This window comes from Streptomyces sp. NPDC104814, assembly GCF_055583185.1.
Genome location: NZ_JBVJOL010000006.1, coordinates 278767 through 394109, shown reverse-complemented (window position 1 = coordinate 394109; position 115343 = coordinate 278767). Strand labels below are relative to the sequence as shown.

Below are 115343 nucleotides of genomic sequence, written 5' to 3'. Positions count from 1 at the left end.
GCTCGACGGCGTCCAGCGTCTCGGTCAGCGAGCCGATCTGGTTGACCTTCACCAGCAGGGCGTTGGCGGCGCCCTCCTCGATACCGCGGGCCAGGCGCTCGGGGTTGGTGACGAACAGGTCGTCACCGACGAGCTGGACCTTGTCGCCGAGCTTGTCGGTGATGGTCTTCCAGCCGGCCCAGTCGTCCTCGAACAGCGGGTCCTCGATGGAGACCAGCGGGTAGGCGTCGACCAGCTCGGCGTAGTACTCGGTCATCTCGGCGGCCGAGCGGTTCTTGCCCTCGAAGACGTAGGAGCCGTCCTTGTAGAACTCGGACGCGGCCACGTCGAGGGCGAGCGCGATCTGCTCGCCGGGGGTGTAGCCGGCCTCCTTGATCGCCTCGAGGATGAGGTCGAGGGCCTCGCGGTTGGAGCCGAGGTTCGGGGCGAAGCCGCCCTCGTCGCCGAGGCCGGTGGCCAGGCCCTTGGACTTCAGGACCTTCTTCAGGGTGTGATAGACCTCGGCGCCCCAGCGCAGCGCCTCGGAGAAGGACTCCGCGCCGATCGGCGCGATCATGAACTCCTGGATGTCCACGTTGGAGTCGGCGTGCGAGCCGCCGTTCAGGATGTTCATCATCGGCACCGGCAGCAGGTGCGCGTTCGGGCCGCCCAGGTAGCGGAACAGCGGCAGGTCGCTGGCCTCGGAGGCGGCGTGGGCGACGGCGAGCGAGACGCCGAGGATGGCGTTGGCGCCGAGGGAGCCCTTGTTGTCGGTGGCGTCCAGGTCGAACATGGCCTGGTCGATCAGGCGCTGCTCGGTGGCGTCGTAGCCGACCAGCTCCGGGCCGATCTGCTCGATGACGGCCAGCACGGCCTTCTCGACACCCTTGCCCTGGTAACGGCTGGAGTCGCCGTCACGCAGCTCGATGGCCTCGAAGGCGCCCGTCGAGGCGCCGGACGGGACGGCGGCACGCCCGGTGCTGCCGTCGTCGAGGCCGACCTCGACCTCGACCGTGGGGTTGCCTCGGGAGTCCAGGATTTCCCGGGCTACGACGACGTCGATGGACGGCACGAGCATCTCCTTCGTGGATGTGACGCTGAAAGTGCGGGGCTGGTGAGCCTTGCGACTAGAGCCTAACCGCCCCGGGGCCATCGGCCAGCCGACCGCCCGGCCCGTGGACAGACAGACCGTACCCATTGTTCACCGTCGGAACAAAGGGGGGTGGCGTTCCGGCTGAACACCTGGCGAACCACCGGCACGGAAACCGGCACAGAAAAACCCCGCCCCGGTGCGTACGGGGGGAGACGCACCGGGGCGGGGAGCCCGTGGGGACGGGGAGCGGCCCTTGGCCGGCCGGCCGGCTGCTTACTTCAGGTGCAGCTGCTGGCCCGGGAAGATCAGGTCGGCGTCGTCGACGATGTCCTTGTTCAGGTCGAACAGCTTCTTCCAGCCGCCGGCGACGTGGTGCTTCCCGGCGATGGAGCTGAGGGTGTCGCCGGTGACGACCTTGTACTCGCCGTCACCCTTCTTGACCTTCTTGCCGGTCGGGGTGGTGACGGTCTTGGTGCTCTGCTTCTTCGGCGTCTGCGCCGGGCGCTCGCTGGAGCGGGAGGCGCTCTGCTGCTCGGTGGAGCGCGTCGTGGTGGTGCCCTGCGAGGAGCTGGAAGAGCTGGAAGAGCTGGAGGAGCTCGACGAGCCGCCGCCGTTGTTCGGGGTGTTCGACAGGCCCGTGCCGCAGACCGGCCAGGCGCCCTTGCCCTGGGAGGCGAGGACCTTCTCGGCGACGGCGATCTGCTGGGACTTGCTGGCCTGGTTGGCCTGCGGGGCGTAGGCGGTGCCGCCGTACGCGGCCCAGGTGGAGGCGGAGAACTGCAGGCCACCGTAGTAACCGTTGCCGGTGTTGATGGACCAGTTGCCACCGGACTCGCACTGGGCGACCGCGTCCCACTCGGAGGTGGTGGCGGCGGAGGCGTTGCCGGCCGCCATCAGCGGGGCGGCGACGGCCGCACCGGTGACACCGGCGAGCGCGATGACGCGGGTGGTCTTGGACGGACGACGGTGCTTGCCCTTGCCGGAAAACAGCATGGTGGATCCCCTCACCGACGCCTGCGAGGTGAGCTGTCGGGTTCGGGCCGGTTGAGTTGCCCGGCCACCCCTCCCCTGGGAGGCGTGGCTTCACCCCTAGCCGCTCCGGCTCAACTGCCCGGCGCGGCACTTACCTTGGGTCCCCCGCTCCTGCCTGCGGCGCGTAGAGCGACGACTGTTCCCGTGCGGCCGCTGGCAGGATTCGGCGTTGCGGCCGGCCGGGGCTCGCGGTGGCGAGCGGTCATGACCGTAGACAGGCGATCGGGCGAATTTCAAAGACGATCACGGCTTCTGAGACTCATCCCACACTTTCACCAAAGCGGACATCAGTCCCAAAACGGGGCGTCAACTCCCGCTACTTTTCGCCCGTTTCGCCACCGACAAGCAGTGTCTGACCGGGCACGATGTGGCCCGGGTCGGCGCCGATGGCGTCCCGGTTCTCCGCGTACAGCGCGCGCCACCCGCCCTCGACGTGAAGGGAGTCGGCGATGGACGTCAGGCTGTCCCCGCCGAGCACCGTGTAGCGCGAGGCGTGCCGGCCCGGGGCGGACGCGGCGCTCGCCGCGGCCGCGCTCTCCTCGGCGCCGGCGCCGCGGTGGCGGCCGCCGCCGTCGAGCGCGCCGGTGTCGACGAGCTCCGAATCCCCGACGATCCGGCGCAGGTTGTCCGGATCGTCGCTGTTTGCGTCATCCGCGGAGGCGCTGCCGGACGGCTGCGCGGTGCCGGGACCGGATGTTCCGGGCGTACCGGACGCAGCCGCGCCGCCCGTGGAGGGCGTGGCGGACGACGGACCGTCAGAGGGTCGCGCAGGAGTGCCCGCGGGGGGCGTTCCGGCCGGCGCGCCGGAGGGCGTACCGGAGGAGTCGGGCAAGCCGGGCGAGTCCACCGAACCGGAGGTTCCGGATGTTCCGGAGGTACCGGTGGATCCGGTGGATCCGGAGGTACCGGCCGAACCGGAGGTGCCGGGCGCACCGGTGGAACCGGTCGAGCCGGAGGAGCCCGTACCGGAGCCGGCGCCGGTGGACGCCGAGCCGCTGCCCGCGGTGTCGCCCGCCACGCCCGTGTCGACGTCCGGTGCGGACGTGTCGGCGGACAGGCCCGAGGTCAGCCCGCACACCGTCCAGTGGCCGACGCCCTGGTCGGCGAGGACCTTCTCGGCGACCGCTATCTGCTGCGAACGGCTGGCGAGGTCGGGCCGGGCCGCGTACTCCAGGCCGCCGTGCCCCTCCCAGTCCTCCTGTGACAGGTGCAGGCCGCCGTAGAGCCCGATCCCGGGGTTGTCGCTCCAGCGGCCCCCGCTCTCGCACTCGGCCACCTTGTCCCACGTCGCGCCGTCGGCCGCGTGGGCGCTCGCGGCGCCGAGCAGCGGGAGGGCGATGGCGGAGCCGGTCACTCCGGCCGTGACGAGGAGGGCCGGAGCCTGACGGGGGCGACGGTGTCGACCGTTCCCGGAGAGCATGCGGTGACCTTTCGCGAGACAGCACTGACCGGCGCGGCGCCTTGAGGCACCGGCGTCGCGCTGACGAGTGAACGTATCGGCAGACGATCGCCAGTCACAAGTTCATGCCGCGCAGATCACGTGAAGATCACATAGTTGAAGATGTGTCAGTTTTCTGTGCGGGAGCGGGCGTGAACGTCACGGGCAACTGGCGCAGCCCCCGCATGATGAGGCCCCCGCGCCAGCGCAGATCGGCCGGTTCGGCCCCCAGTCGGAGGTCGGGCAGCCGGGTGAGCAGGGTGGCGAGGGCGGCCTGGCCCTCCAGACGGGCCAGCGGGGCGCCCAGGCAGTAGTGGATGCCGTGGCCGTAGCCGAGGTGCTGGTTGTCACGGCGGGCGAGGTCCAGCAGATCCGGCTCGGGGAAACGCTCCGGATCGCGGTCGGCGGCCGCCAGGACGACGAGGACGGGATCGCCGGGAGCGATGTCCTGCCCGCCCACGCTCAGCGGCTCGGTGGCGAACCGCCAGGTCGCCAGCTCCACCGGGCCGTCGTAGCGCAGCAGTTCCTCCACGCCCGTCTCCAGCAGCGCCCGTTCGCCCCGGGCCAGGGAGTCCTGCAGCAGGTGCCGCTGCTCGGGGTGCGTGAGCAGGGCGTAGGTGCCGTTGCCGATGAGGTTGACGGTGGTCTCGAAGCCGGCGAACAGCAGGATGAACGCCATCGCCGCGGCCTCGTTCTCGGTGAGGTGCTCACCGTGGTCGGAGGCGCGGATCAGTCCGGAGATGAGGTCCTCGCCGGGAACGGGCTCGGCGGGCAGCGCCTGCCGCTTCCTGTGGATCAGCTCGGCGAGGTACCCGCGCATCTTCTTCACCGACCGGGCGACCCCGCCCCTGGGCCCTCCGCCGTGCCGGATCATCATCCCGGCCCAGTCCCGGAAGTCGTCCTGGTCCTCGCGGGGTACGCCGAGCAGGTCGCAGATGGCGTAGATGGGCAGCGGGAAGGCGAACTCGTGGATGAGGTCGGCGGAGCCCCGCTCGGCGAATCCGTCGATGAGGTGGTCGGTCAGCTCCTGCACACGCGGCGCGAACTCGGCGACCCGGCGGGGCGTGAACGCCTTGCTGACCAGGCGGCGCAGCCGGGTGTGGTCCGGCGGGTCGATGTTCAGCAGATGCGTCATCAGCTCCGCCTTGCGCTCCCCGGGGATGCCGGTCTTGCCCTTGGCGTGCGCCGGCTCGTCGTGGTGCGCCGGGTTCTTGCTCAGGCGCTGGTCGGCGAGGGCCTGCCGGGCGTCGGCGTACCGGGTGACCAGCCAGGCCTCCACCCCGCTGGGCAGCCGGGTGCGGTGCACCGGCGCGTGCTCGCGCAGCCAGGCGTACGCGGGGTAGGGGTCGGCGGCGAACTCCCAGGTGAAGAGTTCGGGGGCGTCGTCGGGGCGGAGCTGCTCGGTCACTCTCCGACCGTATCCGGATCCGGGTGGGCCTCCGCGTCGCGGTGGCCGGCCGCCGCCGCGGGGAGGGCGTCACCGCTGACGCCCTCCGCCTCGCGGATCGCGTCGCGGTAGGCGCGGGCCGCCGCGCGCAGCGACGTCTCCGGGTCGACGCCGTCCGCCTCGGCGCGCGCGGCGAGCGCCAGCAGCTGGTAACCGATGCCGTCGCCCTGCGGCAGCGCCGCGTCCAGGCCGGCGGTGCGGGCGCGCGAGGCGAGCTTGGCCGCGAGGGACAGCGCGGGCTGGTGCAGCGGGATGCCCTCCGTGACGGACGTACGCCGCTTCTCCTGCGCCTTGGTGCGCAGCCAGTGCTCCTTGACCTCCTCGGGGGTGGTGGCGACGGCGTCCCCGAAGACGTGCGGGTGGCGGTGGATGAGCTTGGCGACGATGCCGCCGGCCACGTCGTCGACGGAGAAGGGGGCCTCGGGGTCCTCCTCGGCGATACGGGCGTGGAAGACCACCTGGAGCAGGACGTCGCCCAGCTCCTCGCGCAGTTCGTCGCGGTCGCCGTCCTCGATGGCCTCGACCAGCTCGTACGCCTCCTCCATGGCGTACTTCGCCAGGCCCTCGTGGGTCTGGCGTGAGGACCACGGGCAGGCGACGCGGATGCGGTCCATGACCTGGACGAGGTCGAGCAGACGGGCGCCGGGCAGGTCGTAGGAGGCGGGCAGCAGCTCCAGGTCCGGCATCGTGACGCGGCCGGAGCCGGCGAGCCTGGCCAGCCCGTCGGTCAGCGCGGGCTCCCCCTCACCGGTCGCCACCACCACGACCGTGCGGCCGCCGGCGCAGGCCTCGAGCAGCTCGTCGGCGCCCGGGGCGGCCACCTCGACGACGACGCCCGCCTCGCGCAGGTACGGCAGCTGGGGGTGGTGGCCGTCCGCGCACAGCACCCGGTCGGCCTCCCGCACCGCCTGCCAGGCGGGCCAGGACAGCAGACCGGGCGCCACGCGGTGGCTGGTGGTGAGCAGGACGATACGGCCGGGAGCGGCGGAGTCTTCGAGGCGCGGTGCGTTCACGCTTCGAACGTACCGCGCGCCGGGAGACGGCTCCGCTCGTTGTCCACAGGGCGGGGCCGCAGTGTGATGATCTGCCCGCCGGTGGGCCGTTACGTCGGCTGCTGCGACGCCGCCGTGTCACGCACCCAGGGGGTCTTCGAGTCCACCCGGCCGACCTTCTGGGCGTCCCAGGTGCCGTAGCGCGGGTTGAGGTCGACGCCCAGCTCGCGCGACGCCGTGGACAGGGCCTTCCAGAACGCCGGCTGGTTGGTGTCGGTGCCCAGCTTCGCGGCGAGCTTCTGGGCCTCGACCTGCAGACGCAGGTTGTCGTCGACGCGCTGCGGCGGGATGCCGTACTCGCGCAGCCAGGTCGTCTCCAGCGCCTTCGCCCCGCCGAGCTGCTGCTCCACGCCCGTGCGCAGCTGCTGCACGTCATGGCGCGTGACGGCGACGCCCGCGTCCTGCGCGGCACGGTGCAGCACCTGGTCCAGGACCATGCTGTGCAGCGTCTGCCGGGTCAGGTTGCCGGACCCGGACACCACACGGGCGTAGTTCGCCTCGTCGCCCGCCGCCGCGCGCTGCGCCGCGCGGACCTCGTTCACCCGGTCCTGGAGCTGGGAGACCGTGATCTTCTGGCCGCCGACGACGGCCGCCGCGCCCGGATGCGCGTCGCTTCCGCAGGCGGTGAGCAGGGGGGCCGCCGCGGCGATCGCGGCGGACAGCAGGAGCGCGGTGCGACGGCGGCGGTGCAAGGGAACCTCCCGAGGAGATTGTGCGACGGTGCACAAAGTCTTGCGGTGATCGATGGTAGGCAGTGGGGCTGCTGAGGCCAACCCATTCGACCAACGATTCAGCGTCACTTCCGGCACCGCCGCGCGCACTCCCGGGGCGAAGACGGTCAGCCGACGATGGCCACCGGCGCGTCCCACGCGTCACGGTCCACGGTGAGCGTGTAGCCGCCCCGGGTCTCCTTGCTGTTCACCAGGTACTGGTGACCGCGACTGTGGTCGGTGAACTGCGTCGCGCCCCACGGCCAGTCAGCGGTGGTGGTCTCCTTCTTGTCCCACAGCGCGTACCAGAGGTTGCCCGGCAGGTCCGTCTTGTTGGCGGCCGTGGCGATCGCCTTGGCGCTGGAGCTGCTGAAGCCGTAGAAACCGGCCCGGTAGGTCTTGGCCCGCAGCCCCTTCGTGAACGCGCGCACGTACGTCAGCACGGCGTCGTTGCACGACTTGTTCGTGATGTCGTACGGCTCCATGTCGAGGTAGATCGCGCTGCCCGCCTTCATGCCGAGCGCGGCGGCCTTGGCCACGGCGTCGCCCGCGTCGCTCGCACCCAGGGAGGCGGCCGTGGCGGCGGTCAGCCTCTCGGGGTTGCGGCTGGTCTGGCAGGGCGGCTGGGCGCCGACGTAGAGCGGGATGAGCTTCCAGCCCTGGGAGCTGACCGACTTCACCCAGGACGCGGTGAGGTTGGGCTGGTTGCAGCCGCGGTTCTTGCCGCCGATGTAGACGGCGGCGCCGCCGTAGTAGCCGTCGGCGCGCCAGGCCTTCATCGCGCTGAGCGAGGGCGCGGTGCAGGTGTCGAACGCCCGGCCGGTGTAGGTCTTCTGCGCGGGCCAGGCGGTGGCCGCCATGGACTGCTGGGCGGCTATGCCGCCCCCGGCGACGACGGCGGCGCCCGCCACCGTCCACGAGATGTATCTGCGCTTCTTGGACTGACGATGGCTGGACACGGCTGATCCCACCCCTTCGATGTACGTGACCGCTCGGTGTCCGCGACACCCACGAGCGGCTCGTACGTTAGCCCGTGCCGCCGCTAGCCCCGCACCTGCCCCAGCCATTGCAGAGTGCGGCGCACGTCCGCGGCCAGCGGATGCCCGGGGCCGTGCAGCCGCTCCACGTCGTGCAGCAGGCGCAGCAGCGCCTCGTGTGCGGCCGGCCGGTCGCCGAGGGCGAGCAGCAGATGGCCGATGCGGCGGCGCAGCTCATGGGCGAGCGCGGGGTCGCCGGAGACGTACTGGTTCTCGTAGTACGGCAGCAGCGCCCGGTACTCGGCGAGCGCGGCCGCCGGTTCGCCGAGCTGCTCCAGGCACTGGGCGGCGTCGTAGCGGAAGCGCAGGGACTGCGGGTCGGACGCGCCGGCCTCGGCGGCGCGTTCGTCGGCCAGGCGGCGCAGTTCGGGCAGGGCGCGCCGGTACTGGCCGTCGTCCATGAGCGTGGCGGCGTACTGCTTGCGCAGGGTCCGCACGACCGGCGAATGCTCGCCGTGCTCCCCGGCGGCCACGGGCAGGATCGCGCCGAGGATGTCGACGGCCTGCGTGATGCGGCCCTGCCCGAGCAGGCGCTTGACCTCGTCGACGGCCGCTGCCACATCGGGTTTCCCGGCGGCGGGCGGATCGGCGGCGGGGGCCGGCTGGGGCGCGGGGATGCGGGCACGGTCCGGCCAGGGGGCGTGCGGGCGCAGGAAGGGGCGCGTGGGGTCCAGCGGCGCTCCGCTCGGGACGCCGCGCCCGGGCAGCAGCGGCACCAGCTGCTCGTACACCTCCTGCGCGGAGGCGGGCCGGTGGAGCGGGTCCTTGGCGAGCAGCCGCAGCACCAGCGCCTCCAGCGCCTCCGGGACCTCGGGGCGGAAGCGGCGCACCGGAACCGGAGGCTCGTACAGGTGGCGGTGCAGCACGCCGAGCGCGGTCGAACCGGCGAACGGGACGTTCCCGCTGAGCAGTTCGTGCAGCAGCACACCGAGCGCGTACAGGTCGGTGTACGGGCCGACCGCGCCGCCCATCGCCTGCTCCGGGGCCATGTAGGCGGGCGAGCCGATGGGGGAGCCGGTGTGGGTCAGGCGCGTGGTGTCGCTGTCCATCACGGAGGCCACGCCCAGGTCGAGCACGGTGACCGTGCCGTCCTGCTTGACCATCACATTGCGCGGCTTGAGGTCGCGGTGGACGATCGGCACCGCGTGCACGGCGCTCAGCACGGCGCACAGCTGCGCGGCCACGGCGACCGCCCACGGCCACGGGTACGGGTCGTGCTCGGCGAGGTGGTCGGAGAGGTCGGCGCCGTCCACGTACTGCATGACGAGGAACAGCTCCTCGCCCTCGCTGCCCGCGTCGTGCACGGTCACCAGGCCCGGGTGGTCGACCTGCGCGGTCACCCGGCACTCGCGCAGGAACCGGCGGCGCAGCTCGTCGGCCTCCTGCCCGGCCACCTTGTCGGGGCGCAGCAGCTTCACCGCCACACGCCGGTCGAGCCTGCGGTCGTAGGCCGTCCACACCTGGCCCATGCCGCCCTGGCCGAGGAGAGCGGCCAGTTCGTAACGCCCGGCGATCATCCGCCCCGTCGTCACGGTCACCTTCCGCCCTCGCCGTGGCCGTCACCGCGCCGCAGGTAGTCGCTGAGTTCGTCGAGCTCGGCGCGCACCTGGTCGATCCGGGCGGGTGCGGGACGCTGTGGGGGCGGCGGCGTGGGGGTGGGGGTGGGGAGGGGCACGGCGGGCGTCTGCGGGAGCGTGGCCGCGTACGGCGACGGGGGCTGCGGGTAGCCGTAGGTCACGGCCGGCGCCGGGGTCACGGGGTAGCCGGCGGGGTGCGGGCGGTGGTGACGTATGTCGGCGTACAGGTAGTAGCCGGCGCAGGCCGCCATGTTCAGCAGCAGGATGATCATGCCGGTCGTGCCCTTGGGCGTGCTGAAGTCGTCCGTGTGATCGGTGGCGAACAGGCTGAAGCAGACGATCAGTACGGCCACGGATGCCCCGAAGACCCACCAGTCGACCCGCTTGCGGGTCACGATCGCCGCACGCAGCGGCGCCACCCACGCGAGGAATCCGATACTGAGGACCGCCACCGCCACGAAGATCACGCGCAGCAGGACCAGCACCCCGGTCGAGGGTCGGCGGGACGGGGGCGGCGGGTAGCCGTGGCCCTGCATGGCTGCTCCTGAAGGCCTGATGGGGACGAACGTAGTACCGGGTCCGAGCGTATAGGCCGACACGGACGACACGTCACGGGTTGTACCGAACCGTTGTCACACTGATCACTTCGCCCCGCCCCGAGGAGGCGGGGACGGGGCGCGCGTGGGTCAGTCGGGTGCGACCGTGCCGTCCGTCAGCCCGTCGTACATGCCGCGCACGAGCTGTTCGCCGAGCCGGCTCGCGTGCCTGAGCGCCCGCTCGAACTCCTCCAGGGCGCGGAACCGCTCGCCGTAGTGCCGCTGTTCCTCCAGCGGCAGCCGGGGCAGTTGCAGGCGGCGCACGTCGAGCCGGGTGGCGGTGGAGGCGTAGCTGCTGGCCTGACGGTTGTTGGCGGTGCCGCGCAGGAAGCCGGCGAGGAACCACGGGTCGAGCGCCTGCCGGTCGGGGCGCAGCAGGACGAGGTTGCGGCCGAGGGCGGCGCCCTGGGTCTCCTCGTCGATGACACGCGCCACCGCGCCGCCGCCGACCACCGGCAGCACCACGTCGCCCGGCTCCGTCAGCACCGCCTCCTCGTCGCTCTCCGGCAAGGAGCCCGACGGCGCCGTCCCGGCCAGCACGTCGTGGTCGGTGAGGACCCGGACGCGCGTGGGCCCGCCGCTGCCGCCGGTGCGCATCTCCAGGGCGCCGCCGCGGGCGAGTTCCCCGACGGTGGTCAGCGGCCAGCGCGCCCGCCGGGGCGCGTCGACGGGCGCGGGCGTGAGCTCCGCGGTCAGGCGCAGCGTGTCGCCGAGGCGTTCGCGTACCGCGGTGAGCGCCCCCGCTCCGTCGGCCGGTGCCGCGGGCGGCAGATGGCGGGCGGGCGCCAGGTCCACGTCGTCGTCGAGGAGGTCGATGACGGGCAGGGAGCGGGCCAGACCAGGCCGTTCCTCCAGGCTGCCCGTGCGGTCGAAGGCGGACCAGGCGTCCAGCACCGCCTCGCGCACGGCCTGCCAGTCGGAGCCGCCGCGCCCCTCCCCCGCGAACTGCCCGGCGTCGGCGAGGAGCACCTCGGGCTGCGCGACCGCGGCTACGGGCCGGCGCAGCAGCCACAGATGCAGCGGGATGTTGTACGGCGGTGCCGCGCCCACCGGCAGGGCGATCACGGCCCGCAGCGCGCCGCGCCGCAGCAGGTCGGCGCGGATACGGCGGCCGGAGCGGCGGGAGGCGGCGGCGGGCGGCATCAGCAGCACCGCGGTGCCGCCGTCGCGCAGCCGGGCCAGCGCGTGCTGCACCCAGGCCAGCTCGGACTCGGCGCGGGCCGGGAAGCCGTACTCCCAGCGCGGGTCGTAGGCCAGTTCGTCGTGGCCCCAGTTGCGTTCGTTGAACGGCGGGTGGCACAGCACCGCGTCGGCGCGCACGTCGGGGTGGGCGTCGGCGCGCAGGGTGTCGCCGGCGGCGGCGCGCACCGCTGCCGGGGAGTGCAGGGCGAGCCGGAGCGCGGTGAGCGCGGCCAGCTCGGGCGCGCCGTCCTGGGCGTACAGCTCCTGCCCGGGGCGCGGCGCGACGGCGCGCAGCAGGGCGCCGGTGCCGCAGGCCGGGTCGAGGACGGTGCGCGCGCCGCCGGCCAGGTCGGCCATGAGGCCGGCCAGTTCGGCGGGGGTGAGCGTGTACTGGCGCGGGTTGGCGTCGAGGTGCCGGCCGAGCAGGAACTCGAAGGTCTGCCGGGCGCCGAGTTCGGCGGCGAGTTCCGCGGCGCCGCGCAACAGGGGCACGGAGGGCAGCAGTTGGGGGCCGGTGGGGGCGCGCACCGCGGGTGCGGGGCCGTCCGCTCCCGTGAAGCGCGGGGTGAGGACCTGCTCCAGGGCGGGCGGCAGCATCGCGGCCAGGCGTTCGTCGGTACCGGCACTGATGTCCAGCCAGACGGTGGGCCGGTCGTGGATCAGGAGCAGGGCGCAGCCGGCGTGGGTCAGGGCGGTGACGGGGCCCTCGGGGTGACCGGCGAGCTGCTGCCAGACGCGTTCGCGCAGCGGGACCTCGGCGAGCTTGCCCTGGCGGCGCAGCCAGCCCTCGACCTCGGCGAGCGCGAAGGACGGGCTGGTCTCGGTGCCGCCGACGGGCTTGGGGAAGTCGGCGTGCCGGCGGCGCCAGTTGCTGACGGCGGCGCGGCCGACGCCGGCCAGGCGCGCGATGCCGGCGGCGGTCACCTCGGTGGCGTTGTCGGCGGCGTGGCCCGCCGCCGCGCCGGGCGCCCCGCCACGGATGCCCGCCGCGGTGCGCGCTCCGGCACGGCCGGCCGCCCCGGTCGTCTCGTCGTCTGCCGCCTTGTCCCGCACCGGCCGCGCTCCCCTCGTCCGCGCGGCGCGACCGCCCCGTACGGCCACGCCTGTGAGGCCGAGGATACCGACGAATGCAAGATCCGACCCTTAACAGCCGTGTATCCAACACTTGCTGTGAACCGTGTTGACTCGGTTCACAGCGCATGCTCTTATTGACCCAGCGAACGAAGGGCCGCCTCGCCAGGGGCGGTTCACACCGTCCGAGGGGGGACACAGTCATGGGCACGAAGGCCAAGGTCGCGCTGGGCGCCGTCGTGGGGATCGTCGTCATCGGAGCCGTGTCGGCGAACGCCGGCGGCGACGGCGGCGACTCCGACAGCAAGGACAAGGGGTCGTCGGCCTCCGCCGGGCCGAGCGCGGGGGGCAAGGGCTCCGGCGCGCAGAAGCCCGGCGCCGAGGCGGCCGAGGAGAAGAAGGCCGCGTTCGACGGGGACGGCGAGTTCCGGGTCGGCTCCGACATCAAGCCCGGCACCTACCGCACCAGCGGCAACGGCGACGGCATGTGCTACTGGGAGCGGGCCAAGGACGCCTCCGGCGAGACCGACGCGATCCTGGCCAACGACAACGTCACCGGCACCAGCTATGTGACGATCAAGCCCGGCGACAAGCTGTTCAAGTCCACCGGCTGCCATGACTGGGAGGCCGTCGACGCGAAGGCCACGGGCACGCCCGCCACCGCCATGAAGGGCGACGGCGGCATGTTCAAGGTCGGCGCCGACATCGCCCCCGGAACCTACCGTTCCACCGGCAACACCGACGACTCCTGCTACTGGGAGCGAACCAAGGACGCCGGCCACTCCATCGAGTCGATCATCGCGAACAACAACGTGACCGGCTCGGCCGTGGTGACCATCGGCGCCTCGGACGCCTACTTCAAGACCACCGGCTGCAAGGACTGGAAGAAGACCGGCTGATCGGTCCCGGTCCGCAGCCCCTCCGGCCGCAGTCCCGCACCCCCCACCCGGGCCCGGTCCACACCCGGCGGGCCCGGTATCCACACCCGGCGGGCCCCGCCCGCACTCACACCGTCTCCACCAAGGAACCCCCATGCGTCGCACCGCTCTCGCCGCCACCACCCTCTGCCTGGTCACCGCGACCGCCGCGGCCCTGACCGGCTGCCAGTCCGGCCAGGACACGGCCGACGGCAAGCCGGCCGCCGCCTCCGGCGCCCCGGCGAAGGCCCAGGACCCGAACGCCGGCCTGCTGACGGGCACCCAGCTCAAGCAGGCCCTGGCCCCGGCCTCGGTCTTCCCGGCCGGGCTGGCCCCGGTCGCCGACGGGGCGGCGGACAGCGGCAACGGCTTCCTCGCGCCGAGCAGCCGCAGCACGGCCAAGGCGGACTGCACCAAGCTGGAGAACACGGCCTGGCTGGACGTCACCGGCTACAAGGGCGGCGTGTCGTTCGCGCAGGACGACTACGCCAACCAGGACCGCAGCGAGGAGATGACGCAGGAGATCGACGCCTTCCAGGGCACGACCGCGCAGGCCGTGATGGAGCGGATCCGCGGTGTGGCGGCCGAGTGCGCCACGTTCACCGACACCGCCCAGCACGTCAAGGTACGGGTCAGGGGCAAGTCCACCGCCGGGCTCGGCGACGAGGCGTACACGCTCACGCTCACCAGCGCCACCTGGGAGAACGGCACCACGCTGGTCGCCACCCGGGTCGGCAAGTCGGTCGTCACCGTGATGTCCACCGCCGGCTCCGGCAACGGCGCGGCGTCGGCGAAGAAGCTGACCACGCACCTGGTGGAGTCGCTGCGCAAGGCCGGCGCGACCTCCTGAGCGACGGCCCGAGGGGGGTCGAGGGGCGCAGGTGTCACCTGCGCCCCTCAGTCGCACTGACGCAGCATCATCTGCTTGTCGGCGGCGGTGACGGGCAGGGCGTACTTGAGCGACACCTGCGCGAAGCGCACCACGTAGGCGCAGCGGATCGCCTTGTCCGGCGGCAGCCAGGTCGCCGGGCCGGAGTCGCTCTTGGCGCCATTGGTGGGCCCGTCCACCGGGACGAGATTGAGCGGGTCGTTGGCGATGGCCTCCCGCTTGTCCTTGGCCCAGCGCGAGGCACCCATCTGCCAGTCGTACGACAGCGGCATGACGTGGTCGATCTGCACCGTGGTCGCACGGGACTTGGTCCACGCGATGGTCTTGCCGGTGTAGGGGTCGTGCAGCGTCATCGAGACGACCACGCAGTTCGAGCCCTTGCGGAAGCGGACGTCCTGACCGTCGCGCTTGAGCAGGTCGTTGCGGGTGTCGCAGCCGTTGCGCGCGAAGGGCACGTCACCCGGCACCGAGTCCATCCAGGCGTAGCCGAACTTGTCCCGCTCGTACCCGGTCTTCGGGCCGCGCCCCTTGGTGGCCACCTTCTGGATGAGCGCCCGGGCCTCGGCGCGGCCGGACGCGTCGGTGACGGGCGCCAGCCCGGGTTTCGTCCCGTCGGGGTTGTCCAGCGGACCGACCGCGTGCCCGTCGCCCGCGGACCGCTCCGGTCCCGGTGACCCCGGCGTCTGCTGTGTACAGCCGGTGATGCCCAGCACCAGCACGGCGGCGACCGCCGCCCCGCCCCTCGCACACCTCACGGTGCGTCCCTCCCCTTGCTCGACCGGTTCCGCCCCGCACCCGCGAGTCTTCCCGTACATGCCCTGTGTACACACCGTAACCGCACAGAGGTTCAGACCAGATCGCCTCTTACTTGGGCATTCCACGCATCCCGGGCGTATCGTCGAAAGGGAGTTCTCACCGGAAGGAGCTTCCGCATGGGCCTCTTGGACAGGTTCCGCCAGAACAAGCAGGCACAGGACAAGGCCGGCCAGATGTCCGACGCCGGCGAGAAAATGGCCAACGACAAGACTGGCGGCAAGTACGAGGACCAGGTCGACGCGGCGCAGCGCCAGGCGGAGCAGCGCCTCGGCATGGACCGCGACCGCCCCGACCAGCAGTAGGCCCCCGCCCGAGGCCGAAGCCGCCCACGGACCCCTGTCCGCCGGGCGGCTTCGCCCGTTGCCGGGCCGCGGTGCGCGGCCGGCTCACGGACGCGCCGCGTCAGGCCACCGGCGGGCTGATCCGGCCACTGACCCGAGCGCGGCTCCTGCTCAGGAGTCCAGCACCGACGTCAGGAACTCGCCCACCCACGCCAGCAGTTCGCGGCCGACCAGCGGCTTGCCGCCGACCCGGGCCGTCTTCGGCCGCGGGACCAGCACCTGGTGTGTGGCCGGCTTGATGACGCTGCCCGGGTAGAGCCGCTTCAGGCGCAGCTCCTGCGACTCGCGCAACTCCACCGGTGCGAAACGGATGTTCGTGCCCTGGAGCACGACCTCGCCGACCCCGCAGGCTCGCGCGAGCATCCGCAGACCGGCGACCAGCAGCAGGTTCTCCACCGGCTCGGGCAGCTTGCCGTAGCGGTCGGTGAGCTCCTCGCGGACGTGCCGGATGTCCTCCTCGCTGTTGGCGGAGGCGATCGACCGGTAGGCCTGCAGGCGCAGCCGCTCGCCGGGCGCGTAGTCGTGCGGGACGTGCGCGTCGACCGGCAGCTCGATCTTGACCTCCAGCGGCGCCTCCTCCTCGATCTCGCCCGTCTCCAGCTGCCTGCGGTAGTCCGCGACCGCCTCGCCCACCATGCGCACGTACAGGTCGAAGCCGACGCCCGCGATGTGCCCGGACTGCTCGCCGCCGAGCAGGTTGCCCGCGCCGCGGATCTCCAGGTCCTTCATCGCCACGTACATGCCCGCGCCCATCTCGGTGTGCTGGGCGATGGTCGCGAGCCGCTCGTGCGCGGTCTCCGTCAGCGGCTTCTCCGGCGGGTAGAGGAAGTACGCGTACCCTCGCTCCCGGCCACGCCCGACGCGGCCGCGCAGCTGGTGCAGCTGGGACAGGCCGAAGGTGTCGCCGCGCTCCACGATCAGCGTGTTGGCGTTGGCGATGTCGATACCGGACTCGACGATCGTCGTGGAGACCAGCACGTCGAACTTCTTCTCCCAGAAGTCGACGACGACCTGCTCCAGCGCCGCCTCCGACATCTGCCCGTGCGCGGTCGCGATCCGCGCCTCGGGCACGATCTCCCGCAGGCGGGCCGCGGCCCGGTCGATGGACTCCACCCGGTTGTGGATGTAGAAGACCTGGCCCTCGCGCAGCAGTTCACGCCGGATCGCCGCGCCGATCTGCTTCTCCTCGTACGGCCCGACGAAGGTGAGCACCGGGTGCCGCTCCTCCGGCGGTGTGGTGATCGTCGACATCTCGCGGATGCCGGTGACCGCCATCTCCAGGGTGCGCGGGATCGGGGTCGCGGACATCGTCAGCACGTCGACGTTCGCGCGCAGCTTCTTCAGCTGTTCCTTGTGCTCGACGCCGAAGCGCTGCTCCTCGTCGACGATGACCAGCCCGAGGTCCTTGAACTTGGTCTCGGAGGAGAACAGCCGGTGCGTGCCGATGACGATGTCCACCGAGCCCTCCTTCAGGCCCTCCAGGGTCGCCTTGGCCTCGGTGTCGGTCTGGAAGCGGGAGAGCGCCCGTACGTTCACCGGGAACTGCGCGTACCGCTCGGAGAACGTCCCGAAGTGCTGCTGCACCAGCAGGGTCGTCGGTACGAGGACGGCGACCTGCTTGCCGTCCTGCACCGCCTTGAACGCGGCCCGCACCGCGATCTCGGTCTTGCCGTAGCCGACGTCGCCGCAGATCAGGCGGTCCATGGGGACCGTCTTCTCCATGTCCTCCTTGACCTCGGCGATCGTGGTGAGCTGGTCCGGGGTCTCCGCGTAGGGGAAGGCGTCCTCCAGCTCGCGCTGCCAGGGCGTGTCGGAGCCGAAGGCGTGCCCCGGGGCGGCCATACGGGCGCTGTACAGCTTGATCAGGTCGGCGGCGATCTCCTTGACCGCCTTCTTCGCGCGCGCCTTGGTCTTCGTCCAGTCGGCGCCGCCCAGGCGGTGCAGCGTGGGTGCCTCGCCGCCGACGTACTTGGTGATCTGCTCCAGCTGGTCGGTGGGGATGTACAGCCGGTCGCCGGGCTGGCCGCGCTTGGCCGGGGCGTACTCCACGACCAGGTACTCGCGGGTGGCGCCCTGCACCGTGCGCTGCACCATCTCGATGTAGCGGCCGACGCCGTGCTGCTCGTGGACGATGTAGTCGCCCGCCTCCAGGGTGAGCGGGTCGATGGTCTTGCGGCGCCGCGCGGGCATCCGGGCGCCGTCCTTGCCGGCCGCCTTCTGCCCGGTCAGGTCGGTCTCGGTGAGCACGGCCAGCTTCAGGCCGGCGTCGACGAAACCGTTCTCGATGGAGCCGCACGCCACGTGCACCAGCGACGGGGACAGCTCGCCGAGGTCGGCGTCGAGACGGGCGGCGATGCCCTCACCGCCGAGCACCTCGGCCGTACGGGCGGCCGGGCCGTGGCCCTCGGTGACGTACACCGTGCGCCAGCCGTCGGCGAGCCAGCCCTTGGTGTCGGCGAGCGCCCGCGCGGTGTCGCCGCGGTAGGCCTCGGGGGCGTGCATGCCGAGCTTGAGGGTGGTGGCGTCCAGCTCGTCGTCGGCGGCGAACGGCGACACCGACCACCACATCATGTCCAGCTCGCGGGCCCGGTCCCGGACGTCCGCGATGGACCACAGGGAGGCCGCGCCGACGTCGATGGGCGCCTCACCTCCCGCCCGTCGCCCGCCACCACCCTCAGCCGAGCGGGCTTCGCCCGCGCGCCACGATCCGGCGGTGGCGGCCCAGGACGCCTGCAGGAACTCCTGGCTGGTCGCCACAAGGTCCGCGGCGCGGGTGCGCACCCGCTCGGGGTCGCAGACCACGGCCATCGAGCCCTTGGGCAGCACGTCGAGCAGCAGCTCCATGTCGTCGACGAGGACCGGGGCGAGCGACTCCATGCCCTCCACCGCGATGCCCTCGGCGATCTTGCCGAGCAGTTCGCCGAGTTCCGGGTGGTCCTCGGCGAGGGCACGCGCACGGGCCCGGACGTCCTCGGTGAGCAGCAGCTCACGGCAGGGCGGCGCCCACAGGCCGTGCTCGGCGACCTCCAGGGAGCGCTGGTCGGCGACCTTGAAGTAGCGGATCTCCTCGATGTCGTCGCCCCAGAACTCCACCCGCAGGGGGTGTTCCTCGGTGGGCGGGAAGACGTCGAGGATGCCGCCGCGCACGGCGAACTCGCCGCGCTTCTCCACCAGCTCCACGCGCGCGTACGCCGCCGCCGCGAGCGCCGCCACGACGTCGTTCAGGTCGGCGCTCTCACCGCTGCGCAGGGCCACCGGCTCCAGGTCGCCGAGGCCCTTGACCTGCGGTTGCAGCACCGAGCGCACGGGGGCGACGACGACGGAGACCGGGCCGGTCTCGGGGTCGTCGGGACGGGGGTGGGCGAGGCGACGCAGGACCGCGAGGCGGCGGCCGACGGTGTCGCTGCGCGGGCTGAGCCGCTCGTGCGGGAGGGTCTCCCAGGAGGGGTACTCCACGACGCCCTCGGACGGCAGCAGGGAGCGCAGCGCGGCCGCCAGGTCCTCCGCCTCCCGTCCGGTCGCGGTCACCGCGAGGACCGGGCGGGACGCCTCCCGGGCGAGGGCGGCGATCGTGAAGGGGCGGGCGGCCGGGGGGCCCACCAGGTCGACGTGCAGGCGGTTGCCGTCGGTGGCCGCCGAGATCGCTTCCGCGAGGGCGGGGTCCTTGACGACGGCGTCGAGCAGACCGTGCAGGCTCATGGAGGGGGCTTTCCGTCCTGGGGTGGGCAACGCAAGCAGCCCGGCGCGGTGAGCGGCCGGGGGTGTCCAGCGTACGACTTGCCCGCACGGAACGCCGGGGGCTGTGGACGACGCCGGGGACCGATGAGGCGACCGGCGGCACCGCAAAAGATCCTTGGGCTTCGCGGCGCCGGGGTACGGACCGCACCGGAACTCCCCGAGTTCCCGACGTCCGGACGTGCGCCGGCGCCGGGAAGCCCCTCAAGGCTTTCCGGCGCCGGTGGGTGCCCCCGTGACCCCCGTTCACGGTGGCCGTCGGGGTCAGTCCGTCGCGATGGCGTTCAGGACGTTCATGCGGCCTGCCCGGAAGGCCGGGATCAGGGCGGCGAACAGGCCCACGAAGGCCGAGCCGACGAAGACCGCGGTGATCGTCGGCCAGGGGATCTCCAGGACCTTCAGACCCTCCAGGGCGAGCAGCTTCTGGGCCGTCGCGCCCCAGCCCATGCCCAGCCCGAGGCCGAGCAGCGCGCCGAAGAGGGCGATCACCACCGACTCCAGGCGGATCATCCGCCGCAGCTGGCGGCGCGAGAGGCCGATGGCCCGCATCAGGCCGATCTCCCGGGTCCGCTCGACCACCGACAGGGCCAGGGTGTTCACGACACCCAGGACCGCGACCACGATCGCCAGGGCCAGCAGGCCGTAGATCATGTTGAGCAGCTGCCCGATCTGGTCCTTCAGCGCCTGCTTGTAGTCGGTCTGGTCGCGCACGGTGTACTGCGGGTAGTCGTGCAGCGCCGACTTCAGCGCGGTGTAGGCGGTGCTCTGCCTGCCGTCCTCGGCGGTGGCGAAGAGCAGCATGTCCAGCGGCATCTTCTCGGCCGGCACGTACCTGGACACCGTCGCGATCGACGCGTACATCGCTCCCTTGTCGATCACCACGTCGTCGCTGGTGATGGCGCGGACGGTGAGCCGGGCCGTCCTGCCGTCGCGGAAGGCGACCGTGACCGTGGAGCCCAGCTTGACGCCGTGGTCCTTGGCGAAGCCCTCGAAGACGGACATGGAGTCGGGCCGGTAGGCGTCCTGGAGGCGGCCGGCGACCGTCTTGGTGCGCACGTCCTGCGCATAGGTCGGGTCGGCGGCGTTGATGCTCTCCTTCTTCGTGGTGACGCCGTCGGGCGTGGTCAGCGTGGCGTCGAGGACCTTGTACTCGGTGACCCGCTCCAGACCCGGCACTGCCTTCGCCGCCTTGACGGCCTGCGCGGTGATCCGCTGCCCGCTGTCGGACTGGACGATGAAGTCCGTGCCGACGGTCTTGTCGAGTTCGTCCGTCGCGGAGGCCACCATGGAGGAGCCGACCACCGACAGGCAGGCGACCAGCGCGAGGCCGATCATCAGCGCGGCGCCGGTCGCGCCGGTGCGCCGGGGGTTGCGCAGCGCGTTGCGCTCGGCCATCCGCCCCACCGGCCCGAACACCCGCAGCAGCACCGCGCCGAGGACGCGCACCACACCGCCGGCCAGCAGCGGGCCGACGACCACGAACCCGATCAGGCTCAGCACCACGCCGAGCCCCAGCCACAGCGAACCCTCGCTCGCCCGGTCCGCGCGGGCGGCGACGTACAGGCTCGCCCCGCCCGCAGCGGTCAGGACGACCCCGAGCGCACCGCGCACCAGGCCGGCCTTGGCGTCGGCGGGCGTGCCCGCGTCGCGCAGCGCGGCCATGGGCGAGATCTTCCCCGCGCGCCGGGCCGGCAGATAGGCGGCCAGGACCGTCACGACCACGCCGAGCACCAGGCCGGCCACCGGAGTGGTCCAGGCGACGGTGAGGTCGTCCGTGGACAGGTGCATGCCCATGCGGCCCATGAGCTTCATCAGCCCGACGGCGATGCCCACGCCCGCCGCCGCGCCGAGCACCGAGCCGACGACACCGAGCAGCAGCGCCTCGATCAGCACCGAGCGGTTGACCTGCTTGCGGGAGGAGCCGATGGCCCGCATCAGGCCGATCTCCCGGGTGCGCTGGGCGACCAGCATGGAGAAGGTGTTGATGATCAGGAAGATGCCGACGAGGAAGGCGATCCCGGCGAAGCCGAGCATCGCGTACTTCATGACGTTCAGGAAGCTCTCGACGCTCTTCTGGTTGGCGTCGGCGACCTCCTTGGCGGTCTGCACCTTGTAGGCGCCGCCGAGCCCGGCGGCGACGTCCTTCTTCAGCTGGTCGTCGCCGACCCCGGGCAGGGCGGTGACGTTGATGTTGGTGTAGACACCGCGCTGCCCGACGAGCGTGTCCTGCGCGGTGCTCGTGTCCAGGTAGAAGATCGCGGCACCGGGGTTGGTGACCTGGAAGGCGGCGACACCGGAGATCTTCGCGGTGTGGGTGCCCATCGCGGTGATGACGCCGATCTCGTCGCCGAGCTTCAGGTGGTGCTTGTCGGCGGTGTCCTCGTCGACCATGACCTGGCCCGGGCCGTGGGGCGCCGCACCCTCGGTGATCTTCATGGTGCGGGCGTCCTGGCCGTTCCAGCTGCCGACGATGGTCGGGGCGCCGGAGGACGGCGAGAGGTTCTCCTTGCCGGCGTCGACGACGGTCACCGAGGTGGAGAACACCGTGCCCTCGGCGGCCTTGACGCCGTGGACGCGGCGCACCGTGTCGAGCACGGACGCCGGCATGACCGGCGGCTTGCCGTTGTCGGACGTGGTCTCGCCGGTGTCCGAGGCGCTGCGGGCGGTGACGGTGACGTCCGAGGAGGTGGCCGCGAACAGCTTGTCGAAGGTGGTGTTCATGGTGTCCGTGAACACCAGCGTGCCGCACACGAACGCCACCGACAGCAGCACCGCGATCGCCGACAGCGCCATCCGGCCCTTGTGGGCGAAGAAGTTGCGCAGCGAGGTCTTCAGCACGGTCATGACGTGCGCCCCCGCGCGTCGAAGTCCTTCATGCGGTCCAGGACCTGGTCGGCGGTCGGCTGGTACATCTCGTCGACGATGCGGCCGTCGGCGAGGTACAGCACCCGGTCCGCGTACGAGGCGGCGACGGGGTCGTGGGTGACCATGACGATGGTCTGGCCCAGCTCGGTGACCGAGCGCCGCAGGAAGCCCAGCACCTCGGCGCCGGCGCGCGAGTCGAGATTTCCGGTCGGCTCGTCACCGAAGATGATCTCCGGCCGGGCCGCGAGTGCCCGGGCGACGGCGACGCGCTGCTGCTGACCGCCGGAGAGCTGGTTGGGCCGGTGCTTGAGCCGCCCGGCGAGCCCGACGGTGTCCACCACGCGCCCCAGCCACTGCTGGTCGGGCCTGCGGCCGGCGATGTCCATCGGCAGCGTGATGTTCTCCAGCGCGCTCAGCGTCGGCAGCAGGTTGAACGCCTGGAAGATGAACCCGATCCGGTCGCGGCGCAGTTGGGTGAGCTTCTTGTCCTTCAGCCCGGTGATCTCCGTGTCGTCGAGGAAGATCTGCCCGCTCGTCACGGTGTCGAGCCCGGCGAGGCAGTGCATCAGCGTGGACTTGCCGGACCCCGACGGCCCCATGATCGCGGTGAACTGCCCGCGGGCGATGTCCACGTCGACGTGGTCCAGCGCGACGACCCGGGTCTCCCCCGCCCCGTACGCCTTGACGACCTGTCGCGCCCGCGCGGCGACGGCCGTTGTCCCTCCAGTGCCCCCATGCCTGGGAATGGTCACAGCCGAAGTCACGGTATGTCTCCTCATATCGGTCGGCAGAATCGACAAGGGTGTCCGGTACGTCGTCGCGTCCGGCCCTGTGCGGTTACGGGTCTGAGTCTCGCGGGCGGCAGGGGTGCCGCGCGCTGGTGTGGAACCCCGTCTTCGGGCGGGGGAAAACCCCACCCCGACGGTTCGGTCAGCCGCCCCCCAGCGGCGTAAAGCCAGACTAAGGACGGCGGCCCGGCCCGCTCGTCCTCCGGCGGGACGAACCCTCCCCGGGTCGCAGTACGGAGGAACCCCTAGGGGCACTCCACCGCCGGGTGGAGGCGCCTCAGGGGTCGTTCTCCACCCACCGGTGCACCCAGGCTGCGCCCTCCCGTCGCGTCAGGGTCAAGTGGGAAGCTGTCCCCGGCAGATAGCTGCAAGGGGCACGGAAACGTGGCACGGCGAAGGGGCACCCGGTGGACACTGCGAGACCTGCGATACGCGACGGCGTCGTCCGGCCGCCGGGCACCCGGCAACGGGCCGCGGTGGTCGCGGCGCTGATGCTGGCGATGGCGCTGGCCGCCCTGGACTCCACGGTCGTCGCCACCGCCGTACCGCAGATCGTCGGCGACCTCGGCGGTTTCTCCGTCTTCTCCTGGCTGTTCTCCGGCTACCTGCTCGCCGTGACGGTCACCCTGCCCGTGTACGGCAAGCTGTCCGACACCTTCGGCCGCAAGCCCGTCCTGGTCGCCGGCGCCGTGGTGTTCCTGCTCGGCTCCCTGCTGTGCGCGTCCGCCTGGGACATGGGCGCCCTGATCGCCTTCCGTATCGTGCAGGGCCTGGGCGGCGGTGCGCTGCAGGGCACCGTGCAGACGCTCGCCGCCGATCTGTACCCGCTGAAGGAACGCCCGAAGATCCAGTCGAAGCTCTCCACGGTGTGGGCGGTGTCCGCGATCGCCGGTCCGGGCCTCGGCGGTGTGCTCGCCGCCTACGCCGACTGGCGGTGGATCTTCCTGGTCAACCTGCCCGTCGGAGTGGTCGCGTTGTGGCTGATCGTGCGTCATCTGCACGAGCCTGAGCGCGAACAGCGCGGGAGGAGGCCACGCGCGCGTGTCGACTGGGCGGGCGCCCTCGCCGTCTTCGCGTGCGGCGGGGTGCTGCTGACCGCGCTGGTGCAGGGCGGTGTGGCGTGGCCGTGGCTGTCCCCGCCGTCCGTCGCCCTGTTCGCGGCCGGGCTCGCGCTCGCCGCGGTCGTCGTCCTCGTCGAGCGCCGCGCAGCCGAGCCGATCATCCCGGGCTGGGTGTGGCGGCGCCGCACCATCGCCGCGGTCAACCTCGCGCTCGGGGCGCTGGGCCTGCTGATGGTCGCGCCGTCCGTCTTCCTGCCCACCTACGCCCAGTCGGTCCTCGGGCTCGGTCCGGTCGCCGCCGGGTTCGTGCTCTCCGTGTGGACCCTGACCTGGCCGGTGTCGGCGGCCCTCAGCCAGCACGTGTACCGGCGCATCGGCTTCCGCAACACCGCCATGCTCGGCATCGGCGCCGCCACGCTGATCCTGCTGGCGTTCCCGCTTCTGCCGTACCCCGGCGCCGCCTGGCAGCCGACCCTGCTGATGCTGGCCCTCGGCGCCGCCCTCGGCCTGTTCCAGCTGCCGCTCATCGTCGGCGTGCAGTCCACCGTGGGCTGGGCGGAGCGCGGCACGACCACCGCGTCGGTGCTGTTCTGCCGGCAGACCGGCCAGACCGTCGGCGCCAGTCTCTTCGGCGCGGTCGCCAACGGTGTGCTCGCCGCCCGCCTCGGCGGCGCGGGCGACCTGGACTCCGTCACGCGCGCGTGGGAGGCGGGCAGGGCACCGGCGGCCGTACGGCACGCCGTCGCCGACGCCGTCCACGCCGTGTACCTCGGCGCGGCGTGCGCGGCGGCCCTGGCGTTCCTTGTGCTGCTGTTCGTCGCGCCGCGCCGCTTCCCGGTGCTGACGGACTGACGGCGCCGCCGGGGAAGCCGCCGGGGAAACGGAAAGCGGCGACCACCGGGGTCGCCGCTTCCCGTATGCCGTTCACCTCACCGTCAGGCGCCGAGGTAGACCCCCGGGGCCTGCCGGGTGGCGCCGACGACGTGGTTGCTGAACGTGCCGTCGCTGTTCAGGACGACGATCGTGTCGCCGTCCTGCGCGGCCACGGCGGAGCCGTCGGCCGGGACGGAGCGCACCGGCCCGGGGTGGCCGGCGCGCACCAGCTGCACGGCCCACACGCCGCCCTTCCTGGAGAGCTTGGCGAGGACGCCGTTCGGCAGCTTGTACGTGCCGGTCTTCTTCTGGGCGTCGACGTTGCCGGTCCAGCTGTACGCCTGCCCGGCCGGGGTGAGCGCGAAGTAGCCGCCGTTGTGCCGGCCGCCGGCGGTGGCGCCCCGGGCGTGCAGCGTGCCGAGGGAGTCTTGGCGGTGGACGTTCTCGGCGCGGTGGTCGCGGGCGGCGATGCGGTAGACCTTGAGGTACGAGCCGTCGACGGCCTTCACCGTGCGGACCAGGGTGCCGACCTCGCCCTTCTCGGGCAGCCGGTGCTTGTCGACACCGCCCCTGGTCGCGATCTCCAGCATCGGCCGGTCGGTGCGGGCGCCGGTCAGCCGGTAGGTGCGGTCGCCCAGCGTGACGCCGGTGCGGCCCCGGTCGAGCTTGGCCAGGACGCGGCCCGCCCAGCCGTCGGTCTGCTGCCACGTGGTGGACACCGCGCGCAGCCACACCTCGGGGCCGCCGTCGGAGGGGACGTTGCGCAGCACGGCGAGGGTGCCCGGCGCGACGTACAGCTTGTAGCCGTCGTAGCGGGCGTCACCGGTGGTGGTCGGTGCCGGGGCGGCGGTCCGCGCCGACGCGGTGGTGACCGCGTGGGAGCCGGCCGCGACGGCGGCGGAAGCGGGCAGCGCGACCGCGCCGAGGAGGGCGACGGTGGCGACGGCGGTACGGAGGGCGGTGCGCATGACGACTCCAGTGGAGCTGGGGCGCGAAGGGCGCCGGTGGGAGGTGGAGGAGAGCCGAATGCCGCCTGCTCGGTCGGGTGAGGCCGCTGCGAACGGGGTGGCTGTGACGTCCACAGTACGGATCATGAGGCGGCGGATCGGCCTGCTCCCTGTCACAGGTCCGTGACAGTGCGTACCGGCAAGCGCATACCGACCGCCCAGTTTGGCGAAACAGCGGCGTTCCGCACTACGCGCTAGTAACGTGCGTCCCCCGCTCCACCCCACCCCCCTCCCTGCGGTCCGCCGCCCGGACCCGAGCCACGCAAGGAGCCCCGGGATGTCCTACGACCCGTCCCCGTCGTACACCCCTCACCCCTGGCAGGCCGCCCCGCCGCCGCCCCGGCAGCCCGCGCACCGCCCCCTCGGCCACCACAGCGACCTGCGGGTGCTGCGCAGCGCCTACCGCTGGCAGCGGCGCACCGCCACCCTGACCGCGCTCGGCTACTTCACCCTCTTCCTCCTGCTGTCGGCGTTCGCGCCCTCGTTCATGACCCGCACCGTCACCGGCGGCCTGCCCGCCGGGCTGCTGCTCGCCCTGGTGCAGCTCCCCGTCACCTGGCTGGCGGTGGCCGTCTACGAGCACACCGCCCGGCGCCAGGTCGACCCGCTCGTGGACCGCATCCGCCGGCAGGCCGACGTCGACGCCAAGCGGGAGGCGGCGCGATGACCCACTTCAGCGGCAACGCGCAGACGATGTCCCTGCTCGCCTTCACGGCCGTCGCCACCGTCACCCTCCTGCTGTGCGTGATGACCGGCCCCGACGGCGACGACCTCGACGAGTTCTACACCGGCTACGGCTCGCTCTCCCCGCTGCGCAACGGCCTCGCCATCGCCGGTGACTACATCTCCGCCGCGAGCGTCCTCGGCACCGGCGGGGTGATCGCGCTGTGCGGCTACGACGGCATCGTCCTCGCCCTGGCCACCGCCCTGTCCCTGATGCTGCTGATGTTCCTGCTGGCCGAACCCCTGCGCAACGCCGGCCGGTTCACCATGGGCGACGCGCTCGCCCGCCGTATGCCGGGCCGCGCGGTACGGATCACGGCGAGCCTGGTCACCCTCGCCGCGCTGCTGCCGCTGATGCTGGTGCAGCTCGCCGGCACCGGGCAGCTGCTGGCGTTCATCCTCGGCTTCTCCGGCGACGCGCTGAAGACCGGCGTCATCATCGGACTGGGCGCGCTGATGATCAGCTACGCGGCGATCGGCGGGATGAAGGGCACCGCCCTGATCCAGATCCTGAAGATCGTGATGCTGCTCGGCTCCGGCGCGGTGGTGGCCCTACTGGTCCTGAACCGCTTCGACTGGGACCTGGGCGCGCTGTTCGACGCGGCGGCGGCCAAGAGCGGGGCCGGTCCCGCCTACCTGCACTCCGGGCTGCAGTTCGCGGGCGGGGCGAGCCCCCGGCTCGACATGATCACCTCGGAGCTGACGGTCGTCCTCGGCGGTGCGTGCCTGCCCCACGTCACCATGCGCATGTACACCGCCTCCAGCGCCCGCCAGGTGCGCCGCTCGATGTCCTGGGCGGTGTCGTGCGTCGTGCTGTTCGTGCTCGTCGTCACGATCGTCGGGGTCGGTGCCATGGCCCTGCTGGGCCGCGCCGCGATCGCCGGGGCCGACCCGCGCGGCAACACCGCCTATCTGCTGGGCTCGCGCGCGGTGTTCGGCGCGGACGCCTCCTACGCCGAGACCCTGCTGTTCACGACCGTCACCACGGCGATCTTCCTGACGGTGCTCGCCTCCGTCGCCGGGATGATCCTCGCCTGCGCCAACTCCCTCGCGCACGACGTCTTCGCCGCGCGCGTGCGGGAGATGTCACCGCGCCGCGAGATGCTGCTGGCCCGGCTGTCCGCGCTCGGCGTCGGCGTCCCGGCGATCCTGCTCGCCGCCCAGGTCCAGCACCGCAGCCTGCAGCCGCTGGTCACCCTGTCCTTCTGCATCGGCGCGTCCGCGCTCGCCCCGGCCCTGGTGTACAGCCTCTTCTGGCGCCGCTACACCCGCGCCGGTCTGCTCGCCACGCTCATCGGCGGCACCCTGTCGGTGCTGCTGCTGATGCCCGGCACCAACCTGGTCTCCGGCTCCCCCGTCGCCGCCTTCCCCGAGGCGGACTTCAACTGGTTCCCGTTCACCACGACCGGCCTGGTGACCATCCCCCTGGGCTTCGCCCTCGGCTGGGCCGGCACCCTGCTGTCCGGCCGCCGCACCGCACAGGAACAGCGCCGCCAGTACGAGGCCGTGGAGGGCTGGATCCTCGCGGGCGCGGTACGCCGGGGCGACTGAGGGGCCTTCGGGCGGCGAGGAGCCGCGACGCCCGAGGGACTCTGGCGGTTACGGGCCGGGGTGGCCGAGGGACCTCAGGCGGCCGTGGGCCGGCCCTCGCTCGCCTTGCGGCGCTGCATCTTCGTCAGCTCGACGGCGAAGTACACGGCGGCGACCGCGGCGGCGATGTTCAGCGCGTCGCCGATCATGTACTGCCCGATCCCGCCCCGCAGCTGCGCCAGGCTCTCGGTCCCGTGGTACCGGACGGCGGAGAACCGGTCGATGAGGATGCCGGCCACGAACAGGCTCCACCACAGGCTCACCGGCCAGATCCGCACCCGGTACGGCTCCCCGTCGGCCGGCAGCCGGGCCGCGGCGTTCCACATGTCGACGGCGACCTGGTACGGCAGCCACAGGTTGCCCACCGGCACCGCCCAGGCCCCGATCGCCCAGCCCGGGCCGTTGCGGAACCGGTCCGGGCCCAGCGGGGCCGTGGCCCGGCGCATCCGGTAGAACCAGACCACGAACGCCACGGCGCAGGGCAGGTAGGCCTGGACCTGCCACTGGTCCGCAGTCCTGTACAGGTCGTAGGCGTCCAGCAGATCCTGCCGGTCGGCGAAGAGGAAACCGGCGTCGCCACTGATCACGCCGCGCAGGCGGGCGGCGGCGACCAGGCTGAACACGTCGCACAGGGCGACGGCGGCCAGCCCCGCCACGGCGACGATCAGCGGACCCCACGAGGACGGGCGCACCGCGCCCGGCAGCGGACGACGCAGGTGCAATTCAGGTTCGACGGACATGGTGTGGCAGGCCCCCCCCGGGCGAGGTGTCGACGGAACGTGCCGCGACATGCGCGGCCGGGGAACGATACCGCCCCGCACGCCCCGTGCATGACAATCGGACAGGTGGGCGGGCGTCCACCGGCCCCGGCCCCCGCCCGGCCTTCCTCGGGCACCCGCCCCCGCGGCCTACTCCACGAGCCGGCCCGTCAGGGCGTTGAGGCTTTCGCGCATGCGGTCCATGTGCGCGCACACGGCGTCCCAGTGCTCCCCGTGCTCGCGCAGGACCTGTTCGGTCTCGTGCGCGATGCGCTCCTCCTCCAGGTGCGCCTCGGCCAGCAGTTCCGCCGCCCGCACCCGCGCCGCGTCCTGGCAGCGGCGCCCGGCGGGCGCGGCGTCGGCGAGCGCCTGGCGGGCCTCCTCCAGCGCCTCCTCGGCGCGGGCCGTGAGGGTCGCGTGATGGGCGTCCAGCGCCGCCGCCCGCTCGGCCGCCTCCCGCTCGGCCCGCTCCCAGCGTTCGATGTGACCCTGCTCCTGCTCGGCGAGCATGACGGCGGCACGCTGCCGTTGCTCGCGCAGCGCGGACAGCTCCCCGCCGCGCGCGGACTTGAGCGTGCGGCGGGCCAGCACACGGATCTCCCCGGCCTGCGCACGGGCCGCGAGAAGACGCTGCCGGGCCTGCTCGTCGGCCTCCTCGCGTACCGCGTCCGCCTCCTCCCGCGCCGCCCTGAGCATGTCCTCGGCGTCCGCCTCGGCCCGCGCGACCTCCTCCTGCGCCGCGCGCCGCGCCTCCTCCCGCACGGCCGCCGCCTCCTCGGTGGCGAGCTGGAACACCCGGTGCGCGCGCTCCCCGAGGGTTTCGTACGTCTGCGGCTGGAGCGCGGCGACCGTCTCGCGCAGCCGCAGCGCCTCACCCTCCATCTCCTTGGCGAGCACCGTGAGCCGGGCCGCCCGCTCCCACGCGGCGTCCCGGTCCTCGGAGATCGCCGCGGCGAACGCGTCGACCTGTTCAGGGCGGTACCCCCGCCCCTTGACGGTCACGAAGCCGTACGGCGACGACGATGTGCTGCTCATCCCGGAACCTCTCTCCGCCGAACGGACCCGAAAAATGATGATGTGGCGCACATCTTGAGGTACTGCACAGAAATGTTCATAACGCGACACTCCGGACAAACGTCACGGCCGCAGAAGAACAGAAAGGGCCGGTCCCGATCTGTCGATCAGAACCGGCCCATCCGGCCGACGCCGCGGTACTACTGACGAAGGGTCAGAGCAGCCCGTCCCACATCTGCTCCAGCAGCACCGACCACCAGCTCTCCGGCGACGCCAGCGCCGCCGGGTCCAGCGCCGCCAGCTGCGCCTGGAAGTCAACCGTCCAGCGGCCCGCCTGCTCCTGGTTCAGCCCGTACCGCAGCCGCCACATCCGCCCGAGCAGCGCAAGGCACCGCTGGAACTCCGGCAGCCCGGTGTTCACGAACTGCGGCGGCACCGGCGCCCCGCCCGGGCCCGCCTCCACCGGCACGGCCACGATGTTCGCCGTGCCGTACTGCACACACAGCGCCCGGCCGAAGTCGGTGCCCATCACCAGGTACGAGCCCGCGTCCGACGCCGGCTGCACCCCGCGCTCGGCCGCCAGCTCCGCCAGCGTCGGCACCGGCCGCCCCGGCTGGGCCTGCGCCCAGAAGAACGGGCCCATGTCCACCGGCAGACCCGCCACCACCAGCGTGTGCGCCACGATCGGCGGCACCCCCTGCCGGGACACCGCCTGCTGCTCGAACCGGAAGATCCCCGGCCCGAACGCCGCCGCCAGCTCCTGCGCGATCCCCTCCGGCGGGACGGGCGGCACCGGCTGCACCGGCGGCAGCGGCGCCCGCACCGGCGCCGGCCGCGCCGGGCCGTCCGCGACCTGGTGCAACTCACCCTGATGGGCGAGCAACTGCTGCATGCCCTGCTGACGGCTCGCGTGATCCGTGCCGTACGGCGCGATCGACGTGATCCGCGCCTGCGGCCACTGCTCCCGGATCATCCGCGCGCAGTACGCGCCCGGCAGCTCGCACGACTCCAGCTCCGTGTGCAGCTCCAGCACGTTCGCCGGCGGCACGTTCATGGCGCGCAGCTCGTGGAAGATCTGCCACTCCGGGTGCGGGGTGCCCGGCGCCGAACGCCGGATCAGCTGCTGCTCGGAGCCGTCCTGCGCCCGGTAGCGCAGAACGGCCTGGTAGCCGGGGCCGACGGTCGGCTGACCGGGGACCGGCGGCGGGAAACCGGGCACCGGCTGCACCGGCTGCCCACCGGGCGGGGGCATCGCACCGGGCGGCATCGGCTGCGGCACCCCGGGCGCCATGCCGGGGGCACCCGGGACGGGCGGCGGAGGCGGCGGCGCGCCGGGCCCGGACGCGGGCGGCGCGGCCAGCATGGTCTCCGCGTGATGCACGGCACCGCGCGCGCCACCCGCCGAGGAGTGCCCCCCGGGAGCACCGGGCGGCGTCGGGGCACCCGGAGCACCCGGCGCACCCGGAGGCTGCGGGGCACCCGGACGGCCCGGGTCGGCGAACATCGTCTCCGCGTGATGGACACCGCCGGGGGGCGTACCGCCCGGAGCACCGGGAGCACCCGGCGCACCCGGCGCACCCGGAGGCTGCGGGGCACCCGGACGGCCGGGGTCGGCGAACATCGTCGCGGCGTGGTGGACACCGCCCGGCGGGGTGCCGCCGGGCGTCCCCGGAGCGGCTGGGGGCTGCGGGGCGCCGGGCACGGCCGGCTGCGGGCCGTCCGGGCCGAGCGAGGACACCAGCTGCGTCGGCACGTAACCGCCCGCCGCGGGCGCGGACGGCGGCACCGGCCCGGCACCCGCCCGCGCGCCCGGAGCCCCGGGGGCACCGGGCGGAGGCGGCGGGGTCGCACTCCGCCCACGCTTCGGAGGCGGCGCCGCCTTGCTGGTCGCGGCGTCCGCGATGTCACCGGGAGTCGACGCCCCCGCCGGGGCGCCGGCACCGGAAGCGGAACCGGCGTGCGGCGGCACAGCGGACTCGCCCGGAGCACCGGGGCCACCCGGAGCGGCCGGAGCACCCGGGCCACCGGGACCCGCCGGCGCGTGCGGAGCCCCGGGGCCCTGCGGATAGCCGTACGACGGGGCGGTAGGCGGCGGAGGCGGCGTACCGCCTCCCTGCGGATAGCCGTACGAGGCCGCGGCCCCCGGCGGCGCGGGCGTCGAGCCCGCCCCGCCCGGACCCTGCGGATAGCCGTACGACGCGGCACCCGGCGGCGGAGGCGGCGTACCGCCGGCCGGCGGAGGCGGCGTGCTGCCCGGTGCGGGACCGCCCGGCTCCGTGAGGGCCGGGGCGACCGTCGTCCGCGGGAGCCCGCTGCCGCCCGACATCAGCGCGGTCTTGGCCTCCGGCGGCGCCACCGGCGACCGGTCCTCGCCCATCTCGCTCAACGGCGGAGCGAACACCGTCTCCGGCAACGGCACCGAACGGTCCTCACCGGCATCCGCGTTGGTGTCCGTACCGGCCCACGGCGTGGCCCCGGCCGGCACACCCGCCGTCCCGGCGACCGCCGCCGCACCCGGAGCCCCGGCGACCGCCGCCGCATCCGGAGCCCCGGCGGCCGGCGCCGCATCCGTGGGCCCGGCGGACCGCGCCGCGTCCGGGGTCCCGGCGGCCCGCGCCACGTCCGACGGCCGCGGCTCCGTGGAGCCCGGCGCGGCCGTCGTACCCGGAGCGTCGGCCGCCGCCCGCGCACCCGGCACCCCGGCCTGCGTCTCGGCCAACGCGCCCGCGCCACCCGGCGTGCCGGACACGCCGCCCCCCTCGGAGCCGCCGGAGCCGTCCGCCCCCTGCGCACCACTCCTGCGATGGTCCGGAATACCCAGCTTGTCCGCCGCCTCCTGCAACCACTCCGGCGGCGTCAGCAGGAACGACGTCTGGTTCAGATCCACCCGGGCCGCAGGCGCCGGCGCCGGTTCGGCCGCCGTCCCCGCACGCCCGTACTCCTCCTCGTACCGGCGGATCACCTCGCCCACCGGCAGCGCCGGCCACAGCGTGGCCTCCCCGCTGTCCCGGGCGATCACCAGCCGCTGACCGCCCCCGTCCGAACGCGGCCCGTCCGCCCGGTCCTCACCCCACAGCACGAACCCGAGGTCGAACTCCCGCACCCGCACCTCACGATGCTGATACGCGGGCACATCCCCGTTGAGCCACTCCTCCGCGCGCTCCTGCGCCTGCGCGAACGTCACCATCGCGAACTCACTCTCCCGCGGAAGAAACCGGAACGGCACGCGCGAACCCGCCGTCCACCATCAGATTCGCCACGGTCTCCAACTCCGGCGGAGAACCCGCCAGTCGCGACAGGAAGACATCGAAGTCGTCCCCGCACGGCATCAGCAACCGCTCCACCCGCTCCGCCGGCGGCCACGACGGATCGACGTCCCGCGCGTCGTCGAACGCGCAGAACCACACCGAACCGACCCGCTCGCCCTTCACCTTCACGGCCAGCAGACCGCCCTGGACGAAACCGACACCCAGGAAGTCCTTCGTCAGATGGTCCCGCAGACACTTGTTCACGTACACCAGGTCGTTGACCGCCGCCTCGTCCCGCACCGTGAAGAACGGCTGGTCCACCAGCAGCCCCAACTCCGCGTCCAGCGCCGTCCCCACCGGCGCACACCCGCCCGCCGCCTTCAGGAACGAGCGATACGCGCCCGGCAACCGGTACCCCAGGTCCTCCTCGACCCCCAGCACCTGCTGCTCCGTCACCGCCACACCCGACTTCGGCAGCCCGAAGTGCGCCGGCCGCGTCTCCTGCAACGGCCGCGTACCCCGCTTGTCCTGGTCGACGAGGGCCGTCGCGATCCCCCCGTGGTGCCGCAGCAGCGCCTTCACCTCCACCGGGATCAGCTCCAGGCGACGCGAACCCACCACGTGATGCCACGTCCAGCCGTGCGGCGTCGCCACACTCGGCACCGTGTCCCACAACGCGTGCCCGCTCGCCGCCAGCGCCGCGTTCGCCGACACATAGTCCGTCAGCCGCAACTCGTCGACACCGAAACCCTCCGGCGGCTCCGCGACCTCCGCGGCCGCACGCGCATAGGGCGAGAAGTCGGGGTACCCCCGCTCGTCCACCCGCACCCCCGCGGGATGACGCGCGGCCCGAACCGGATCCGGGAAGTGCACGACCTGCCCGGCGTATGCCGCGTTCGGCGGCGCGGCTTGTTGCCCGAGCCGACCTGTCGTCATGGCGGTTGCCCCCTGCGGCACTCTGTACGACCCGTATGACCACCCTTGGCCCACTACGGCCCGTATCCGACTGTCTCAACGGTCCTGGGCACGCCGAACCGCGCCCATCACGGTGCCGACAGCCTATGCGGTACGACGACCCCGGTCACCGGCACCGGCCCCGCACCGGCAGCCACCCCTCCGCTTCCCGTGACCAGCCGTCACACCCCTGTCACCGCACCGTCACAGCCCACCCCGGCCCTGGCGTGTCACCCCGCCCCAGCTTCCGCACCCACCACACCATTTGGCACTCTGAGTCCTTCGGGGGATGCACGGGAGGGTAAGACGATCATGAACGCCACGCAGACGGGACCCCACACCGCCGCCACCCCCACAGGCGACCCCCGCATCGGCTGGAGCAGCACCGACACCGGCCGGCCGCCCGCCCTGCGCCACCGCCGCGACGGCATACTCCCCACCGTCGCCGCCGCCCTCTCCGTCCGCGGCGCCACCCTCACCGGCACCGCCGCCCGCGGCGACCAGCCCCCCGCCCTGCACCCCCTCGTCCAGGACTTCCTCGACACCCTCCCCAGCTCCCAGCGCGACCGCTTCACCGGACGCTGCGCCGAGACCATCCTCATCTCCCGGCACCTCACCACCGCCGACGCCGCCCGCAGCAAACGCGCCGCCCGCAAACCCATGACCAACGGCGAAGGCCGCAAAGCCCTCAAACACGCCAAACTCACCACCCGGCGCATCCGCGAGGACGGCGACCCCCTCCACGGCACCTTCGCCACCCCCTGCCGCGCGTGCACCGCCCTCAGCGCCCACTTCGGCGTCCGCATCGTCGACCCCGCAGACGACTGACCACACCCGCACACCACCCCACCGACGAACCAGGGCAGATGCACACCGACCGCACCTCCTCCCCCAAGCCCCCCACCCCGTTCGAGCAGGGGGCACCCCCCTCCCGCTTCCCCGCCCCCGTCGACGCCGCCCTGCGCGCCGCCGGCTGGCAACCCGGACGCTGGGACATCAAACAAGCCGAAATCTGGGCCGACACCCTGCGGGAGCACACCTCACCCGCCGGCCACCGCCACACCGTCTTCCCCGCCGCCGTCGAAGCCTGGGCCGAATTCGGCGGCCTCACCCTCACCCCCGGCGGCACCGGCCGCCAGATCGCCCCCGCCGCCCTCCACCTCGACCCCCTGCACGGCCTCCACCTCGCCCGCACCCTCGGCGACCTCGGCCGCGCCCTCGACACCGACATCAGCCCCCTCGGCACCGAAACCGACACCCAGGCCCTCATCGCCATCGACACCACCGGCCGCGTCTACGCCCTCGACCACACCGGCGACTGGTACCTCGGCCCCGACATCGACCAGGCCCTCACCGCCCTCGTCACCGGCACCCAGCCCACACGCCTCACCACCGGCTGACACACCCCCAACCCGCCCCCACCAGGGCTACGGCGCCGGAATCACCGCCGACACCCGGAAACCCCCCGCATCCGTCGGCCCCGACACGAACACCCCGCCGAGCGCCACCACCCGCTCCTTCATCCCCACCAGGCCATTGCCGCCCGACGGCAACCGCGCCGACGACGCCGACCCCACCTCCGCCGGCGGCTCGTTCTCCACCTGCATCGCGATCTCCGCCCCCCGGTACGCCAGCCGCACATACGTCTTCGCACCCGCCGCATGCTTATGGACATTCGTCAGCGCCTCCTGCACCACCCGGTACGCCGTCGCCTCCACCTCCGACGCACACGACCGGGCCTCCCCCTCCACGGACAGATCCACCACCATCCCGGCGGCCGCCGACTGCCCGACCAGCTCCTCGATCTCCGCCAGACACGGCCCCTCGGCCACCACATCGTTGTCAGCGGCCCGCGAAGCGGCCGCCGCGGCCGCCACCCCGACCGCCGCGAGCGGCACAGACGGCCGGGTCACACCGGCACCCCCGTCAGAGCTGCGCAACACGCCCAGCATCTCCCGCAACTCCGTCAGCGCCTGCCGCCCCATGTCCCCCACCAGCGCCGCGTTCCGCACCGCCTTCTCGGGATCCTTGCGCGCCACCGCCTGCAACGCCGCCGCATGCACCACCATCAGACTCACCCGATGCGCGACGACGTCATGCATCTCCCGCGCGATCCGCGTCCGCTCCTCACCCCGCGCCCACTCCGCGCGCTCCTCCGCACGCTCCGCCAGCAACTGAAGCTCCCGCTCCAGCGAATCCGCCCGCTCCCGCAAGCTCTCCATCAGCCTGCGCCGCGCCCCCACGTACAGGCCCAGCAGCACCGGCGGAGCCGTCATCCCGAGCGCCATGGCGATGGACGCGAACGGAACGAACCAGTCCCCCACGTCACCGCTGTCCGCGGCCTGCCGCAACCGCACGAACGTCACGATCAGCATCGCCACCAGCGACATCCCGGCCAGCGACGCGATGATCCGCCGCGGCAGCTCGGACGCGGCGAGCGTGTACAGCCCGACCACACCCATCAGGAACCCCATCTGGGCGGGCGTGACGGCGATCGACACCAGCACCACGGCGATCGGCCACCGCCGGCGCACCAGCAGCACGGCCCCCGCGAGAAACCCGAACACGACCCCCACGGACACCGGAACCCCGGCGTCCCGCGCGAACGGAATCCCCTCCGCCGCACACTCGACGGCGGACACCACCGCGAGCCCCCAGTCCAGCACCGCGGAACGCCACCGCGCCCACCACCACGGCCCGGTCCCGGCCGCCGCGTGCTCTTCCCCCGTCGTGGTCATACCCCCAGCCTACGATCGCCCTCCGCGCCTCTTCCGGCGAGTTTCGAGTACGGGCGGATATCCCTCGAACAGGTGAACACGACCCGCTTTCCCTACTGAACCCACCATTCCGCCCGGACGGTATGGACATGGCACATACCAACGGCAAGTACGCGGACTTCGAGGGCCTGCGGGAGCGGGCAGTGGCCCTTCGACGGGCCGGCCTCAGCCTCCGCCAGATCCGCGACGAGCTGAAGATCTTCAACAACGACATCCTCAACCAACTGATCAAGGGCGAGCCCCCGCCGGAATGGACGAAGCGCCCGAACGCCAAGGACGATCTGAGGGCGAAGGCTCGCGAGTTACGGCTGCAGGGCTGCACCTACGACCAGATCCAGCTGGAGCTGGGCTGCTCCAAGAGCTCGATCTCACTCTGGGTACGGGATCTACCCAAGCCCGAGCGCCGCGACCCGGCGGAACAGGCGAGGCTGGCGGCCCGGAAGCGGTGGGAGCACGAACTCGCGGTGCGGGAGGAGAAGCGGCAGCAGACAAAAGAAGCAGCGGCGCGGGCGATCGGTGAACTCTCCGACCGCGAGTTGTTCATCGCCGGAGTAGCTCTCTACTGGGCCGAGGGAACCAAGGACAAACCACACGCCCGGCGTGAGCGAGTCACCTTCGTCAACAGCGACCCCGACGTGATCCGCCTGTTCGTCGCCTGGCTCGAGTTGTTGCGGGTACCCCGTGAGGACATCGGCTTCCGCCTGATGATCCACGAGACGGCGGACGTGGCGGCGGCAGAGGAGTACTGGATGCGGCTGCTCCAGGCGGGCCGCGACACCTTCGGCAAGACAACCCTCAAGCGTCACAACCCGAAAACCGTGCGCAAGAACACCGGCGACGGCTATCGGGGGTGTCTCGTACTCACCGTGCGGCAAAGCGCCGAGTTGTACCGTCGCATCGAAGGCGCCTGGTGCGGCATAGTAGGGGCTGCCACCGCACCCGATCTACAGAATCGGACATAGCGGTAATCCCGGGTCGTCTAAGGGCAAGACGTCAGATTTTGGTTCTGATCATGGGGGTTCGAGTCCTCCCCCGGGAGCACTTGCTCAGTTCGGGTCCTGACCGGTGACAGCACCGTCAGGACCCGCACTCATTTCCCCCGCCAAACGCCCCGGTATCCTGCGGATGTCCACCCCCACCCCGTCACCAGCCGAAGGGCACCCCCGTGAGCGTCATCCGCCCGGCCGCCGTCGTCGTACTCGCAGCGGGTGAGGGCACCCGTATGAAGTCGGCCACACCGAAGGTGCTGCACGAGATCTGCGGTCGCAGCCTCGTCGGCCATGTGCTGGCCTCCGCCCGACAGTTGGACCCCGAGAACCTGGTCGTCGTGGTGGGGCACGCGCGGGAGAAGGTCACCGCGCACCTCGCCGGGATCGACCCCGCCGTCCGCACCGCCGTGCAGGAGCAGCAGAACGGCACCGGGCACGCCGTGCGGATGGCGTTGCAGGAGCTGGGCGGGGGTGTCGAGGGGACCGTGGTCGTGGTGTGCGGGGACACTCCCCTGCTGACCGGTGACACGCTGTCGCGGCTGGCGGCGACGCATGCGGCCGACGGCAACGCGGTGACCGTGCTGACGGCCGAGGTGCCGGACGCGACGGGGTACGGGCGGATCGTGCGGGACGACTCCGGTGCGGTGACGGCGATCGTGGAGCACAAGGACGCGTCCGAGACGCAGCGGGAGATCCGGGAGATCAATTCCGGGGTGTTCGCGTTCGACGGGGCGCTGCTGGCGGATGCGCTGAAGCAGGTGCGGACGGACAACAGTCAGGGTGAGGAGTATCTGACCGATGTGCTGGGCATCCTGCGCGGGGCCGGGCATCGGGTGGGTGCGTCGGTGGCCGCCGATCATCGGGAGATCGCGGGGATCAACAACCGTGTGCAGTTGTCGGAGGCCCGGCGGATCCTGAACGAGCGGTTGCTGACGGCTGCCATGCTCGGTGGGGTCACGGTGGTGGATCCGGCCAGTACGTGGGTGGATGTGACGGTGACGTTCGAGCAGGACGCCGTGGTGCATCCGGGGACGCAGCTGACGGGTGCGACGCATGTGGCCGAGGGTGCGGAGGTCGGTCCGAACAGCCGGCTGCACGACACGCGGGTCGGTGCGGGGGCGCGGGTGGACAACACGGTGTCGGACGGTGCGGAGGTCGGGCCGGAGGCGTCGGTGGGTCCGTTCGCGTATCTGCGGCCGGGGACGCGTCTGGGCCGTAAGGGCAAGATCGGTACGTATGTGGAGACGAAGAACGCCGAGATCGGTGAGGGGACGAAGGTTCCGCATCTGAGTTACGTCGGTGACGCGACGATCGGTGAGTACACGAACATCGGTGCCGCGAGTGTGTTCGTGAACTACGACGGTGAGAAGAAGCACCACACGACGGTCGGGTCGCATTGCCGTACCGGATCGGACAACATGTTTGTGGCGCCTGTCACGGTCGGGGACGGTGCCTACACGGCTGCCGGCTCTGTGATCACCAAGGATGTGCCGCCCGGTTCGCTGGCCGTGGCCCGTGGTCAGCAGCGGAATATCGAGGGTTGGGTGGCGCGCAAGCGTCCCGGGAGCGCGGCGGCGAAGGCGGCCGAGGCGGCGTCCCGGGAGTCGGACGGCGAGGGCTGACCGAAACAGGTGCGTCGAAGACGGCGTACCGTGATAAGTGCACACACCCGCACCCCCACCAGCTGAGACGGCCTGCCGCCGCGCCCCAGCGGCGAGGTCTCTCGACATGCAGCTGAGAACACCTCTGAGGAGACAGTGCTGTGACCGGGATCAAGACGACCGGCGAGAAGAAGATGATGTTCTTCTCCGGCCGCGCCCACCCCGAGCTTGCCGAGGAGGTCGCCCAGCAGCTGGGTGTCGGGGTCGTCCCGACGAAGGCCTTCGACTTCGCCAATGGTGAGATCTATGTCCGTTATCAGGAGTCTGCTCGTGGTGCGGACTGCTTCCTGATCCAGAGCCACACGGCTCCGATCAACAAGTGGATCATGGAGCAGCTGATCATGATCGACGCGCTGAAGCGTGCGTCGGCCCGCTCCATCACGGTGATCGTGCCGTTCTACGGTTACGCGCGGCAGGACAAGAAGCACCGTGGTCGTGAACCGATCTCGGCGCGTCTGATCGCGGATCTGATGAAGACGGCGGGTGCGGACCGCATCCTGACCGTGGATCTGCACACGGACCAGATCCAGGGCTTCTTCGACGGTCCGGTGGACCATCTGTTCGCGCTGCCGCTGCTGGCGGACTACGTGGGCCGCAAGGTGGACCGTTCGAAGCTGACGGTGGTGTCTCCGGACGCCGGCCGGGTGCGGGTGGCGGACCGCTGGTGCGACCGTCTGGGTGCGCCGCTGGCGATCGTGCACAAGCGGCGTGACAAGGACGTGGCGAACCAGGTGACCGTCCACGAGGTCGTGGGTGAGGTCAAGGGCCGGGTCTGTGTGCTGGTGGACGACATGATCGACACCGGTGGCACGATCTGTGCGGCTGCGGACGCGCTGTTCGCGCACGGTGCGGAGGACGTCATCGTGACGGCGACGCACGGTGTGCTGTCGGGTCCGGCGGCGGACCGGCTGAAGAACTCGCGGGTGAGTGAGTTCGTGTTCACGAACACGCTGCCGACGCCGGGTGAGCTGAACCGTGAGCTGGACAAGATCACGGTGCTGTCGATCGCGCCGACGATCGCGTCGGCGGTGCGTGAGGTGTTCGAGGACGGTTCGGTGACGAGCCTGTTCGACGAGCAGTAGGAGCGCGCGGGGCGTGCGGCGGCCGCTGTGCAGGAAGGGTTCTGCACAGGCCGGCCGGCCCCTCTGTGATCCTTTTGGTACGGCCTTCTTCTCCGAGTAGACTGCTCAGGTTGCTCGGCGAGGGAGGCCGTACCCGTGTGGTGCGGCGGTCCGTAATCGACGCGCTCTTCGTAGCAGGCCGTTCGTTGGCCGGGTGACCCGTCCGTTTCTGCTTCCTACGAGGAGTGATCAGTATGTCCGAGGTCAAGCTCGCCGCCGCCACGCGCACCGAGTTCGGCAAGGGTGCCGCGCGTCGTATCCGCCGCGACAACAAGGTTCCCGGTGTTCTGTACGGTCACGGTTCCGACCCGCTGCACCTGACGCTGCCGGGCCACGAGCTGCTGCTGGCGCTGCGTACGCCGAACGTCCTGATCGCGCTGGACATCGACGGTCAGCGCAACGAGCTGGCGATCCCGAAGGCCGTGCAGCGCGACCCGCTGAAGGGCTTCCTGGAGCACGTGGACCTGCAGCTCGTGCAGCGCGGCGAGACGGTCACGGTCGAGATCCCGGTGCACGCCGAGGGCGAGCTGGCCCCGGGTGGCAACCTGCTCGAGCACGTGCTGAACGCCCTGCCGGTCGAGGCCGAGGCCACGCACATCCCCGAGGCCGTGACGGTGTCCGTCGAGGGCCTGGAGGCCGGCGCCTCCGTCCTCGCCAAGGACATCACCCTGCCGAAGGGCGTCAAGCTGGCCGTCGAGGAGGACGCGGTCGTCCTTCAGGTCCTGGCCGCGCAGGCCGAGGAGGCCGTCGAGGGTGCCGAGGGCGAGGGCGAAGAGGCCGCCGAGGCCTGATCCTCGCGGTCGTCATCAACTGACCAGCCGCCGCTTCCCTCGCCGGGAGCGGCGGCTGGCGCGTATCAAGGAGACATGGACGTGACCACCCCTGCCAGTGCCCCCTGGCTGATCGTCGGGCTCGGGAACCCCGGGCCGGAGTACGCCATGAACCGGCACAACGTCGGGTTCATGGTGGCGGATCTGCTCGCGGAGCGGATCGGGGGGAAGTTCAAGCGGGCCGGCAAGGCGCAGGCGCAGGTCGTGGAGGGGCGGATCGGTCCGCCGGGTCCGGCCAACCGGCGGGTGGTGCTGGTGAAGCCGATGTCGTACATGAACCTGTCCGGTGGTCCGGTGAACGCGCTGAAGGACTTCTACAAGGTGCCGGTGGCGAATGTCGTGGCGGTGCACGACGAGCTGGACATCGATTACGGGACGCTGCGGGTGAAGCTGGGCGGCGGGGACAACGGCCACAACGGGCTGAAGTCGATCACCAAGGCGATGGGCCGGGAGTATCACCGGGTGCGGTGCGGGATCGGGCGGCCGCCGGGGCGTATGCAGGTGGCGGACTTCGTGCTGAAGGACTTCGCGTCGGCGGAGCGCAAGGAGCTGGACTGGTTCGTGGACCGGGCGGCGGACGCGGTGGAGTGTCTGGTGACGGAGGGTCTGGAGCGGGCGCAGAGCGCGTACAACTCCTGACGCGGTGGGCGCGGCGGGCGGCGTGGGGGCCGGCGTGGGGGCCGGCGGGGCCGGGAGGGCGCGTTGCTGACGGCGGCGTTCGTGACCGTCTGGGCGGTATCGGCGTTCTCCATGGTGTGGAGAGTCCGAGTGTTGCCTGTTCGTGATTGACCCGGTCACGGGCGGGGCTGGAAGCTGAGCCGCCCCCTCCACATCTTCCCGTTCGCTTCTCGAAGATGGACTGCCCATGCGTACCCCCACTCGCGTCGGCGCCGTGTGCGCCCTCGCCGCGGCTGCCCTGTTCTCGGCGCCCGCCGCTCATGCGACCTCGCCCGGAGACAACGGCACGGTCAAGATCCACGATGCTTCGACGGGCGAGGAGTTGCGCCGCAACGAGCCGCACGTGTGCACGTTCTATCTGGACGCCTTCGGTTTTGACGGCGGTCAGCAGGTGTCCTGGCACATCGAGTCCTGGGCGCCGACGGCCGGCGTGAAGGGTGCGACGGTGAAGTCCGGTGCGATCGCCCTGGACGGCACGGGTCATGGCCGTACGGCGGATCTGTCGCTGCCGGACGGGCACTACAAGCTGTTCTGGAACTTCGCCGGTGAGAAATCCAAGGCGGCGAAGCACAAGGTGTTCTGGACGGACTGCTCGCCGGCGCAGGGCGGTTCGGTGCCGTCGGCGTCCGCGTCCGCCTCGGCGTCGGCCGGGGCGTCCGCGTCGGCGGCTCCGTCGGCGTCCGCGCCGGCCGGTGGGGCTGCCCCGTCGCAGTCCGCGTCCGCCGCCGGTGCTGCCCCGTCGGCGTCGGCCTCGCCGTCGGCCCAGGGCGGTGCGGCCGGGGGTGACCTGGCGGAGACCGGGAACGGCGCGCCGGTGGGTGTGCTGTCGGGTGTCGCGGCGGCGCTGGTCGCGGGCGGCGGTTTCCTCGTGGTGCGGCGCCGCAGGGCGGCCCGTGGCTGATCTGCCGCGCTGAGTACGGGACGGTGCCCCCGAGCCGTGTGGCTCGAGGGCACCGTCGTGTGCCGTCGTAGACCCGGAGGTGGCGGGTCAGCCGGTGTTGCGCAGGCCGGCCGCGACTCCGTTGACGGTGAGCAGCAGGGCCCGGGCGAGCAGCGGGTCGGGCTGTTCGTCGGCCGCGACGGCCTCGCGCTGCCGCTTGAGGAGCGCGACCTGGAGGTAGCTGATCGGGTCGAGGTAGGCGTCGCGGATGGCGAAGGTCTGCTTCAGGACGGGCTGGGCGTCGAGGAGTTCGCTCTCGCCGGTGACGCGCAGGACCTCGGCGACGGTCAGCTCGTGTTCGGCCTTGATGGTGTCGAAGACGTGCTTGAGCTCGTCGGGGACGAGGGTGTCGACGTAGTGCTGGGCGATGCGCAGGTCGGTCTTGGCGAGGGTCATCTCGACGTTGGAGATGAAGTTGCGGAAGAAGTGCCACTGCTGGTGCATCTCGTCGAGCACGGTGTCGAGTCCGGCCTCGCGCAGGGCCTTGAGGCCGGAGCCGACGCCGAACCAGCCGGGGACGATCTGCCGGGACTGGGTCCAGCCGAACACCCACGGGATGGCGCGCAGGCCGTCGAGGGAGACGCCGGAGCCGGGGCGGCGGGAGGGCCGGGAGCCCAGGTGCAGGTCGGCGAGCTGGTCGACCGGCGTCGACGCGAGGAAGTAGGTCGGCAGGTCGGGGTCTTCGACGAGGCGGCGGTAGGCGGCGTGGGCGGCGTCGGAGACGACGTCCATGGCGGCGTCCCAGCGGGCGAGGGCCTCGTCGGACTGGCGGGGGGCGGTGTGCAGGGCGGAGGCCTGCAGGGTGGCCGCGACCGTGAGTTCCAGGTTCTCCCGGGCGAGGGAGGGGATGAGGTACTTGTCGGAGATGACCTCGCCCTGCTCGGTGACCTTGATCTCGCCTTCCAGGGTGCCCCAGGGCTGGGCGAGGATCGCGTCGTGGGAGGGGCCGCCGCCGCGGCCGACGGTGCCGCCGCGGCCGTGGAAGAGGCGCAGGCGTACGCCGTAGCGGTGGGCGACGTCGCGCAGGCGGCGCTGGGCGCGGTGGATCTCCCACTGGCTGGTGGTGATGCCGCCGAACTTGGAGGAGTCGGAGTAGCCGAGCATGACCTCCTGGACGTCGCCGCGCAGGGAGACCAGGCGCCGGTAGGAGGGGTCGGAGAGCATCTCCTCCAGGATGGTGTCGGCTGCCTTCAGCTCGTCGGTGGTCTCCAGCAGCGGCACGATGCCGATCTTCGCCCAGCCGGCGTGCAGGTCGATCAGTCCGGCCTCGCGGGCGAGGACGGCGGCGGCGAAGACGTCGTCGGCGCCCTGGCACATGGAGATGATGTAGGACTCGATGACCTCGGGTCCGAAGACCTCCAGGGCCTTCTTGACGGCCTGGAAGACGCCGAGGGTCTTCAGTCCGGCCGCGTCGACGGGGGCGGGGCTGGGCGCGAGCGGCCTTCTGGAGCGCAGTTCCTTGGCGAGGAGCTTGGCGCGGTACTCGCGCGGCATGTCGGCGTAGCGCCAGGACTCCTCGCCGAGGCGGTCGAAGAGCTGCCCGAGGGCGTGGTGGTGGGCGTCGGCGTGTTCGCGGACGTCCATGGTGGCGAGCTGGAGGCCGAAGGCGGCGAGGGTGCGGATGGTGCGGGCGAGGCGGCCGTCGGCGAACAGGCCGCCGCGGTGGGCGCGCAGGGAGTTCTGGATGATGCGCAGGTCGGCGAGGAGTTCGCTGGTGCCGAGGTAGTCGCGGCCGGTCTCGTGGGGGGTGCCGGTGGCCAGGCGCTGCTTGGTGTTCTCCAGCTTCTGCCGGATGCAGGTGGCCTTGAGCCGGTAGGGCTCCTCGGCGTTGAGGCGCTTGTAGCGGGGGCTGATCTCGGGGAGCTTGTCGAGGTCGGCCTTGAGGGAGTCGAGCAGTTCGTCGGTGGCGCCGGTGTAGCGGATGGAGTTGGACAGCAGGCCGCGCAGCTCGTCGATCATGTCGAGGGCGTCGTTGATGCCGTGCTCGTGCTGGAGGATGAGCACGTCCCAGGTGACCTGGGGGGTCACGTTGGGGTTGCCGTCGCGGTCGCCGCCGATCCAGGTGCCGAAGGTGACGGGGCGGGTGTCGTCGGGGAGCTTGACGCCGACGCGCTCGAGTTCCGCGGTGAGGTCCTCGAGGACGTCGCCGACGGCGCCGGCGTGCAGTTCGTCGAGGTAGTAGATGGCGTTGCGGGCCTCGTCGGAGGGTTCGGGGCGTACGACGCGCAGTTCGTCGGTCTGCCAGACGAGGTCGATGTTCTCGGCCAGACGGGTGTCGTGGCGGCGCCGGTCGGAGTCGAGGACGGGCTCTTCGAGGAGTGCGGCGATGCGCCGGAGCTTGTTGAGGACGGACCGGCGCGCGGCCTCGGTGGGGTGCGCGGTGAACACGGGGCGGACGTTCAGGTGCTGGACGGTCTCGCGCAGGTGGTCGGGGTCGGCGTCCTTGAGCCGGTCGGCCGTGCGGGAGAGCAGGCCGCCCTCGGCGGCGCGCTTGGCGCGCAGTTCGCGGCCGCGGTGCACCTGTTCGGTGACGTTGGCCAGGTGGAAGTAGGTGGAGAAGGCGCGGACCAGCTTGGCCGCGGTCTCCAGTTCGGTACCGCGCAGCAGTTCGGCGGCGGCGTCGCCGTCCTCGCGGGTGAGTCGGCGGACCTTCTCCACCAGGTCCAGGAGCTCGGGGCCTTCCTGGCGCACGAGGGTCTCGCCGAGCAGGTCGCCCAGCCGGCGGATGTCGGCGCGCAGCTCACTGCTCGTGGTGGTGGTCTGGTCGTCGGCACTGCTCACAGGTGCGGCTCCTTGCAGTGTTGAAGCTCGTCTGGGAGGGGAACCCGGACGAGCGTCTCGAGCGACGGGCACCGATTGCGTGCCGGACGTCCGGGAAAAACTTCAGAGCGGACCGCGCTGTCCGACCGACTCCAGGATAGGTGCCGCCGGAACGCGCAGGCCCATGGGCTCTTGCCGCCGGGCAACGCGCTGCCATACTTACGATGCCGTAGGTTACGGAACCGTAGGAAAGGGACTCGGTTTCCGCAGCCAGGCATCGCCCAGACCCTCGACCCCACAGGGGACGCGTATGACCACTAGCTCCTCCGATGTGATCGCAGACGCTCGTAAGGCGCCGGACGACACGCCCGTACCGGCCGCCACTCTCGGCGGCGAGCAGAAGCGTTCGATCGAGCAGATCGCGCTGCTGTTGTTCATCACTGTTCCGTTCCTCGCGCTGCTGGCCGCGGTGCCGCTGGCCTGGGGCTGGGGAGTGAGCTGGCTGGATCTCGGCCTGCTGGTGTTCTTCTACTACCTCGGCTGCCACGGCATCACGATCGGCTTCCACCGGCACTTCACGCACGGTTCCTTCAAGGCCAAGCGGCCGCTGAAGATCGCGCTGGCGATCGCCGGTTCGATGGCGGTGGAGGGGCCGCTGGTGCGCTGGGTGGCGGACCACCGCAGGCACCACAAGTTCTCCGACGCGGAGGGCGACCCGCACTCGCCGTGGCGGTACGGGGAGACCGTGCCGGCGCTGATGAAGGGCCTGTGGTGGGCGCACATCGCCTGGATGTTCGACGAGGAGCAGACCCCGCAGGAGAAGTACGCCCCCGACCTGGTCAAGGACCCGACGATGCGGGCGATCTCCCGGCAGTTCGTGCTGTGGACGGCCCTGTCGCTGGCGCTGCCGGCGGTCATCGGCGGGCTGGTGACGATGTCCTGGTGGGGCGCGTTCACCGCGTTCTTCTGGGGGTCACTCGTGCGGGTGGCGCTGCTGCACCACGTCACCTGGTCGATCAACTCGATCTGTCACGCGGTGGGCAAGCGGCCGTTCAAGTCGCGGGACCGCTCGGGCAACGTGTGGTGGCTGGCGGTCCTGTCGTGCGGCGAGTCCTGGCACAACCTGCACCACGCCGACCCGACCTCGGCGCGGCACGGTGTGATGCGCGGGCAGATCGACTCCTCGGCGCGGATCATCCGCTGGTTCGAGATGCTCGGCTGGGCGTACGACGTGCGCTGGCCGTCACGCTCGCGTATCGATTCGCGTCGCAGCAGCGAAGACGACCGCTCCCGGCGGCGGAAGGTGAGTGCCGACGCGGCATGATGGACGCCGTGGCCACCGACTCCAGCACCTCCAGCAATGACAAGCCGCGGCGTGTGCGCCGCACCCGGATGACCGGTGCCGAGCGCCGCCAGCAGCTGCTGGAGATCGGTCGGACCCTGTTCGCCGCGAAGGGCTTCGAGGGCACGTCGGTGGAGGAGATCGCGGCGAAGGCCGGGGTGTCCAAACCGGTGGTGTACGAGCACTTCGGCGGCAAGGAAGGGCTGTACGCGGTCGTCGTGGACCGGGAGATGCGGCGGCTGCTGGACATGGTGACCAGCTCGCTGACGGCCGGGCATCCGCGTGAGCTGTGCGAGCAGGCGGCGTTCGCGCTGCTGGACTACATCGAGGAGTACACGGACGGGTTCCGCATCCTGGTCCGTGACTCGCCCATCCCCCAGTCGACGGGCTCTTTCGCCTCGCTGATCTCGGACATCGCCACCCAGGTGGAGGACATCCTGGGCCGCGAGTTCAAGTCGCGCGGCTTCGACGCGAAGCTGGCCCCGCTGTACGCGCAGGCGCTGGTCGGGATGGTGGCGCTGACCGGGCAGTGGTGGCTGGACGTCCGCCGCCCGAAGAAGGCGGAGGTCGCCGCCCATCTGGTGAACCTGGCGTGGCACGGTCTTGACGGGCTCGAGCCGAAGCCGCGGCTGATAGGTCACCGCAAGAGCTGACGGCAGGCATGACGACAGGGGTGAGGGCCCCCGCGGACACCGCGGGGGCCCTCACCCGTGTGCTCAGTGCTTGAAGACGTCCTTCGTCTTCTCCTTGGCCTGGCGGGCGTCGCCCTTCATCTGGTCGCCCTTGCCCTCGGCGGTCAAGCGCTCGTTGCCGACGGTGCGGCCGACCGCTTCCTTGGCCTTGCCCTTGAGCTCTTCCTTCTTGGCCTTGGACTTCTGCTCGCCTGCCACGGCTGATCACTCCCAGTCATGTCTGCGGGGGGTTGCCTCACTCCGGGTGACCCGATCCGGGCCGCTCAAACGTGGGCTCCAGGAACTCCAGGCGGTTGCCGACCGGGTCCTCGGCGTAGAAACGCAGGTGACCTGGGAGGTTGTCGTCCCACGTCACGTGTGCGCCGCGGGCGGTGAGACGGGCGGCGTACGCCTCGATGCCGGTGACGCGCAGCCCGGGGTGTGCTTTGCGGGCGGGACGGAAGTCCTCCTCGACGCCGAGGTGCAGCCGGACGGCGCCGGCCTGGAACCAGCAGCCGCCGCGGGCGGCGAGCACCGGGGGCTTGGGGATCTCGGTCATGCCGAGGACGCCGGTGTAGAAGGCGCGCAGGGTGTCCTCGCTGCCGGGCGGGGCGGCGAGCTGGACGTGGTCGACGGCAGTGATCATCCCTGGGTCTCCTTGACGGCTACGGCGAACAGGCGGCGGAAGGGCAGGACGGTGCCGTAGGGCGCCGTCGGGTAGGCCTCGCGGAGCAGGTCGCGGTATTCGGCGAGGAAGGCGTCGCGGGCCTCGGGGTCGTCGGCGAGGGCGGTGAGCGCGGGGCGCAGGCCGGTGCCCTTGACCCAGTCCAGGACCGGGTCGTCGCCGGGCAGGACATGGAGGTACGTCGTCTGCCACACGTCCGTGGCGCAGCCGAGCCGGGCGAGACGGTCGAGGTAGGCGCCGGGGGTGTGGACGGAGTCGGTGCGGCGCAGGACGTCGGCGAGGCGGGAGCGCCAGCGGGGGGTGCCGGCCAGGTCGCGCATCAGGGCGTGCAGCGGGGCGTCGATGTTGTCGGGGACCTGGAAGGCGAGGCTGCCGCCGGGCCGCAGGGCGGCGATCCAGTCGGCGAAGCGGTCCGCGTGGCCCGGCACCCATTGCAGGGTGGCGTTGGAGACGATCACGTCGTACGGCTCGGCGGGGGTCCAGTCGCGGACGTCGGCGTGGGCGAAGTCGAGGTGTCCGCCGCCGGCGGTGGGTCCCTCGTGGCCGGTGTGGGCGGCGTCGAGCATCGCGGGCGAGTTGTCGTAGCCGGTGATGTGCGCGGTGGGCCAGCGCTCGGCGAGCAGGGCGGTGACGTTGCCGGGGCCGCAGCCGAGGTCGGCGATGCGGGGCCGGCCGGCGGGCGGGGCGGGGACGCGGGCCAGCAGATCGGCGAAGGGGCGGGCGCGGTGGCCGGCGTGGCGGAGGTACTGGGCCGGGTCCCAGGTCGGCTTGGTCATGTGCCCACTGTCCCCGCCGATTTATCTTGATGTCAAGAGACACGACATCAAGAGACTTAATGTCGACACAACCACTACACTGATCGCCATGGAGGACGAGGTCGATCGGCTGGTCGCAGCGTGGCGCCGGGAACGTCCGGACCTCGACGTGGAACCGCTCGAGGTGCTCAGCCGGGTGAGCAGACTGGCCCGGCACCTGGACCGGGCGCGCCGTCTTGCCTTCTCCGAGCACAGCCTGGAGCCGTGGGAGTTCGACGTGCTGACGGCGCTGCGGCGCGCGGGCACCCCCTATCAGCTCTCCCCCGGGCAACTGCTGACCCAGACGCTGGTGACGTCCGGGACGATGACCAACCGGATCGACCGCCTGGCCAAGAAGGGCCTGGTGGAGCGGCTGCCCGATCCGAGCGACCGGCGCGGTGTGCTGGTGCGCCTGACCGACGAGGGCCGCGACCGCGCCGACCAGGCGCTGGCCGGGCTGCTGGACCAGGAGCGGGCGATCCTCGCCGAGCTGTCCCGCGCGCAGCGCGGCGAACTGGCCGGGCTGCTACGCCAGCTGACCGCCCCGTTCGACAACATCCCCGGCTGACGGGCCGCTCAGGTCGGCCGGCCCCACCCCGGCGCGGCGGGCCAGTGCCACGGCCGCGAGGGTGGAGTGCACGCCCAGCTTGCCCAGCACATTCTGCATGTGGGTGCGCACGGTGTGCGGGGAGAGGAACAGCCGCTCGGCGACCGCCTTGCGGCCGAGCCCGGCGACCATGCAGCGCAGCACCTCCCGCTCGCGCGGGGTGAGGGACTCCACCAGCCGCTCGCTCTCGGTGCGGTGCTTGCGCGCGGCCGTCAGCTCGCGCAGCACACCGGTCAGCAGAGCGGGCGGCAGATGCGTCTCCTCGCGCAGCACCCCGCGGATCACGGACAGCAGCCGGGACAGCGAGCAGTCCTTGGCGACCCAGCCGCAAGCCCCGGCCTGCAGGGCGAGCGCCGCGCGCCTCGGGTCGTCCTTCTCCGCGAGCACCACGATCCGCACCTGCGGCTGCGCCGCGCGCACCCCAGCAACCAGGGAGATCCCGTCGACGACACCGTCGTCGCCGCCCTGCACCGCGGGCGGCGCGGGCCGTATGCCGGGCGGCATCGCGCCCAGGTCGGCGTCGACCAGGGCCACGTCGAAGCGGCGGCCCTCCGCTGCCGCCCGCTCCAGCGAGCGCAGCGCGGCCGGGCCGCTGCCGGCCGCGGCGACCTCGACGTCCGGCTCGGCGGCCAGCGCCGCGGCGAGCGACTCGGCGAAGATGCGGTGGTCGTCGACGACCAGGACTCGGATGCGCACCACGGATGACCCCCACTGGCCTCGCACGACGACCGGCGCGGACACGGCACCCGAGGGGCCGGGCGAACCGTACGGCCGCCGCCGTACCGGACCGCTTCCCCCCGCCGGGCGCCGTACCCGACTTCACTCGCCCCCTGAACGAACACCGGCCCCCACCGGTGCTGTTCACAGGGTAGGGCCGCAGCCGGTCAGGGCAAGGAGAATTGCAGAACTGGCGGATCCCGGCGTTTAGGGTGAGCCGCATGTTCCGTATTGAGGCACGAGTGGACAAAGAGCGACGCCAGCTGCTGCGCTCGCGCCTCCGGGAGGCGAACACGGCGGCCTCCCCCGTGCTGCGCGCCCTGCGCGGCACCCCCGCCGAACGGGACGTCCCGCTGCAGGTGTGGGCGCTGGACGGCTCGGGCGCTGTCGCGGGCGGCCTGGTCGGGCGCACCTGGGCCGGCTGGCTGCACGTCGACCTGCTGTGGGTGGACGAGCGGCATCGCGGCGCCGGTCTCGGCTCGCGTCTGCTCGCCCGGGCCGAGCACCTCGCCCGCACCGAGCGCGGCTGCACCGCCGTACGCCTGGAGACCTGGGACTTCCAGGCGCCCGGGTTCTACCTCAAGCAGGGCTATGAGGTGGTGTGCGTGATCCCCGACTATCCGCCGGGGATCACGGAGTACACGCTGGTCAAGCGGATCGGCTGAGCCGGCGGGCGCCCGCGGAGGGAACCGCCTCGAACACCCGCGGAGCGGTCAGGCCGGCCGTCGCGAAGGCCTCCTCGACCGCCTTGGTGATGCCGTCCACGTCCGCGGTCTCGGCCAGGACGATCGCCGAGCCGCCGAAGCCGCCGCCGGTCATCCGGGCGCCCAGGGCGCCGCAGGCCAGCGCCGTGTCGACCACCAGGTCCAGCTCGCGGCAGGAGATCCGGAAGTCGTCGCGCAGGGAGGCGTGACCCTCGACGAGGACCGGGCCGATGGCGCGGGTGTCGCCGGACTCCAGCAGCTCCACCACCCGCCGCACCCGCTGGTTCTCGGTGACGACATGGCGGACCAGGCGGACGACCTCCTCCTCGTCGCCGAGCCGGGCCAGCGCCGCGTCCAGCTCCCCGTACGGCACGTCTCGCAGGGCGTCGACGCCGAGCAGGGCGGCGCCCTTCTCGCAGCCGGCGCGGCGCTTGCCGTACTCGCCCTCGCTGTGCGCGTGCTTGACCTGGGTGTCCACGACCAGCAGGCGCATGCCCTCGGCCGCGAGGTCGAACGGGATCTGCCGCTGGGACAGGTCGCGGGTGTCGAGGAACAGGGCGTGGCCGGCCTCGCAGCAGGCCGACGCGGTCTGGTCCATGATGCCGACCGGGGCGCCGACGTAGACGTTCTCGGCGCGCTGGCACAGCCGGGCCAGCTGCCAGCCGCGCAGGCCGAGGCCGAACAGGTCGTTCAGGGCCAGCGCGACGACGACCTCCAGGGCCGCCGAGGAGGACAGGCCCGCGCCGGCCGGGACGGTGGAGGCGAGGTGGACGTCGGCGCCGGTGACCGGATGACCGGCCTCGCGCAGCGCCCACACCACACCCGCCGGGTAGGCCGTCCAACCCTTGTCCGACTCGGGGGCGAGGTCCTCGACGCGCAGCTCGACGACGCCGCCGTCGACGTCCGCGGAGTGCAGCCGCAGCCGGCCGTCCGCACGCCGGGCCACCGCGGCGAGCGCGGTGTGCGGCAGGGCGAACGGCATGACGAAGCCGTCGTTGTAGTCGGTGTGCTCGCCGATGAGGTTGACGCGGCCCGGCGCCGCCCACACCCCTTCGGGTCCGGCTCCGTACAGCTCTTCGAACCGCTCGGCTACGGCGCCGGCAACGGCCTCGCTCATCCCTGACCCCTGACCTTTCGTACCTTCTGCTCGAACGTGCGCTACTTTGCGCGGTTCTGCGCGAACTCCCAGGCGTCCGCCACGATCCCGGCGAGGTCCGCGCGGCGCGGCTGCCAGCCGAGGCGCTCGCGGGCGGTGTCCGCGGAGGCGACGAGCACCGCCGGGTCGCCGCCGCGGCGCGGGGCGACCACCTCGGGGATCGGGTGGCCGGTGACCTTGCGCACGGTCTCGATGACCTCGCGGACGGAGAAGCCGTTGCCGTTGCCGAGGTTGCAGATCAGGTGCTCGCCCGGCGTGGCGGCCTTCAGGGCCAGCAGGTGCGCGTCGGCCAGGTCCGCGACGTGGATGTAGTCGCGCACGCAGGTGCCGTCCGGCGTCGGGTAGTCCTCGCCGTAGACGGAGATCGCCTCGCGGCGGCCCTGGGCGACCTGGAGCACCAGCGGGATGAGGTGCGACTCGGGGTCGTGGCGCTCGCCATAGGAGCCGTAGGCACCGGCGACGTTGAAGTAGCGCAGGGAGACCGCGCCCAGGCCGTGCGCGTTCGCCTCGCTGGTGATCATGAAGTCGACGGCGAGCTTGGTGGCGCCGTAGGGGTTGGTGGGCTTCGTCGGAGCGCTCTCGACGATCGGGACCTCTTCCGGCTCGCCGTAGGTCGCGGCCGTGGAGGAGAAGACCAGGGTGCGCACGCCCGCCTCGCGCATCGCGCCGAGCAGGGCCATGGTGCCGCCGACGTTGTTGTCCCAGTACTTCTCCGGCTTCACGACCGACTCGCCGACCTGCGAGAACGCGGCGAAGTGCAGCACGCCGTCGAAGGAGGGATCCAGCCACTTGGCGGCGTCGCGGATGTCGCCCTCGATGAACGCGGCGCCCGCCGGAACGCCCTCCCGGAATCCCGTGGAGAGGTTGTCGAGGACGACGACCTCGTGGCCGGCCTCCAGCAGATGCTGGGCCACCACGCTGCCGACGTACCCCGCACCGCCCGTCACCAGGTACTTACCGCTCATGAACTCGCTACCTCTCGCAGTCGCTCGGCCGCGCGCTCCGGAGGCACGTCGTTGATGAACACGCTCATGCCGGATTCGGAACCCGCGAGGTACTTCAGCTTGCCCGACGTACGGCGAATGGTGAAAAGCTCCAGGTGGAGCGCGAAGTCGTCACGGGTGACGCCGTCGAACTCCTCCAGCCGGCCGAACGGCGCCTGGTGCCAGGCGGCGATGTACGGCGTGGGCGGTTCACCGCTTCCGAAGATCCGGTCGAAGCGCCTCAAGAGTTCCAGATAGAGCTGGGGGAACTCTGTGCGGGCCCCCTCGTCCAGCGCCAGCAGGTCCGGCACCCGCCGCTTCGGGTACAGGTGCACCTCGTACGGCCAGTGCGCCGCGTACGGCACGAACGCCACCCAGTGCTCACCCTCCAGGACGACCCGCTCGCCGGCCAGTTCCCGCTCGACGACGGCGTCGAAGAGGTTCTCCCCGCCGCTCGCCTCTTTGTGCGAGGCGACCTGGCGCAGCATCAGCGCGGTGCGCGGGGTGGTGAAGGGGTAGGCGTAGATCTGCCCATGCGGGTGGCCGAGGGTCACGCCGATCTCGGCGCCGCGGTTCTCGAAACAGAACACCTGCTCGACGGAGGGCAGATGCGACAGCTCGGACGTGCGGTCGGTCCAGGCGTCCAGGACCAGCCGTGCCTGTTCCTCGGTCAGGCCGGCGAAGGACGCCCGGTGGTCGGAGGTGAAGCAGACCACCTCGCAGCGGCCGGAGTCGCCGGCCAGGGAGGGGAAGCGGTTCTCGAAGACGACGACGTCGTACGAGGAGTCCGGGATCTCGCTGAGCCGCTCACCCTGCGACGGGCACAGCGGGCACTCGTCGGCCGGGGGGTGGTAGGTGCGGCCCTGGCGGTGCGAGGCGATGGCGACGGCGTCACCGAGCAGCGCGTCCCGGCGGACCTCGGAGGTGGTCACGGTCGGCTCCAGCGGACGCCGGTCGACCGCGGCCCGCACCGAGTCGTCGCGCAGGTCGTAGTAGATCAGCTCACGACCGTCGGCCAGCCGGGTCGAGGTCTTCTTCACGCCGGACTCCCTCTGTCCTCACCCGAGCGCCTGCTGGGGGACCGAAGCACTGCTATGACTCAACACAATCAAACATAACACGTCACAACTCACCAGGGCTGCGCACATCACAATCCAACAAAGACCATCACCAGAAGTGTTCATTTTCTAAACGCGGACGCGTAGGTTCCGCTGAGGATCAGTTCGCGCAACGAAGCGAGTGCTTAATGCAGACCCCCACAACCGCCACATATCTGGCCGCCGGGCTACGGCTCCCCACGAACTGGCTCGACTACACGATCCTCGCGATCTACTTCCTGGTCGTGCTGGGCATCGGCTTCGCCGCCCGCCGGTCGGTGAAGACGAGCCTCGACTTCTTCCTGTCCGGGCGCTCACTGCCCGCGTGGGTGACGGGCCTGGCGTTCATCGCGGCCAACCTCGGCGCCACCGAGATCCTCGGCATGGCCGCCAACAGCGCGCAGTACGGCGTGTACACCACCCACTGGTACTGGATCGGCGCCATCCCGGCCATGGTCTTCCTCGGCCTGGTGATGATGCCGTTCTACTACGGCAGCAAGGTCCGCTCGGTCCCCGAGTTCCTGCTGCTGCGCTTCGACAAGTGGGCGCATCTGCTGAGTTCGGTCCTGTTCGCCCTCGCGGCCATCCTGATCGCGGGCGTCAACCTCTACGCCCTCGCGATCGTCGTCGAGGCCCTGCTCGGGTGGCCGCAGTGGGTGGCGATCGTCGTCGCCGGTTTCTTCGTGCTGGCCTACATCACCCTCGGCGGCCTGTCCTCGGCGATCTACAACGAGGTGCTGCAGTTCTTCGTGATCCTCGCGGCCCTCATCCCGATCACCGTGCTCGGCCTGAAGAAGGTCGGCGGCTGGGACGGCCTGTCCGACTCCCTGACCAAGAGCCACGGCGGTGACTTCCTCACCTCCTGGGGCGGCACCGGCATCGGCCATGCCAACCCGCTGGGCGCCAACTGGCTGACCATCGTGCTCGGTCTCGGCTTCGTGCTCTCCTTCGGCTACTGGACGACGAACTTCGCCGAGGTGCAGCGCGCCCTGTCCGCGAAGAACCTCTCGGCGGCCCAGCGCACCCCGCTGATCGCCGCGTTCCCGAAGATCTTCATCGTCTTCCTGGTGATGATCCCCGGCCTGGTCGCCGCCGTCCTGGTGCCGAAGATCGGCACGGCGGGCTCGGACCTGCAGTACAACGACGCCATCCCGTACCTGATGGAGCAGCTGCTGCCCAACGGTGTCCTCGGCATCGCGGTGACCGGGCTGCTGGCCGCGTTCATGGCCGGCATGGCGGCCAACGTGTCGTCCTTCAACACGGTGTTCACCACCGACATCTGGGCCAAGTACGTGGTGACGGACCGCGAGGACTCCTACTACGTGCGCTTCGGCCGGCTCATCACCGCGATCGGCGTGCTCGCCTCGATCGGGACGGCGTTCCTCGCCTCGTCGTTCTCCAACATCATGGCGTACCTGCAGACGCTGTTCTCCTTCTTCAACGTCCCGATGTTCGTCGTCTTCATCATCGGCATGTTCTGGAAGCGGGCGTCGGTCAAGTCCGGCTTCTGGGGGCTGATGGCGGGCACGACCGTCGCGATGCTGAACTACTTCTGGATCTACAAGCAGGGCGTCATCTCCATCCCCTCCGACCAGGGCGCCAACTTCGTCTCCGCGATCGCGGGCTTCGTCGCGGGTGCGGTGGTGATGGTGGCGGTGTCCCTGTTCACCAAGCCCAAGCCGGCGGAGGAACTCCAGGGCCTCGTGTACGGCACCCGCTCCCCCGGGATGTCCGAGCCGCCCGCCACCGGGGACGACGCCTGGTACCGCCGGCCGGCGCTGCTGGGCTGGGGGGCCGTCGTACTGGCCGCCGTCTGCTACATCCCGTTCTCGTTCTGAGGGCCTGCTCGTAAGGAGTGTGAGAAAGCATGAGTGAGAATCCCGGGCACCGCGAGCACCGCGCGTACTCCGAGCGGGACGTCCAGCGCGAAGTCACCGAGCTGGAAGGAAAGTCGGCCACCGCGGCGCGGCTGTTCGACATCCGGCGGATCATCGGCGGGCTGTTCGTGGTCTACGGCGTCATCGTCACGATCACGGGACTGACGGACTCCGACGCGACGATCGACAAGGCGCAGGGTGTGAACATCAACCTGTGGACGGGGCTGGGGATGCTGGCGCTTGGCGTGTTCTTCCTGGCGTGGCTGAAGCTTCGGCCTGCGGCGCCGGTTCCTCCGGAGGAGCCCACGGAGTAACGCCGGTTTGGCGCGGGTGCGTTGCCGGCTGCCGCGTATGTGGTGGCCGGTCGCGCCCACGCGGCGGAGCCGCATGTCGAACACAGCCCCGCGCCCCCTGGTTGGCCGCGGTGCCGTCCGTCTCGAAGCCGACGCTGTTCCCCGCGCCCCTTGGGGGTTGCGGTCTCCCTTGCCCTTCAAGCCTCGGTTCGTGCGGGGGTCGCCCTGTCCAGCAGGCCCGTTCGCGCGGCCAGGGCTGCCGCTTCCAGGCGGGAGCCCACGCCCAGTTTCATCAGGACCCGTTGGACGTGCGTGCGGGCGGTCGACGGGGCTATGCCCATGCCCGCCGCGATCGCCCTCGTGTCCTCGCCGTCCGCGACCCGGACCAGGACCTCCACCTCCCGCGGCGTGAGGATCGACAGCAGGCGCCGCCCCTCGTCGTCCGGCTGGGCCGCCGGGTTCAGCAGCTCGCCGAACGCCTGCTGCAGCAGGGCCGGGGCCACCGCCGCCTCCCCCGTGCGCGCCTTCAGGATGGCCCGCTCGACGCCCTCGATCCGCTCGTCGTGCCGTACATAGCCGCACGCCCCCGCCGCGAACGCGGCCGCGATACCGCGCGGGCTCGGTACCGGTCCCAGCACCAGCACGGCCACCTGCGGCCGCTCCCGCCGGATGCGCGCCACGGGGTCGAACACCCCCGGCTGCGCGGGCGCCGCCGTCCCCAGCAGACACACCTCCGGCGCCCGCGAGATCACCAGCTCCGCCGCCCCCGCGACGGGCGCCGTCGCGGCGAGCACCCGGTGCCCCCGCAGCTTCAACGCCGAGGCCAGCGCCTCCGCGTGCAGTCGGTGGTCGTCGACCACCATCAGCCGCACTCCCAAGGCAACCCCCCAGTCCCCCCGATCCATTGCTCCCGGAAGCTACACGCTTGTACGACATCGCGCGCCCCCTACGCGACGAAAAGTGGCCCCGCCCCCTGAACAGGGACGGGGCCACGGGGAGCGGATCAGCCGGGCGTCACCGTGTGCCGAAGGCGATCGCCAGGTACTCCCGCTCGCCCGCCATCGGCTTGCGGGCGAAGGTGTCCGCCATGTACAGCCGGCCGCCGGCGAAGATGAACTCCGCGTGGTCCGGGAGCATGCTGGTCTCCACGTCCCGCACCGACCGCGTCGCCGGGTTCTCCAGCAGCGTCGTGGCCTTGAAGCTGCCGCCGTCGATGCTGACGATCTGCCCGCCCTTGTCGTACGGCGGCCGCTTGTACGCGATGACGTTGGAGCCGTCCATGCGCAGCGGGGTGTAGGCGTAGCCGTCGCCGGCGTCGGCGCGCTGGCCGGTCTGCTTGCCGGTGGCCAGGTCGAAAGCGACGATCTCGTTGGTCTGGCCGTGGTCGCCGGTGCTGTCGTGCTCCGCGGTGGAGACGTACAGCTTGCCGTTGCCGACGACGAGGCCGTGGCAGTTCTCGACCTCGTCGAGGGTGTCGCAGGTCTCCGTGTAGCCGTCGCCGGACAGGGAGATGTGCGCCTTCAGCTGTCCGGTGGCGTTGTCGATGGAGAAGATGTCGGACACCCCGCTGCCGTTGCCGGTGTCACCGACGTCGGCGCCGACGACGAGCGGGTTGCTGGAGACGATGGCAGCGTCGTCGATGCCCGCGGACATCTTGTAGTCGGAGAACACCTTCCCGGACTTCGGGTCGATGGTCTGGATGTGCACCACCGGGTTGTCGTACGACCCGCACTTGCGCACCGCGACGAGCTTCTCCCCGCCGCCGTACCCGGCGTCCTTGCAGGTGTCGGCGGCCTTGGGGGCCCACAGGGACTTGCCGGAGGCGGCGTCCCAGGCGGCGCCGCCGTCCAGGCCGCCGGCGGCGACCGTGCCGCCGCTGAGGGTGACGTTGTCGAACGTGGCCGGTTCGTCGCCGTTCTTGGCCGTCTGCGTCCACAGCTTCTTGCCGGTCGTCAGGTCGATCGAGGCGACCTGGCTGCAGCCGTGGGACGGCTTGTCCTTGGTCGGCATCGACGGCTCGAACACCACGGCCGCCTTGCCGTCGGCGGAGGCGTACTTGCTGGCCGTGCACACCGGGCCGGGCAGCGGGATCGACCACATCTTGGTGCCCTTGGCCGGGTCGTAGCCGACGATCTCGGCGTTGCCGGACTTGGCGTACACCTTGTCGGTGAGCCAGGAGCCGTTGACGCTGACGCTGCTGTCGTCGGTGACCGGCGGCATCGGCACCTGGAACAGCACCTGCGAGGCGGGGTTGTCCGGCACCTTCTCGCTGCCGCCGGCGCCGCCGGGCGTGTCGCCGCCCTTGCCGCCACCGGTGGGACCGGCGGAGCTGGCCGTCTCGTCCTTGCCGCCCTTGGAGTGGGAGTACCAGACACCGCTGCCGATGATCAGCGCGCACGCGACGACGGCCGCGACGATGATCGCCACCTGCGGGTTGACCTTGCGTCCGCCGCCGGAGGACGCCGCGGCCTGCGGCTGGGGCGCGGTCTGCTGCGGGTAGCCGTACCCCGGCTGCTGCCCGTACGGCGTCTGCGGCCGGCCGGGGTAGCCGTAACCGGGCTGCGGCGGGGGCGGGGTCGGGGGCTGGCCGGCCTGCGGGTAGCCGTAGCCGGGGGCCGGCTGCTGACCGGGCATCGGCGGCGGAGGCGTCTGCGGTGCCGGGGGTGTGTGCGGGGCGCCCTGCGGCTGCTGCGGGTAGCCGTAACCGGGGGCCGGCTGCGGGGACTTGTTCAGGCTCGGCGCCGCGGCCGGACCCGGCGGGGTGGCGGGCGGCGTCTGCGGAGCGGCCGGCGGGGCGGCCGGCGGCTGGGCGGGCTGCGGTGTGCCGTAGCCGCCCTGCTGCGGGGGCTGCGGGGGCTGGGCCGGCTGCTGGTCCTGCGGCGGGCCGAAGCCACCCCCCTGCTGCGGGGGCTGGTTCGGGGGCGGGGGCGGCTGGGTCATGACGTGGGTACCTCGGGTCGGACGACCGTGTCGTCGGCGGGGCGGGCGGGGAGAGCGGCGCACGCGGGAGCGGGGCCCGGCAACGGGCCCCGCCGCGGGCTCACTTGCCGAAGGCGAGCATCAGCTTCTCCTTCGCGTCATCGCCGCCGCCCAGCCGGGTGGTCGCGATGTAGAAGCGTCCGTCGACCCAGTCGTAGGTCTTGGAGAAGAAGCCGTTCTCGATCTCCGCGGTGGAGGCGGGCATCTGCAGCAGCTTGGCCGGCTGGTGCGCCGTGCCCGCCGTCGGCACGGACACCACCTGGCCGCCCGCGTCGTACGACGGCTGCACGTAGGCGACGAGCTGGTTGCCGTCGACGCGCATCGGCAGCATCGACTCGTCGGCCGGGGACTTCACCCGCCACTTCTCCTTGCCGTTGGCGAGGGAGATGGCGACGACCTCGTTGGCGCCGGTCGTGGCGTCGGTGGGCAGGTAGAGCGTGTCGCCGCCGGCGGCGGTGCCCAGGCAGCCCTGCAGGTCGCGCTGGAAGATGCTCCAGCCGCACTGGAAGTCGAACTTCTCGTTGACGTTGACGTGGGTGCGCAGCTTGCCGTCGGCCTGCAGGACCACCATGTCCCAGACCTTCTTGTCCTCATTGGTGAGGTAGACGACCAGCGGGTCCATCGAGAAGACCTTCTTGACCTCCCAGCCCTTCTCCAGCGGCTGGGTCCACAGCACCGCCCCGGTCTTGGGGTTCAGACCCTGGAGCTCCTCGTGCTCGTTGGAGGTCATCGCCCCGCAGCTGGCGACCTGGACCAGCTTGGTCGCACTGCCGGCGAAGGCGGAGGGGAAGCAGGCGGAGCCGTAGCGCTTCTTGTCGTACAGCTTGTGGCCGCTGTGCACGTCCAGGGCCACGCCGGACTGGGAGCGGCCGATCATCAGCGTGTCACCGGCGAGCGTCAGCTCGACGTTGAGGGCGCTGTCGAACAGGGCGCCGTCGTCGATCGCGCCGGTCCAGCCCTTCTGGCCGGTGGCGAGGTCGATCTCCTGGAGCTGGTTGCACTTGGCGCGCTCGCTGGTGCCGTCCATGTACGCGACGACGATCTTGTTGTCGGCCGTCTTCTCCCGGGTGGCCGCGCAGATCTTCGACGCGAAGGTGATGGGGGTCCAGGCAGGCTTGCCGTCGGAGATGTTGTAGCCGAAGACCTGCTTGTAGGCGGCCTTGACGGAGACCTTGTCGGTGATCCACAGGCCGGGGGCGTCGGCGCCGCCCTTGGGCGCGTCGGGTGCCGACTGGTACCAGAGCACCTTCGCCTCGCCGGGCTGGCGGCCGGCGTTGAGGTCCTCGGGGCCGTCGCCGCCGCGGTCGCCCGTGGGGCTCTCGGAGCCGGACGGCTTCGGGTCGTCGCTCTGCTGGGAGACCGGCTTCTTCTGCGGGTCGTCGTCGCCGCCGCTGAGCGCCCACACGGTGCCGCCGATGACGAGCAGCGCGGCGACGGCGGCGCCGATGACGGCGAGCGGCTTGCCCTTGAACGGTCCCCGGCCGCCGGGGGTCCCGGGCGGCGGGGTGCCGGGCGCGCCGGGGAACGGGGGCTGTGGCGGGTAGCCGTAGCCGGGCTGCGGCTGGCCGTAGGGGCCGGGCTGCTGCGGCGGACTGTACGGCCCCGGCTGCTGGCCGTACGGGCCGGGTGCGGGCGGTGTGTCGGGCGCCGCGTAGGGGCCGCTGGGCGGGCCGTAGGGGCCGGGCTGCTGCGGGTAGCCGTAACCGGGCTGCGGGGGGCCGGCGGGCGGGGTCTGCGGAGGCGGCGGCGTCTGCGGTGCACCGGGCGGCGCAGGCGGCGGGCTCTGCGGTGGCGGCGGGCTCTGCGGAGCGCCGAACCCGCCACCGGACTGCGGCGGCTGGTCCTGCGGCGGTCCGAACCCGCCCGGCGGCGGCGGCTGGTTGGGCGGCTGAGTCATCAGCGTCTCCCCCTACCTCACTGATTTTCACCCACGCCCTGAGGTACGCGATGGACCCAGAGTCGTTCGACAGACAGTTCTCAGACGGCCCTTTCTATCACCCGCCGCCGACAGTCCACCGGAGTGAGAGCGGGCCTGTACCCAACGGAGGACCGGCCCGTGATGCCGTTGTTACGCGCCTTCACGCCCCCTTCACGCGACGTGCGCGCGGGGCGCATGCGCCGGACGACCGGGCGCCCGAACGGCCGGGCGCCCAGGGGGGCGTAAGCCGGAGTGGCCGGGCGCCCCGGGAGACGGAAGCCCGAGTGGCCGGGCCTCCCGGGGACGGGAGCCCGAGTGGCCGGGCGCCCGGGAGACGTAAGCCGTGGTGGCTGTGCCCCCCCGGCAGACGGGAGGCCGAACCGTCAGGCGTCCTCGGCCAGTTCCAGCCAGCGCAGCTCCAGCTCCTCGCGCTGGCCGGCCAGCTCCCGCAGCTCGGCGTCGAGTTCGGCCACCTTCGCGAAGTCGGTGGCGTTCTCGGCGATCTGCGCGTGCAGCTTGGTCTCCCGCTCGGAGACCTTGTCCAGCTGCCGCTCGACCTTCTGCAGTTCCTTCTTCGCGGCGCGCTGGTCGGCGGCGCTCTTCTCGGTGCCGGCCGGCTTGGGCGCCGCGGCGGTGACCTGGGCGGCGACCGCCTCCTCCATGCGCCGGCGCCGCTCCAGGTACTCGTCGATGCCGCGCGGCAGCATCCTGAGCGTGCCGTCGCCGAGCAGCGCGAAGACGCGGTCGGTGGTGCGCTCGACGAAGAACCGGTCGTGGGAGATGACGATCATCGAGCCGGGCCAGCCGTCGAGGAGGTCCTCGAGCTGGGTGAGCGTCTCGATGTCGAGGTCGTTGGTGGGCTCGTCGAGGAAGAGGACGTTGGGTTCGTCCATCAGCAGCCGCAGCAGCTGCAGCCGGCGCCGCTCACCGCCGGAGAGGTCACCGACGGGCGTCCACTGCTTCTCCTTGCCGAAGCCGAACGTCTCGCACAGCTGGCCGGCGGTCATCTCGCGGCCCTTGCCGAGGTCGACGCGTTCGCGGACCTGCTGGACGGCTTCCAGCACCCGGGTGGCCGGGTTCAGTTCGGCGACCTCCTGGGAGAGGTAGGCGAGCTTGACCGTCCTGCCGACGGCGACCCGGCCGCCGGCCGGCTGGGCCTCGCCTTCGGTGCGGGCGGCGTCGGCCATCGCGCGCAGCAGCGAGGTCTTGCCGGCGCCGTTGACGCCGACGAGTCCGATGCGGTCGCCGGGGCCGAGCTGCCAGGTGACGTGCTTGAGCAGGACCTTGGGGCCGGCCTGGACGGTCACGTCCTCCAGGTCGAAGACGGTCTTGCCGAGCCGGGAGGAGGCGAACTTCATCAGCTCGCTGCTGTCGCGCGGCGGCGGCACGTCCTTGATCAGCTCGTTGGCGGCCTCGACGCGGAAGCGCGGCTTGGACGTGCGGGCGGGAGCGCCGCGCCGCAGCCAGGCCAGCTCCTTGCGGACCAGGTTCTGCCGCTTGGCCTCCTCGGTCGCCGCGATGCGCTCACGCTCGGCGCGCGCGAAGACGTAGTCGGAGTAGCCGCCCTCGTACTCGTAGACGGCGCCGCGCTGCACGTCCCACATGCGGGTGCAGACCTGGTCCAGGAACCAGCGGTCGTGGGTGACGCACACCAGCGCCGAACGCCGGGCGCGCAGGTGCTCGGCGAGCCAGGCGATGCCCTCGACGTCGAGGTGGTTGGTGGGCTCGTCCAGGACGAGCAGGTCCTGCTCCTCGATGAGCAGCTTGGCCAGCGCGATACGGCGCCGCTCACCACCGGAGAGCGGTCCGATGACGGTGTCGAGGCCCTTGGGGAAGCCCGGCAGGTCCAGCCCGCCGAACAGCCCGGTCAGCACGTCCCTGACCTTGGCGTTGCCGGCCCACTCGTGGTCGGCCATGTCGCCGATGACCTCGTGCCGGACGGTCGCCTCCGGGTCGAGGGAGTCGTGCTGTGTGAGCACGCCGATGCGCAGCCCGCCGGAGTGGGTGACCCGGCCGGTGTCGGCCTCCTCCAGCCGGGCGAGCATCCGGATCAGGGTGGTCTTGCCGTCGCCGTTGCGTCCGACGACCCCGATCCGGTCCCCCTCGGACACGCCGAGCGACACACCGTCCAGCAGGGCACGGGTGCCGTACACCTTGCTGACGTTCTCGACATTGACCAGGTTGACGGCCATCTCACTCCTGCCCGGGGGATCGATCAGCCTCCCAGCGTAATGCGCGCGGGTGGGTGGCCGGAGCGCCGCAGGTCGGCGGGGTGGGCCGGGCGGAGCCGGGAGCCACCCGTCGCCCGGCTCAGGAGGGGTGCACGTGTTCGTCGCGGAGCGCGGCCACGGCCCTGCGGAAGGCACCGAGGGCGGGTTTGGCGCTTCCGTCGGCGCGGCGCAGTCCGAAGAAGTTCTCCTTGGACGACGTGTCGGTTCCGGTGTCGCGGTCGGAGTACCAGAACAGCGCCTCCACGTGCGGGGTCGCGTCCGCTGTGCGGACCGCGTCCGCCGCGATGGCGGCCTGGCGCTGTTCGGTCACATGGGTCGTCGTCGCGCCGATCGTCTCCGGCCGCCCGTCCGACGCGGTACCGGGGCCATCGGTCGGCGCTCCGAACTCGGTGATCCACAGGGGCTTGCCGGGCGTGCCGTGAGCGGCCAGAACACGCTCCAGGCTGTCCGGGGTGGCGTCGATGTGCTCCCAGGGCGTCCCCCACGGCGTCCTGGTGCTCGGCAGGTAGGGGTAGGTGTACGGGTGGAAGCCGACCGCGTCGACCATCCGGTTGCCGCCGCGTGCCGACACGGCCGCGAGGAAGTCGGACTGCGAGATCCTCGGGCCTGCCGTGTGGACCGCGGCGAGCCCGCCGAGGATCACATACGCCGAGGGGTCCACCCGTCGCAGCGCCTGACCAGTCACCCGCAGCAGCGCCGTATAGGCGGCCGGATCGGGTCTGGGCTTCCAGAAGTCGGGCAGGTTGGGCTCGTTCCAGATCTCCCACGCGTGAATGCCGGACGGTGCGTACCGGGCCGCGGCGGCCGCGGCGAAGGTGGCGAACGCCTCCGGGTCGGCAGGGTGGCACTTGTCGCTCGAGCAATCCGGCGGCCGCGCCCAGGCCGGCGTGTAGGCCAATACGGGCAGCACGGTGAGGTGGCGTTTGCGGGCTTCGGCGACGACATGGTCGAACCGGCTCCACTGATATGCGTCCGCCGTGTCGGGCTGGGTGTTCTCCCACGACAGATCGGTACGCACCCAGCGGGCCCCCGCGTCGACGGCGTCGTCGAGAGCCGTGTCGAGTTCGTCGTCGGACATCCACACCAGGCGGTTGCCGTAGGCGAGCCCGACCTGCAGGTGGTGCTTCGGGTCGTTCTTCGGGACAGCCTTCATACAGCCCGCGGTCATGACCCCAATTGTGATCAGTGTCGTCACGACAGCAATAAACCGGCGATGACGATGATTTTTCACCACATCTCATATGTTAGGGCTGCGGGGCCGGGCGTCTGCTGAACGCGTCGGCGGCGGCATGGGCGAGGCGCAGGGTCCCGGCACCGGTGAAGCGCACCGCCTCGGCCACCGCGGGAAGCGGATCGTCCCGGCACCACCAGGCGCGCTCCGTGCCACGTCGGGGCAGCAACGCCTCCGGCACCCGGTGCTCCCGCCGGGCGCTGACGGCGGCCGAGCGCAGATCGAGCTGGCCCAGGACGAACATCCGGCCGTTGGTCTGCGGCGCTTCGGGTATCGGCTGGCCGGTGAGGTCCAGATACATCGCGCGGACCACATCGGTGCCGTTGCCCGTCTCGAACAAGCGGAACTGCGCCCCGATGCGCGGGTTGAAATCGACGAGTTTGTAGCGGCCGTCACGCCGGTCGAACCGCCAGTCCAGATCAGCGATTCCGCTGTACCCGATCCGCCGGCACAGACCTGTGGCCAGCTCGGCGAGGAGCGGGTTCGGCCGGCTCCACGCCCGCGTCGTCGCTCCGCTGTACGGCGGCCAGGAACGCACTTTGTAGCCGGTGAAGACCACGCGCGCCTCGCCTTGGCCGTCGCAGTAGAGGTGGGTGATCCAGTCTTCGGCGACCGGTTGCGGGATGTATTCCTGCGCCAGTACCGCGGGTGTCCGGCACGGCCCCAGGCAGGCGAGCAACTCGTCTTCGTCGTGGATCACGGTGGTGTGCCCCACCACCGGAGCGTGCAACCGGGTGAACGCCTCGCGGTTCTTCAGGACGAGGGGATACCCCCACGCGCGTCCGAGGGCGACGAGTTCCGCCCGGTCGGCGGGCGCGCAGGACCGCGGGGCGGGGACGCCGTTTTCGACGCAGATCCGGTGGAGGCCCGCCTTGCTGGTCAGTCTGCGTGGCAGCGTCGGCGGAACCGCGGGCAGCAGAAACCGTTCCGAGAGGGCCTCGGCGTGTTCGGCGAGCAGGACGGCGGCCTCGTCGTCCGCGGCCACGGCGAGCGCCCTGCGGCCGATCGCACGGCCGAACCGCAGGAGCGTCGAGGGGAACTCGCCCGGGGCCCGCAGCACGGTCGCCGGGATGGGGAAGCGGCCCGTCAGGTGACGGGAGACGGCGATCGGTGTGAAGCCGTCCTCGACCATGGCGTACACCGGCACCCCGGCCCGGCCCAGGGTTCTGAGGACACCCAGACCTCCGTGCTGCTGTGGAGCGGGGACGAGCCTCACCAGAAGTACGGGCACCTCGTGATTCATGACCGCTCCCCTGCTTCGGCGGCACGTGTGACGGCGATCGGGGCGGGCGGACCGGCGAGGCCGTCCTCGGCCAGCACGGGCATCCGCAGAACGCGCCGGTAGAGCCGCTCGGCGCGCACGCCAAGGGTGTCCGGCCGGGAGGAGGCGATCCTCGCCCCCCGGCCGGACACCCACGCGCCGACCTCGTCGACGGTCGTCGCCGCTCGCAGCGGCAGCCGGGCGAGGGCGTAGACGTGGTCCCCGACCCGGCTCATCCGGTTGCGCACCGAGCAGGCCGAGTCGTATCCGCTCTGTGCGACCACCCGGAGAAGGTGCGCCGTGAAGTGCCCGTAGGGGTAGGCGAAAGAGGTGATCTCGTGCCCGAGGGCGTCCTCGAGGAGTTCCTTGCTGCGCAGCACCTCGTCCGCGGCCACCCGGGGGTCGGCCAGGTCCAGGTCGCGGTGGGTGTGGGAGTGTGCCCCGATCTCCACTCCCTGCTCCTCCAGCTCGGGCAGCCGGCTCCAGCTGACCATCGGATGCGGCGGGAACACCGTCTCGCGTCGGCGCCCGCCCTCCAGGGAGCCGGTGGCCGCGTAGAACGTGCAGGGCAGGCCATGCTCGGCCAGGGCGGGGGCGGCGATGTCGGCGAAGTCCGCGAAGCCGTCGTCGAACGTGATGACGAGGGGCTTGCGCGGCAGGGGGCGACGGCCGGTGGCGGCATCGGCGAGGCGTGAGACGGGCACGACGGTCCGGTCGCCGGCGAGAATCAGATCGAGATGGCGGGCGAGGTCGGCCGGGGTCACCGTGTAGTCGGCGATCCACGGCGCCGGGTCGTCGGAGATGCAGTGGTAGTTGAGGATCGGGATGCGGATCATGTCGGGTTCCTTCCGGTGCTGGCTCCGGCTCCTTGTCGTGTCCTCACGCTTCGCGCGGGCTCGTCGACGGCAGTGATCCGCGTGCGTACCGGGGCGCCGGCCCTGCCGCACGGCCGCCGGAGCTGTGGCGTGCCACCACGTCGTGCAGGACGGCAACCAGTTCGTCGGCCTCCCTGCGGGCGTCGAACCGCGCCAGGAGCCGTGTCCGCCCGGCCGCTCCCATCCGTGCCCGCAGGGCGGGGGCGTCGAGCAGGGTGCGCAGGGTCGCGAGCAGGGCGCCGTCGTCACAGGGCGGGACGAGGAGACCGGTGTGCCCGTCCGCGACCAGTTCGGGGACGCCGTAGACCGGGCAGGCCACGACGGGCAGACCGGCCGCCATGCCCTCCAGGACCGTGAGCGGAGTCATGTCGATGCGGCTGGGCAGGGCGAGCACCGCCGATGACCTCAGGGTCTGCCACAGCCGCGGGTCGCCCGGGGTGATGTCGGCGAGTACGGTGATGTTCCGCCCCCGGGGGACGCGCTCTCTGGTGATCAGGACCAGTTCGCACCGGTCGGCGAGATGGCGCTGGTGCACCCGGATGAGCTGGTTGCCCCCCTTGCGTTCCAGGGAACTCCCGACGAAGACGATGCGCGGGCAGTCCTGTCGCAGGGTGCCGGGAGCGGCGGGCGGGTCGGCCTGCGGGGGGATGATGCCGACCCTGATGACTTTCAGCCGGTCGTCCCGGAGGGCGTGCTCCTCCCGGATCGCCGACGCGGTCCATTCGGTCTGCGCGACGATGACGTCCGCCGCCCGGAAGACCGCGGCCTCCAGGCGCAGGGCGGGGACCATCGTGTACGGGGTCCACCGGGTGGGTTCGCGGTACGACAAGCAGTGGGCGGTGCGCGCGTTCGTCGAGTCCAGCCCCACCACCGAGGGCATCCGGCGCAGGGTCCCGGTGCTGAGCAGCACGGTGTTCTGCGTATAGGCGTGCACCGCGTCGAACCGTGCCTCGGCTCCCCGCAGCCGGCGGCGGACCCAGGCGCTCATCGCGAGCTGCGCCCGGAGAAGCTGCAGATCCAGGTCGTATCGGCGCAGGAAGGGCAGTGGGGCGCCCGCCGCCAGTCTGAGCGGTGAGGGTGGTGGTACGGCGAGGAAGTGCGCGTCGATCTGCGGATGCGCTTCCCGCAGCGCCCGCCGCAGATGAACGTGCATGGTCGTGTGCCCGCCGATGTTCTCGTCGATGAAGAGGACTCTCATCGTTCTGTCTCCGTTCCTCGGCCGGGGGCGGCCGCGTCGGCGGGGTCACTGTCGACGGCCTCCTTGTGTCCGACGGCGCGCAGGGCCCACAGCACCGCCGCATAGACGGCGGCGGTCACCAGCGCCCCGAGGGGCCAGAGGGTGACTTTGGCGACGCCCCAGCCGGCAGCGGCACCGCACACAAGGGCGCACAGCACGCTCCGCCACGGCGGCACGGGGAGGGGACGCATCCCGGGCACCCTGCGCAGCAGCAGCAGCATGAGGACACAGACCAGGATGTCGGTGGCCAGGGTGTTGAAGGCGGCTCCCAGATACGACCAGCGGGGTATGAAGAGGAAGTTCAGGGTGATGTTGACGATCAGACCGACCAGGGTGATCAGCGGGTAGTGGCGGTGGAGCCGGGCCGCGACCAGGCAGTTGAAAGCCAGGAAGGTGAAGAAGGCCAGGCACTCGGACGTCACGACGACGCGGGTGGCGTCGGCCGCGGGAGCGTAGTGAGCCCCGTAGAGCGTGCGGATCACCGGCTCCGCGAAGACCGTGAACTCGCACACCAGCAGACCGCCGAGCACTGCGAGCAGGAGCGCGGCACGCCCCGTGGCCGCCCGGAACGCGTCGGGCCGGTGCGGCCAGGTCCGGACCAGCAGCGGAAGGACGGCCATGCAGACGTAGACCGGTACGCAGTGAGCCAGATCGACGAACTTGTACGCGACCCCGTACTGGCCGGCGGCCGTGAACGAGTCCAGCTTCGTCAGCATCACCGAGTCGACCCGGTAGTAGACCAGCATCAGGCCCGCGCCGATCGACAGCGGCACGGCCTCGCGGAGCAGCAACCACCACTCGCGCAGGTCGATCCGGTACCGGAAGGGCACGACATGGTGTGCTGCCGTCGCCTTCCAGGCGAGCTCGACCAGCTCGAACAGCACGGCAGGAAGGGTGAAGAGCAGAAGGGTGCCGCCGGCCGCCGCGATCGACGCGGTCAGGGCGACAAAGCCCATGGCGCCGAGCGTGCTCCCGACGGCGATGGGCCGAAGCCGCATTCCCGCCTCGAACACCGCGTTGTAGGCATGCGAGGGCGTCGACACCACCACCGCCAGCCCTCCGACCGCGGTCGCGCGGACCACGTCCGACGAGTACCCGGCGACGGCCACGAAACCGACGGCCAGCGCATAGCCGACCACGCCGAGGACCAGCCGCAGCAGGACGTAGGTACCCCCGAAACCTCCGGGGTCCCGCAGGTCGGTGGAGAAGCGGACGACTGCTATCCGACCGACCTGGAGATCCGTGATGACGCTCAGCATCCCGAAGACACTGAAGATGAACGTGAACTTGCCGAAGGCCTCGGGCGACAAGGAGCGAATGATGATCAGCGACCCGGTCCAGGTGAGGACCAGGATCACCACACGGCCCGCGGCCATGGCTCCCACGTTGGCGAGGAGGCCGACAGGGCTGTTCGACGGGCGTGCCGATGCAGTGCCGCGCGAGAGCACGCGGGCAGCGGGCGGCATGTGCAGCATTCTCATTGCGCCGTTCCACACAGCGGGAAACGAGATCTGGCGTGCCATCCTCGCGCGGTCTCCGTCATGAGGGCCATCTCCGTGGCCCGGCAGGCGATGGGCAGGAGGGGTGTGAGTCGCTCCGTGTCACCGAAGGCCGACTCGCCGATGGCCAGCGTGACGTGCGGGACGGACTCGGGATACTTGCCCCGGTACGGCCGGCACTCGGGCCAGTGCCGCGTCACCAGGCCGAGGAGGTCGCCGAACGGCTCCGCGGGCACCGGACGCAGATACAGGACCCCCGGGAACCTCCCGACAGCGGTGAGAGAGAATCCGAATGGCTCGACGCAGGCCGCGACTCGCGCCAGTTCCGCCTCCACGAGGCCGTCGATGGCGCGCGGTGGCAGGAAGGGATACATCACCGTGACGTGAGCGGACAGCCCGCCGCGCGGCACTGGCTCACCTCGCCACATGCACAGAGCGGGCGCCGCCTCGGGGACGGGCACGATCAGGGCGCTCGCGGGCCGCACACCGCGCAGCGCCGCGCCCACCAGCTTCCGAGGCACCGTGCCGACCGTGCCGACCGGGAACTTCACGGCACTCCCCTTCGGATCATCAGCAGTTCCTCGAGAAGGTCGAGGTCGTGCCGGTCGCACTCGCGCATCAGGTAGCCCTGGTGGACGACCAGTTGGAGCCGGAGCGGCAAGCACGGCACCGGTCGTCCTGCGATGACGCCGCAGTCGTCGGACGCCGGGGCGGTCACCTTGCCCGCGGCCCCGGTGCCGGCCTGCGGCGTTGCGTGCCGGCTCAGCAGGCCCGCGAACGGCCAGCAGGCGAGGTCGACCGGGAGGAGGTCGACGACGGCCAGTCCGTCGTCCAGCACCCAGCGCACCGGCAGCGGACGTCCGTCGGGGGCGATCTCGTCCTGCAGCGGCCGGAAACCGATCCCGGCCATGGCGAGCCGGGCCCTTTCCTCCACGCCCTCTTCCCGGGCGAGCACGACGTCGATGTCGCGGTGCCGCCGGGTTTCCCGGCCCAGCAGAGCGTCCACGCCCCAGCCACCCGCCAGCCACATCCGCACCTGCGCCCGGCTCAGCGCGTCCAGCACGGCGAGGACGTCTCCCGCGCATGCTGTGCGGTTGCGGGCGCGCTGCATCGCGGGGAACTCCACGAGAAACGCGAACGGGGAGCGTTCAACGGCCCGGCCGACGCGGCGGGCGGCACGCATCGCCCTGCGCGTCGCCCTTGTCGCTCTGACCGGTGGTGCGGCGACAGGAACGGTCGGCCCTCGGCCGGGTCGTATGTGCATGGGGCCCCTCTCAGGCGTCGGTCGACCGTTCGGCCGTAGCGCACGTCGAAGAACCGGTCGTCCCAAGGAGTGACCGTCAGGGTTCCAGTGACCTGCCACCCCGACCCAAACTATGTAAATTTACGCCGTACATATTCACGTTAGGGACGGTCCACCTTGCGGTCAAGGGGCTGACGAGCCGGGCAAGGCGGCGCGCCTCAGCAAGGTTGTGCCGGAAGCAGGGACCTGAAGACGCACAGATACCGCTCGGCCAGAGCCGGCCCGGCATAGCGTTCGACGGCGCACCGCCGGCCGGCATCGCCCATACGGTCGGCCAGCTCCCCGTCCAGCAAGAGCCGCCGGCAGGCCGCCGCCAGTGCAGGCGCGTCGCCCGGAGGAACCAGCAGGCCCGTCACACCCGGCGTGACCACGTGCGGGATACCGCCGACATCGGATCCGATCACGGGCGTACCACAGGCCATCGCCTCCGCCAGCACCATGCCGAACGACTCGGCGTCCGTGAGGGACGGCAGCACGAGCAGCGCGGCGCTGCGCATCGCCGCGACCAGTGGGTCCGCGGTGAGGCCGCCCGCGAATTCCACCCGTGCGGCGATGCCGAGCCGCTCCGCGCGCGCCATGTGATCGGGCAGGGCGTTGCCGGCCCCCACGACCTTCAGCCGCACACCGGGCAGATCGGCCAGGTCCGCGAACGCCCGCAGCAGGACGTCCACACCCTTCCAGGACGACGCGCGGTCCAACCGCCCCACATAGACGACGGTGCGAGGCCGCGTCGAAGGCGGCGGTCCCGGCGTGAACAACTCCACGTCGACACCGGGCGGGATCTCGACGGCGCCCGGCCGGCCGTAGGCCAGCGACACCGGCGACACGGCGACCAGCGCGTCGGCCCGTGCGAACACCCACGGCAGGACGTACCGCTCATACCAGCGAAGGAGACGGTCCCGGCGTCTCCTGCCCTTGACCATCGTTCCGGCGTGGTAGGTCACGACGGCCGGGCGACGCCCCGACACGGCGACTGCGACGTCCCCGAGGCCGGGTACCGGGGCGTGGGCATGGACGATGTCGACGTCAAGACGGCGCAGCCAACGGCGCAGCTGAAACGGCCACAGTGGGCTGACCGGCGCGTTGACTCCCCGCTGGGTCCAGGTGCCCAGCCGGACGACGGGTACCTCACCGTCGGCCGTGACCGAGGTACGCCACCCGCTCGGGTTGGCCGTGATGACCACGGCGCGCAGGCCGGGCTCGGCGGCAACCGCGTGGGCGACGAACCGGGCACAGTTCTCCGCGCCGCCGACTTTCGGCCAGTAGTGGGGCGCGACCACGGCCACCGTGTGCACCGGACCCCGTCCGCGGTCCGCAGCGCGATCGGTCACCCGGGCCGTTCGATCGATCGTTTGGTGGCGGGCGTTCTTCATCCGGCACCGCCTGCAAAGCGGGCCGATGGCCCGGTGAGGAGGGACCGGTAGAGCTGGAGGTAGCGCTCGGTCAGATCCGGCCAGCCATAGCGTTCGACCGCACGCCGCCGGCCGGCTTCTCCCATGCGGTCGGCCAGGTCCCCGTCCAGCAACAAGCGCCGGCAGGCCGCGGCCAGCGCGTCCGGATCCCCCGGCCGGACGAGCATCCCGGTGACACCCGGGACGACGGAGTGGGGGAGGCCGCCCACGTCCGACCCGACCACGGGCGTGCCGCAGGCCATCGCCTCGATGGACGCCATCGGATGGCACTCGGCCTCCGTCAGTGAGGGCAGGGCGAGCACGGCCGCTTTTCGTACCTGGGTCACCAGCGCGTCCCCGGCGAGTTCACCGGTGAAGTCCACCCGGTCGGCGATGCCGAGTCGCCCGGCCAGAGCCGCGTGGTCGGGGACCGCGTCGCCGCCCCCCACGAGGGTCAGCCGCGCCTCGGGAAGGTCGGTCAGCGCGGCGAACGCCCGGAGCAGGACATCGACGCCTTTCCAGGACGACGACCGGTCCATGCGGCCGACGTAGACGACGGTGCGGGGCCTCGTCGAGGGCGGCGGACCCGGAGTGAACCGCTCCAGATCGACGCCGGGCGTGATCTCGACGGCGCCCGGGCGCCCGGACGCCAACGAGACCGGAGACACGGCGACGAGCGCCCTGACGCGCGAGAACACGCGGGGCAGTACGTGCCGCTCGTACAAACGGATCAGCCGGTCGATGTTCTTACGGCCTTTGCACATCGACCCGGCGTGGTACGTCATGACGGTCGGACGGTCCGCCGCCACGGCTATCGCCAGATCCGCCAGCCCGGGCACCGGGGCGTGCACATGGACGAGGTCGACATCAAGACGGTCCAGCCAGCCGCGCAATTGCCGCGGCCACAGCGGGTTCAGTGGTGTGTTGGACCAGCGTGTCCACGTCCCGAGCCGGATCACCGGCACGTCCGGTCCGTCTACGCCGAACACCGTGCGCCGTCCTGCCGGGTTGGAGGTGATCACCACGGCCCGCATCGCCGGGTCGTCGGCGATGGCGCGGGCCAGGCGAGCCGCGTAGTTCTCGCACCCACCGACGTGCGGCGGGTAGTACGGCGCGACGACGGCGATCGTGTGCACGGGGCCGAGGCCGTCCGCAGCGCGGCCGGGGGCCCCGGCGGTACGGCCGGGGCGGCGCTCCCGGACGTTCTTCATGCGCAGCATGGCTTGTCCCATCGGGGGGAGATGACTCAAGACTCCTCAACGCCCTACTGTCCGGCCTGCCGAAGCAAGCCCGTTCTCCTCGCCGTACCCGGCACCGCTGCCCTTCTCGTTTTCCGGGGCTGCGGGGAGCAAAGAGCGAAAGAGCCGGAGATATCGCTCGGTGAGGGTGGGCCAGGCATAGCGTTCGACGGCACAGCGCCGGCCGGCCTCTCCCAAGCGGTCGGCCAGCTCCCCGTCCAGCAACAGCCGCCGGCACGCGGCAGCCAGCGCGTCAGGGTCGTGGTGCGGGAACAGCAGACCGGTCACGCCCGGCGTGATGACATGCCGCGGGCCTCCCGCGTCGGAACCCACCACGGGCGTGCCGCAGGCCATCGCCTCGACCAGCACGGTCCCGAAGGACTCGGCATCGGTCTGCGAGGGCAGCACGAGGACAGCAGCGGTCTGCAGGGCCTCCAGCAGGGTGTCGGCGGGGACCCGGCCGGCGAACTCCACCCGACCGGCGATCCCGAGCCTGCGCGCATGGGCGGTGTGCTCGGGCAGGGCGTCCCCGCCGCCCACCAGGCGCAGCCGCACGTCCGGCAGGTCGGCCAGATCCGCGAACGCCTTGAGCAGGACGTCGATGCCCTTCCACGGTGAGGCGCGGTCCATCCGCCCGACATAGACGATGGTCCTGGGCCGGGTAGACGCCGGCGGCCCCGGCGTGAAGCGTTCCACATCCACACCCGGGGTGATCTCGACGGCACCGGGACGGCCATGGGCCAACGAGACCGGTGAACTGGCGACGAGCACCCGGGCCCGCGAGAACACCCGGGGCAGGACGTACCGCTCGTAGGCGTTGACCAGCAGATCGACGTCCTTGTGCCCTTGGACCATCGTGCCGGCGTGGTAGGTCAGAACGGCCGGGCGCCGCCCGGACACGGCCACCGCCAGGTCCCCCAGCCCGGGGACGGGGGCGTGGGCGTTGACCAGTGCCACGTCGAGACGGCGCAGCCAGCGGGGGACCTGCCACAACCACAGGGGGTTGACGGGGGTGTTGAGATGGCGCGCCCACGTTCCGAGGCGGACCACCGGCACACCGCCGTCGCTGCCGACCGAGGTGCGCCGCCGGGTCGGGTGCGCGGTGATGACGACGGCCCGCATCGAGGGATCGCCGGCGACGGCGTGGGCGACGCGTCGGGCATAGTTCTCGACGCCGCCGATCTTCGGGAAGTAGTTGGGAGCGACGACGGCCACCGTGGGCGTGCGGTTGCCGGGGGCCGCGGCTCGGTCGAACACCTCGACGGTGCGGTCCGCCTGACACTCCCACGACGATTCCCGCACCGCCCACGCACGGGCGGCCGCACCCAGACGCCGGGCCAGCACGTCGTCGCACAGCACCGAACCGAGCGCTTCGGCCAGCGCCGTCACATCGCCCGGCGCGACGAGCAGCCCGTTGTCGCCGTGGGTGATGAGGGAAGCGGCGTCACCGGACGACGCGGCGACGACAGGGCGTCCACATGCCATCGCCTCGGCCAGCGCACCGGGCGAACAGCAGTGCGCGGGCAGTGCGAGAGCCCGCCCGCGCCGATAGGCCGCCGCCGGCTCCTCGTCCCCTGGCTGCCCGGTGAAGGTCACCCGGCCGTCCAGGCCCAGCCGCCGGGCCAGCCCCTCGCACCGGTCCCCCGGGTGCGCCCAGTCCACCACCTCCAGATGCGCGTCCGGGACGGTGCGGGACAGCACACTGACCGCCCGCAGCAGGTCGGACAGCCCCTCGTGAGCGGCGGTCCGTTCCCCCGCCGCGGAGAAGACGATGCACGACGTGTCCGGCACCGGGCTAGGGGTGAACCATCCCGGATCGAGACCCGGGCGGATCGTGCTCGCGCGGCCCAGGAGGAGATCGGGCAGGTCGGCCGCAACAAGGTCCGATGAGCACACCACCTCCCTTGCCCGGCGCGCGGTCCGGGCCAGCACGACGCGTTCACGACGCGCGCGCCACAGGCCGGACACCGTCCGGCCGCTGGGTGTTGCTGTACCCGGGTGACGCGTCAGCACGAACGGCAAGTCCCCCGAGGCGCGCGCGACGGCGTCGGCGAAGAGAGGGGCCGACGCGAGGGTGTGCGCGTTGACCAGATCGACCCCCTCGGTCTCGATCACGCGGCGCAGGCCGCGCCGCCAGGCGGACAGCAGTGATTGCCGCAGCGCCGTCCGGGGCGCGGTGAGGCAGTACACCGATACACCGCCCGACTTTCCGTACCGCCCGGCCGCCGGGCCGTCGGCCGAGGTCGTCGCGATCACCACCCGGCAGCCGTGCCGCGACCGCAGCAAGCGCGCAAGCTGCCACACGTAGTGCTCCACATGGCCGGCGTCCGGGTCGGTGTGCGGCGCCGCGAGCAGGACGGTACGCGCTGTCATGGGGATCTCCTGAGGTGCCGTGTGCCGGTGTACCGAGCTGTCGGACGGAGAGCGGATCAGCGGAAGATCTTCGCCCCGTCACTGCTGTAGACCTTGTTCTTGATGGCGTCCAGGAACGTGGCCGGATAGCGATAGGTCACCCCGTCGCCCCGGTAGAAGACCGAGGCCTCCCCCTTGCGAACCGGCGTGTAGCCGAGGAATACGTAGGCGTCCTTCCTGATCAGCGAGGGGTAGATGCTTTCCGTCGCGCGGCTGCGGAGCTGTACCTGCAGGCGGTTGAAGGGGGCGCGGTCCAGCTGGACCTGCGACTGGATGTTCACGGGCTGTGCCGAGTCGTGGGTCAGCAGCCATTCGAACGCGGCGCGCTCCTGGGGGTGGGTGTAGTAGTTGTCGTAGTACCGGCCGGCATTGTCGAGGTTCAGCACCGGCGGATAGCCACCGAGCAGTTTCGGCAGGGCGCCGACGAGGTCGAGGAAGAGCACCAACGCCACCGCGCACGCGAGCGGAGCCGCCCGCCGCCGCCCGGCCCACCGGCAGATCCACACCAGTCCGGCCGCTATGAACGGGGCGAAAATGATCAGCCCCTGCTGAAAGGCGCGCAGGACGCCGTAGTCGACGGAAGCCTGCGGGAGAAGCGTGAGCATGCCGATCACGATGACCGCCCCGACGGTCAGCGTGAGCTGATCCCGGGTCGGGCGGAACACCTTGCGTCGCCCCCACACGGTCGTCACGACACCGGCGAGCAGCAGCAGCTGCAGCAGCCCGGCGGTGAACGCGCGGAAGCCGCTGTTCACCGCCGCCACGTCGACACCGCTGTCCTGCAGGGCGTGGCCGGCCGGCGTGAGCGGTTGCAGCGGTTCCGGCGCGACCGACACCGGGTAGGCGTTGACCACGTTCAACGGTAGGTAATTCCCGGCCGCCCCGGGGGTCCCCCGCAGCTGCACGGTGTAGGCGCCGTACTCACTGAGTCGCTCGGCCGGGCTGACCCGGGCTCCACCGATCAGGCTGTACGAGACGTCCGACGACCGGTTCCACACCCGCCCGCTGCGCAGATCGTGCACGGTGGTGCTGACCGTCGTCTCCAGTTGCCCGCCCGTGTGAGAGACCGGGCCGGCCCACAGCGCGGCGGCGGCCGCCGTGGCGACGACGATCCACCAGGTGACGAAGCCCCGCTTGACCGCCTCGCGCGGTGTCCCGTTCCGCAGCCGCGTGCCCAGCCGCCACAGAAGGTCGGTGGCGAGGGCCAGCGCCAGGGTGAGCACGATGATGTAGGTGGTGGAGTAGTGGGAGAGGACGATGCCCAGGGCCAGCACCGTGAACGCGATGCGCCGGGCGGGCACGGGACGGCCGGTGTCGGTGAGCACCACCATGGCGCACCCGAGCAGGAGGAAGGCGATCTCCTGGCGGCCCAGGAACACCATGTCCGTGAAGAAGGTCGGGAACATGATGACGAAGACCGCCGACAGCAGCGCGACGACCTGCGAGGCGACGTTGCGCACCGAGCGGTAGACCAGAGCCGGGGTGAAGGCGAAGAGCAGCGGCAGGACGGCCTTGAACACGTAGACGCCGGAGATTCCCGTGAGCCGTGCCAGCGAGGTCGGCAGCAGGGTGATGCTCATGCAGGCGTTGTACTGGTCACGGTAGGCGGCGATGTCCCAGTGGTTGGCGGCGGCCGTCAACTGAAAGATCTCGAACTCGTGCTGGATGTCGTGGCCGGTGATGTACCACCCGCGCAGCGAGGTGAGCAGCAGCAGTCCCGCCGCTGCGCAGTACAGGCCCAGGGCGATGACCGGGGCCCCGTAGCGCCGGCGCCGCCACATCAAAAGCCCGAGCAGCGCCGCCACGGCGACCATCGCGGTGAAGCTGACGCCGGAACCCGCCTGGTTGTTCAGCCGGATCGGGCCGGCGACGGACAGGACGAGGGTGAGGGCGCCGAGGGCCGACACCGTGACGAGCCCCGGGGGCAGAGTCCGGGTGCTCGCCTCACGCCAGCGGGCGAGGACGTCGGCCAGGCGCTCGGCGGGGGGATCCACGGCGAGAGCGAGGATCGCAACGGCCAGCGTGGAGGCGAGTGCGAGGGGCACGCGGGCGAGCGGCTGCCCCACGCCGACGGCCGGCAGGGCGGTGTTCACCAGCAGGGCCACGACCATGGCGGTGAGAACGCTGAGGCCGACGGCGACCAGAGCCCGGCCGTCCCGGGTCGACACGACGCGTCCGGCGATGCTGTACCAGAGCACCGTCGGGGCGCCGAGGAGGAGCCAGAGACCCGCGAGCGTCAGCAGCCCCGTGGGAGCGCCGGGCAGGAGTTCGATGAGGGCGGCGAGGGCGGTGCCGCCAAGAAGCGCGCGGCGCCCTGCCGCCCGCCCCGCCAGGAGAGCGACGGCGGTCATGGTGAGCCCTTGGTGTTCTCGGCGCTGCCGGTGCCCAGACGGAAGTGCAGCGATTCGGGGTGGCCGAGCAGTGCGACACGGACCACCTGGGCGCCCGCACGCAGCGGCAGCCGTGTGACCGTCGCCGTCCGGCCGTCCGGCCGGTTCGGGAGCGTGGTGGTGGACGACGCCGTGGTACGGCCGGTGGACGACTCGAGCCAGACACGGAGCCGGTCGCTCCCCTTGCCGTCGTCGTGGCGGACAACAGCCACCGGAACGACGACCTGGGCATTGCGCACGGCCGGCGCGCTCGTGAAGTACAGCTCCGTGTAGGAGGCCGGCATCTGGGTGAAGGACTCGCGCAGCTGACGGCGTGCGGCCGGGGTCACGAGGATGCCCACCACGACGACCAGGACGAGCAGCACCACGAGCACCAGGCGGCGGCGACGCCGGTGTCCGTCACTCGCCTCGGCGGCGGGTGCCGTTTCCTGCTGCGACGGCTTCTTGAGGCTGTCGAGGAAGGGGCTCATGCTGCTTTCTCCTTCGGAGCGCCGCCGGCCACCGCGTCCCCGCGGTCAACGCTGGGACGGTCTGCGGATGTCGTGCCGGCCTGCAGCCCACCGGCCGGTGACGCCGTGCTCGGCCGTGAGATCGGGGAGCCGGGGCGGCAGCGCCCGCAGGGCCGAGGCGCCGGGTCCGACCCGCTCCCTGCGCATGCAGCGGACCCTCCCCAGGATGCGGAAGCAGTCGACGGCGTCCTGCCAGCTGATCTTCTTGCCCTCGGCGTGCGACCGGCTGTAGTAGCTCACCGGCACCTCGAAGGGGCGGACGCCGATGCGGAGCAGACAGGCGGTGATCTCCGTGTCCAGTCCGAAGCCGCGCGCCTGCAGGTGCAGGGAGCGGAAGAGGGACAGCGGGATCAGTTTGAGGCAGGTGTGCATGTCGGCCAGGTGCGCGTCGAAGAGCACATTGGCCACGAGCGTCATCAGCTCGTTTCCCACGGCGTAGCGGTACGACTGGTAGACGGTGTTCTGTCCGAAGAGCCGCGCCCCGTAGACGACGTCGCAGCGCCCTTGGAGGACGGGTTCGACAAGCCGCGGGATGTCGTCCGGCGAATACTCCAGATCGGCGTCGAACGGAAGAATGTGCGTTCCCGTGGCCAGCTTCCCGGCGGTGATCAGGGCGGCGCCCTTGCCGAGGTTGCGGGGGTGCCGGTGGGTGATCACCAGCGGGCTTTCGTGCCGGGCGAGCAGGAGCGGAGTGCGGTCGCTGCTGCCGTCGTCGATGACGATCAGTTCCATCGCGCACGGATACTCACGGGCGAGGACCGATTCGACCGCGGCCTCGATGGTCCTTTCCTCGTTGTACGCCGCCATGAGGATGGAGAGCTTCACCGGGCCGTCGCCCGACCATTTCCGGCCGCCCGCCGCCGGGACGGGGATGTCTGGTGCGCTCATCGCGGGCCCTCCTCGCTTTGAGCCCCACAGACGTAAGAAGACCGTGTCAGTGGCCTATGTACGCTTACGTCGTATACGCCCCCTACTGTGCCCACCGGAACTCTCGCCGTCAAGAGCAAAAAACAGCGATAACGGGCTAAACCGGACGGCTCCTAGTCGATGACCGTCGCCCCGTCCGCCGGTCCCGACGCCACACGCACGCTCCGGCACGTGCCCGACGCCCGCAGCGCCTGCGCGACCTTCTCGGCGCCCGCCCCGTCCGGGACCAGGAACGCCGTGGTGGGGCCCGATCCGGAGACCAGCGCCGCAAGCGCGCCCGCCGACCGGCCCGCCGCCAGGGTGTCCGCCAGCTCCGGGAAGAGGGACAGCGCGGCCGGCTGAAGGTCGTTGGACACGGCGGCCGCCAGCGCGTCCGCGTCCCCCTTCGCCAGCGCCTCAAGCACCGCCGGCGAGGCCTGCGGCACGGGGATGTCCCGGCCCTGGGCCAGCCGGTCGAACTCGCGGAACACCGCCGGCGTCGACAACCCACGCCCGGCCATCGCGAACACCCAGTGGAAGGTGCCGCCGACCTCGAGGGGCTCCAGCTTCTCGCCCCGCCCGGTGCCCAGCGCCGCCCCGCCGACCAGGCTGAACGGCACGTCGCTGCCCAGCTCGGCGCAGATGTCCAGCAGCTCCTCACGGGTGGCGCCCGTGTTCCACAGCGCCTCGCAGGCCAGCAGGGCGCCCGCGCCGTCCGCGCTGCCGCCCGCCATGCCGCCGGCGACGGGGATGTCCTTGGCGATGTGCAGATGGACGGCCGGGTCGATGCCGTACCGCGCCGCGAGCGCCTCGGCCGCGCGGGCCGCGAGGTTCGTGCGGTCCAGCGGGACCTGCCCGGCGTCCGGGCCCGCGCAGGTCACCCGCAGCCCGTCGGCCCCGGTGGCGGTGACCTCGTCGTACAGGCCGACGGCGAGGAAGACGTTGGCCAGGTCGTGGAAACCGTCCGGGCGTGCGGCCCCGACGGCGAGCTGGACGTTGACCTTGGCCGGGACGCGGACGGTGACGCTCACTTAGGGCTGCTCCTTGTGCTCGGCGATCCGCGCGAACTCCTCGACGGTCAGCGCCTCCCCGCGCGCCTGCGGCGAGACACCCGCCGCGACCAGCGCCGCCTCGGCGGCCGCCGCGGACCCCGCCCAGCCGGCCAGCGCCGCGCGCAGCGTCTTGCGGCGCTGGGCGAACGCCGCGTCGACCACCGCGAACACCTCCTGCCTGGACGCCGTCGTCTTGATCGGCTCGGTGCGCCGCACCAGGGACACCAGCCCGCTGTCGACGTTCGGCGCGGGCCAGAAGACGTTGCGGCCGATGGCGCCGGCCCGCTTGACCTCGGCGTACCAGTTGGCCTTCACGGACGGCACGCCGTACACCTTCGAGCCGGGGCCCGCGGCGAGCCGGTCGGCGACCTCCGCCTGCACCATGACGAGGGTGCGCTCGATGCTCGGGAAGGTGTCGAGCATGTGCAGCAGGACCGGCACGGCCACGTTGTACGGCAGGTTAGCGACCAGCGCGGTGGGCGGCGGGCCCGGCAGCTCGGTGACGTGCATGGCGTCGGAATGCACCAGCGCGAACCGATCGGCGCGCTCCGGCATCCGCGCGGCGATCGTCGCGGGCAGCGCGGAGGCGAGCACGTCGTCGATCTCGACGGCCGTGACCCGGTCGGCGGCCTCCAGCAGCGCCAGGGTCAGGGAGCCGAGCCCCGGGCCGACCTCGACGACCACGTCGTCGGGGCGCACGCCGGCGGTGCGGACGATCCGGCGGACCGTGTTGGCGTCGATGACGAAGTTCTGTCCCCGCTGCTTGGTGGGGCGGACGCCGAGGGCGCCCGCGAGTTCACGGATGTCGGCGGGGCCCAGCAGGGCGTCGGGGGTGGGGCTGCTCACGGGACAAGGGTACGGGGGCGCACGGGGCGCGACGGCCGGGGCCGCCGGGGGGTGTCCGCAACGTCGCGTCGTCCGCCCGTGAGGCGGCCGGGATTCTGCCTAGCCGTGCAGCCGCGCCCCGCAGTGCGGCCAGGGGCTCGCGCCGCTGCGGGTGTACAGCTTCTTGGCCCGGTACGTCTGTTCCGCCGCGGGCGCGTCCTGCGGGCGGCCGGTGCCGCCGAGGGCGTGCCAGGTGTGCGTGTCGAACTGGTACAGCCCGCCGTACGTCCCCGACGGGTCGACGGCGTCGGGCCGGCCGCCGGACTCGCAGACGGCGAGGGACTGCCAGTTAAGGTGGTCGGCGCCGTGCACGGAGGACGGCAGCGCCTTGGTGCCCACCCGCACGATCTGGGTGCGCGGCAGGCGCACCACCTCGGTCTGCTCGCGCCGCGGCTTGAGCCGTACGCCGTTGACGGTCCGCAGGGTGTACGTCACCCGGCGGAGCCCCGGGCGGCCCTGCTGCTCTACGACCTCCGTCCCCCGGAAGAGGGACGGGTCGTCGGTGCGCTGCTCCCGGAACGGGATCGGTTCCTCCCGCACCTCCTTGGTGCCCCTGATCCGCAGCACGGTGACGGTCTGCCCGTCGCGCGGGAAGCTGCCCGGCGGGACGGAGGTGGTGTCCTGGCCGCCCAGGGTGAAACCGGCCTGCTCGACGGCCTCGCGCACGGTCGCCGCGTTGGTGCGGACGGTGCGGGCCTGCCCGTCCGCCATGACGGTCACGGCGCGTTCGGTGCGCACGTCGACGGCGAGCCCGGCGCGTCCGATGGGCTGGGAGCGCGCGAGGGACAGATAGGCGCCCTCCGCGCGCACGCCGAGCTGTTCCAGCGCCTCCTGGACGGTGTGCGCGGTCGTCCACACCTCGCGTGGCTGGCCGTCGATGGTGAGCCGTACGGGGCGGGCGTAGCGGACGGCGACCTCGTCCCCGTTCGCCAGGTGCGCGCCGCGGCCGGGTGCGACCACGTCGTGCGCGCCGACCTCGATGCCCTCCTGGGCGAGCAGGTCGCTCACGTCGTCGGCGAAGGTGTGCAGGGTGCGCGGGCGGCCGCCGTCGACGCTCAGCTCCACGGCCTTGTCCTCGGCGACGAAGGCGGTCGTCCCGCCGGCCAGGAACGCGACGACGAGGGCCTGCGGCAGCAGGCGGCGCACGGAGCCGTCCGCGCGCTCGGCGTAGCGCGCCCTGCGCCGGCGCGGGGCCCGCCGGTGCGCCACCGCTCGCGGGGCGGGGACGGCCGCGGGCGCCGCCGGGGGCTGGTACACCTCGCCGTATCCCAGGGTCTCGGCCGTGTAGGGGTCGAAGACGGGATCTCCCTGCGGCGGGTACGGCGGCTGCGGCTCCGGTCGGTACGGCGAGTACTGCGGGTACGCGTACGGGGAGTTGTTCACGCCGCCACTCCAGGGTCCGAGGGTCCGCATCGGGCCCAGAACCTAGCGGAGCCGCGCTCACTCTCCAAAGCGGCGCGGCTACCGAGGGTGGCGAACAGGTGGTCAGTAACCGAAGGCGCGGGCGGTGTTGGCGCCGAGGGCGGCCGCCAGGGTGTCCTCGTCGGTGCCGCGTACGGCGGCCATCGCGCGCACGGTGACCGGCACGAGGTAGGGCGCGTTGGGCCGGCCGCGGTAGGGCACCGGCGTGAGGAACGGCGCGTCGGTCTCGACGAGGATCAGCTCCGGCGGGGCGACGGCGAGGGCGTCGCGCAGGTTCTGGGCGTTCTTGAAGGTGACGTTGCCGGCGAACGACATGTAGTAGCCGGCGCTCGCGCAGATCCGCGCCATCTCGGCGTCGCCGGAGTAGCAGTGGAAGACGGTCCGCTCGGGGGCGCCCTCCTCCTTCAGCACCCGCAGCACGTCCTCGTGGGCGTCGCGGTCGTGGATGACGAGGGTCTTGCCGTGCCGCTTGGCGATCTCGATGTGGGCGCGGAAGGACCGCTCCTGCGCCGCCTTGCCCTCCGGGCCGGTGCGGAAGTAGTCGAGGCCGGTCTCTCCGACGCCCTTGACCTGCGGCAGCGCGGCGAGCCGGTCGATCTCGGCGAGCGCCTCGTCCAGGGCCGCGTCACCGCCGGGGGTGCGCGCGCCCTGCCGGGACCAGCCGTCGGGGTCGCCGTGGACGATGCGCGGGGCCTCGTTGGGGTGCAGGGCGACGGTCGCGTGCACGGCGTCGTGGGCGGCCGCGGTCTCGGCCGCCCAGCGCGATCCGGCCAGGTCGCAGCCGACCTGGACGACCTGCGTCACACCCACGGAGGCAGCCTTGGCGAGCGCCTCGGCGACGGTGCCGGACTGCATGTCGAGGTGGGTGTGGGAGTCGGCGACGGGCACCCGCAGGGGTTCCGGAAGGGGCGGCGCGGCGTTCTTGTCACGCGGATCGGCCGGGTCGGAGACATTCGCAGGCATACCCCGATCCTACGAAAGCGGCACACCGTCGGATCCGCCCCCGGCCCCGCCGTCCTCCCGGGGAGGCCATCCCGGCCCCCCGGCGGGGGCGGCGTTCCGGGCCCGCGGCCTGCTCCGGCGAGGCCGTCACGGCGCACCGCACGGGGGCGCCGCAGGCACTCGCCCCCGCCAGGGGGCGACCCAAGCGCCCGCCCCCCGCCACAACCCCCGACCGGTGCTCAGCTTGCCTTGCGGTGGAGGTGGAGGGCGTGCAGGAGGTCGGACAGGTGCCACTGCCGTCGCTCGGCGGTGAGGGCCGGCGCTGCGGAACCGGGCGCTGCGGAACCGGGCGCCGCGGGGACCTGATGCACCGCCGCGGGGACCTGCGGCACCTCCAGGGGGCCGGCCGGCGGCACCCGGTGCATGGCGTGGGCGCCGCTGACGGAGGCCACACGCCCGGGCCGCATGATGCGGATCACGTGGCTGTCGCAGTTCTGGCACCGGGGCCGTTGCAGCGGCGAGGGCACCACGCGCCCGTCGGCGACGTACAGCACGAACGCGTTGCCGTCCGCGTCGGTGTGGTGCTCTATCTCGTACGACTGCTCCCAGCCGGTGCCGCAGCGCATGCAGGCGAAGGAGTACGACTCGTGGACGACGGCCGTCGCGCCGTTGCGCAGCCCGGGCTGTCCGGTGATCTCGCTCATGCCAGCTCCTGTTGTCCGCTGGACAGGGACGGGTGCGTCCCTTCATCCAGTGGACGCTTCCGCGACCGCGAACGCACGGGTCCTGTCGAGTGTTGGACCCGATTTGGAGCTTCCTTGCCGAAAGTGACCCGTTCGGTCCGTTTCGGCTTTGCCATCGGTGACGGCCGTTTACCCCGCCATGGGGCGCACGCTCAGCCGAGATGCGCCCTGCTCAGAGGGGGTGTACGCGCCCCTGCGCGACGGGTTCACGCCCCGCCGCCGGCGCCCCCCGCGTTCTTCGCCGCCACCACCGCGTCGAACACCTGCCGCTTCGGCAGCCCGGCCTCGGCCGCGACCGCAGCGATCGCCTCTTTACGGCGCTCCCCGGCCTCCTCGCGCACGCGCACCCGGCGCACCAGCTCCTCCGGGCCCACCTCCTGCGCGCCCCGCTCGGGCGCCCCCTCCACGACGACGGTGATCTCACCGCGCACGCCCTCGGCCGCCCACGCCGCCAGCTCGCCGAGCGGACCGCGCCTGACCTCCTCGTACGTCTTGGTCAGCTCCCGGCACACGGCCGCGCGCCGCTCGGCACCGAACACCTCGGCCATCGCGGCGAGGGTGTCGTCGAGCCGGTGCGGCGCCTCGAAGTACACGAGCGTGCGCCGCTCCTCGGCGACCTCCCGCAGCCGGGACAGCCGCTCCCCCGCCTTGCGCGGCAGGAACCCCTCGAAGCAGAACCGGTCCACCGGCAGCCCCGACAGCGCGAGCGCGGTCAGCACGGCGGACGGGCCCGGAACGGCCGTGACCTTGATGTCCTTCTCGACGGCGGCGGCGACCAGCCGGTAGCCCGGGTCGGACACGGACGGCATGCCCGCGTCGGTGACCAGCAGCACGCGCGCGCCGCCCACCAGTTCCTCGACCAGCTCCGGCGTGCGGGCGGACTCGTTGCCCTCGAAGTACGACACCACGCGCCCCTTGGGGGTCACGCCGAGCGCCTGCGTCAGACGCCGCAGCCGCCGGGTGTCCTCGGCGGCGACGACGTCCGCCCCGGCCAGTTCCTCGGCGAGCCGGGGAGGGGCGTCCGCGATGTCGCCGATGGGGGTGCCCGCCAAAACAAGGGTTCCAGTCACGCCCCCCATCCTCCCAGGACGCGCCGCGAGGGGCGGCATCCCGGCCATGCACGGGACTCACACAGCGCGGTTCCCTACGATGGCGCGGTGACCAGTACCGCGTCCTCCACGGACACCCGGCAGGACCGGGCACCGCACGACCAGCGGCCGTCGTGGCAGCAGCGGCTGCGCCGTTTCGGCCATGTGGAACGGCCCGCCGCCGACGTACACGACCGGCTGGTGCCGCCGTACGCCGCGCCGAGCCCGCGGCTGTGGCAGGTGCTGGGCGTGCCGCCGGTGTTCGCCGACCGGATCCGCCGCTGGTCCGGCTGGGGCGGTCCGCTGCTCGTGACGCTGATGGCGGGCGTGATCCGGTTCTGGAACCTGGGCAGCCCGAAGGCGGTGATATTCGACGAGACGTACTACGCCAAGGACGCCTGGGCGCTCGTCCACCGCGGCTTCGAGGTCAACTGGGACAAGAACGCCAACGACCTGATCCTGTCGGCGAACGGGCACGTCCCGATCCCGACGGACCCCGCCTATGTCGTGCATCCGCCGGTCGGCAAGTACGTCATCGGGCTCGGCGAGCTGATCTTCGGTTTCGACCCGTTCGGCTGGCGGTTCATGACGGCCCTGCTCGGCACGCTGAGCGTGCTGATGCTGTGCCGGATCGGCCGCCGCCTGTTCCGCTCGACGTTCCTCGGCTGCCTGGCCGGCGCGCTGATGGCGGTGGACGGGCTGCACTTCGTGATGAGCCGCACCTCGCTGCTGGACGGGGTGCTGATGTTCTTCGTGCTGGCCGCGTTCGGCTGCCTGGTGGTCGACCGGGACAGGGCGCGCGAACGGCTGGCGGCGGCGCTGCCCGTGGACGCCGACGGCCGGGTGCGCCCGCACGCGCAGACCGCGGACACGACGGGCCTGGGATGGCGGCCCTGGCGCTGGCTGGCCGGTCTGATGCTGGGCCTGGCGATCGGCACCAAGTGGAACGGCCTGTACGTGCTGGCGGCGTTCTGTGTGATGGCGGTGCTGTGGGACGTCGGCTCCCGCAAGGTGGCGGGCGCCCGCCATCCGTACGCGGCCGTGTTCAAGCACGACCTGGGGCTGGCGTTCGTGGCGACGGTGCCGGTGGCGGTCGTCACCTACCTCGCGTCCTGGACCGGCTGGATCCTCTCCCCGACCGACGGCACGGGCGGCTACTACCGCAACTGGGCCACCACCGACGGCAGGCACAGCAGCTGGTCGTGGCTGTTCCCGGACTGGTGGCGCAGCCTGTGGCACTACGAGCACGAGGTGTACGAGTTCCACCTCAACCTGCACTCGCCGCACACCTACCAGTCCAACCCCTGGAGCTGGATCGTCCTCGGCCGCCCGGTGTCGTACTTCTACGAGTCCCCCGCGCCCGGCAAGGACGGCTGCCCGGCGGACGCGGGCGAGAAGTGCGCGCGGGAGGTGCTGGCGATCGGCACCCCGCTGCTGTGGTGGGTGGCCTGCTTCGCGCTCCTGTACGTGCTGTGGCGCTGGTTCTTCCGCCGTGACTGGCGGGCGGGTGCGATCGCCTGCGGCGTCGCGGCCGGCTACCTGCCGTGGTTCCTGTACCAGGAGCGCACGATCTTCCTCTTCTACGCCGTCGTCTTCGTGCCGTTCCTGTGCCTGGCGGTCGCGATGCTGCTCGGCGCGATCGTCGGCTCTGCGGGCGCGAGCGACACCCGCCGCGTGGCGGGCGCCACGAGCGCGGGCGTCCTGGTCCTGCTGATCGCATGGAACTTCATCTATTTCTGGCCCCTGTTCACGGGCACGGCGATCCCCATCGACCAGTGGCGGTCGCGGATGTGGCTGGATACGTGGGTATGACACGGATTGACTGAGCGCTTCCCGTCTCTCTTCGGACAACTTCCGGAAACAGGCGCGCCGACGGGCCCGTGATCCGCATACAGTGCGGACGACACGGTCTTTGAACACGTTCAATTCGCGTGGTCGAGGGCTCCGAGGGGAGACACGGGGAGGGACGCGTCATGCGTACGGGGGTGAAGGCCGGCATCGTCACCGCGGTGCTGGCCACCATGGTGGGCGGAGCGGGCTACGGGGCGTACAACTTCGTCTCGGCGCTCAACGACACCGGCGCGAGCGGGGCGAGCGGGCCCGCGCCGGTGAAGAGCGGGCCGCCGAGCGGGGACGAGGTCCGGGAGACCGCGCGGAACTTCTTCGCGGCCTGGGCCAAGGGGCAGCCGGCCGAGGCGGCGTCGTACACGAACAACGCGGCGAAGGCCGAGCCGCTGCTGGCCTCCTACGGCCAGGCGGCCCACATCACCGGGGTGCGGATCACGCCCGGTGCGGCGAGCGGCGCGACCGTGCCGTTCACCGTGAAGGCCACGGTGTCGTTCGGCGGCCGGAGCAAGCCGCTGGACTACAGCAGCCGGCTCACCGTCGTACGCGGGCTGACCACCGGCCGGGCGCTGGTGGACTGGCAGCCGTCCGTGGTGCATCCGAAGCTCACCGGCATGGACGACCTCCTCGTCACCGGCGAGGCGGCCGCGCCGCCCGTCCAGGCGGTGGACCGCCACGGCACGGTGCTGACCGCGCAGAAGTACCCCTCGCTCGGCCCGATCCTGGACGAGCTGCGCGCCAAGTACGGCGAGCGGTCGGGCGGCACCCCAGGCGTCGAGCTGAGCATCCACCACGCCGACGCGGGCACCGCCGACACCACCCTGCTCACCCTCGCCCAGGGCACGGCGGGCAAGCTGACGACCACGCTGAGCGCGAGCGTGCAGGCCGCCGCCGAGAAGGCGGTGCGCGACTACGCCGAGTCCTCGGTGGTCGCCGTCAAGGCGAGCACCGGCGAGGTGCTGGCCGTCGCCAACCACCGCGGCGACGGCTTCAACGCCGCCTTCCTCGGCAAGCTGGCCCCCGGCTCCACGATGAAGATCGTGACCGCGGCCACGCTCATCGACAACGGCCTGACCAGCGCCAACGGTCCGGCGCCCTGTCCCGACGACGTGATGTGGGAGGGCCAGACCTTCCACAACCTCAAGGGCATGAAGGCCGAGCCCGACGCCACGCTCGCCGACAGCTTCGCCCGCTCCTGCAACACCGCCTTCATCAAGTACGTCAAGCAGCTGACGAACGAGTCGCTGAACCAGGAGGCCACCGAGCGTTTCGGGCTCGGGCAGGACAACTGGCAGACCGGCATCCCGTCCTTCGACGGCTCCGTCCCGGCCGTCGAGGGACCCGACAAGGCGGCCGGCCTGATCGGCCAGGGCCAGGTCCAGATGAGCCCGCTGAACATGGCCTCGGTCACGGCGACCGCGATGACGGGCGCCTTCCGTCAGCCGGTGATCGTGCCGCGGAGCCTGGACGGCCGTGAACTGGCCCAGGCGCGCGGGCTGTCCCCGGACACCGTCCGCCAGCTGCGCGCCATGATGAACCGCACCGCGACCAGCGGCACCGCCGCGCAGGCGATGTCCGGGCTGAGCGGCAGGATCGGCGCCAAGACCGGCTCGGCCGAGGTCGACGGGCAGGCGAAGTCCAACAGCTGGTTCACCGGCTACCGGGGCGATGTGGCGGCCGCGGCGATGACCCAGGAGGGCGGACACGGCGGCGACGCGGCCGGGCCGATTGTCGCAAGCGTGCTACGGGTGGGCGGCTGACGTCACCCGCGCGCGACGGGACTCTAGGCTGGTCGCCGTCGTTGGGGTGAACGAGGGCGACGAGGGCAGTGGGACCAGGGGCCTGGAGGCGTCCTGGGGAACGCGCGGAGGAACAGGGAGCAGTGGGCAAGAGACGACGCGTCGCCGAGCGACGGAGGACCGGGCCCGCGGTGGTCGGCGGGATGATCGCCGTGGTCGTCGGCGGCGCCGGCATCGGCGCGTACGCGCTGTACGGGGGCGGCGCGGCGGCCGAGGACAACACGGCGGCGCAGGCCGCGGCCCACAAGAAGGCCGTCAGGACGGGCCCGCTGTCCGCGGCCGAGGTCACCACCACCGCCCGGACCTTCCTGACGTCCTGGCAGCAGGGCCGGCTGCCCCAGGCCGCGGCCGCCACCTCCGACGCCCCGGCCGCGACCGCCCTGCTGACCGGCTACGCCAAGGACGCCCGCATCCAGGGCGTCACCATCACCCCGGGCGTGCCGCAGGGCGCCAAGGTGCCGTACACCGTCAAGGGCACCCTGGCCTACCACGGCGTCAGCAGGCCGCTCACCTACAGCAGCGCGCTCACCGTGGTGCGCCGGGCCGCGGACGGCAAGCCGTACGTCGACTGGCACGCCTCCGTCGTCCACCCGGACCTGGCGGACGGCGACACGCTGGTGACCGGCGAGTCGGGCACGCCGCCGGTGAAGGCGCTGGACCGCGCGGGCGGCGAGATCACCACGGCGAAGTACCCCTCGCTGGGCTCGGTCCTGGACGGGCTGCGCGAGAAGTACGGCAAGAAGGCCGGCGGCAGGGCGGGCATCGAGCTGCGGGTGGTGCGCGGCAAGGAGTCGAAGGCGAAGAAGCTCTCCGACAGGACGCTGGTGGAGCTGAGCAAGGGCACACCGGGCACGGTGAAGACCACGCTCAGCCCCCGGCTGCAGGCGGCGGCCGAGCAGCAGGTGGCCAAGCGGGCACGGGCCTCGGTGGTCGTGCTGCGCCCCTCGACCGGTGAGATCCTCGCCGTCGCCAACAACGGCCACGGGTTCGACACCGCGCTGCAGGGCTCGCTCGCGCCGGGCTCCACCATGAAGATCATCACGTCGTCGCTGCTGATCGACAAGGGCCTGGCCTCCGTGGACAAGCCCCACCCGTGCCCGAAGTACTTCTCCTACGGCGGCTGGAAGTTCCAGAACGACGACGAGTTCGAGATCAAGAACGGCACGTTCAAGGCGAGCTTCGCCCGTTCCTGCAACACGGCCTTCATCAGCCAGGCCGGCAAGCTGGGCGACGACGACCTGACCAAGCAGGCCCAGCAGGTGTTCGGCCTGTCGATGGACAACTGGTCGCTCGGGGTGCCGTCCTTCGACGGCAGAGTGCCCGTGCAGTCGGCGGCGCAGAAGGCGGCGTCGCTGATCGGGCAGGGCGGGGTGCGGATGAACCCGCTGAACATGGCGTCGGTCGCGGCGACCGTGCGGTCCGGCTCCTTCCACCAGCCCTATCTCGTCTCCCCCGACGTGGACGGCCGCAGCCTCGCGCACGCCTCGCGCACGCTGTCGCCCTCGACGCTGGCGCAGGTCCGGGAGCTGATGCGGTACACGGCGGCGGCCGGTACGGCGGCCGAGGCGATGTCCGGGCTCGGCCCGGACTTCGGCGCGAAGACGGGTTCGGCGGAGGTCGACGGCCAGGACAAGCCGAACGGCTGGTTCACGGCGTACCGGGGCGATCTCGCTGCGGCCGGTGTGGTGCAGGCGGGCGGCCACGGCGGCGACACGGCCGGACCGATCGTGGCGGCGCTGCTGAAGATGGGCTGAGCGCCGGACCGATCGTGGCGGCGCCACTCAAAGACGGGCTGAGCGCCCGGCCGAGCGTGAGTCAGACGGCGGCCAGGTAGGTGCGCCGCAGGAAGCGGAGCAGCGTCTTCGTCTCGAACTGGACGACGGAGACGCCCTGGGCGGAGTGGAACTCCACGACGGCGCCGACGCGCCCGCACGGCCACACCCGGACCTCACCGGTGCCGGTCGGGGCGCGCAGCCCCTGTTCCAGCAGGGTGCGGGAGAACGTCCACTCGTCGGTGCCGGGCAGGCCGACGCGCACCGAGCGCGGGTCGGCCTCGGGGTCGTAGCGCAGGACGACGGGTATCGCCGTGTCCTCGTCCTCGGCGTCCGCGTCCGTGACGATGTGGGCTCGCGCGTACTGCTCGACTACAGACATCGAACGGCCCCTTACCCTCAGTGACCTATATGAAAGCTGTAAATCCGCTTCCCTTACCAATGTCCCACATGAGGCGGCTCACGCCCTGTTGAGCGCCATCTCACATCCGACGTGACCAGCGACTCGCTCTTGCAAGTAGTTCGCATTAAGCCACTATCATCGAACGGTGCACGTACCTGACGGATTCATCAACGCCCCGGTCTCCGCCGCGACCGGCGTCGTCGCCGCCGGCGCGATAGCCGTGAGCCTGCGCGGCGCCCGCCGTGAGCTGGACGAACGCACCGCGCCGCTGGCCGGCCTGGTCGCCGCGTTCATCTTCGCGGTGCAGATGCTGAACTTCCCCGTGGCGGCCGGCACCAGCGGCCACCTGCTGGGCGGAGGGCTCGCCGCCATCCTCGTCGGCCCCTACACCGGCGTGCTGTGCGTGTCCGTGGTCCTGCTCATGCAGGGCATCCTCTTCGCCGACGGCGGCCTGACCGCGCTCGGCGTGAACATCACCGACATGGCGATCGTCACGACCGTCGTCGCCTACGCCGTCTTCCGCGGCCTGGTGAAGGTGCTGCCCCGCAGGCGCCGTTCGGTCACCGTCGCCGCCTTCGCCGCCGCGCTGCTGTCGGTGCCGGCGGCCGCGGTCGCCTTCACCGCGATCTACGCCCTCGGCGGCACCACCGACGTGTCCCTGTCCAAGGTCGCCACCGCGATGATCGGCGTCCATGTCCTCATCGGCATCGGCGAGGCCGCGATCACCGCGCTGACCGTCGGCGCCGTCATCGCCGTACGCCCGGACCTCGTGTACGGGGCGCGAGGACTCCAGCAGCGGCTGAAGCTCAGGGTGAACGGGGAGTTGGTGGACGCCCCGACGCCGGTCGCCGTGCCCGTCGCGGCGCGCACCTCGCGGCGCAAGCTGTGGATCACGGGCCTGGTCACCTCCCTCGTCCTCGCCGGCTTCGTCAGCTTCTACGCCTCCGCCAGCCCCGACGGCCTGGAGAAGGTCGCCCACGACCAGGGCATCGACAAGAAGGCGAAGCCGCACTCCTCCTCCGACTCCCCGCTCGCCGACTACGGCGTGAAGGACATCGGCGACGCCCGGCTGTCCGGCGGTCTCGCCGGGGTGATCGGCGTCGGTGTGACGGTCGTCGCGGGCAGTGCGGTGTTCTGGGCCGTGCGCCGGCGCCGCAGCGACGACGTGTCGCCGGCGTCGACGACCGTGGAGAACGTCTGACATGGGCGCCGGGCACGCGCACCGGCTCTACCGGCACGGGCACACGCCGGTGCACGCGCTGCCGCCGCACACCAAACTCGCCGCCGCGTTCGCCTTCGTGGTCGTCGTCGTGTCGACGCCGCGCGAGGCGATGTGGGCGTTCGCGCTGTACGCCGCCCTGCTCGGCGTGGTCGCGTACCACGCCCGCGTGGGGGCGGGGTTCCTGCTGAAGCGGCTGCTGATCGAGGTGCCGTTCGTCGCGTTCGCGGTGCTCATGCCGTTCGTGGCGGAAGGCGAGCGGGTCGACGTCCTCGGGCTGTCGCTGAGCGTCAACGGCCTGTGGGGGGCGTGGAACGTCCTCGCCAAGGGCACCCTCGGCGTCGCCGCGTCCGTCCTGCTGGCCGCCACGACCGAGCTGCGCGAGCTGCTGCTGGGCCTGCAGCGCCTGAAGCTGCCGCCGCTGCTGGTCCAGATCGCGTCCTTCATGATCCGCTACGGCGACGTCATCACCGACGAGATGCGCCGCATGCGCATCGCCCGCGAGTCCCGCGGCTTCGAGGCCAAGGGCGTGCGGCACTGGGGCGTGCTCGCGAAGTCGGCGGGCGCGCTGTTCATCCGCTCCTACGAACGCGGCGAGCGGGTCCACCTGGCGATGGTCAGCCGCGGATACGCCGGTTCCATGCCGGTGATCGACGAGGTGACCGCGTCCCGGGCGCAGTGGTCGTACGCCCTCGCCCTGCCCGCTTCGGCCCTGCTCGTCTGTCTGCTGGGATGGTTCCTGTGACACCTTCACTGGATGTGGCCGGTCTGGCCTTCGCGTACCCCGACGGGCACCAGGCCCTGTTCGGCGTGGACTTCTCCCTGGCGCACGGCGAGCGGGTCGCGCTGCTCGGGCCGAACGGCGCCGGCAAGACCACCCTCGTGCTGCACCTCAACGGCATCCTGTCCGGCGGCGCCGGCACCGTGAAGGTCGCCGGGCGATGCGTGGACAAGCGGAACATGGCCGAGATCCGGCGCAAGGTCGGCATCGTCTTCCAGGACCCGGACGACCAGCTGTTCATGCCGACGGTCCGCGAGGACGTCGCGTTCGGGCCGGCCGCCGCCGGGCTGAAGGGCGCCGCGCTGGAGGAGCGCGTGGACCGGGCGCTGGAGCGGGTCGGCATGCTCGCCTTCAAGGACCGCCCGCCGCACCATCTGTCCTTCGGCCAGCGCCGCCGGGTCGCGGTGGCGACCGTGCTCGCCATGGAGCCGGAGATCCTCGTCCTGGACGAGCCGTCCTCCAATCTCGACCCCGCCTCCCGCCGCGAGCTGGCCGACATCCTGCGCTCCCTGGACGTGACGGTGCTGATGGTCACCCACGACCTGCCGTACGCCCTGGAGCTGTGCCCGCGCTCGCTGATCCTCAGCGACGGCGTGATCGCGGCGGACGGCAGGACGGCGGAGCTGCTCGCCGACGAGGAGCTGATGCGCGCCCACCGGCTGGAGCTGCCCTTCGGCTTCGACCCGCGCTCGGTGTCACTGGGCGCGTAGGCACACCGCCACGGCCGCCGCCCCCGGCAACATCGATGTAACGATCCTCGCCGGGCAGCACGGCAAAGGAATCGCAGGCCGTCCGGCGGTGTTACCCGCTGCGTCGCAGGCGATCGAAAGGGATGTGCGGACGTGGACGTGCACGGAGCGGTGACCGAGGGCTTCGAGCCGGTCAGGGAGGCGTTCGCCCGTAACTTCGCGGCGCTCGGGGAGAAGGGCGCCGCGGTGACCGTCTACCGGGACGGGCACAAGGTCGTCGACCTGTGGGGCGGCACCCGGGACGTCGACGGCGCCGAGCCCTGGGAGCGGGGCACCGCGCAGATCGTGCGCTCGGCCACCAAGGGCGTCGCCGCGGCCGTGGTGCTGCTGCTGCACCAGCGCGGCGAGCTGGACCTGGACGCGCCGGTCGGCTCCTACTGGCCCGAGTACAAGGCGGCCGGCAAGGAGCGCACCCTGGTGCGGCACCTGCTCGCGCACCGGGCCGGAGTCCCCGTCCTGGACCGCCCGCTGACCCTGGCCGAGGCCGCCGACCCGGACCGGGCGGCGACTGCGGTGGCGGCGCAGGCGCCCGTGTGGGAGCCGGGCAGCGACCACGGCTATCACGCGCACACCTACAGCTGGATCACGGGCGAGCTGGTGCGGCGCGTCACCGGGCGGACGATCGGCGAGTGGATCGCCCGCGAGATCGCGGAGCCGGTGCGCGCGGACTTCTGGCTGGGGCTGCCGGCGGACGCGCAGGCGCGTGTGGGCCGCGTCGGCCCCGTGGCCGCCCCCGAGACCAACGGGCTCAAAACCCGCCCCAAGCGGGCCGTCGCCGACGCCTACGCAGACCCCGCCTCGCTCACCCTGCGCGCCTTCGGCGCGATCAGCCCCGCGCCCGACGAGAACGACCCCGCCTATCACGCGGCCGCCCTGCCGGGCTCCACCGGCGTCGCCACCGCCGACGGCCTGGCCCGCGTCTACGCCGCGCTGATCGGCGAGGTGGACAGCGGCCGGCGCCTGTTCACGCCGGACACCGTGGAGCTGGCGCGCGGCGAGCAGTCGGCCGGCCCGGACCGGGTGCTCGTCGTGAACACCCGCTTCGGGCTCGGCTACATGCTGCACGGCAGCGCCTCGCCGCTGCTCGCCGACGGCTCCTTCGGCCACCCCGGCCGCGGGGGTGCCCTCGGGTTCGCCGACCCGGCCTCGGGCATCGCCTTCGGCTACGTCACCAACGGGTTCCGCAAGAGCGTGACGGCGGACCCGAGGGCACAGGCGCTGGTGCGGGCGGTACGGACCGCGCTGTCCTGAGGGCCTGCCGCCTCACACGTGGATCGGGTGCGACGTGCGGCCCGACGCGCCGTCGATCTCGTCGTGCGCCTTCGTCAGCAGCCGCATGGCCAGCTCGTTCAGCGCCCGCGCACCGGCGATCTCCTCCCCGACACGGGGCTGAGGGGAGTCCGTGCGGTGGCGGGTGGCGCTGCCGTGGGCCCGCACTTCCGAACCGTCGGGCAGCCGCACCAGCGCCGCCGCGCGCGTGTGCTGGTCGTCCTCGCTGAACTCCAGCTCCACGTGCCAGCCCACCGTGGTCTGCACGGTCATGACGATCACCTCCGGAACATCTGCTTCCAGGGTGCTCCTCACGACGCCGGGACGCATCCAGCCGGGCGCGGCCCTACCCGGCGTGCAGCATCAGCCCGATCCCGACCACCAGCAGACCCGCCGCGGCGATCCGGGGCGCGCCGAAGCGCTCCTTGAAGAACAGCGCGCCGATCGCCGCGCCCACGATGATGGACGACTCGCGCAGGGCCGCGATCGGCGCGAGGGCCGCCTTGGTCTGCGCCCACAGGACCAGGCCGTAGGCGAGGACGGACAGCGTGGCGCCGAGCAGGCCGAGCGCGGCGTACGGCCGCAGCACGGCCGCCGTCCGTCCCCGCCAGCGCAGCACGGCGTACGCCGGAATGGCCACGCCCTCCAGGGCCATCAGCCAGGCGATGTATCCGAGGGAGGACCCGGAGGCGCGCACCCCGAGCCCGTCGAGGACCGTGTATCCGGCGATGGTGAGGCCGGTGGCGAGGGCCGCGCCGATCGCCGCCCAGTCCGGCCGGCGCCCGCGCAGCCCCCACAGGGCGACCCCGGTCAGGCCTGCGCAGGACACCACGACACCGGCGGCGGCCCAGCCGTTCGGCACCTCGTGCGCGAAGAGCGCGGCGAGCACGGTCACCACCAGGGGTGCGGAGCCACGGGCGATCGGATAGGCCTGCCCGAAGTCCCCGAGCCGGAAGGACCGCATCAGCAGCACGTAGTAGGCGACGTGGACGAGCGCGGACAGCAGCAGATACGGCCGGGCCGCGGCCGCCGGGACGGGCGTGAACGGCATCAGGGCGAGCCCGATGAGCGTCCCGCCGCCGGCGATGAGCGTGAACCCGACCAGCTTGTCGGTGATCTTGTGCGCGATGGCGTTCCAGCCGGCGTGCGTGACGGCGGCCAGCAGGACGGCCGCGGTGACGGCCGGGGTCACGAGGTGCGCTCGCGCACGTCCACCACGGTGGCGCCGGCGTGCGTGACGAGGTCGCCCGGTGCCATCGGGAACACCGTGTGCGGGGTCCCGGCGGCGGCCATCGTGAGCAGGGCCTGGGTGATCAGGGGGTGGGCGCCGGAGTCTCCAGCACCGTCGGCGTCAGTGGCGGCTGTCGTCGTCATGCCCCGCACGCTAGTAGTCCGTGCAGCGGGCACGCGACCGGTTATGGCCCAGGTCACGGGGGGTGGACTCAGGCCGTGGCCCACCCCGCGCCGAACGCGGGCGGCACCGTGCGCGGGGCCCCGCGAACAAGCCGGTGAGGGCGCCCCGTCCCCACGGAACCCTCACCGGCGGCTCGGTCGGGCGCGGCCCGTCAGGCGCGCACCAGCTCCTTGTCCCCGTGTCCGGCGTCGTCCGCGGTGCGCAGGCCCTCGCCCTCGACGTCCACGTTGGGCAGCGCGCGGTCCAGCCACTTCGGCAGCCACCAGGCGCGCTTGCCCAGCAGCGCCAGCACGGCCGGGACGAGCGCCATCCGGACGATGAAGGCGTCGAAGAAGACCGCGACGGCCAGGCCGAAGCCGATCATCTTCACCATCGACTCGCTGGAGCCGATGAACCCGGAGAAGACGGCGATCATGATGACGGCGGCCGCGGTGACGACCCGCGCGCCGTACTTGAAGCCGGTCACGACGGCCTGGCTCGGCTTCTCCCCGTGGACGTACGCCTCCCGCATCCGGGTCACGAGGAACACCTCGTAGTCCATCGCGAGGCCGAAGACCACGCCGACCATGAAGATCGGCATCATCGACATGACCGGTCCGGTCTGCTCGACGCCCATCAGGCCGGACAGCCAGCCCCACTGGAAGACCGCGACGACGGCGCCGAGGGCCGCGAGCACGCTCAGCAGGAAGCCCAGGGCCGCCTTCAGCGGGACCAGGATCGAGCGGAACACCACGATCAGCAGCAGGAACGCAAGCCCCACGACCAGTACGAGATACGGCACGAGGGCGTCGTTCAGCTTCTGCGAGACGTCGATGTTCATCGCCGTGGAGCCGGTGACGAGCACCTCGGCGCCGGTCGCGGACTTGATGTCCGCGCCCTTGTCACGGATGGCGTGGACCAGGTCCTCGGTCTGCGTGGACGACGGCTTGGACTTCGGGACGACGGTGATCGTGGCGGTGTCGCCCGCCTTGTTGGGCTTGCTCTGGACGACCGCCGCGACGTCCTTCATGCCCTTGATCTCGGCGGCGACCCGGTCGAAGGCCTTGCCCGGCGCGGCCGCGTCCTTGCCGTCGACGACGGCCATCAGCGGCCCGTTGAAGCCGGGGCCGAAGCCCTCGGAGAGCAGGTCGTAGGCCCGTCGCTGGGTCGTCGACACCGGCTGGGAGCCGTCGTCGGGCAGGCCCAGTTCCAGGGAGGCCGCCGGGACGGCCGCCGCGCCGAGACCGACGACGCCGAGCAGCAGGACGGCGACCGGACGGCGTACGACGAAGCTGGCCCAGCGGGTGCCCATGTTCGGCTTGCCGGCGGCGTCCCCGGCCGCGTTCTTGTCCTTGGCGCGGCCGCCGCCGAGCAGCTTGCTCTTCTCACCGGCCGGCTTGATCATGCGGCCGGCGTAGCCGAGCAGCGCCGGGATCATCGTCAGGGCGATGAGGACGGCGATGGCGACCGTGCCCGCGGCGGCGACGCCCATCTTGGTCAGCATGGGGATGTTGACGACCGACAGGCCGACCAGGGCGATGAGGACGGTCAGCCCGGCGAAGACGACCGCGGAGCCCGCGGTGCCCACGGCCCGGCCGGCGGCGTCCTCGCGGGTGCGGCCCTCGGCGAGTTCCGCGCGGTAGCGGGAGACGATGAACAGCGCGTAGTCGATGCCGACGGCGAGGCCGATCATCGACGCCAGCGTGGAGGTGGTGGAGCCGAGGTCGAGAGTGCTGGCCAGCGCGGTGATGGACGAGACGCCGATGCCGACGCCGATGATCGCGGTGAGCAGCGGCAACCCGGCCGCGAGCAGCGAGCCGAAGGTGATGACGAGGACGACGGCGGCGATGCCGATGCCGATGACCTCGGTGGCCCCGGTCTCGGGCGCCGCGGACAGCGCGTCACCGCCGATCTCCACGGTCAGCCCGGCGTCCCGCGCGTGCTGCCCGGCGGCCTTCAGGGCGTCCCGCGAGGCGTCCTTCAGCTCCATGCCGGAGACCTTGTACTTCACCGAGGCGTACGCGATCGTGCCGTCCTTGCTGACGGCGTGGGCCTGGTACGGGTCGGCGACGGAGGCGACCTCGGAGCCGGTGGCCAGCTCCTTCACGGTCTTCTCGACGGTGGCCTTGCCGGCGGCGTCGGTCACCTTGTGCCCGGCGGGTGCCTTGAAGACGACCCGGGCGGTGGCGCCGTCGGCGCTCATCCCGGGGAAGCGCTGTTCCAGCAGGTCGAAGGCCTTCTGGGCCTCAGTGCCGGGTATCGAGAAGGACGTGGAGCCCGCGGCGGGCGCGGAGGCGGCGCCGACGCCGGCGAGCGTCAGCAGCGCCACCCAGATCAGGGCGACGAAGTGCCGTCGCCTGAAGGCGAGGCGGCCCAGTTTGTAGAGGAACGTGGCCACGAGGGCGTACTCCCGGTCAAGTCGTGGATTCAGGGCAGGGGTGATCAGCCCGACGACGTGAGCGGAGACGTCAGGAATGGGCTTGCTGGGAGGGGACTGTCAGAGGATGGGGACGCCGAGGGCGGGGAGGACCACGGCGTCGATGTACGAGGTGAGGAAGGCCTGGGTGGGAGGCTGGTCGTCGAGCAGCGCCCGGGTGGCGAAGCCGCCGACCATCATGTGCAGCAGGAAGTCGAGCGCGGGACAGTCCGCGCGGACCTCGCCGCGGTCGATCGCCCGCTGGATCACCTGGTGGAAGCCGGACATCTCGGGTTCGACGAGCTGGGCCCTGAAGGCCTCGCGCAGGTCCGGGTTGTGGTGCATCGCCATGGCGACGCCCCGCATCAGCGCGGAGTTCTGCTGGATGGTGCAGTCGTCCTCCAGCCGCACCAGGGCGTGCAGGTCACCTCTCAGCGAGCCGGTGTCGATCTCGTCGATCCGGCCGTGCTTGGTGTGCCGGATGGCCCTCACGACCAGTTCGGCCTTGCCGCCCCACTGGCGGTAGAGCGTGGCCTTGCTGGAGCGGGTGCGGGCGGCGACGGCGTCCATGGTGAGGGCGTCGTAGCCGACCTCGCGGAGCAGGTCGAGCACGGCCTCGTACAGCTCGGCCTCGCGCTCGGGGGTGATGCGGCTGCGACGTGCCGCCGCGACCTCGGTCATCCCGGTCACCACCCTCCGCTCCTGCGCTTCGAACGACACGGTTTCGTACACGACGAATGTATCCCACCCCACAAGCGAAACGAAACGGTTTCGTTCGTGTTGTGGGTCACGGTCGTGAGGACCGTATAAAGGTCCCGTGCCCGCCCTCCGCACGAGTTGCCCGGGCCTGGCGAGCGGAAAAGCATGGGGAGGTGAGCTATCTGCGCATGCCCCACCTCCATGGCGATCTGCTGTGCTTCGTGGCCGAGGACGACCTGTGGCTGGCCCCGCTCGACGGACGGGAGCGCGCCTGGCGGCTGACCGCCGACCGCACCAAGGCCGCCCACCCCCGCTTCTCCCCCGACGGCAGCCTCGTCGCCTACACCAGCTGGCGCACCCTCGACCCGGAGATCCACCTGGAACCCGTGGACGGCGGCACCAGCCGCCAGCTCACCTACTGGGGCAGCTCCGACACCCGGGTGACCGGCTGGTCCCCCGACGGCGACATCCTCGCGGTGGCCTCGCACGGTGAACCGTTCTCCTACTTCACCTGGGCCTACAAGGTCACGACCGAGGGCGACCCGGGCCGCAAACTCCCCTGGGGCCCGGTCACCGACGTCCAGGTCGCCGACCTGGCCGGGGAGCGCAGGTCACTGCTGCTCACCGGCACCCCGCCGCACGAACCGGCGTCCTGGAAGCGGTACCGGGGCGGCGCCATGGGACGGCTGTGGCTGCACGGACGCCGGCTCCTCGCCGACATCGGCGGCCACCTCGCCTCCCCGATGTTCGTCGGCGACCGCATCGCCTTCCTCTCCGACCACGAGGGCGTCGGCAACCTCTACTCCTGCGCCCACGACGGCTCCGGCCTGCGCCGCCACACCGACCACGACGCCTTCTACGCCCGCCACGCCGCGAGCGACGGCAACCGGGTCGTCTACCAGTGCGCGGGCGAGCTGTGGATCGTCGACGACCTCTCCGCCGACTCCGAGCCGCGCCGCCTCGACGTGCGCCTGAGCGGCCCGCGCACCGGACGGCGGCCCTACCAGGTGCCGGCGGCACAGCACGTCGACGGCCTCAGCGTGGACGAGACGGGCCGCGCCAGCGCCGTCGTCGTACGCGGCAGCCTGTACTGGCTCACCCACCGCGACGGACCCGCCCGCACCATCGCCGACACCCCCGGCGTACGCGTCCGGCTGCCCGAGATGCTCGGCTCCGGCGGACAGGTCGCCTACGTCACCGACGCCGAGGGCGAGGACGCCGTCGAGATCGCCTACCTGCCCCGCACGACCGGCGAGCGCGCCCCGCGCCGACTGGCCTCCGGCGCACTCGGCCGGGTGCTGGAGATGGTCGCCGACCCCGACGGCGAACGGCTCGCCATCGCCTCGCACGACGGACGGCTGCTGCTCCTGGACACCGGCGACGAGGCCGACGGCGAGGTCTCCGAGCTGATCCGGTCCATCAACGGCCCCGTGCGGGACCTGGCCTTCTCCCCCGACGGGGCGTGGCTGACCTGGTCCCACCCCGGGATCGGACGGTCCCTGCGGCAGATCAAGATGGCCCGCATCAAGGACCGGACGATCATCGACGTGACCAACGGCCGCTTCGAGGACGAGAATCCCGTCTTCACCCGCGACGGCCGCTACCTCGCCTTCCTGTCCTGGCGCGGCTTCGACCCGGTGTACGACGTGCACACCGGCGACCTGTCCTTCCCGCTCGGCTGCCGCCCCTACCTCGTGCCGCTGTCCTCGGCCACTCCCTCCCCGTTCGCGCTCAGCCCCGAGGGCCGGCCGGCCGCCGGGGGCCTGGACCCGCTGGAGGACGAGGGCGGCGACGGACAGGTGACCGTCGAGGTGGAGGGGCTGGCCAACCGGGTCGTGCCGTTCCCGGTGATCGCCTCCAAGTACTCGGCGCTGTACCCGGTCGCCGGCGGCGGACTGGTGTGGCTGCGCTGGCCGATCTCCGGCGCCCTCGGCGAGACCTTCGTCAACCCCGACGACACCACCGGCCGCCCCACCCTGGAGTACTTCAACCTCGCCAAGGCCAAGAAGACCGAACTCGTCGGCCACCTCGACTACTTCGCGGTCAGCGGCGACGGCACCCGGCTCGTCGTCGTCGACGAGGGCGAGCTGCGCGCGGCGCCCTCCACCGAACCCGGCGACAGCGACACCACGGTGTGGATCGACCTGCGCCGCATCCTGCACGAGGTCGACCCGCCCGCCGAGTGGCGCCAGTCCTTCGAGGAGGCCGGCCGGCTCATCCGCGCCTACTTCTGGGACCCCGGCATGAGCGGCATCGACTGGGACGGGGTGCTCGCGCAGTACCGCCCGCTGGTCGAACGGGTCGCCTCCCCCGACGAGTTCGCCGACCTGCTGCGCGAGGTGCTCGGCGAACTCGGCACCTCCCACGCCTACGTCACCGCCGCCCGCCGCAACGAGGGCCCGCCGCACTACCAGCGCTGGCAGGGGCTGCTGGGCGCCAACTTCGTCTGCCGGGAGGGGACCTGGCGGATCAAGCGCATCCTGCCCGGCGACTCCTCCGACTCCAAGGCCCGCTCCCCGCTCGCCGGCACCGGCATCCGCGAGGGCGCCGCCCTCACCCACGTCGACGGCCGCCCGGTGGACCCGGTGGCCGGACCCTACCCGCTGCTCGCCGGGGCGGGCGGCACGACCGTGGAGCTGACGTTCGCCGTCACGGAGGAAGAGGAGGGCGCCGAGGCGCACTCCCGGCGCGTGGCCGTCGTCCCCCTCATCGACGAACGGCCCCTGCGCTACCAGGACTGGGTGGCCAAGCGCCGCGAGGTCGTACGCGAGCTGAGCGGCGGCAAGTGCGGCTATCTGCACATCCCCGACATGGGCGGCTCCGGCTGGGCCCAGTTCAACCGCGACCTGCGCATGGAGATGTCCCGGCCCGCACTCATCGTGGACGTACGCGGCAACGCCGGCGGCCACATCAGCGAACTCGTCATCGAGAAACTGACCCGCACGATCCTCGGCTGGGACCTCACCCGCAACGCCCAGCCCGTGTCGTACGCCTCCAACGCCCCGCGCGGGCCGATCGTCGCGCTCGCCGACGAGGCGACCTCGTCGGACGGCGACATGATCACGGCCGCGTTCAAGCTGCTGCAACTGGGGCCGGTGGTCGGCCAGCGCACCTGGGGCGGCGTGGTCGGCATGACCGGCCGGCACCGCCTCGGCGACGGCTCGGTGATCACCGTACCGATGAACGCGGCCTGGTTCGACGCCTACGGCTGGTCCATCGAGAACCACGGGGTCATCCCCGACGTCGAGGCCCTGCGCACCCCGCTGGACTGGGCGGAGGGCCGCTACGCCCAGCTCGACGACGCCGTCCGGCTGGCCCTCGACCTGCTGCAGACCCACCCGCCGGCGTCCCCGCCGGACTACCGCAACGTCCCCAACCGGGCCCGGCCGAAGCTGCCACCGCGGCAGTGAACGGCCGCCGCGGCGGCGGCGGAACGCGCACGTGGGGTGCCCGAGGGAAACCCGGGCACCCCACGCCGTACCGGTCAGACCGAGGTCAGATCATGTCCTCGTCGCGGTCGAAGCGCTCGTCCAGCTCGTGCTCCGCGTCCTCCATGCCCTGGCGGCCGCGCTCACGCTGCGGGCGGTCCTGCGACTGCTGCGAGCCGCGGTTGCCCATCTTGTCGCGGGCCTGCTCGCCCTTGTCGCGGGCCTGGTTCTGCCACTGCTCGGCCTGGTCCTGGAACTTGTCCTTCATGCCCATGTGGGTTCACTCCTGTGGTGGGTGATTCAGTCGCCCCCTGAGGGGGCCTCGACCAGATTCACATGGGCCGTGACGCTGCGCATGTCGATCAGTTACGCAGCGTGCTGCGCTCCTGCTCATCGGCCGCGCCACCTGCGCCGACGAGGCCCGAGCGCATGCCCTGGAGCCGGTCCCCGAACCGCCGCATCTCCCGCTGACCCACCGTGCCGATCAGGCCCGGCAGATACCCGCGCACCCCCTGCATGCCGCGCAGCCACCACTGCCCGTACACATGGCTGGAGCGGCGCTCGATCCCGTCGACGATCCGGTCCACGGCCGGGCCCAGCGGATAGGTCTTGTTGGACGGCCACGGCAGCCGCTGCCGCAGCTCCCGCATCACCTCGTCCTGGTCCGCGCCGCGCACCATGTCGGTGTCGGTCCACGACAGGTAGGCGACACCCACCCGCACACCCCGGTAGCCGACTTCGGCGCGCAGACTGTGCGCGTACGCCTCCACACCCGACTTGGACGCGCAGTACGCCGTCATCATCGGCGCGGGCGTGATCGCGGCGAGCGAGGCGACCTGGAGCAGATAGCCGCGGCTCTCCATCAGCACCGGCAGGAAGGCGCGGGCGGTGACCGCCGAGCCGATCAGATTGACCTCGATGACCCGGCGCCAGGCGTCCGGATCGGAGTCGACGAACGGACCGCCCGTCGCCACACCGGCGTTGGCCACCACGATGTCGACCTTGCCGAACCGCTCCTTGACCTCCTGCGCGACCCGCGCCATCGCCTCGTGGTCGGTGACGTCGGCGTGCCAGTACGCACTCTCGCTGTGCAGCCGCTCGGAGACCTCCTTCAGGGCCTCGGGCTCCAGACCGACCAGGGCCACCTTCGCGCCGCGCACGGACAGCTTGCGGGCGAGCAGCTCACCGACCCCGCGCGCGGCGCCGGTGACGACCGCGACCTGCCCCTCCAGGCTCACCTTGCTCATGCGCTCTCCTCCAGTTTCGCGGGTGCACCTTTCGCGGCTGCACGTTCGGCGGGTGCACGTTTCGCGGGTGCGGTGACGTGGGCGGCGATCAGTTCCCGGATCCTGGTGGTGACCAGGTCGGGTGCCTCGATCGGGGTCATGTGACCGATGCCGGGCAGCTCGGTCAGTCCGGCGCAGTCCGGCAGCGCCGCGGCCAGGGACCGGGCGTGCACCGGCGGGGTGAGCCGGTCGGCGGTGCCCGCGACGATCTCGGTGGGCACCGTCAACTCCCGCACACCGTGGTCGAGGTCGAGCAGATCCAGCACCTGCGACCAGGCGTACCGTGCCGTGCGCGGGCAGCCGTGCACGATCCGCGCGCACGCCTCGACCATGTGCGGGGCCGAACCGGGGCCCATCGTGCCGTACTTGAGGATCCGCAGCGCGAGGGGCGTGACCGGGCCGAGCGGGGCCCGTGAGCCGAGGATGCGCCCGGTCAGCCAGGTCCGCAGCCGCCCGGCCCTGATCGGTACGACGGTGGACTCGGCGACCAGCCGGGAACTGCCCGTGCTGCACAGCAGGACGGCCGCCGCGTGCTCCCGGAACTTCGTCCGGCCGGCCGCCGCCATCACCGTCATGCCGCCCATCGAGTGCCCGGCGATCACCGCCCGTTCGCCGGGCGCGAGGGTCGCCGCCAGGACGGCTTCGAGGTCGTCGGCGAGGGCGTCGGTGCCGCACGCCGCGCTCACCGGGCTGCGCCCGTGGCCGCGCTGGTCGTAGGCGATGACGCGGTGACCGCCGGACAGCGCCCGGATCTGCGCCGCCCAGAAGGCGGTCGAGCAGGTCCAGCCGTGAGCGAGGACGACGGCCGGGGCATCCTCCGGTCCATGCACCTCGACGTGCAGGCGGGCGCCGTCGGCCGAGGTGACGGTGAGTGTGCGGGCGGGTTCCGGCGGCGCGTACGGACCCAAGGTGACGTGCGCGGGCCGGCTCACGCGGTCACCTCCGCGGCGCCGTCGACCGGGGCGGCCTCGCTCTGCGCGGAGGCGGGAGCGGCCTCGCTCTCCGCAGGCGCCTGGGCGTCCTTCGCCGGTGGCCGCAGGACGACGTACTCCCCCAGGTCCACCCGGCGGGTCGCCCGGCGGAACTCGCTGGTCGTGCCCGGCCAGATGGTCGTGTTGCGGCCGCTCGCGTCCAGGTACCAGCTGGTGCAGCCGCCCGTGTTCCACACCGTGCGCTTCATCCGCTCCTGCACCCGCCGGTTCCAGGCGCCCACGGCGCTCGGGCGGGCGTCGAGGGCGGCGCGGCCGCCGAGGACGTTCAGCTGGCGCAGATAGTCCGCCATGTAGTTCAGCTGGGACTCGATCATGAGGATCATCGAGGAGTTGCCGAGGCCGGTGTTGGGCCCGATGATCGTCATCCAGTTCGGGAACCCGGCGGCAGCGGCACCCCGCAGCGCCTGCATGCCGCCCTTCCAGTGCTCGGCGAGGGTGCTGCCGTCCGCGCCCACCACCCGCTCGGCGATCGGCATGTCCGTGACGTGGAAACCGGTACCGAAGACGATCGCGTCGACCTCTGTCTCGGTGCCGTCGGCGGCGACGACCGTGGACCCGCGGACCTCGCTGAGCCCGCTGGCCACGACGTCGACGTTGGGCTGCGCGAGCGCCGGATAGTAGGTGTTGGAGAGCAGGATGCGCTTGCAGCCGATGCGGTAGTCAGGGGTGAGCTTGGCGCGCAGCGCCGGGTCCTTGATGGCGCGGGCCATGTTGCGCTTGGCGAGCTGCTCGACGAAGCCCAGTTCGTTCGGGTGCTTGGTGAACGCCTGCACCTGCAGCTCGCGGATGCCCCACAGCAGGCCGCGGCGGGCCTTCGTGGTGAACGGCAGCTGCTGGTGCAGCCACCGCTCGGCGCCGCTGATCGCCCGGTCGACGCGGGGCATCACCCAGGCCGGGGTGCGCTGGAAGAGGGTGAGGCGGCCGACCTTCGGCTGGATGGACGGCACGATCTGGATGGCGGAGGCACCGGTGCCGATCATCGCGACGCGCTTGCCGGTCAGGTCGTAGTCGTGGTCCCAGCGGGCGGAGTGGAAGACCTTGCCGGGGAAGGTGTCCAGGCCCGGGATGTCCGGGATCTTCGGGTCGGACAGCGGTCCGGTGGCGGAGACGACGACGTCGGCCGTGAGATCACCGGACGCGGTCTCGATGCGCCAGTGCAGCCGCTCGGCGTCCCAGGTCATCCGCTTGACCTCGGAGTCGAAGCGCAGGTGCGGGCGCAGCCCGAAGGTGTCGGTGACGTGCTCCAGGTAGGCGCGGATGTGCTCCTGGCCGGAGAAGGTGCGCGGCCAGTCGGGCTTGGGCGCGAAGGAGAAGGAGTACAGGTGGGAGGGGACGTCGCAGGCGCAGCCGGGGTAGCTGTTGTCGCGCCAGGTGCCGCCGACGCCGCTCGCCCGCTCCAGGACGACGAAGTCCGTGATCCCCTCGCGGCGCAGCCGCACGGCGGCACCGAGCCCGCCGAATCCGGATCCGATCACCGCCACCCGTACATGCTCGTGTTCGTGGGCCATCCGAAGCCTCCGCGCATCGCTGTTGGACTCTGCCGGTCCCTGCCAGACTCTGCCAGTGAACACTGGCGCAATGGGGAGAGTAGAGGAGTGGCCTACTGATGGGTAGGGGGTGGGCGAGGAAAGTTACCGGCGGTAGACCATAGGCTCCTCCCGTGGCCGAGAAGCGTGAGTACCGCATGGAGGAGCTGGCAGAGCTGGCCGGCATCACGGTGCGCACCCTGCGCTTCTACCGCGAGCGCAAACTGCTGCCGCCGCCCCGCCGCGAGGGCCGGATCGCCTGGTACGACGACCACCACCTGGCCCGGCTGCGCACCATCGCCGCCCTGCTGGAGCGCGGCCACACCCTCAACGGCATCGCGGAACTCGCCGAGGCCCTCGACCAGGGCCGCAACGTCGCCGACCTGATCGGCGTCGGCACCCCCACCGAGGAGGAGCCGGTCCGGCTCACCCCCGAGGAGCTGGCCGCCCGCTTCGAGGGCGAGGTCACCCCCGAGAACCTCGCCGCCGCCATGGACCTCGGCTACCTCGGCACCGACGGCGACGAGATCGTCCACATCAGCCGGCGCCTGCTGGACGTCTCCTCCGCCCTGGTCCGCGAGGGCATCCCGCTCGCCGAGGTCCTCGCGGCCGGCGCCCGCGTCCGCGAACACGCCGACGCCCTCGCCGAACTCTTCACCACCCTGATCCAGCGCCACACCGGCGAGAACGGCCTGCACCGCCTGCGCCCCCTGGCCCGCAGCGTGGTGGAAGCAGAACTGTCCCTGGCCCTGGACCGACGGCTCAGCAAGCGGGAGCGGTGACCACTCAGCGGTCGTACACCACCGTCACCGGCGCGTGGTCCGACCAGCGCTCGGCGTGCGTGGCGGCGCGCTCGACGAACCCCTTGACCGCCCGGTCCGCGAGCCCCGGCGTCGCCACGTGGTAGTCGATCCTCCATCCTGAATCGTTCTCGAAGGCCCGCCCCCGGTACGACCACCAGCTGTACGGGCCCTCCACGTCCGGGTGCAGGGCGCGGACCACGTCCGTGTAGCCGCCGTCGGCCGGGGCGAGGACGCGGCTCAGCCACTCGCGCTCCTCGGGCAGGAAGCCGGAGTTCTTCTGGTTGGCGCGCCAGTTCTTCAGGTCGGCCGGCTGGTGGGCGATGTTCCAGTCGCCGCAGACCAGGACCTCACGGCCGTCGGCGGCGGCCCGCTCGCGCAGCTCCTTGAGGTAGGCCAGGAACGCGTCCATGAAGCGGATCTTCTCGTCCTGCCGCTCGGTGCCGACCTCGCCCGAGGGCAGGTAGAGGGAGGCGACCGTCACGCCGGGCAGATCGGCCTCGACGTAGCGGCCGCTGCCGTCGAACTCCTCCGAGCCGAAACCGACGCGGACGCGGTCGGGTTCACGGCGGGTGTACAGGGAGACGCCGGCCCGGCCCTTGGCGGCGGCCGGGGCGTGCACGACGTGCCAGCCGTCGGGCTGCCGGACCTCCTCGGTCAGCTGGTGCGGCTCGGCGCGCACCTCCTGGAGGCAGACGACGTCGGCCTCGGTCCGGGCGAGCCACTCCACGAAGCCCTTCTTGGCGGCGGCCCGCAGCCCGTTCACGTTCACGGTGGTTACTGTCAGCACCCCGGCACGATACCGGCACACTGGTCCGGGTCCGGAAAATCCGAGAGTCCACCTCCTGCATAGAAGTACGATGCCTAGCATGCTTATACGTCGCGTCCCGTTCGACCACCCCGACGCCGTCAAGCTCAACGACGAGGTCCAGGCCGAGTACCACGAGCGCTACGGCGACGGCGGCGACGCCACGCAGCTCGACCCGTCCGACTTCGAGCCGCCGAACGGCGTGTACCTCATCGCGTACGACGCCGACGAGCGGCCCGTCGCCACCGGCGGCTGGCGCCGGCAGGACGCCAACCACGAGGGCAACCGGGACGGCGACGCCGAGCTGAAGCGGATGTACGTGGTCGCCGACATGCGCGGCCGGGGGCTCGCCCGGCGCATCCTGGCCGCCCTCGAGGAGGACGCCCGGGCGGCGGGCCGTGTCCGCATGGTCCTGGAGACCGGCACCAAGCAGCCGGAGGCCATCGCCCTGTACACCTCCTGCGGCTACGAGCCCTGCGAGAAGTTCGGCTACTACCGCTTCCACGAGGAGAGCCGCTGCTTCGCGAAGACGCTGTAGCGGCACCGCTTCGCGAAAACGCCGCCGTCGCGCGGTTCGCCTGGCCGTATCAACTGGCACTGCTCGGGCTGCCGGTGACCTTCGCCACGCCGACCGGCACGACGGTGGCGGCGCTGCGTTCCTGAGAACAGACGCCGGATCACCAGCCGGCACATGACGAAGGCCCCGGCGATCTGATGATCGCCGGGGCCTTCATTGCGTGGACCTGAGGGGATTTGAACCCCTGGCCCCCTCGATGCGAACGAGGTGCGCTACCGGACTGCGCCACAGGCCCTTGCAACGAGTGAAACTTTAGCATCCCGCACGGCGTGCTCGGAAATCCGCTCCGGGCGGGCCGGGTCCGGGGTCACTCGTTGGCCGCGCGCGGCCGCTCGCCGTCCTCGTACTGGTCGAAGAGGGGGGTGCGCCCGCGCTCGCGGGCGCGGCGTGCGGAGGCCGCGCGGCGCGCGTCGCTGCGGCCGTCGTCCGCCGACCGGTCGTCCGCGCCGGCGGGCGCGTCGGGCTCGGCGGGCTGTTCGTCCCGCAGTTCCGGCGCCACCGCGCTGGAGCGGGCCGAACTCCACGCGTCGGGGGCGCCGAGGTCGACGTCCGCCGTGGCACGCGGGGCGACCGGCGCGGTGACGTACGTCGGCAGGGGCACGGGCACCGGGTCCCAGCTGTCGCCGTGGCCGGGGCGCCGCTGCCGCTCGCGCTGCTGGTCGACCCACTCGGCGTGGTCGGTCTGCTCCACCAGGGCGCGCCGGTCGGCGGCGAGCGCCGACAGCCCGGGGTCGGTGGCGGTGTCGTGGTCCGCGTGCGGCTCCTCGGCGTCGGCGGGCGCGCCGGTGCCGACGGGCGTGCGCCGGCGCGGCTGGCGTTCGCGCAGTCGCTGGGCCGCGACCTCGGCCCGGCGGCGGTCCATCTGGTAGGCGAAGCGGCGGCGCTCCTGCCGGCGCAGATAAACGATGTACGCGCTGAGCATGACGGCGGGTACGCCGGGTGCCCACAGGAACGCGAGTCCGCCGACGGCGGCGACGATCGCGCCGAGGGTGAAGGCGAGGAAGAGCATCACGGTGGTGCGCCGGCGACGGGCGAGGACCTTGGTGCGCTGGGCGCGCGCGGCGGCCGCCTCGGCGGAGGGCGCACGCCGGGCTTGCGGCACCCGGCCGCGCGCCGGTGCGGGCTCGGGCTCGTGCACCGGCTCGCTCTCCGGCTCGTGCCCCGCTTCGTCGTGCTCGTAGCCCTGCGCCGGGGCCGTCGCCCGGGTGTGCCGGCGCGTCGGGGGCACGGCGAAGGCCCGGACGTCCACCGTGTCGGTGACGGCGTCCGGGTCGGCGAGGTCGCTCTCCTCCTCGTCGGCGGAGCGCGCCCGCAGGTCCTTGGCGTATCGGCGCTCCATGCCCGCCCGTCCGGACAGCAACCGGATGGCGGTGCTGAAGCGTTCCGTCGGACGGGCCTCGTTCAGCTCGTCCTGCCTACGGAGCCACATCGGCACCAAGTAGGCGGCCCAGGCCCCGACAATGACTGCGTAGATGAGGCCGCTGCTGCTCACGTCTCACACGGTAGAGGGGTTTGCACGAGGCCATCCGCCAATTGGGCCGGTGTGTCGCACGATCTGGCTGATATTTCGAACTTTTTTTGTGATCGATGCGATCAGCGGGCCACTTCGACCCGGAATTCACCGCCCCGAGACGGTCATGAGCCGATCAATTTCGAACATATATTCAATTTCCCAGGTGCGGGAGACCGGCGCGGGTTTCCTCGGGCCTAACCGTGATTGCCGGGGGTGTTCTGCGGGCGCTGCGACGAGCCGTTGCGGTTGCGGGTGCGCCGCCAGCGGGCGAGCAGCCCCTCCGGGACTTCCTCGGCCGTCAGCGCGAAGACGAGATGGTCACGCCAGGCGCCGTCGATGTGCAGATAGCGGGGCCGCAGCCCCTCCTCGCGGAATCCGAGTTTCTCCACCACCCGGCGGCTGGGCACGTTCTCGGGGCGAATGCACACCTCGATGCGGTGCAGGCCGACGGTGCGGAAACAGTGGTCGACGGCGAGCGCCACGGCCGTCGGCATCACGCCACGGCCGGCCACCGCCTCGTCCACCCAGTACCCCACGTGACCCGAGCACATCGACCCCCAGGTGATCCCGGCGACCGTCAACTGCCCGACCACCCGTCCCTGGTACTCGAGGACGAACGGCAGCATCCGGCCCGCACGCGCCTCCCGGCGCAGGTGCCGCACCATCTGCCGGTAGGTCGGCCGGTGCGCGATCGGCCCGGTCGGCGTGGGCGGCGGGATGGTCGCCTCCCACGGCCGCAGCCAGTCGCGGTTGCGCCGGTTGACCTCGCGCCAGGCGCTCTGGTCGCGCATCCTTATGGGCCGCAGGACGACATCGCCCTCGGCCAGCACCACGGGCCAGGATGAGCCGTTCAGCTCGCACCCCCGTTTCCGGCGTCTGATCTCGGGTGGTCTCCGCCGCGGATCTGGTCGACGGCGTGCACCAGCAGCGGCTGCAGGACCGCGAGGCCGTCCTTCACGCCGCCCGTCGACCCCGGCAGATTGACGATCAGGGTCCGCCGGGCGACACCGGCCAGTCCCCGCGACAGCGCCGCGGTCGGCACCTTGCCCCGGCCGAACGCGCGGATCGCCTCCGCGATGCCCGGCACCTCGTAGTCGATCACCGCGCGCGTCGCCTCCGGCGTGCGGTCGGTGGGCGAGAGGCCGGTGCCGCCGGTGGTCACGACGACGTCGTAGCCCTCCTCGGCGGCCGCCCGCAGCTCATCGCGCACCGGGTCGCCGTCGGGCACCACCCGCGGGCCGTCGACGTCGAAGCCGAAACGCTTCAGGCCGTCGGCGACCAACGGCCCGCCCCGGTCCTCGTAGACACCCGCGGCGGCCCGGTTGGAGGCCGTGACGACCAGCGCCCGGTAGCTCATGCCCGGCTCCAGTCGCCCGACTTGCCGCCCGTCTTGTGCTCCACCCGCACGTCCGTGATGACCGCTCCCTTGTCGACCGCCTTCACCATGTCGATCACGGTGAGCGCGGCGACGGAGACCGCGGTGAGGGCCTCCATCTCGACGCCCGTACGATCCGTCGTCTTCACCGTGGCCGAGATCTCCACGGCGTCGTCCGCGACCGACAGGTCCAGTTTCACACCCGACACCGCGAGCGGGTGGCACAGCGGGATCAGATCGGGGGTGCGCTTGGCTCCCATGATCCCGGCGATCCGCGCGGTGGCCAGTGCGTCGCCCTTGGGGACACCCTCGCCGCGCAGCAGCTCGATCACCCGGGGCGAGACGAGGACGCGGCCGCTGGCGCGGGCGGTGCGCGCGGTCACGTCCTTGCCGGACACGTCGACCATACGGGCGGCACCCGCGTCGTCGATGTGCGTCAGGCGGTCCTGCACGGGCTGTCCGGGGGTCTCCCCCCGGTTGGGCACAGTCATGGTGGTGGCGCTCCCGGTCCGGGCCCGGCGCGGTGCGGCGCGCGGGCCTGTGTTGTGCGCGACACGGTACCCCGCGCCGGGAGCGCTCAGCCGAGCAGGACGACCTCGATCTCGCTGCCGGGCGCGACCGACTCCACGTCCTCGGGCACCACGATCAGGGCGTTGGCGTGCGCGAGGGCCGCGATCAGATGCGAGCCGGTGCCGCCCACCAAGGTGACCGTGCCGTCGGCGTAGGCGCCGCGCAGGAACTGCCGGCGGCCCTTCGGCGAGGTCAGCGGCCGCTCGGCGGACAGGGTCGCGGTGGCCGTGGGCCGGTGCACGTCCTGAAGTCCCATCAGGGTGCGGATGGCGGGCCGCACGAACAGCTCGAAGGAGACGTACGACGACACCGGGTTGCCCGGCAGCGCGAGCAGCGGGGTGTGGTCGGGGCCGATGGAGCCGAAGCCCTGGGGCTTGCCGGGCTGCATGGCGAGCTTGCGGAACTCCACGCCGCCGCCCGCCTCGTCCTGGTCGGCGACGTGCGACAGGGCCTCCTTGACCACGTCGTACGCGCCGACGCTCACCCCGCCGGTGGTCACCATGAGGTCGGCGCGCACCAGCTGGTCCTCGATGGTGGAGCGCAGCGTCTCCGCGTCGTCGGCGACGGCGCCCACCCGGTAGGCGATGGCGCCGGCGTCGCGGGCGGCGGCGGTGAGGGCGAAGCTGTTGGAGTCGTAGATCTGACCGTGCGCCAGTTGCTCGCCGGGCTGGATCAGTTCGCTGCCGGTGGACAGCACGACCACGCGCGGGCGCGGGCGCACCCGGACCGTGCCGCGGCCGATCGCGGCGAGCAGGGCGATCTGCGGCGGGCCGAGCACGGTGCCCGCCGCGAGGGCGCGGTCGCCGGCCCGGACGTCGCTGCCGGCCGCGCGCACATGCGCGCGTGCCTCGGCGGGCCGGTACACGCGTACGTGCCCCTCGGCGCCCTCCGGGGCGAGCGCGCGGGCGCGCATGCCGGTCACGGGGCCCTCGCCGAGCCCGCCGTCGGTCCACTCCACGGGTACGACGGCCTCGGCGCCGGGCGGCAGCGGGGCGCCGGTCATGATGCGGGCGGCCTGGCCGGGGCCGACGTGGAGCAGGCCGGCCTGGCCGGCCGCGACGTCCCCGACGACCTCCAGGACCGCCGGGAACTCCTCGTTCGCGCCCGCCACGTCCGCGACCCGCACCGCGTAGCCGTCCATCGAGCTGTTGTCGAAGGGCGGCAGGGACAGCGGCACCTGCACGTCCTCGACCAGGACGCAGCCCTGGGCGTCGAGCAGCTGCAGCTCGATCGGCTCCAGGGGGCGCACCGTGGTGAGGACGTCCTCCAGGTGCTCGTCCACCGACCACAGGTGGTCGGGGCCCGGGGTGCGGGACGCGGCGCTGCTCAAGGTGGCTACATCTCCTCGGTGACGTAACTGCGGAGCCAGGTCCGGAAGTCCGGGCCCAGGTCCTCACGTTCGCACGCCAGTCTGACAATGGCCCGCAGGAAGTCGCCGCGGTCGCCGGTGTCGTAGCGGCGGCCCTTGAAGACGACGCCGTGCACGGGGCCGGCGGCCTTCTCGTCCTCGGCGAGCTGCTGGAGGGCGTCGGTGAGCTGGATCTCGCCGCCGCGGCCCGGCTCGGTCTTGCGGAGTATGTCGAAGATGCCGGGGTCGAGGACGTAGCGGCCGATGATCGCGTAGTTCGACGGGGCGTCGGCCGGGTCGGGCTTCTCGACCAGGCCGGTCACCTTGACGACGTCGCCGTCCTCGGTGGACTCGACGGCGGCGCAGCCGTAGAGGTGGACCTGCTCGGGCGCGACCTCCATGAGGGCGATCACGCTGCCGCCGCGCTGCTCCTGGACCTCGATCATCCGCTGCAGCAGCGGGTCGCGCGGGTCGATCAGGTCGTCGCCGAGGAGCACGGCGAACGGCTCGTGACCGACGTGCGGGGCCGCGCACAGCACGGCGTGACCGAGACCCTTGGGGTCGCCCTGACGCACGTAGTGCATCGTGGCGAGATCCTGGGACTCCTGCACCTTGGCGAGCCGGTCCGTGTCGCCCTTCGCGGCGAGCGCGGACTCCAGCTCGTAGTTGCGGTCGAAATGGTCCTCGAGCGGGCGCTTGTTACGGCCCGTGATCATCAGGACGTCGTCGAGGCCCGCGGTGACGGCCTCCTCGACCACATACTGGATCGCCGGCTTGTCGACCACCGG

General features: G+C 72.1%; 97 protein-coding genes, 2 tRNA genes, 1 pseudogene and 1 riboswitch (2 of these 101 only partly in view). Of the genes and pseudogenes, 31 read left to right on the top strand and 69 right to left on the bottom strand.

Annotation, left to right across the window (positions count from 1 at the left end; all coding sequences use genetic code 11):
- From eno to ACZ64A_RS22380, 10 genes are all read right to left on the bottom strand, one after another.
- Positions 1–1051: the 5' portion of a phosphopyruvate hydratase gene (eno, locus tag ACZ64A_RS22425; protein ID WP_469812480.1), read on the bottom strand. The gene continues 245 nt to the left of window position 1, outside the view; the window shows 1051 of its 1296 coding nt (coding positions 1–1051); its start codon is at positions 1049–1051; its stop codon lies off the left edge, out of view.
- Between the two features lie 294 nt (positions 1052–1345).
- Positions 1346–2065: a transglycosylase family protein gene (locus tag ACZ64A_RS22420; RefSeq protein WP_469812479.1), complete on the bottom strand. Its 720-nt coding sequence runs from the start codon at positions 2063–2065 to the stop codon at positions 1346–1348.
- Between the two features lie 3 nt (positions 2066–2068).
- A riboswitch (cyclic di-AMP (ydaO/yuaA leader) is annotated at positions 2069–2237 on the bottom strand.
- Between the two features lie 183 nt (positions 2238–2420).
- Positions 2421–3524 (bottom strand): transglycosylase family protein, encoded by a 1104-nt coding sequence (locus tag ACZ64A_RS22415; RefSeq protein WP_469812478.1) that lies wholly within the window; start codon positions 3522–3524, stop codon positions 2421–2423.
- A 127-nt stretch (positions 3525–3651) separates the two neighbouring features.
- A complete protein-coding gene (locus ACZ64A_RS22410; protein WP_469812477.1) occupies positions 3652–4950 on the bottom strand; it encodes a cytochrome P450 family protein in 1299 nt (432 codons plus the stop codon).
- A complete protein-coding gene (locus ACZ64A_RS22405; RefSeq protein WP_469812475.1) occupies positions 4947–6002 on the bottom strand; it encodes a nucleoside triphosphate pyrophosphohydrolase in 1056 nt (351 codons plus the stop codon). Before ACZ64A_RS22405 ends, ACZ64A_RS22410 begins: the two co-directional genes overlap by 4 nt.
- 89 nt (positions 6003–6091) lie before the next feature.
- Positions 6092–6733, bottom strand: a complete 642-nt coding sequence (locus ACZ64A_RS22400) for a SurA N-terminal domain-containing protein (RefSeq protein WP_469812474.1) — start codon at positions 6731–6733, stop codon at positions 6092–6094.
- 146 nt (positions 6734–6879) lie between these two features.
- Entirely contained in the window at positions 6880–7710 is an 831-nt protein-coding gene (locus ACZ64A_RS22395; RefSeq protein WP_469812472.1) for a glycoside hydrolase domain-containing protein, read from the bottom strand.
- 83 nt (positions 7711–7793) lie between these two features.
- Entirely contained in the window at positions 7794–9305 is a 1512-nt protein-coding gene (locus ACZ64A_RS22390) for a protein kinase domain-containing protein (protein ID WP_469812601.1), read from the bottom strand.
- Between the two features lie 17 nt (positions 9306–9322).
- On the bottom strand, positions 9323–9901 hold the full coding sequence (locus tag ACZ64A_RS22385; protein WP_469812470.1) for a hypothetical protein: 579 nt from the start codon (positions 9899–9901) through the stop codon (positions 9323–9325).
- Positions 9902–10051: 150 nt separating this feature from the next.
- A complete protein-coding gene (locus tag ACZ64A_RS22380; RefSeq protein WP_469812599.1) occupies positions 10052–12067 on the bottom strand; it encodes an N-6 DNA methylase in 2016 nt (671 codons plus the stop codon).
- A gap of 350 nt (positions 12068–12417) precedes the next feature.
- On the opposite strand from ACZ64A_RS22380, the gene ACZ64A_RS22375 reads away from it, so the two are divergent.
- Positions 12418–13113, top strand: a complete 696-nt coding sequence (locus ACZ64A_RS22375; protein WP_469812469.1) for a hypothetical protein — start codon at positions 12418–12420, stop codon at positions 13111–13113.
- 133 nt (positions 13114–13246) lie between these two features.
- Positions 13247–13981: a hypothetical protein gene (locus tag ACZ64A_RS22370; RefSeq protein ID WP_469812468.1), complete on the top strand. Its 735-nt coding sequence runs from the start codon at positions 13247–13249 to the stop codon at positions 13979–13981.
- A gap of 47 nt (positions 13982–14028) precedes the next feature.
- Here the strand turns inward: ACZ64A_RS22370 and ACZ64A_RS22365 are convergent, their stop codons facing one another.
- Entirely contained in the window at positions 14029–14775 is a 747-nt protein-coding gene (locus ACZ64A_RS22365; RefSeq protein ID WP_469812466.1) for an HNH endonuclease family protein, read from the bottom strand.
- A gap of 177 nt (positions 14776–14952) precedes the next feature.
- Between ACZ64A_RS22365 and ACZ64A_RS22360 the strand changes: the two genes are divergently transcribed.
- A complete protein-coding gene (locus ACZ64A_RS22360; protein WP_469812465.1) occupies positions 14953–15138 on the top strand; it encodes an antitoxin in 186 nt (61 codons plus the stop codon).
- A gap of 150 nt (positions 15139–15288) precedes the next feature.
- Here ACZ64A_RS22360 and mfd read toward each other — a convergent pair whose 3' ends face one another.
- The 3 genes from mfd to ACZ64A_RS22345 all read right to left on the bottom strand — a co-directional run bounded on the left by mfd (position 15289) and on the right by ACZ64A_RS22345 (position 22541).
- Positions 15289–18876 (bottom strand): transcription-repair coupling factor, encoded by a 3588-nt coding sequence (gene mfd / locus ACZ64A_RS22355; protein ID WP_469812464.1) that lies wholly within the window; start codon positions 18874–18876, stop codon positions 15289–15291.
- 300 nt (positions 18877–19176) lie between these two features.
- Positions 19177–21756: an ABC transporter permease gene (locus ACZ64A_RS22350; protein WP_469812462.1), complete on the bottom strand. Its 2580-nt coding sequence runs from the start codon at positions 21754–21756 to the stop codon at positions 19177–19179.
- Positions 21753–22541, bottom strand: coding sequence for an ABC transporter ATP-binding protein (locus ACZ64A_RS22345; protein ID WP_469812461.1), 789 nt, complete (start codon positions 22539–22541; stop codon positions 21753–21755). The genes ACZ64A_RS22350 and ACZ64A_RS22345 overlap by 4 nt, the downstream gene beginning before the upstream one ends.
- A gap of 431 nt (positions 22542–22972) precedes the next feature.
- On the opposite strand from ACZ64A_RS22345, the gene ACZ64A_RS22340 reads away from it, so the two are divergent.
- Positions 22973–24478: an MFS transporter gene (locus ACZ64A_RS22340; protein ID WP_469812460.1), complete on the top strand. Its 1506-nt coding sequence runs from the start codon at positions 22973–22975 to the stop codon at positions 24476–24478.
- 83 nt (positions 24479–24561) lie between these two features.
- On the opposite strand, the gene ACZ64A_RS22335 is transcribed toward ACZ64A_RS22340, so the two are convergent.
- Entirely contained in the window at positions 24562–25467 is a 906-nt protein-coding gene (locus tag ACZ64A_RS22335) for a hypothetical protein (protein ID WP_469812459.1), read from the bottom strand.
- Positions 25468–25783: 316 nt separating this feature from the next.
- Here ACZ64A_RS22335 and ACZ64A_RS22330 point away from each other — a divergent pair, with 316 nt between their 5' ends.
- Both ACZ64A_RS22330 and ACZ64A_RS22325 read left to right on the top strand, forming a co-directional pair.
- Complete coding sequence (locus tag ACZ64A_RS22330) at positions 25784–26173, top strand: DUF485 domain-containing protein (protein ID WP_469812458.1); 390 nt, start codon at positions 25784–25786, stop codon at positions 26171–26173.
- Positions 26170–27780, top strand: a complete 1611-nt coding sequence (locus ACZ64A_RS22325) for a sodium/solute symporter (RefSeq protein ID WP_469812456.1) — start codon at positions 26170–26172, stop codon at positions 27778–27780. Before ACZ64A_RS22330 ends, ACZ64A_RS22325 begins: the two co-directional genes overlap by 4 nt.
- Before the next feature lie 74 nt (positions 27781–27854).
- Here ACZ64A_RS22325 and ACZ64A_RS22320 read toward each other — a convergent pair whose 3' ends face one another.
- The 4 genes from ACZ64A_RS22320 to ACZ64A_RS22305 form a co-directional block, all read right to left on the bottom strand.
- A complete protein-coding gene (locus ACZ64A_RS22320) occupies positions 27855–28559 on the bottom strand; it encodes a DUF4328 domain-containing protein (RefSeq protein ID WP_469812454.1) in 705 nt (234 codons plus the stop codon).
- A 168-nt stretch (positions 28560–28727) separates the two neighbouring features.
- Entirely contained in the window at positions 28728–29612 is an 885-nt protein-coding gene (locus ACZ64A_RS22315; RefSeq protein ID WP_469812452.1) for a cellulose-binding protein, read from the bottom strand.
- Between the two features lie 193 nt (positions 29613–29805).
- A complete protein-coding gene (locus ACZ64A_RS22310; RefSeq protein WP_469812451.1) occupies positions 29806–32778 on the bottom strand; it encodes an SUKH-4 family immunity protein in 2973 nt (990 codons plus the stop codon).
- Between the two features lie 7 nt (positions 32779–32785).
- Positions 32786–33775, bottom strand: coding sequence for an SMI1/KNR4 family protein (locus ACZ64A_RS22305; protein WP_469812449.1), 990 nt, complete (start codon positions 33773–33775; stop codon positions 32786–32788).
- Positions 33776–34105: 330 nt separating this feature from the next.
- Between ACZ64A_RS22305 and ACZ64A_RS22300 the strand changes: the two genes are divergently transcribed.
- Both ACZ64A_RS22300 and ACZ64A_RS22295 read left to right on the top strand, forming a co-directional pair.
- Entirely contained in the window at positions 34106–34621 is a 516-nt protein-coding gene (locus ACZ64A_RS22300; protein WP_469812447.1) for a YwqJ-related putative deaminase, read from the top strand.
- Positions 34622–34659: 38 nt separating this feature from the next.
- Positions 34660–35193, top strand: a complete 534-nt coding sequence (locus ACZ64A_RS22295; protein WP_469812445.1) for an SUKH-3 domain-containing protein — start codon at positions 34660–34662, stop codon at positions 35191–35193.
- 27 nt (positions 35194–35220) lie between these two features.
- On the opposite strand, the gene ACZ64A_RS22290 is transcribed toward ACZ64A_RS22295, so the two are convergent.
- Positions 35221–36531, bottom strand: coding sequence for a sensor histidine kinase (locus tag ACZ64A_RS22290; RefSeq protein ID WP_469812443.1), 1311 nt, complete (start codon positions 36529–36531; stop codon positions 35221–35223).
- A 128-nt stretch (positions 36532–36659) separates the two neighbouring features.
- Between ACZ64A_RS22290 and ACZ64A_RS22285 the strand changes: the two genes are divergently transcribed.
- From ACZ64A_RS22285 to ACZ64A_RS22255, 7 genes are all read left to right on the top strand, one after another.
- A complete protein-coding gene (locus ACZ64A_RS22285) occupies positions 36660–37532 on the top strand; it encodes a hypothetical protein (protein WP_469812441.1) in 873 nt (290 codons plus the stop codon).
- Between the two features lie 6 nt (positions 37533–37538).
- Positions 37539–37609, top strand: a tRNA-Gln gene (locus tag ACZ64A_RS22280).
- Between the two features lie 126 nt (positions 37610–37735).
- A complete protein-coding gene (gene glmU, locus ACZ64A_RS22275) occupies positions 37736–39181 on the top strand; it encodes a bifunctional UDP-N-acetylglucosamine diphosphorylase/glucosamine-1-phosphate N-acetyltransferase GlmU (RefSeq protein ID WP_469812439.1) in 1446 nt (481 codons plus the stop codon).
- Between the two features lie 140 nt (positions 39182–39321).
- Positions 39322–40302 carry a ribose-phosphate diphosphokinase gene (locus ACZ64A_RS22270; protein ID WP_361628432.1) on the top strand — a complete coding sequence of 327 codons (981 nt, stop codon included), beginning with the start codon at positions 39322–39324 and terminating at the stop codon, positions 40300–40302.
- 233 nt (positions 40303–40535) lie between these two features.
- Complete coding sequence (locus ACZ64A_RS22265) at positions 40536–41132, top strand: 50S ribosomal protein L25/general stress protein Ctc (RefSeq protein WP_469812437.1); 597 nt, start codon at positions 40536–40538, stop codon at positions 41130–41132.
- A 75-nt stretch (positions 41133–41207) separates the two neighbouring features.
- Complete coding sequence (pth, locus tag ACZ64A_RS22260; RefSeq protein WP_469812435.1) at positions 41208–41810, top strand: aminoacyl-tRNA hydrolase; 603 nt, start codon at positions 41208–41210, stop codon at positions 41808–41810.
- Between the two features lie 226 nt (positions 41811–42036).
- On the top strand, positions 42037–42750 hold the full coding sequence (locus ACZ64A_RS22255) for an LPXTG cell wall anchor domain-containing protein (RefSeq protein WP_469812433.1): 714 nt from the start codon (positions 42037–42039) through the stop codon (positions 42748–42750).
- An 87-nt stretch (positions 42751–42837) separates the two neighbouring features.
- On the opposite strand, the gene ppc is transcribed toward ACZ64A_RS22255, so the two are convergent.
- Positions 42838–45570 carry a phosphoenolpyruvate carboxylase gene (gene ppc / locus ACZ64A_RS22250; protein ID WP_469812431.1) on the bottom strand — a complete coding sequence of 911 codons (2733 nt, stop codon included), beginning with the start codon at positions 45568–45570 and terminating at the stop codon, positions 42838–42840.
- Between the two features lie 289 nt (positions 45571–45859).
- Between ppc and ACZ64A_RS22245 the strand changes: the two genes are divergently transcribed.
- Both ACZ64A_RS22245 and ACZ64A_RS22240 read left to right on the top strand, forming a co-directional pair.
- Positions 45860–46873, top strand: a complete 1014-nt coding sequence (locus ACZ64A_RS22245; protein WP_469812429.1) for an acyl-CoA desaturase — start codon at positions 45860–45862, stop codon at positions 46871–46873.
- Positions 46870–47544 (top strand): TetR/AcrR family transcriptional regulator, encoded by a 675-nt coding sequence (locus ACZ64A_RS22240; protein WP_361628412.1) that lies wholly within the window; start codon positions 46870–46872, stop codon positions 47542–47544. The genes ACZ64A_RS22245 and ACZ64A_RS22240 overlap by 4 nt, the downstream gene beginning before the upstream one ends.
- Positions 47545–47607: 63 nt before the next feature.
- Here ACZ64A_RS22240 and ACZ64A_RS22235 read toward each other — a convergent pair whose 3' ends face one another.
- The 3 genes from ACZ64A_RS22235 to ACZ64A_RS22225 are packed head-to-tail and all read right to left on the bottom strand — an operon-like array spanning position 47608 to position 49023.
- Positions 47608–47781 (bottom strand): CsbD family protein, encoded by a 174-nt coding sequence (locus ACZ64A_RS22235; protein WP_469812427.1) that lies wholly within the window; start codon positions 47779–47781, stop codon positions 47608–47610.
- Positions 47782–47818: 37 nt separating this feature from the next.
- Positions 47819–48208 carry a VOC family protein gene (locus tag ACZ64A_RS22230; RefSeq protein ID WP_469812425.1) on the bottom strand — a complete coding sequence of 130 codons (390 nt, stop codon included), beginning with the start codon at positions 48206–48208 and terminating at the stop codon, positions 47819–47821.
- Positions 48205–49023, bottom strand: a complete 819-nt coding sequence (locus ACZ64A_RS22225) for a trans-aconitate 2-methyltransferase (protein ID WP_469812424.1) — start codon at positions 49021–49023, stop codon at positions 48205–48207. Before ACZ64A_RS22225 ends, ACZ64A_RS22230 begins: the two co-directional genes overlap by 4 nt.
- A gap of 88 nt (positions 49024–49111) precedes the next feature.
- Between ACZ64A_RS22225 and tamR the strand changes: the two genes are divergently transcribed.
- Positions 49112–49609, top strand: coding sequence for a MarR family transcriptional regulator TamR (tamR, locus tag ACZ64A_RS22220; protein ID WP_059196100.1), 498 nt, complete (start codon positions 49112–49114; stop codon positions 49607–49609).
- On the opposite strand, the gene ACZ64A_RS22215 is transcribed toward tamR, so the two are convergent.
- Entirely contained in the window at positions 49568–50347 is a 780-nt protein-coding gene (locus ACZ64A_RS22215) for a LuxR C-terminal-related transcriptional regulator (protein WP_469812422.1), read from the bottom strand. The two genes, tamR and ACZ64A_RS22215, sit on opposite strands and share 42 nt — an antisense overlap.
- 239 nt (positions 50348–50586) lie before the next feature.
- Here ACZ64A_RS22215 and ACZ64A_RS22210 point away from each other — a divergent pair, with 239 nt between their 5' ends.
- Entirely contained in the window at positions 50587–51030 is a 444-nt protein-coding gene (locus ACZ64A_RS22210) for a GNAT family N-acetyltransferase (protein WP_469812420.1), read from the top strand.
- Here ACZ64A_RS22210 and galK read toward each other — a convergent pair.
- Genes galK through galT form a run of 3 tightly spaced genes read right to left on the bottom strand, consistent with a single transcriptional unit; the run spans position 51014 to position 54248 of the window.
- On the bottom strand, positions 51014–52186 hold the full coding sequence (galK, locus tag ACZ64A_RS22205) for a galactokinase (RefSeq protein WP_469812418.1): 1173 nt from the start codon (positions 52184–52186) through the stop codon (positions 51014–51016). The genes ACZ64A_RS22210 and galK overlap by 17 nt on opposite strands.
- Before the next feature lie 41 nt (positions 52187–52227).
- Positions 52228–53190, bottom strand: coding sequence for a UDP-glucose 4-epimerase GalE (gene galE / locus ACZ64A_RS22200; RefSeq protein WP_469812416.1), 963 nt, complete (start codon positions 53188–53190; stop codon positions 52228–52230).
- Positions 53187–54248, bottom strand: a complete 1062-nt coding sequence (gene galT / locus ACZ64A_RS22195) for a galactose-1-phosphate uridylyltransferase (protein WP_469812414.1) — start codon at positions 54246–54248, stop codon at positions 53187–53189. The genes galE and galT overlap by 4 nt, the downstream gene beginning before the upstream one ends.
- A gap of 206 nt (positions 54249–54454) precedes the next feature.
- Here galT and ACZ64A_RS22190 point away from each other — a divergent pair, with 206 nt between their 5' ends.
- Both ACZ64A_RS22190 and ACZ64A_RS22185 read left to right on the top strand, forming a co-directional pair.
- Entirely contained in the window at positions 54455–56143 is a 1689-nt protein-coding gene (locus tag ACZ64A_RS22190; RefSeq protein ID WP_469812412.1) for a sodium:solute symporter family protein, read from the top strand.
- Positions 56144–56172: 29 nt separating this feature from the next.
- Positions 56173–56496 carry a hypothetical protein gene (locus ACZ64A_RS22185; RefSeq protein ID WP_469812410.1) on the top strand — a complete coding sequence of 108 codons (324 nt, stop codon included), beginning with the start codon at positions 56173–56175 and terminating at the stop codon, positions 56494–56496.
- A 176-nt stretch (positions 56497–56672) separates the two neighbouring features.
- On the opposite strand, the gene ACZ64A_RS22180 is transcribed toward ACZ64A_RS22185, so the two are convergent.
- The 23 genes from ACZ64A_RS22180 to rsmI form a co-directional block, all read right to left on the bottom strand.
- On the bottom strand, positions 56673–57353 hold the full coding sequence (locus ACZ64A_RS22180) for a response regulator transcription factor (RefSeq protein ID WP_469812408.1): 681 nt from the start codon (positions 57351–57353) through the stop codon (positions 56673–56675).
- Positions 57354–57489: 136 nt separating this feature from the next.
- Complete coding sequence (locus ACZ64A_RS22175) at positions 57490–59415, bottom strand: outer membrane protein assembly factor BamB family protein (RefSeq protein WP_469812406.1); 1926 nt, start codon at positions 59413–59415, stop codon at positions 57490–57492.
- Positions 59416–59515: 100 nt separating this feature from the next.
- Positions 59516–61351: an outer membrane protein assembly factor BamB family protein gene (locus ACZ64A_RS22170; protein WP_469812404.1), complete on the bottom strand. Its 1836-nt coding sequence runs from the start codon at positions 61349–61351 to the stop codon at positions 59516–59518.
- Between the two features lie 404 nt (positions 61352–61755).
- A complete protein-coding gene (locus tag ACZ64A_RS22165; RefSeq protein WP_469812402.1) occupies positions 61756–63564 on the bottom strand; it encodes an ABC-F family ATP-binding cassette domain-containing protein in 1809 nt (602 codons plus the stop codon).
- A 118-nt stretch (positions 63565–63682) separates the two neighbouring features.
- A complete protein-coding gene (locus tag ACZ64A_RS22160) occupies positions 63683–64771 on the bottom strand; it encodes a cellulase family glycosylhydrolase (protein WP_469812400.1) in 1089 nt (362 codons plus the stop codon).
- Between the two features lie 76 nt (positions 64772–64847).
- Positions 64848–66077: a carboxylate--amine ligase gene (locus ACZ64A_RS22155; protein ID WP_469812398.1), complete on the bottom strand. Its 1230-nt coding sequence runs from the start codon at positions 66075–66077 to the stop codon at positions 64848–64850.
- On the bottom strand, positions 66074–66931 hold the full coding sequence (locus tag ACZ64A_RS22150; protein WP_469812396.1) for a polysaccharide deacetylase family protein: 858 nt from the start codon (positions 66929–66931) through the stop codon (positions 66074–66076). Before ACZ64A_RS22150 ends, ACZ64A_RS22155 begins: the two co-directional genes overlap by 4 nt.
- A 43-nt stretch (positions 66932–66974) precedes the next feature.
- Positions 66975–68168 carry a glycosyltransferase family 4 protein gene (locus tag ACZ64A_RS22145; RefSeq protein WP_469812395.1) on the bottom strand — a complete coding sequence of 398 codons (1194 nt, stop codon included), beginning with the start codon at positions 68166–68168 and terminating at the stop codon, positions 66975–66977.
- On the bottom strand, positions 68165–69673 hold the full coding sequence (locus ACZ64A_RS22140; protein ID WP_469812597.1) for an oligosaccharide flippase family protein: 1509 nt from the start codon (positions 69671–69673) through the stop codon (positions 68165–68167). The genes ACZ64A_RS22145 and ACZ64A_RS22140 overlap by 4 nt, the downstream gene beginning before the upstream one ends.
- Before the next feature lie 11 nt (positions 69674–69684).
- On the bottom strand, positions 69685–70257 hold the full coding sequence (locus tag ACZ64A_RS22135) for a 2'-5' RNA ligase family protein (protein ID WP_469812393.1): 573 nt from the start codon (positions 70255–70257) through the stop codon (positions 69685–69687).
- Positions 70254–70889 (bottom strand): nucleotidyltransferase domain-containing protein, encoded by a 636-nt coding sequence (locus ACZ64A_RS22130; protein WP_469812392.1) that lies wholly within the window; start codon positions 70887–70889, stop codon positions 70254–70256. The genes ACZ64A_RS22135 and ACZ64A_RS22130 overlap by 4 nt, the downstream gene beginning before the upstream one ends.
- A 278-nt stretch (positions 70890–71167) precedes the next feature.
- Positions 71168–72295, bottom strand: coding sequence for a glycosyltransferase family 4 protein (locus ACZ64A_RS22125; RefSeq protein ID WP_469812390.1), 1128 nt, complete (start codon positions 72293–72295; stop codon positions 71168–71170).
- An 83-nt stretch (positions 72296–72378) separates the two neighbouring features.
- Positions 72379–73632 (bottom strand): glycosyltransferase family 4 protein, encoded by a 1254-nt coding sequence (locus ACZ64A_RS22120; RefSeq protein WP_469812388.1) that lies wholly within the window; start codon positions 73630–73632, stop codon positions 72379–72381.
- A gap of 24 nt (positions 73633–73656) precedes the next feature.
- Positions 73657–76011, bottom strand: coding sequence for a glycosyltransferase family 4 protein (locus ACZ64A_RS22115; RefSeq protein WP_469812386.1), 2355 nt, complete (start codon positions 76009–76011; stop codon positions 73657–73659).
- A 56-nt stretch (positions 76012–76067) separates the two neighbouring features.
- Positions 76068–78401 carry a hypothetical protein gene (locus ACZ64A_RS22110; RefSeq protein WP_469812384.1) on the bottom strand — a complete coding sequence of 778 codons (2334 nt, stop codon included), beginning with the start codon at positions 78399–78401 and terminating at the stop codon, positions 76068–76070.
- Entirely contained in the window at positions 78398–78910 is a 513-nt protein-coding gene (locus tag ACZ64A_RS22105; protein ID WP_469812382.1) for a hypothetical protein, read from the bottom strand. The genes ACZ64A_RS22110 and ACZ64A_RS22105 overlap by 4 nt, the downstream gene beginning before the upstream one ends.
- Positions 78911–78955: 45 nt before the next feature.
- Positions 78956–79837 carry a glycosyltransferase family 2 protein gene (locus tag ACZ64A_RS22100; protein WP_469812381.1) on the bottom strand — a complete coding sequence of 294 codons (882 nt, stop codon included), beginning with the start codon at positions 79835–79837 and terminating at the stop codon, positions 78956–78958.
- A 152-nt stretch (positions 79838–79989) separates the two neighbouring features.
- Positions 79990–80886, bottom strand: a complete 897-nt coding sequence (locus ACZ64A_RS22095) for a 4-(cytidine 5'-diphospho)-2-C-methyl-D-erythritol kinase (protein WP_469812380.1) — start codon at positions 80884–80886, stop codon at positions 79990–79992.
- Complete coding sequence (rsmA, locus tag ACZ64A_RS22090) at positions 80887–81753, bottom strand: 16S rRNA (adenine(1518)-N(6)/adenine(1519)-N(6))-dimethyltransferase RsmA (protein WP_469812378.1); 867 nt, start codon at positions 81751–81753, stop codon at positions 80887–80889.
- 99 nt (positions 81754–81852) lie between these two features.
- The gene (locus ACZ64A_RS22085) at positions 81853–83175 is read right to left on the bottom strand and encodes a ubiquitin-like domain-containing protein (RefSeq protein WP_469812377.1); all 1323 of its coding nucleotides are present in this window, start codon (positions 83173–83175) and stop codon (positions 81853–81855) included.
- A 102-nt stretch (positions 83176–83277) separates the two neighbouring features.
- Positions 83278–84177 (bottom strand): TatD family hydrolase, encoded by a 900-nt coding sequence (locus tag ACZ64A_RS22080; RefSeq protein WP_469812375.1) that lies wholly within the window; start codon positions 84175–84177, stop codon positions 83278–83280.
- A 218-nt stretch (positions 84178–84395) separates the two neighbouring features.
- Entirely contained in the window at positions 84396–84860 is a 465-nt protein-coding gene (locus tag ACZ64A_RS22075) for a hypothetical protein (RefSeq protein ID WP_469812374.1), read from the bottom strand.
- A 245-nt stretch (positions 84861–85105) separates the two neighbouring features.
- Entirely contained in the window at positions 85106–85969 is an 864-nt protein-coding gene (gene rsmI, locus ACZ64A_RS22070) for a 16S rRNA (cytidine(1402)-2'-O)-methyltransferase (protein ID WP_469812372.1), read from the bottom strand.
- An 87-nt stretch (positions 85970–86056) separates the two neighbouring features.
- Here rsmI and ACZ64A_RS22065 point away from each other — a divergent pair, with 87 nt between their 5' ends.
- The 3 genes from ACZ64A_RS22065 to ACZ64A_RS22055 all read left to right on the top strand — a co-directional run bounded on the left by ACZ64A_RS22065 (position 86057) and on the right by ACZ64A_RS22055 (position 91385).
- Positions 86057–87799, top strand: a complete 1743-nt coding sequence (locus ACZ64A_RS22065; protein ID WP_469812370.1) for a dolichyl-phosphate-mannose--protein mannosyltransferase — start codon at positions 86057–86059, stop codon at positions 87797–87799.
- Positions 87800–87960: 161 nt separating this feature from the next.
- Positions 87961–89592 (top strand): penicillin-binding transpeptidase domain-containing protein, encoded by a 1632-nt coding sequence (locus ACZ64A_RS22060; RefSeq protein ID WP_469812369.1) that lies wholly within the window; start codon positions 87961–87963, stop codon positions 89590–89592.
- A 122-nt stretch (positions 89593–89714) separates the two neighbouring features.
- Entirely contained in the window at positions 89715–91385 is a 1671-nt protein-coding gene (locus ACZ64A_RS22055) for a penicillin-binding transpeptidase domain-containing protein (RefSeq protein WP_469812367.1), read from the top strand.
- 61 nt (positions 91386–91446) lie between these two features.
- Here ACZ64A_RS22055 and ACZ64A_RS22050 read toward each other — a convergent pair whose 3' ends face one another.
- Complete coding sequence (locus ACZ64A_RS22050; protein WP_469812365.1) at positions 91447–91785, bottom strand: SsgA family sporulation/cell division regulator; 339 nt, start codon at positions 91783–91785, stop codon at positions 91447–91449.
- Positions 91786–91951: 166 nt separating this feature from the next.
- Here ACZ64A_RS22050 and ACZ64A_RS22045 point away from each other — a divergent pair, with 166 nt between their 5' ends.
- The 4 genes from ACZ64A_RS22045 (at position 91952) to ACZ64A_RS22030 (ending at position 95806) form a co-directional block, all read left to right on the top strand.
- Positions 91952–93007 carry an energy-coupling factor ABC transporter permease gene (locus ACZ64A_RS22045; RefSeq protein WP_469812363.1) on the top strand — a complete coding sequence of 352 codons (1056 nt, stop codon included), beginning with the start codon at positions 91952–91954 and terminating at the stop codon, positions 93005–93007.
- Between the two features lies 1 nt (position 93008).
- Entirely contained in the window at positions 93009–93770 is a 762-nt protein-coding gene (gene cbiQ / locus ACZ64A_RS22040; RefSeq protein WP_469812361.1) for a cobalt ECF transporter T component CbiQ, read from the top strand.
- A complete protein-coding gene (locus ACZ64A_RS22035; RefSeq protein ID WP_469812359.1) occupies positions 93758–94516 on the top strand; it encodes an energy-coupling factor ABC transporter ATP-binding protein in 759 nt (252 codons plus the stop codon). The genes cbiQ and ACZ64A_RS22035 overlap by 13 nt, the downstream gene beginning before the upstream one ends.
- Positions 94517–94648: 132 nt before the next feature.
- Positions 94649–95806, top strand: coding sequence for a serine hydrolase domain-containing protein (locus ACZ64A_RS22030; RefSeq protein ID WP_469812357.1), 1158 nt, complete (start codon positions 94649–94651; stop codon positions 95804–95806).
- A 12-nt stretch (positions 95807–95818) separates the two neighbouring features.
- Here the strand turns inward: ACZ64A_RS22030 and ACZ64A_RS22025 are convergent, their stop codons facing one another.
- The 5 genes and pseudogenes from ACZ64A_RS22025 to ACZ64A_RS22005 all read right to left on the bottom strand — a co-directional run bounded on the left by ACZ64A_RS22025 (position 95819) and on the right by ACZ64A_RS22005 (position 100314).
- Positions 95819–96097: a DUF1876 domain-containing protein gene (locus tag ACZ64A_RS22025; protein ID WP_469812356.1), complete on the bottom strand. Its 279-nt coding sequence runs from the start codon at positions 96095–96097 to the stop codon at positions 95819–95821.
- 73 nt (positions 96098–96170) lie between these two features.
- Positions 96171–97016 carry an EamA family transporter gene (locus ACZ64A_RS22020; RefSeq protein WP_469812354.1) on the bottom strand — a complete coding sequence of 282 codons (846 nt, stop codon included), beginning with the start codon at positions 97014–97016 and terminating at the stop codon, positions 96171–96173.
- Positions 97013–97117: pseudogene (locus ACZ64A_RS22015) on the bottom strand (YbaK/EbsC family protein); the annotation flags it as partial. The gene ACZ64A_RS22020 and the pseudogene ACZ64A_RS22015, both read right to left, overlap by 4 nt.
- Positions 97118–97389: 272 nt before the next feature.
- On the bottom strand, positions 97390–99615 hold the full coding sequence (locus ACZ64A_RS22010; RefSeq protein ID WP_469812352.1) for an MMPL family transporter: 2226 nt from the start codon (positions 99613–99615) through the stop codon (positions 97390–97392).
- A gap of 99 nt (positions 99616–99714) precedes the next feature.
- Positions 99715–100314, bottom strand: a complete 600-nt coding sequence (locus ACZ64A_RS22005; protein WP_469812595.1) for a TetR/AcrR family transcriptional regulator — start codon at positions 100312–100314, stop codon at positions 99715–99717.
- Between the two features lie 191 nt (positions 100315–100505).
- Here ACZ64A_RS22005 and ACZ64A_RS22000 point away from each other — a divergent pair, with 191 nt between their 5' ends.
- A complete protein-coding gene (locus ACZ64A_RS22000) occupies positions 100506–103742 on the top strand; it encodes a S41 family peptidase (protein WP_469812350.1) in 3237 nt (1078 codons plus the stop codon).
- 85 nt (positions 103743–103827) lie between these two features.
- Here the strand turns inward: ACZ64A_RS22000 and ACZ64A_RS21995 are convergent, their stop codons facing one another.
- The 4 genes from ACZ64A_RS21995 to ACZ64A_RS21980 all read right to left on the bottom strand — a co-directional run bounded on the left by ACZ64A_RS21995 (position 103828) and on the right by ACZ64A_RS21980 (position 107546).
- Positions 103828–104034 (bottom strand): hypothetical protein, encoded by a 207-nt coding sequence (locus ACZ64A_RS21995; RefSeq protein WP_469812348.1) that lies wholly within the window; start codon positions 104032–104034, stop codon positions 103828–103830.
- Between the two features lie 88 nt (positions 104035–104122).
- The gene (locus ACZ64A_RS21990) at positions 104123–105007 is read right to left on the bottom strand and encodes an SDR family oxidoreductase (RefSeq protein ID WP_469812346.1); all 885 of its coding nucleotides are present in this window, start codon (positions 105005–105007) and stop codon (positions 104123–104125) included.
- On the bottom strand, positions 105004–105978 hold the full coding sequence (locus tag ACZ64A_RS21985) for an alpha/beta fold hydrolase (RefSeq protein WP_469812344.1): 975 nt from the start codon (positions 105976–105978) through the stop codon (positions 105004–105006). Before ACZ64A_RS21985 ends, ACZ64A_RS21990 begins: the two co-directional genes overlap by 4 nt.
- Entirely contained in the window at positions 105975–107546 is a 1572-nt protein-coding gene (locus ACZ64A_RS21980) for a flavin-containing monooxygenase (RefSeq protein ID WP_469812342.1), read from the bottom strand. Before ACZ64A_RS21980 ends, ACZ64A_RS21985 begins: the two co-directional genes overlap by 4 nt.
- Before the next feature lie 152 nt (positions 107547–107698).
- Between ACZ64A_RS21980 and ACZ64A_RS21975 the strand changes: the two genes are divergently transcribed.
- Positions 107699–108346: a MerR family transcriptional regulator gene (locus ACZ64A_RS21975; protein ID WP_469812340.1), complete on the top strand. Its 648-nt coding sequence runs from the start codon at positions 107699–107701 to the stop codon at positions 108344–108346.
- 4 nt (positions 108347–108350) lie between these two features.
- Here ACZ64A_RS21975 and ACZ64A_RS21970 read toward each other — a convergent pair whose 3' ends face one another.
- Positions 108351–109154: an exodeoxyribonuclease III gene (locus ACZ64A_RS21970; RefSeq protein ID WP_469812339.1), complete on the bottom strand. Its 804-nt coding sequence runs from the start codon at positions 109152–109154 to the stop codon at positions 108351–108353.
- 79 nt (positions 109155–109233) lie between these two features.
- Here ACZ64A_RS21970 and ACZ64A_RS21965 point away from each other — a divergent pair, with 79 nt between their 5' ends.
- Complete coding sequence (locus ACZ64A_RS21965) at positions 109234–109710, top strand: GNAT family N-acetyltransferase (protein WP_469812337.1); 477 nt, start codon at positions 109234–109236, stop codon at positions 109708–109710.
- A 200-nt stretch (positions 109711–109910) separates the two neighbouring features.
- Here the strand turns inward: ACZ64A_RS21965 and ACZ64A_RS21960 are convergent.
- The 7 genes from ACZ64A_RS21960 to galU form a co-directional block, all read right to left on the bottom strand.
- A tRNA-Ala gene (locus tag ACZ64A_RS21960) sits at positions 109911–109984 on the bottom strand.
- A 72-nt stretch (positions 109985–110056) separates the two neighbouring features.
- On the bottom strand, positions 110057–111241 hold the full coding sequence (gene sepX / locus ACZ64A_RS21955; protein WP_469812335.1) for a divisome protein SepX/GlpR: 1185 nt from the start codon (positions 111239–111241) through the stop codon (positions 110057–110059).
- A gap of 215 nt (positions 111242–111456) precedes the next feature.
- Positions 111457–112092 carry a GNAT family N-acetyltransferase gene (locus ACZ64A_RS21950; RefSeq protein WP_469812593.1) on the bottom strand — a complete coding sequence of 212 codons (636 nt, stop codon included), beginning with the start codon at positions 112090–112092 and terminating at the stop codon, positions 111457–111459.
- Between the two features lie 20 nt (positions 112093–112112).
- Positions 112113–112619 carry a MogA/MoaB family molybdenum cofactor biosynthesis protein gene (locus ACZ64A_RS21945; protein WP_469812333.1) on the bottom strand — a complete coding sequence of 169 codons (507 nt, stop codon included), beginning with the start codon at positions 112617–112619 and terminating at the stop codon, positions 112113–112115.
- The gene (moaC, locus tag ACZ64A_RS21940; RefSeq protein ID WP_469812331.1) at positions 112616–113128 is read right to left on the bottom strand and encodes a cyclic pyranopterin monophosphate synthase MoaC; all 513 of its coding nucleotides are present in this window, start codon (positions 113126–113128) and stop codon (positions 112616–112618) included. Before moaC ends, ACZ64A_RS21945 begins: the two co-directional genes overlap by 4 nt.
- 86 nt (positions 113129–113214) lie before the next feature.
- Positions 113215–114537 (bottom strand): molybdotransferase-like divisome protein Glp, encoded by a 1323-nt coding sequence (glp, locus tag ACZ64A_RS21935; protein WP_469812329.1) that lies wholly within the window; start codon positions 114535–114537, stop codon positions 113215–113217.
- Positions 114538–114542: 5 nt separating this feature from the next.
- Positions 114543–115343, bottom strand: the 3' portion of a protein-coding gene (gene galU / locus ACZ64A_RS21930) for a UTP--glucose-1-phosphate uridylyltransferase GalU (RefSeq protein ID WP_469812327.1). 102 nt of this gene lie beyond the right edge of the window; the window shows 801 of its 903 coding nt (coding positions 103–903); its start codon lies off the right edge, out of view — the gene reads right to left on this strand; its stop codon occupies positions 114543–114545.

What these genes read in the sequence shown, in the direction of transcription:
- ACZ64A_RS22265 (WP_469812437.1), top strand. Translation starts at nt 40,536, where the DNA reads ATGTCCGAGGTCAAGCTCGCCGCCGCCACGCGCACCGAGTTCGGCAAG.
- ACZ64A_RS22175 (WP_469812406.1), bottom strand. Translation starts at nt 59,415, where the DNA reads ATGACCCAGCCGCCCCCGCCCCCGAACCAGCCCCCGCAGCAGGGGGGT.
- ACZ64A_RS22390 (WP_469812601.1), bottom strand. Translation starts at nt 9,305, where the DNA reads ATGATCGCCGGGCGTTACGAACTGGCCGCTCTCCTCGGCCAGGGCGGC.
- ACZ64A_RS22060 (WP_469812369.1), top strand. Translation starts at nt 87,961, where the DNA reads ATGCGTACGGGGGTGAAGGCCGGCATCGTCACCGCGGTGCTGGCCACC.
- ACZ64A_RS22385 (WP_469812470.1), bottom strand. Translation starts at nt 9,901, where the DNA reads ATGCAGGGCCACGGCTACCCGCCGCCCCCGTCCCGCCGACCCTCGACC.
- ACZ64A_RS21980 (WP_469812342.1), bottom strand. Translation starts at nt 107,546, where the DNA reads ATGGCCCACGAACACGAGCATGTACGGGTGGCGGTGATCGGATCCGGA.
- ACZ64A_RS22240 (WP_361628412.1), top strand. Translation starts at nt 46,870, where the DNA reads ATGATGGACGCCGTGGCCACCGACTCCAGCACCTCCAGCAATGACAAG.
- ACZ64A_RS22130 (WP_469812392.1), bottom strand. Translation starts at nt 70,889, where the DNA reads ATGCGTGCCGCCCGCCGCGTCGGCCGGGCCGTTGAACGCTCCCCGTTC.
- ACZ64A_RS22110 (WP_469812384.1), bottom strand. Translation starts at nt 78,401, where the DNA reads ATGACCGCCGTCGCTCTCCTGGCGGGGCGGGCGGCAGGGCGCCGCGCG.
- ACZ64A_RS22230 (WP_469812425.1), bottom strand. Translation starts at nt 48,208, where the DNA reads ATGATCACTGCCGTCGACCACGTCCAGCTCGCCGCCCCGCCCGGCAGC.
- ACZ64A_RS22325 (WP_469812456.1), top strand. Translation starts at nt 26,170, where the DNA reads ATGACCCACTTCAGCGGCAACGCGCAGACGATGTCCCTGCTCGCCTTC.
- ACZ64A_RS22290 (WP_469812443.1), bottom strand. Translation starts at nt 36,531, where the DNA reads ATGACCACGACGGGGGAAGAGCACGCGGCGGCCGGGACCGGGCCGTGG.
- ACZ64A_RS22025 (WP_469812356.1), bottom strand. Translation starts at nt 96,097, where the DNA reads ATGACCGTGCAGACCACGGTGGGCTGGCACGTGGAGCTGGAGTTCAGC.
- ACZ64A_RS22210 (WP_469812420.1), top strand. Translation starts at nt 50,587, where the DNA reads ATGTTCCGTATTGAGGCACGAGTGGACAAAGAGCGACGCCAGCTGCTG.
- ACZ64A_RS22295 (WP_469812445.1), top strand. Translation starts at nt 34,660, where the DNA reads ATGCACACCGACCGCACCTCCTCCCCCAAGCCCCCCACCCCGTTCGAG.
- ACZ64A_RS21945 (WP_469812333.1), bottom strand. Translation starts at nt 112,619, where the DNA reads ATGAGCTACCGGGCGCTGGTCGTCACGGCCTCCAACCGGGCCGCCGCG.
- ACZ64A_RS22165 (WP_469812402.1), bottom strand. Translation starts at nt 63,564, where the DNA reads ATGGCCGTCAACCTGGTCAATGTCGAGAACGTCAGCAAGGTGTACGGC.
- ACZ64A_RS22360 (WP_469812465.1), top strand. Translation starts at nt 14,953, where the DNA reads ATGGGCCTCTTGGACAGGTTCCGCCAGAACAAGCAGGCACAGGACAAG.
- ACZ64A_RS22255 (WP_469812433.1), top strand. Translation starts at nt 42,037, where the DNA reads ATGCGTACCCCCACTCGCGTCGGCGCCGTGTGCGCCCTCGCCGCGGCT.
- ACZ64A_RS22350 (WP_469812462.1), bottom strand. Translation starts at nt 21,756, where the DNA reads ATGACCGTGCTGAAGACCTCGCTGCGCAACTTCTTCGCCCACAAGGGC.
- ACZ64A_RS22185 (WP_469812410.1), top strand. Translation starts at nt 56,173, where the DNA reads ATGAGTGAGAATCCCGGGCACCGCGAGCACCGCGCGTACTCCGAGCGG.
- cbiQ (WP_469812361.1), top strand. Translation starts at nt 93,009, where the DNA reads ATGGGCGCCGGGCACGCGCACCGGCTCTACCGGCACGGGCACACGCCG.
- ACZ64A_RS22160 (WP_469812400.1), bottom strand. Translation starts at nt 64,771, where the DNA reads ATGACCGCGGGCTGTATGAAGGCTGTCCCGAAGAACGACCCGAAGCAC.
- ACZ64A_RS22320 (WP_469812454.1), bottom strand. Translation starts at nt 28,559, where the DNA reads ATGTCCGTCGAACCTGAATTGCACCTGCGTCGTCCGCTGCCGGGCGCG.
- ACZ64A_RS22075 (WP_469812374.1), bottom strand. Translation starts at nt 84,860, where the DNA reads ATGAGCGAGATCACCGGACAGCCCGGGCTGCGCAACGGCGCGACGGCC.
- ACZ64A_RS22375 (WP_469812469.1), top strand. Translation starts at nt 12,418, where the DNA reads ATGGGCACGAAGGCCAAGGTCGCGCTGGGCGCCGTCGTGGGGATCGTC.
- ACZ64A_RS22145 (WP_469812395.1), bottom strand. Translation starts at nt 68,168, where the DNA reads ATGAGAGTCCTCTTCATCGACGAGAACATCGGCGGGCACACGACCATG.
- ACZ64A_RS22150 (WP_469812396.1), bottom strand. Translation starts at nt 66,931, where the DNA reads ATGATCCGCATCCCGATCCTCAACTACCACTGCATCTCCGACGACCCG.
- ACZ64A_RS22330 (WP_469812458.1), top strand. Translation starts at nt 25,784, where the DNA reads ATGTCCTACGACCCGTCCCCGTCGTACACCCCTCACCCCTGGCAGGCC.
- ACZ64A_RS22100 (WP_469812381.1), bottom strand. Translation starts at nt 79,837, where the DNA reads ATGAGCGCACCAGACATCCCCGTCCCGGCGGCGGGCGGCCGGAAATGG.
- ACZ64A_RS22305 (WP_469812449.1), bottom strand. Translation starts at nt 33,775, where the DNA reads ATGACGACAGGTCGGCTCGGGCAACAAGCCGCGCCGCCGAACGCGGCA.
- ACZ64A_RS22415 (WP_469812478.1), bottom strand. Translation starts at nt 3,524, where the DNA reads ATGCTCTCCGGGAACGGTCGACACCGTCGCCCCCGTCAGGCTCCGGCC.
- ACZ64A_RS22105 (WP_469812382.1), bottom strand. Translation starts at nt 78,910, where the DNA reads ATGAGCCCCTTCCTCGACAGCCTCAAGAAGCCGTCGCAGCAGGAAACG.
- ACZ64A_RS22140 (WP_469812597.1), bottom strand. Translation starts at nt 69,673, where the DNA reads ATGCCGCCCGCTGCCCGCGTGCTCTCGCGCGGCACTGCATCGGCACGC.
- ACZ64A_RS22225 (WP_469812424.1), bottom strand. Translation starts at nt 49,023, where the DNA reads ATGACCAAGCCGACCTGGGACCCGGCCCAGTACCTCCGCCACGCCGGC.
- ACZ64A_RS22315 (WP_469812452.1), bottom strand. Translation starts at nt 29,612, where the DNA reads ATGAGCAGCACATCGTCGTCGCCGTACGGCTTCGTGACCGTCAAGGGG.
- galE (WP_469812416.1), bottom strand. Translation starts at nt 53,190, where the DNA reads ATGAGCGGTAAGTACCTGGTGACGGGCGGTGCGGGGTACGTCGGCAGC.
- ACZ64A_RS22310 (WP_469812451.1), bottom strand. Translation starts at nt 32,778, where the DNA reads ATGGTGACGTTCGCGCAGGCGCAGGAGCGCGCGGAGGAGTGGCTCAAC.
- ACZ64A_RS22115 (WP_469812386.1), bottom strand. Translation starts at nt 76,011, where the DNA reads ATGACAGCGCGTACCGTCCTGCTCGCGGCGCCGCACACCGACCCGGAC.
- ACZ64A_RS21995 (WP_469812348.1), bottom strand. Translation starts at nt 104,034, where the DNA reads ATGGGCATGAAGGACAAGTTCCAGGACCAGGCCGAGCAGTGGCAGAAC.
- ACZ64A_RS22300 (WP_469812447.1), top strand. Translation starts at nt 34,106, where the DNA reads ATGAACGCCACGCAGACGGGACCCCACACCGCCGCCACCCCCACAGGC.
- ACZ64A_RS22155 (WP_469812398.1), bottom strand. Translation starts at nt 66,077, where the DNA reads ATGAATCACGAGGTGCCCGTACTTCTGGTGAGGCTCGTCCCCGCTCCA.
- tamR (WP_059196100.1), top strand. Translation starts at nt 49,112, where the DNA reads ATGGAGGACGAGGTCGATCGGCTGGTCGCAGCGTGGCGCCGGGAACGT.
- galK (WP_469812418.1), bottom strand. Translation starts at nt 52,186, where the DNA reads ATGAGCGAGGCCGTTGCCGGCGCCGTAGCCGAGCGGTTCGAAGAGCTG.
- ACZ64A_RS22285 (WP_469812441.1), top strand. Translation starts at nt 36,660, where the DNA reads ATGGCACATACCAACGGCAAGTACGCGGACTTCGAGGGCCTGCGGGAG.
- ACZ64A_RS22245 (WP_469812429.1), top strand. Translation starts at nt 45,860, where the DNA reads ATGACCACTAGCTCCTCCGATGTGATCGCAGACGCTCGTAAGGCGCCG.
- pth (WP_469812435.1), top strand. Translation starts at nt 41,208, where the DNA reads ATGGACGTGACCACCCCTGCCAGTGCCCCCTGGCTGATCGTCGGGCTC.
- mfd (WP_469812464.1), bottom strand. Translation starts at nt 18,876, where the DNA reads ATGAGCCTGCACGGTCTGCTCGACGCCGTCGTCAAGGACCCCGCCCTC.
- ACZ64A_RS22190 (WP_469812412.1), top strand. Translation starts at nt 54,455, where the DNA reads ATGCAGACCCCCACAACCGCCACATATCTGGCCGCCGGGCTACGGCTC.
- ACZ64A_RS22120 (WP_469812388.1), bottom strand. Translation starts at nt 73,632, where the DNA reads ATGGGACAAGCCATGCTGCGCATGAAGAACGTCCGGGAGCGCCGCCCC.
- ACZ64A_RS22370 (WP_469812468.1), top strand. Translation starts at nt 13,247, where the DNA reads ATGCGTCGCACCGCTCTCGCCGCCACCACCCTCTGCCTGGTCACCGCG.
- ACZ64A_RS21965 (WP_469812337.1), top strand. Translation starts at nt 109,234, where the DNA reads ATGCTTATACGTCGCGTCCCGTTCGACCACCCCGACGCCGTCAAGCTC.
- ACZ64A_RS21990 (WP_469812346.1), bottom strand. Translation starts at nt 105,007, where the DNA reads ATGAGCAAGGTGAGCCTGGAGGGGCAGGTCGCGGTCGTCACCGGCGCC.
- ACZ64A_RS22035 (WP_469812359.1), top strand. Translation starts at nt 93,758, where the DNA reads ATGGTTCCTGTGACACCTTCACTGGATGTGGCCGGTCTGGCCTTCGCG.
- ACZ64A_RS22170 (WP_469812404.1), bottom strand. Translation starts at nt 61,351, where the DNA reads ATGACTCAGCCGCCCAACCAGCCGCCGCCGCCGGGCGGGTTCGGACCG.
- moaC (WP_469812331.1), bottom strand. Translation starts at nt 113,128, where the DNA reads ATGACTGTGCCCAACCGGGGGGAGACCCCCGGACAGCCCGTGCAGGAC.
- ACZ64A_RS22335 (WP_469812459.1), bottom strand. Translation starts at nt 25,467, where the DNA reads ATGCGCACCGCCCTCCGTACCGCCGTCGCCACCGTCGCCCTCCTCGGC.
- ACZ64A_RS22005 (WP_469812595.1), bottom strand. Translation starts at nt 100,314, where the DNA reads ATGACCGAGGTCGCGGCGGCACGTCGCAGCCGCATCACCCCCGAGCGC.
- ACZ64A_RS22080 (WP_469812375.1), bottom strand. Translation starts at nt 84,177, where the DNA reads ATGCCTGCGAATGTCTCCGACCCGGCCGATCCGCGTGACAAGAACGCC.
- ACZ64A_RS22420 (WP_469812479.1), bottom strand. Translation starts at nt 2,065, where the DNA reads ATGCTGTTTTCCGGCAAGGGCAAGCACCGTCGTCCGTCCAAGACCACC.
- ACZ64A_RS22050 (WP_469812365.1), bottom strand. Translation starts at nt 91,785, where the DNA reads ATGTCTGTAGTCGAGCAGTACGCGCGAGCCCACATCGTCACGGACGCG.